General features: G+C 64.8%; 104 protein-coding genes, 1 tRNA gene and 2 pseudogenes (2 of these 107 only partly in view). 56 read left to right on the forward strand and 51 right to left on the reverse strand.

Annotated features, from left to right (window positions below):
- Positions 1–107: the 3' portion of an SDR family oxidoreductase gene (locus ABIA40_RS34860; protein ID WP_404545765.1), read on the forward strand. Its footprint begins 808 nt before the window's first position; the window shows 107 of its 915 coding nt (coding positions 809–915); its start codon lies beyond the left edge, outside the window; its stop codon occupies positions 105–107.
- A 14-nt stretch (positions 108–121) separates the two neighbouring features.
- The gene (locus ABIA40_RS34865) at positions 122–781 is read left to right on the forward strand and encodes an SRPBCC family protein (protein WP_404545767.1); all 660 of its coding nucleotides are present in this window, start codon (positions 122–124) and stop codon (positions 779–781) included.
- A 254-nt stretch (positions 782–1,035) separates the two neighbouring features.
- Here ABIA40_RS34865 and ABIA40_RS34870 read toward each other — a convergent pair whose 3' ends face one another.
- Positions 1,036–1,983, reverse strand: coding sequence for a LysR family transcriptional regulator (locus tag ABIA40_RS34870; protein ID WP_404545769.1), 948 nt, complete (start codon positions 1,981–1,983; stop codon positions 1,036–1,038).
- A 202-nt stretch (positions 1,984–2,185) separates the two neighbouring features.
- On the opposite strand from ABIA40_RS34870, the gene ABIA40_RS34875 reads away from it, so the two are divergent.
- The 10 genes from ABIA40_RS34875 (at position 2,186) to ABIA40_RS34920 (ending at position 12,614) form a co-directional block, all read left to right on the forward strand.
- A complete protein-coding gene (locus ABIA40_RS34875) occupies positions 2,186–3,133 on the forward strand; it encodes an MBL fold metallo-hydrolase (RefSeq protein WP_275498098.1) in 948 nt (315 codons plus the stop codon).
- A 310-nt stretch (positions 3,134–3,443) separates the two neighbouring features.
- Positions 3,444–3,866 (forward strand): hypothetical protein, encoded by a 423-nt coding sequence (locus tag ABIA40_RS34880; RefSeq protein WP_404545770.1) that lies wholly within the window; start codon positions 3,444–3,446, stop codon positions 3,864–3,866.
- Positions 3,867–3,974: 108 nt separating this feature from the next.
- Entirely contained in the window at positions 3,975–5,849 is a 1,875-nt protein-coding gene (htpG, locus tag ABIA40_RS34885; protein WP_404545772.1) for a molecular chaperone HtpG, read from the forward strand.
- A 176-nt stretch (positions 5,850–6,025) separates the two neighbouring features.
- On the forward strand, positions 6,026–6,301 hold the full coding sequence (locus tag ABIA40_RS34890) for a DUF3551 domain-containing protein (protein WP_271545764.1): 276 nt from the start codon (positions 6,026–6,028) through the stop codon (positions 6,299–6,301).
- Positions 6,302–6,511: 210 nt separating this feature from the next.
- Positions 6,512–8,317 (forward strand): long-chain-acyl-CoA synthetase, encoded by a 1,806-nt coding sequence (locus ABIA40_RS34895; protein WP_404545773.1) that lies wholly within the window; start codon positions 6,512–6,514, stop codon positions 8,315–8,317.
- Positions 8,318–8,460: 143 nt separating this feature from the next.
- Entirely contained in the window at positions 8,461–8,706 is a 246-nt protein-coding gene (locus tag ABIA40_RS34900) for an acyl carrier protein (protein WP_015688794.1), read from the forward strand.
- Positions 8,693–10,075, forward strand: a complete 1,383-nt coding sequence (locus ABIA40_RS34905; RefSeq protein ID WP_404545776.1) for a class I adenylate-forming enzyme family protein — start codon at positions 8,693–8,695, stop codon at positions 10,073–10,075. The genes ABIA40_RS34900 and ABIA40_RS34905 overlap by 14 nt, the downstream gene beginning before the upstream one ends.
- Positions 10,068–10,790 carry an SDR family NAD(P)-dependent oxidoreductase gene (locus ABIA40_RS34910; protein WP_157282950.1) on the forward strand — a complete coding sequence of 241 codons (723 nt, stop codon included), beginning with the start codon at positions 10,068–10,070 and terminating at the stop codon, positions 10,788–10,790. The genes ABIA40_RS34905 and ABIA40_RS34910 overlap by 8 nt, the downstream gene beginning before the upstream one ends.
- 126 nt (positions 10,791–10,916) lie before the next feature.
- A complete protein-coding gene (locus tag ABIA40_RS34915) occupies positions 10,917–11,120 on the forward strand; it encodes a hypothetical protein (RefSeq protein ID WP_404545778.1) in 204 nt (67 codons plus the stop codon).
- Positions 11,121–11,462: 342 nt separating this feature from the next.
- The gene (locus ABIA40_RS34920) at positions 11,463–12,614 is read left to right on the forward strand and encodes a DUF3095 domain-containing protein (protein WP_404545780.1); all 1,152 of its coding nucleotides are present in this window, start codon (positions 11,463–11,465) and stop codon (positions 12,612–12,614) included.
- On the opposite strand, the gene ABIA40_RS34925 is transcribed toward ABIA40_RS34920, so the two are convergent.
- The 3 genes from ABIA40_RS34925 to ABIA40_RS34935 all read right to left on the reverse strand — a co-directional run bounded on the left by ABIA40_RS34925 (position 12,611) and on the right by ABIA40_RS34935 (position 15,150).
- Positions 12,611–13,045 (reverse strand): DUF2147 domain-containing protein, encoded by a 435-nt coding sequence (locus ABIA40_RS34925; protein WP_404545782.1) that lies wholly within the window; start codon positions 13,043–13,045, stop codon positions 12,611–12,613. The genes ABIA40_RS34920 and ABIA40_RS34925 overlap by 4 nt on opposite strands.
- Before the next feature lie 109 nt (positions 13,046–13,154).
- A complete protein-coding gene (locus ABIA40_RS34930; protein WP_271545754.1) occupies positions 13,155–14,540 on the reverse strand; it encodes an MATE family efflux transporter in 1,386 nt (461 codons plus the stop codon).
- Between the two features lie 82 nt (positions 14,541–14,622).
- The gene (locus ABIA40_RS34935; protein WP_404545784.1) at positions 14,623–15,150 is read right to left on the reverse strand and encodes a GNAT family N-acetyltransferase; all 528 of its coding nucleotides are present in this window, start codon (positions 15,148–15,150) and stop codon (positions 14,623–14,625) included.
- A 245-nt stretch (positions 15,151–15,395) separates the two neighbouring features.
- On the opposite strand from ABIA40_RS34935, the gene ABIA40_RS34940 reads away from it, so the two are divergent.
- The 11 genes and pseudogenes from ABIA40_RS34940 to ABIA40_RS34990 all read left to right on the forward strand — a co-directional run bounded on the left by ABIA40_RS34940 (position 15,396) and on the right by ABIA40_RS34990 (position 23,441).
- A complete protein-coding gene (locus tag ABIA40_RS34940) occupies positions 15,396–15,992 on the forward strand; it encodes a superoxide dismutase (protein ID WP_027573470.1) in 597 nt (198 codons plus the stop codon).
- 236 nt (positions 15,993–16,228) lie between these two features.
- Positions 16,229–16,840: a permease gene (locus ABIA40_RS34945; protein WP_271545750.1), complete on the forward strand. Its 612-nt coding sequence runs from the start codon at positions 16,229–16,231 to the stop codon at positions 16,838–16,840.
- Positions 16,837–17,337 carry a hypothetical protein gene (locus ABIA40_RS34950; RefSeq protein ID WP_404545787.1) on the forward strand — a complete coding sequence of 167 codons (501 nt, stop codon included), beginning with the start codon at positions 16,837–16,839 and terminating at the stop codon, positions 17,335–17,337. The genes ABIA40_RS34945 and ABIA40_RS34950 overlap by 4 nt, the downstream gene beginning before the upstream one ends.
- Positions 17,338–17,392: 55 nt before the next feature.
- Positions 17,393–17,635 (forward strand): hypothetical protein, encoded by a 243-nt coding sequence (locus ABIA40_RS34955; protein WP_157282926.1) that lies wholly within the window; start codon positions 17,393–17,395, stop codon positions 17,633–17,635.
- Between the two features lie 2 nt (positions 17,636–17,637).
- Entirely contained in the window at positions 17,638–18,393 is a 756-nt protein-coding gene (locus ABIA40_RS34960) for a metal ABC transporter ATP-binding protein (RefSeq protein WP_275510683.1), read from the forward strand.
- A 6-nt stretch (positions 18,394–18,399) separates the two neighbouring features.
- Complete coding sequence (locus ABIA40_RS34965) at positions 18,400–19,269, forward strand: metal ABC transporter permease (protein ID WP_404545789.1); 870 nt, start codon at positions 18,400–18,402, stop codon at positions 19,267–19,269.
- A 2-nt stretch (positions 19,270–19,271) separates the two neighbouring features.
- On the forward strand, positions 19,272–20,135 hold the full coding sequence (locus ABIA40_RS34970; RefSeq protein ID WP_404546430.1) for a metal ABC transporter solute-binding protein, Zn/Mn family: 864 nt from the start codon (positions 19,272–19,274) through the stop codon (positions 20,133–20,135).
- 55 nt (positions 20,136–20,190) lie between these two features.
- Complete coding sequence (locus tag ABIA40_RS34975; RefSeq protein WP_036036600.1) at positions 20,191–21,240, forward strand: GTP-binding protein; 1,050 nt, start codon at positions 20,191–20,193, stop codon at positions 21,238–21,240.
- Positions 21,240–22,259, forward strand: coding sequence for a WD40 repeat domain-containing protein (locus ABIA40_RS34980; RefSeq protein WP_271546503.1), 1,020 nt, complete (start codon positions 21,240–21,242; stop codon positions 22,257–22,259). The genes ABIA40_RS34975 and ABIA40_RS34980 overlap by 1 nt, the downstream gene beginning before the upstream one ends.
- A 31-nt stretch (positions 22,260–22,290) precedes the next feature.
- A pseudogene (locus ABIA40_RS34985) lies at positions 22,291–23,008 on the forward strand (MgtC/SapB family protein).
- Positions 23,009–23,108: 100 nt separating this feature from the next.
- Positions 23,109–23,441, forward strand: a complete 333-nt coding sequence (locus ABIA40_RS34990; RefSeq protein WP_198399690.1) for a hypothetical protein — start codon at positions 23,109–23,111, stop codon at positions 23,439–23,441.
- 132 nt (positions 23,442–23,573) lie between these two features.
- On the opposite strand, the gene ABIA40_RS34995 is transcribed toward ABIA40_RS34990, so the two are convergent.
- The 5 genes from ABIA40_RS34995 to ABIA40_RS35015 all read right to left on the reverse strand — a co-directional run bounded on the left by ABIA40_RS34995 (position 23,574) and on the right by ABIA40_RS35015 (position 28,404).
- Positions 23,574–25,016: a homospermidine synthase gene (locus ABIA40_RS34995; protein ID WP_271545741.1), complete on the reverse strand. Its 1,443-nt coding sequence runs from the start codon at positions 25,014–25,016 to the stop codon at positions 23,574–23,576.
- Between the two features lie 58 nt (positions 25,017–25,074).
- Positions 25,075–25,464: a RidA family protein gene (locus ABIA40_RS35000; protein WP_271546501.1), complete on the reverse strand. Its 390-nt coding sequence runs from the start codon at positions 25,462–25,464 to the stop codon at positions 25,075–25,077.
- Between the two features lie 147 nt (positions 25,465–25,611).
- Positions 25,612–26,199 (reverse strand): GNAT family N-acetyltransferase, encoded by a 588-nt coding sequence (locus ABIA40_RS35005; protein WP_271545740.1) that lies wholly within the window; start codon positions 26,197–26,199, stop codon positions 25,612–25,614.
- 134 nt (positions 26,200–26,333) lie between these two features.
- A complete protein-coding gene (locus tag ABIA40_RS35010; RefSeq protein ID WP_157282899.1) occupies positions 26,334–27,476 on the reverse strand; it encodes a type III PLP-dependent enzyme in 1,143 nt (380 codons plus the stop codon).
- 673 nt (positions 27,477–28,149) lie between these two features.
- The gene (locus tag ABIA40_RS35015) at positions 28,150–28,404 is read right to left on the reverse strand and encodes a hypothetical protein (RefSeq protein WP_035997726.1); all 255 of its coding nucleotides are present in this window, start codon (positions 28,402–28,404) and stop codon (positions 28,150–28,152) included.
- A 136-nt stretch (positions 28,405–28,540) separates the two neighbouring features.
- On the opposite strand from ABIA40_RS35015, the gene ABIA40_RS35020 reads away from it, so the two are divergent.
- The 4 genes from ABIA40_RS35020 (at position 28,541) to ABIA40_RS35035 (ending at position 32,989) form a co-directional block, all read left to right on the forward strand.
- Positions 28,541–30,622, forward strand: a complete 2,082-nt coding sequence (locus ABIA40_RS35020) for a M3 family metallopeptidase (protein ID WP_404545793.1) — start codon at positions 28,541–28,543, stop codon at positions 30,620–30,622.
- Positions 30,622–31,260 carry a DUF1007 family protein gene (locus tag ABIA40_RS35025; protein WP_157282893.1) on the forward strand — a complete coding sequence of 213 codons (639 nt, stop codon included), beginning with the start codon at positions 30,622–30,624 and terminating at the stop codon, positions 31,258–31,260. The genes ABIA40_RS35020 and ABIA40_RS35025 overlap by 1 nt, the downstream gene beginning before the upstream one ends.
- On the forward strand, positions 31,257–32,381 hold the full coding sequence (locus ABIA40_RS35030; RefSeq protein ID WP_198399689.1) for a nickel/cobalt transporter: 1,125 nt from the start codon (positions 31,257–31,259) through the stop codon (positions 32,379–32,381). Before ABIA40_RS35025 ends, ABIA40_RS35030 begins: the two co-directional genes overlap by 4 nt.
- Positions 32,382–32,551: 170 nt before the next feature.
- Positions 32,552–32,989: an acyl-CoA thioesterase gene (locus ABIA40_RS35035; protein WP_404545795.1), complete on the forward strand. Its 438-nt coding sequence runs from the start codon at positions 32,552–32,554 to the stop codon at positions 32,987–32,989.
- 7 nt (positions 32,990–32,996) lie between these two features.
- Here ABIA40_RS35035 and ABIA40_RS35040 read toward each other — a convergent pair whose 3' ends face one another.
- Positions 32,997–33,395, reverse strand: a complete 399-nt coding sequence (locus ABIA40_RS35040; RefSeq protein ID WP_275510673.1) for an MAPEG family protein — start codon at positions 33,393–33,395, stop codon at positions 32,997–32,999.
- A gap of 83 nt (positions 33,396–33,478) precedes the next feature.
- On the opposite strand from ABIA40_RS35040, the gene hemH reads away from it, so the two are divergent.
- From hemH to ABIA40_RS35060, 4 genes are all read left to right on the forward strand, one after another.
- Positions 33,479–34,516 carry a ferrochelatase gene (gene hemH / locus ABIA40_RS35045; protein WP_404545797.1) on the forward strand — a complete coding sequence of 346 codons (1,038 nt, stop codon included), beginning with the start codon at positions 33,479–33,481 and terminating at the stop codon, positions 34,514–34,516.
- A gap of 10 nt (positions 34,517–34,526) precedes the next feature.
- Positions 34,527–35,504: an ABC transporter substrate-binding protein gene (locus ABIA40_RS35050; RefSeq protein WP_404545799.1), complete on the forward strand. Its 978-nt coding sequence runs from the start codon at positions 34,527–34,529 to the stop codon at positions 35,502–35,504.
- Between the two features lie 342 nt (positions 35,505–35,846).
- The gene (locus ABIA40_RS35055; RefSeq protein ID WP_157282875.1) at positions 35,847–36,836 is read left to right on the forward strand and encodes an SPFH domain-containing protein; all 990 of its coding nucleotides are present in this window, start codon (positions 35,847–35,849) and stop codon (positions 36,834–36,836) included.
- A 25-nt stretch (positions 36,837–36,861) separates the two neighbouring features.
- Positions 36,862–37,305, forward strand: a complete 444-nt coding sequence (locus tag ABIA40_RS35060) for an NfeD family protein (RefSeq protein WP_157282872.1) — start codon at positions 36,862–36,864, stop codon at positions 37,303–37,305.
- Between the two features lie 158 nt (positions 37,306–37,463).
- Here ABIA40_RS35060 and ABIA40_RS35065 read toward each other — a convergent pair whose 3' ends face one another.
- Entirely contained in the window at positions 37,464–37,790 is a 327-nt protein-coding gene (locus ABIA40_RS35065) for a winged helix-turn-helix transcriptional regulator (protein ID WP_404545802.1), read from the reverse strand.
- 71 nt (positions 37,791–37,861) lie between these two features.
- Here ABIA40_RS35065 and ABIA40_RS35070 point away from each other — a divergent pair, with 71 nt between their 5' ends.
- Positions 37,862–38,413: a carboxymuconolactone decarboxylase family protein gene (locus ABIA40_RS35070; protein ID WP_404545804.1), complete on the forward strand. Its 552-nt coding sequence runs from the start codon at positions 37,862–37,864 to the stop codon at positions 38,411–38,413.
- Between the two features lie 159 nt (positions 38,414–38,572).
- On the opposite strand, the gene ABIA40_RS35075 is transcribed toward ABIA40_RS35070, so the two are convergent.
- Positions 38,573–39,580, reverse strand: coding sequence for an SIS domain-containing protein (locus ABIA40_RS35075; protein WP_404546432.1), 1,008 nt, complete (start codon positions 39,578–39,580; stop codon positions 38,573–38,575).
- A 191-nt stretch (positions 39,581–39,771) separates the two neighbouring features.
- Here ABIA40_RS35075 and ABIA40_RS35080 point away from each other — a divergent pair, with 191 nt between their 5' ends.
- Together ABIA40_RS35080 and ABIA40_RS35085 are read left to right on the forward strand one after the other, a co-directional pair.
- Entirely contained in the window at positions 39,772–41,511 is a 1,740-nt protein-coding gene (locus ABIA40_RS35080; protein ID WP_404545806.1) for an outer membrane beta-barrel protein, read from the forward strand.
- 12 nt (positions 41,512–41,523) lie between these two features.
- Entirely contained in the window at positions 41,524–41,790 is a 267-nt protein-coding gene (locus ABIA40_RS35085) for a hypothetical protein (protein WP_271545717.1), read from the forward strand.
- Positions 41,791–41,953: 163 nt separating this feature from the next.
- On the opposite strand, the gene ABIA40_RS35090 is transcribed toward ABIA40_RS35085, so the two are convergent.
- Both ABIA40_RS35090 and gltB read right to left on the reverse strand, forming a co-directional pair.
- Positions 41,954–43,405, reverse strand: a complete 1,452-nt coding sequence (locus ABIA40_RS35090; protein ID WP_404545808.1) for a glutamate synthase subunit beta — start codon at positions 43,403–43,405, stop codon at positions 41,954–41,956.
- Between the two features lie 145 nt (positions 43,406–43,550).
- The gene (gltB, locus tag ABIA40_RS35095; protein WP_404545810.1) at positions 43,551–48,296 is read right to left on the reverse strand and encodes a glutamate synthase large subunit; all 4,746 of its coding nucleotides are present in this window, start codon (positions 48,294–48,296) and stop codon (positions 43,551–43,553) included.
- 491 nt (positions 48,297–48,787) lie between these two features.
- Between gltB and ABIA40_RS35100 the strand changes: the two genes are divergently transcribed.
- The gene (locus tag ABIA40_RS35100) at positions 48,788–49,552 is read left to right on the forward strand and encodes a hypothetical protein (RefSeq protein ID WP_404545812.1); all 765 of its coding nucleotides are present in this window, start codon (positions 48,788–48,790) and stop codon (positions 49,550–49,552) included.
- A 259-nt stretch (positions 49,553–49,811) separates the two neighbouring features.
- Here the strand turns inward: ABIA40_RS35100 and ABIA40_RS35105 are convergent, their stop codons facing one another.
- Together ABIA40_RS35105 and ABIA40_RS35110 are read right to left on the reverse strand one after the other, a co-directional pair.
- Positions 49,812–50,582 carry an alpha/beta fold hydrolase gene (locus ABIA40_RS35105; RefSeq protein ID WP_404545814.1) on the reverse strand — a complete coding sequence of 257 codons (771 nt, stop codon included), beginning with the start codon at positions 50,580–50,582 and terminating at the stop codon, positions 49,812–49,814.
- 156 nt (positions 50,583–50,738) lie between these two features.
- Positions 50,739–51,203 carry an Hsp20 family protein gene (locus ABIA40_RS35110; RefSeq protein ID WP_035997846.1) on the reverse strand — a complete coding sequence of 155 codons (465 nt, stop codon included), beginning with the start codon at positions 51,201–51,203 and terminating at the stop codon, positions 50,739–50,741.
- A 216-nt stretch (positions 51,204–51,419) separates the two neighbouring features.
- On the opposite strand from ABIA40_RS35110, the gene ABIA40_RS35115 reads away from it, so the two are divergent.
- Positions 51,420–52,367 carry an alpha/beta fold hydrolase gene (locus ABIA40_RS35115; RefSeq protein ID WP_275497831.1) on the forward strand — a complete coding sequence of 316 codons (948 nt, stop codon included), beginning with the start codon at positions 51,420–51,422 and terminating at the stop codon, positions 52,365–52,367.
- Positions 52,368–52,500: 133 nt separating this feature from the next.
- Here the strand turns inward: ABIA40_RS35115 and ABIA40_RS35120 are convergent, their stop codons facing one another.
- Positions 52,501–55,266 carry a di-heme-cytochrome C peroxidase gene (locus ABIA40_RS35120; RefSeq protein ID WP_404545817.1) on the reverse strand — a complete coding sequence of 922 codons (2,766 nt, stop codon included), beginning with the start codon at positions 55,264–55,266 and terminating at the stop codon, positions 52,501–52,503.
- A gap of 182 nt (positions 55,267–55,448) precedes the next feature.
- Positions 55,449–57,245: an adenylate/guanylate cyclase domain-containing protein gene (locus ABIA40_RS35125; protein ID WP_404545819.1), complete on the reverse strand. Its 1,797-nt coding sequence runs from the start codon at positions 57,243–57,245 to the stop codon at positions 55,449–55,451.
- Positions 57,246–57,466: 221 nt separating this feature from the next.
- Here ABIA40_RS35125 and ABIA40_RS35130 point away from each other — a divergent pair, with 221 nt between their 5' ends.
- The gene (locus ABIA40_RS35130) at positions 57,467–58,099 is read left to right on the forward strand and encodes a LysE family translocator (RefSeq protein WP_271545699.1); all 633 of its coding nucleotides are present in this window, start codon (positions 57,467–57,469) and stop codon (positions 58,097–58,099) included.
- A 5-nt stretch (positions 58,100–58,104) separates the two neighbouring features.
- On the opposite strand, the gene ABIA40_RS35135 is transcribed toward ABIA40_RS35130, so the two are convergent.
- Positions 58,105–58,857 carry a sulfite exporter TauE/SafE family protein gene (locus ABIA40_RS35135; protein WP_271545697.1) on the reverse strand — a complete coding sequence of 251 codons (753 nt, stop codon included), beginning with the start codon at positions 58,855–58,857 and terminating at the stop codon, positions 58,105–58,107.
- Between the two features lie 99 nt (positions 58,858–58,956).
- Between ABIA40_RS35135 and ABIA40_RS35140 the strand changes: the two genes are divergently transcribed.
- A complete protein-coding gene (locus tag ABIA40_RS35140; protein ID WP_271545694.1) occupies positions 58,957–59,847 on the forward strand; it encodes a LysR substrate-binding domain-containing protein in 891 nt (296 codons plus the stop codon).
- A 55-nt stretch (positions 59,848–59,902) separates the two neighbouring features.
- Here the strand turns inward: ABIA40_RS35140 and hisN are convergent, their stop codons facing one another.
- The gene (hisN, locus tag ABIA40_RS35145; RefSeq protein WP_271545692.1) at positions 59,903–60,685 is read right to left on the reverse strand and encodes a histidinol-phosphatase; all 783 of its coding nucleotides are present in this window, start codon (positions 60,683–60,685) and stop codon (positions 59,903–59,905) included.
- Positions 60,686–61,225: 540 nt separating this feature from the next.
- Positions 61,226–62,116, reverse strand: a complete 891-nt coding sequence (locus ABIA40_RS35150) for an N-formylglutamate amidohydrolase (RefSeq protein WP_036021434.1) — start codon at positions 62,114–62,116, stop codon at positions 61,226–61,228.
- A gap of 333 nt (positions 62,117–62,449) precedes the next feature.
- Here ABIA40_RS35150 and cpdR point away from each other — a divergent pair, with 333 nt between their 5' ends.
- The 3 genes and pseudogenes from cpdR to ABIA40_RS35165 all read left to right on the forward strand — a co-directional run.
- The gene (gene cpdR / locus ABIA40_RS35155; RefSeq protein WP_007597092.1) at positions 62,450–62,809 is read left to right on the forward strand and encodes a cell cycle two-component system response regulator CpdR; all 360 of its coding nucleotides are present in this window, start codon (positions 62,450–62,452) and stop codon (positions 62,807–62,809) included.
- Between the two features lie 72 nt (positions 62,810–62,881).
- Positions 62,882–62,956, forward strand: a tRNA-Val gene (locus ABIA40_RS35160).
- A 58-nt stretch (positions 62,957–63,014) separates the two neighbouring features.
- A pseudogene (locus ABIA40_RS35165) lies at positions 63,015–63,230 on the forward strand (L-2-amino-thiazoline-4-carboxylic acid hydrolase); the annotation flags it as partial.
- Positions 63,231–63,402: 172 nt separating this feature from the next.
- On the opposite strand, the gene ABIA40_RS35170 reads toward ABIA40_RS35165, so the two are convergent.
- Both ABIA40_RS35170 and ABIA40_RS35175 read right to left on the reverse strand, forming a co-directional pair.
- Complete coding sequence (locus ABIA40_RS35170; protein ID WP_404545822.1) at positions 63,403–63,876, reverse strand: NUDIX hydrolase; 474 nt, start codon at positions 63,874–63,876, stop codon at positions 63,403–63,405.
- An 80-nt stretch (positions 63,877–63,956) separates the two neighbouring features.
- Positions 63,957–65,048, reverse strand: coding sequence for an enolase C-terminal domain-like protein (locus ABIA40_RS35175; protein ID WP_404545824.1), 1,092 nt, complete (start codon positions 65,046–65,048; stop codon positions 63,957–63,959).
- Positions 65,049–65,240: 192 nt separating this feature from the next.
- Between ABIA40_RS35175 and ABIA40_RS35180 the strand changes: the two genes are divergently transcribed.
- Entirely contained in the window at positions 65,241–66,803 is a 1,563-nt protein-coding gene (locus ABIA40_RS35180; RefSeq protein ID WP_404545826.1) for an adenylate/guanylate cyclase domain-containing protein, read from the forward strand.
- A gap of 195 nt (positions 66,804–66,998) precedes the next feature.
- Here the strand turns inward: ABIA40_RS35180 and ABIA40_RS35185 are convergent, their stop codons facing one another.
- From ABIA40_RS35185 to ABIA40_RS35195, 3 genes are all read right to left on the reverse strand, one after another.
- The gene (locus tag ABIA40_RS35185) at positions 66,999–68,225 is read right to left on the reverse strand and encodes an ABC transporter substrate-binding protein (protein ID WP_271543080.1); all 1,227 of its coding nucleotides are present in this window, start codon (positions 68,223–68,225) and stop codon (positions 66,999–67,001) included.
- Between the two features lie 485 nt (positions 68,226–68,710).
- Positions 68,711–69,637 carry an alpha/beta hydrolase gene (locus tag ABIA40_RS35190; protein WP_404545828.1) on the reverse strand — a complete coding sequence of 309 codons (927 nt, stop codon included), beginning with the start codon at positions 69,635–69,637 and terminating at the stop codon, positions 68,711–68,713.
- Between the two features lie 228 nt (positions 69,638–69,865).
- The gene (locus tag ABIA40_RS35195; RefSeq protein WP_157282815.1) at positions 69,866–70,435 is read right to left on the reverse strand and encodes an alpha-ketoglutarate-dependent dioxygenase AlkB; all 570 of its coding nucleotides are present in this window, start codon (positions 70,433–70,435) and stop codon (positions 69,866–69,868) included.
- A 79-nt stretch (positions 70,436–70,514) separates the two neighbouring features.
- Here ABIA40_RS35195 and ABIA40_RS35200 point away from each other — a divergent pair, with 79 nt between their 5' ends.
- Positions 70,515–70,655 (forward strand): hypothetical protein, encoded by a 141-nt coding sequence (locus ABIA40_RS35200; RefSeq protein WP_167361649.1) that lies wholly within the window; start codon positions 70,515–70,517, stop codon positions 70,653–70,655.
- Here ABIA40_RS35200 and ABIA40_RS35205 read toward each other — a convergent pair.
- From ABIA40_RS35205 to ABIA40_RS35215, 3 genes are read right to left on the reverse strand one after another with little or no spacing between them, the layout of a single operon-like run.
- Positions 70,652–72,238 carry an ATP-binding protein gene (locus tag ABIA40_RS35205; protein WP_404545830.1) on the reverse strand — a complete coding sequence of 529 codons (1,587 nt, stop codon included), beginning with the start codon at positions 72,236–72,238 and terminating at the stop codon, positions 70,652–70,654. The genes ABIA40_RS35200 and ABIA40_RS35205 overlap by 4 nt on opposite strands.
- On the reverse strand, positions 72,235–72,939 hold the full coding sequence (locus ABIA40_RS35210; protein ID WP_109142397.1) for a response regulator transcription factor: 705 nt from the start codon (positions 72,937–72,939) through the stop codon (positions 72,235–72,237). Before ABIA40_RS35210 ends, ABIA40_RS35205 begins: the two co-directional genes overlap by 4 nt.
- A 19-nt stretch (positions 72,940–72,958) precedes the next feature.
- Entirely contained in the window at positions 72,959–74,461 is a 1,503-nt protein-coding gene (locus ABIA40_RS35215) for a DUF4153 domain-containing protein (RefSeq protein WP_404545832.1), read from the reverse strand.
- Positions 74,462–74,652: 191 nt separating this feature from the next.
- Between ABIA40_RS35215 and ABIA40_RS35220 the strand changes: the two genes are divergently transcribed.
- A complete protein-coding gene (locus ABIA40_RS35220) occupies positions 74,653–75,996 on the forward strand; it encodes a glycoside hydrolase family 3 N-terminal domain-containing protein (RefSeq protein ID WP_404546434.1) in 1,344 nt (447 codons plus the stop codon).
- Here ABIA40_RS35220 and ABIA40_RS35225 read toward each other — a convergent pair.
- From ABIA40_RS35225 to ABIA40_RS35240, 4 genes are all read right to left on the reverse strand, one after another.
- A complete protein-coding gene (locus tag ABIA40_RS35225) occupies positions 75,993–77,615 on the reverse strand; it encodes an ABC transporter substrate-binding protein (RefSeq protein WP_404545834.1) in 1,623 nt (540 codons plus the stop codon). The two genes, ABIA40_RS35220 and ABIA40_RS35225, sit on opposite strands and share 4 nt — an antisense overlap.
- A 125-nt stretch (positions 77,616–77,740) precedes the next feature.
- Positions 77,741–79,012: a DUF892 family protein gene (locus tag ABIA40_RS35230; protein WP_157282801.1), complete on the reverse strand. Its 1,272-nt coding sequence runs from the start codon at positions 79,010–79,012 to the stop codon at positions 77,741–77,743.
- A 118-nt stretch (positions 79,013–79,130) separates the two neighbouring features.
- Complete coding sequence (gene hydA / locus ABIA40_RS35235; RefSeq protein WP_404545836.1) at positions 79,131–80,585, reverse strand: dihydropyrimidinase; 1,455 nt, start codon at positions 80,583–80,585, stop codon at positions 79,131–79,133.
- A 69-nt stretch (positions 80,586–80,654) separates the two neighbouring features.
- Complete coding sequence (locus ABIA40_RS35240) at positions 80,655–81,284, reverse strand: TetR/AcrR family transcriptional regulator (protein ID WP_271542805.1); 630 nt, start codon at positions 81,282–81,284, stop codon at positions 80,655–80,657.
- Positions 81,285–81,387: 103 nt separating this feature from the next.
- Here ABIA40_RS35240 and ABIA40_RS35245 point away from each other — a divergent pair, with 103 nt between their 5' ends.
- The 3 genes from ABIA40_RS35245 to ABIA40_RS35255 all read left to right on the forward strand — a co-directional run bounded on the left by ABIA40_RS35245 (position 81,388) and on the right by ABIA40_RS35255 (position 82,737).
- Positions 81,388–82,083: a PspA/IM30 family protein gene (locus tag ABIA40_RS35245; RefSeq protein WP_404545837.1), complete on the forward strand. Its 696-nt coding sequence runs from the start codon at positions 81,388–81,390 to the stop codon at positions 82,081–82,083.
- Between the two features lie 52 nt (positions 82,084–82,135).
- Positions 82,136–82,411: a YiaA/YiaB family inner membrane protein gene (locus ABIA40_RS35250; RefSeq protein ID WP_035997898.1), complete on the forward strand. Its 276-nt coding sequence runs from the start codon at positions 82,136–82,138 to the stop codon at positions 82,409–82,411.
- A gap of 119 nt (positions 82,412–82,530) precedes the next feature.
- The gene (locus ABIA40_RS35255) at positions 82,531–82,737 is read left to right on the forward strand and encodes a hypothetical protein (protein WP_025033895.1); all 207 of its coding nucleotides are present in this window, start codon (positions 82,531–82,533) and stop codon (positions 82,735–82,737) included.
- 83 nt (positions 82,738–82,820) lie between these two features.
- Here ABIA40_RS35255 and ABIA40_RS35260 read toward each other — a convergent pair whose 3' ends face one another.
- The 4 genes from ABIA40_RS35260 to ABIA40_RS35275 form a co-directional block, all read right to left on the reverse strand.
- Positions 82,821–83,282, reverse strand: a complete 462-nt coding sequence (locus ABIA40_RS35260) for a DUF3237 domain-containing protein (RefSeq protein WP_275497871.1) — start codon at positions 83,280–83,282, stop codon at positions 82,821–82,823.
- Between the two features lie 204 nt (positions 83,283–83,486).
- The gene (locus ABIA40_RS35265) at positions 83,487–84,806 is read right to left on the reverse strand and encodes a TRAP transporter large permease (RefSeq protein ID WP_404545840.1); all 1,320 of its coding nucleotides are present in this window, start codon (positions 84,804–84,806) and stop codon (positions 83,487–83,489) included.
- A 2-nt stretch (positions 84,807–84,808) separates the two neighbouring features.
- Complete coding sequence (locus ABIA40_RS35270; RefSeq protein ID WP_035997911.1) at positions 84,809–85,318, reverse strand: TRAP transporter small permease; 510 nt, start codon at positions 85,316–85,318, stop codon at positions 84,809–84,811.
- Positions 85,319–85,528: 210 nt separating this feature from the next.
- Positions 85,529–86,545: a TRAP transporter substrate-binding protein gene (locus tag ABIA40_RS35275; protein ID WP_157283823.1), complete on the reverse strand. Its 1,017-nt coding sequence runs from the start codon at positions 86,543–86,545 to the stop codon at positions 85,529–85,531.
- Between the two features lie 414 nt (positions 86,546–86,959).
- On the opposite strand from ABIA40_RS35275, the gene ABIA40_RS35280 reads away from it, so the two are divergent.
- Complete coding sequence (locus ABIA40_RS35280) at positions 86,960–87,379, forward strand: PaaI family thioesterase (RefSeq protein WP_035997915.1); 420 nt, start codon at positions 86,960–86,962, stop codon at positions 87,377–87,379.
- 114 nt (positions 87,380–87,493) lie between these two features.
- Here ABIA40_RS35280 and ABIA40_RS35285 read toward each other — a convergent pair whose 3' ends face one another.
- Complete coding sequence (locus tag ABIA40_RS35285; RefSeq protein WP_404546436.1) at positions 87,494–88,378, reverse strand: LysR family transcriptional regulator; 885 nt, start codon at positions 88,376–88,378, stop codon at positions 87,494–87,496.
- 121 nt (positions 88,379–88,499) lie between these two features.
- On the opposite strand from ABIA40_RS35285, the gene ABIA40_RS35290 reads away from it, so the two are divergent.
- Complete coding sequence (locus ABIA40_RS35290; protein ID WP_271542809.1) at positions 88,500–89,132, forward strand: pyridoxamine 5'-phosphate oxidase family protein; 633 nt, start codon at positions 88,500–88,502, stop codon at positions 89,130–89,132.
- 181 nt (positions 89,133–89,313) lie between these two features.
- Here ABIA40_RS35290 and ABIA40_RS35295 read toward each other — a convergent pair whose 3' ends face one another.
- From ABIA40_RS35295 to ABIA40_RS35305, 3 genes are read right to left on the reverse strand one after another with little or no spacing between them, the layout of a single operon-like run.
- On the reverse strand, positions 89,314–90,045 hold the full coding sequence (locus ABIA40_RS35295; protein ID WP_225111652.1) for an ABC transporter ATP-binding protein: 732 nt from the start codon (positions 90,043–90,045) through the stop codon (positions 89,314–89,316).
- A complete protein-coding gene (locus ABIA40_RS35300) occupies positions 90,042–91,811 on the reverse strand; it encodes an ATP-binding cassette domain-containing protein (RefSeq protein WP_404545843.1) in 1,770 nt (589 codons plus the stop codon). The genes ABIA40_RS35295 and ABIA40_RS35300 overlap by 4 nt, the downstream gene beginning before the upstream one ends.
- A gap of 5 nt (positions 91,812–91,816) precedes the next feature.
- The gene (locus ABIA40_RS35305; protein ID WP_271542811.1) at positions 91,817–92,857 is read right to left on the reverse strand and encodes a branched-chain amino acid ABC transporter permease; all 1,041 of its coding nucleotides are present in this window, start codon (positions 92,855–92,857) and stop codon (positions 91,817–91,819) included.
- 173 nt (positions 92,858–93,030) lie between these two features.
- Here ABIA40_RS35305 and ABIA40_RS35310 point away from each other — a divergent pair, with 173 nt between their 5' ends.
- Entirely contained in the window at positions 93,031–93,552 is a 522-nt protein-coding gene (locus ABIA40_RS35310; RefSeq protein WP_157283677.1) for a MarR family winged helix-turn-helix transcriptional regulator, read from the forward strand.
- A gap of 31 nt (positions 93,553–93,583) precedes the next feature.
- Here ABIA40_RS35310 and ABIA40_RS35315 read toward each other — a convergent pair whose 3' ends face one another.
- From ABIA40_RS35315 to ABIA40_RS35360, 10 genes are all read right to left on the reverse strand, one after another.
- A complete protein-coding gene (locus ABIA40_RS35315) occupies positions 93,584–94,867 on the reverse strand; it encodes a glycerate kinase (protein WP_404545845.1) in 1,284 nt (427 codons plus the stop codon).
- Between the two features lie 190 nt (positions 94,868–95,057).
- Positions 95,058–96,287 carry an ABC transporter substrate-binding protein gene (locus tag ABIA40_RS35320; protein ID WP_035997932.1) on the reverse strand — a complete coding sequence of 410 codons (1,230 nt, stop codon included), beginning with the start codon at positions 96,285–96,287 and terminating at the stop codon, positions 95,058–95,060.
- Positions 96,288–96,465: 178 nt separating this feature from the next.
- A complete protein-coding gene (locus ABIA40_RS35325; protein ID WP_035997935.1) occupies positions 96,466–97,695 on the reverse strand; it encodes an ABC transporter substrate-binding protein in 1,230 nt (409 codons plus the stop codon).
- 248 nt (positions 97,696–97,943) lie between these two features.
- Positions 97,944–99,170 (reverse strand): ABC transporter substrate-binding protein, encoded by a 1,227-nt coding sequence (locus ABIA40_RS35330; protein WP_404545848.1) that lies wholly within the window; start codon positions 99,168–99,170, stop codon positions 97,944–97,946.
- A 116-nt stretch (positions 99,171–99,286) separates the two neighbouring features.
- On the reverse strand, positions 99,287–100,522 hold the full coding sequence (locus ABIA40_RS35335) for an ABC transporter substrate-binding protein (RefSeq protein WP_404545850.1): 1,236 nt from the start codon (positions 100,520–100,522) through the stop codon (positions 99,287–99,289).
- 30 nt (positions 100,523–100,552) lie between these two features.
- Entirely contained in the window at positions 100,553–101,572 is a 1,020-nt protein-coding gene (locus ABIA40_RS35340; RefSeq protein ID WP_036021517.1) for a branched-chain amino acid ABC transporter permease, read from the reverse strand.
- A 2-nt stretch (positions 101,573–101,574) separates the two neighbouring features.
- Complete coding sequence (locus ABIA40_RS35345; RefSeq protein ID WP_035997949.1) at positions 101,575–102,453, reverse strand: branched-chain amino acid ABC transporter permease; 879 nt, start codon at positions 102,451–102,453, stop codon at positions 101,575–101,577.
- Between the two features lie 13 nt (positions 102,454–102,466).
- On the reverse strand, positions 102,467–103,180 hold the full coding sequence (locus tag ABIA40_RS35350) for an ABC transporter ATP-binding protein (RefSeq protein WP_035997952.1): 714 nt from the start codon (positions 103,178–103,180) through the stop codon (positions 102,467–102,469).
- Entirely contained in the window at positions 103,177–103,974 is a 798-nt protein-coding gene (locus ABIA40_RS35355) for an ABC transporter ATP-binding protein (protein ID WP_157283681.1), read from the reverse strand. The genes ABIA40_RS35350 and ABIA40_RS35355 overlap by 4 nt, the downstream gene beginning before the upstream one ends.
- A gap of 66 nt (positions 103,975–104,040) precedes the next feature.
- On the reverse strand, positions 104,041–104,907 hold the full coding sequence (locus tag ABIA40_RS35360; RefSeq protein WP_404546439.1) for an IclR family transcriptional regulator: 867 nt from the start codon (positions 104,905–104,907) through the stop codon (positions 104,041–104,043).
- A gap of 131 nt (positions 104,908–105,038) precedes the next feature.
- Between ABIA40_RS35360 and ABIA40_RS35365 the strand changes: the two genes are divergently transcribed.
- The 6 genes from ABIA40_RS35365 to glpK form a co-directional block, all read left to right on the forward strand.
- Complete coding sequence (locus tag ABIA40_RS35365) at positions 105,039–107,135, forward strand: 3-hydroxyacyl-CoA dehydrogenase NAD-binding domain-containing protein (protein ID WP_271542813.1); 2,097 nt, start codon at positions 105,039–105,041, stop codon at positions 107,133–107,135.
- Positions 107,136–107,281: 146 nt separating this feature from the next.
- Positions 107,282–108,970 carry a dicarboxylate--CoA ligase PimA gene (gene pimA, locus ABIA40_RS35370; protein WP_404545854.1) on the forward strand — a complete coding sequence of 563 codons (1,689 nt, stop codon included), beginning with the start codon at positions 107,282–107,284 and terminating at the stop codon, positions 108,968–108,970.
- Positions 108,971–108,994: 24 nt separating this feature from the next.
- Positions 108,995–110,185, forward strand: coding sequence for a pimeloyl-CoA dehydrogenase large subunit (gene pimC, locus ABIA40_RS35375; protein WP_172784944.1), 1,191 nt, complete (start codon positions 108,995–108,997; stop codon positions 110,183–110,185).
- Between the two features lie 134 nt (positions 110,186–110,319).
- Complete coding sequence (gene pimD / locus ABIA40_RS35380; RefSeq protein ID WP_404545856.1) at positions 110,320–111,462, forward strand: pimeloyl-CoA dehydrogenase small subunit; 1,143 nt, start codon at positions 110,320–110,322, stop codon at positions 111,460–111,462.
- 148 nt (positions 111,463–111,610) lie between these two features.
- The gene (locus tag ABIA40_RS35385; RefSeq protein WP_404545858.1) at positions 111,611–112,384 is read left to right on the forward strand and encodes an SDR family NAD(P)-dependent oxidoreductase; all 774 of its coding nucleotides are present in this window, start codon (positions 111,611–111,613) and stop codon (positions 112,382–112,384) included.
- Between the two features lie 249 nt (positions 112,385–112,633).
- Positions 112,634–112,821: the beginning of a glycerol kinase GlpK gene (gene glpK / locus ABIA40_RS35390; protein WP_404545860.1), read on the forward strand. It continues 1,318 nt past the right edge of the window; 188 of the gene's 1,506 nt are visible here — the first part of the coding sequence; it begins with the start codon at positions 112,634–112,636; its stop codon lies off the right edge, out of view.

Raw genomic sequence — 112,821 nt, forward strand, 5'->3', positions numbered from 1 at the left:
GCGGCGTGCCGGCAGCCGCACGAGTGCCTCGGCAAGCCAAAGACGCGGCCGCGTCCGCGCGGCTCTGGGAGGTTTCCGAAAAGCTCACAGGCGTTCGATTTTCATGAGCTGTTCGGCTATCATGATCAGACGAAACGCTGCCTCGATTTGCGCCATCGTCTCATTGGCTCTGGGCGGGTGCGGCGCGTCCTTGGTCGGCGCCGATCCGGTGCCGTCTGCAGCGAGGCTCGACCAAGCACATGATGTCGCTCGGCCGGAATTGGAGCGCAGCGCGGACTTCGAGAAGGTCAGCGTCGAAACCGAGATCCAGGCACCCTTGACGTCCGTAACGGCCTGGTTCGCTGACCGTGGCGCCGCCGCATTCGGCTCGTTTCTTACCGGGACTGACAATGTGCCCGGCGTAGTGAGCACCGAGTCGTTGAGCGGTGGCTGGAGCAAGCCAGGCGACCGCCGCCGAATCGTATTCTCGGACAATAACAGTGCGCTGGAAGAGATTACGGACCGCAAGCCGCAGCTTCTGCAATATCAGATATGGAATCTTACCAACCGTACCGGGCGCTACATCAGGTATGCGGTGAGCGAGCTGGAGTTCGTCGGTAACGGCCAGGCCACCCGCGTGCGCTGGACCTATTCGTTCCGGCCCAAGATCTGGCCGGACGGCTATCTCATCCGCCCTTACGTCCAGAACGACTTTCGCAGGTTCATGGAGGTCGGCTTGCAAGCAATGCGAGACAAGGCAGTGACGGACCTCGCTCAAAAGCGAAGCGCGCGGTCGTCCTGAGCGCTCTTTTGAGTCTGACCGAGCGACCAACGAGCAATCTTCCGTTCGTCATTTGATTGAGCGCAGTAGCTTTGGAGGCCCCTGATGCAATGGATCGCCGCCTTCGACTTCGGCATTCGTCTGACCCTCGTGGCCTCTTTGCTCGCGGTCGGCGCGGTCTTCGTTTACTGAACGGCCGATCATTGGATCAGGAAGGATGCACCTGCCGATGAACAGGCATCCCGACAGCGCCGCAGGCATCCGTTTTCCAATGATCAAGACAAAGGCGTGTTTGACCGGACGGCCTTCAAGACGAGTCGACGGAGCCAGGCGTGGCCCGGCTCCGAATGCGTTCGCTCGTGCCATACCATCCGATAATCGAAATTGGGAAGCTCCAAGGGAGGTTCGATCAGGCGAAGGCGCGGGTCACCTGAGAAATTTTGCGCGGCACGGCGTGGGATCGTCAAAATGAGATCGGAGGTTGACGCCACAAGAGCTGCCGTGGCGAAATAGGGTAACCGCACCGCGATGTGCCTGATATGGCCAAGCGTTGCGAGCGCGGTATCGACCGGACCAGCTCTGCCCCCAACCACGGTCACGAGGATGTGGGAGAATGCGACGTAGTCGTCCAGACGCATCCGCCCTGCTTTGGACCGCCTGACGGCGGGATGGCCGGCGCGTACCAGGCATGCGAAGCGCTCCCGGAAAAGGTCTCGGGTACGAAGACTGGTTGGGAGCGGGTTATCGCTATAGAGCGCAAGGTCGATGTTCACCTCTCCAAGGCTTCTGAAAGTCTGCGCATCGACGGGCGTGATTTCAAGACTTGTCCTCGGCGCTTCGGAAGTCATGAGATGTGCAAGTCGCGGAAGGATGACCGTCGCTCCGTAATCCGTCGTGGCAATACGAAAGACGCGCTCACTCGAGGTCGGGTCGAACTCGGACCGGTTGGCGAGCACGTCGCTGACGCCCGCCAGAGCCTTCTGTATCGGTTCGAGAAGTTCGCCGCCGCGGACTGTGGGCCGCATTGTCGTTCCAGCTTTCACGAGCAGCGCATCGTCAAAGACCTTGCGCAGCTTCGCCAATGCTCTGCTGACGGCGGGCTGACTCATTTGGCTTCGTTCTGCAGTCTTGGTGACGCTGCGCGTTTCGAGCAGCGTCTTCAAGATCACCAACAGGTTGAGATCGACGCGATAGAGGATGTCATCGGTTGACGGACGATCCACGGGCTCCTCATCGAAGGGTCACTTCTGATGCACGTTTTCCAGTTAGTGAATAACGTTTATCGCGGTGGGCCACTTTCTGCAATTCGTCGCATCCCCTAGGTTCGTGGCGTCTCAGCCGCCCGGTAGCGTCTCCGGCGCTCGGCAATTCGAATGACAGAAGGAGTTTGTCTTGAGCGCCTACTCGATCAACCGCCGCAAGATCATGCTGACCGCTGCTGCGGCGCTCCCCGTGCTGGCAACCGGCGGTGGCGCCAAGGCGGCAGCACCGGGCAGTGCGGCGAACAATGCCGGATATTATCGATTTCGCGTCGGGGACATCCAGGCGACCGTGCTCAGCGACGGGCTCCTTTCTGGCCCGCCCAGGATCTACGCCAACGATGCGCCGGAAATGGAGCTTCAGGAGGCACTGATCCGCGCATTCCTCCCTACGGACGTGATGACGCTCAATCTCAACACGCTTCTGATCGAGACGGGCGGCCGTCGCGTTCTCATCGAGGCTGGCGCAGCGCAGACGATGGGACCGAACGGTGGGCGAGTGTTTGGCAACCTCGCGGCTGTTGGCTTGAAGCCGGAGGATATCGACGTCGTCGTCGTCTCGCACACGCATCCGGACCATGTCGGTAATCTACGAAACGCCAACGGCGGCAAATCATTCCCGCGTGCAACGGTGTATCTGCCCGAAGCCGATTGGAATTTCTTCGTCCGCGGCGAGCCCGACCTTTCATACATGCCTGTAAATGCGGAATTCCGCCGACGATTCGGTGAGGCCATCAAGCGCAGCGTAGAACCGATTGCGACCGACGCCGTGTTGTATCAGGCCGGAACGGAGATCGTGCCTGGGTTGACCACGCTGGCAGCGCAGGGGCATACGCCCGGGATGGCGACGTTCCTCGTTCATTCAGGGTCAAGCCAGCTCTTGCTGACCGCCGATCTCGCATATCATCCGGTCGTCAATGTTGATCGAAATTGGCGACCAGGCCCCGATCGTGACAAGGATGCCGCATTGCAGTCGCGCCGCCGTATTTTCGACCGCGCGGCAGCGGACAAGCTTCTCGTCCTGGGATTCCATTACCCCTTCCCCGGTCTCGGCCGAATACTGAGAACCGACGGCGGCTACGCTTGGGTTCCTGCGAATTGGCAGTTCGACTGAATTTCGAAGGAGGGGCGAAACCGCTGCTCCCGGCGGGGGCGGTGACACATGGGACGGATGTCCTGCAGAAAAAAGTAAGGCGCGACTGGCATCACCACAGTCGCGCCCTACGTCGCCGGCTTATGGGGCAGGGGGGAATAGCCGGCTGCTGAGATGACTCCTGCGCGCGAAAGTCGTTCCAGGGCTCGCGAATTATTTTGCCGGTCTGCGGCATTTTCCGCACACGGTTAAGTGATCGTTGCTGTTGAGAACCCCCGATCCTGCGGCGGCGTTGTTCCCGTGCCCGCCATGGGGCGAGGGATCGGCAGCCATGTCACAGATTCAAAAGGTTTTTTTGAGCGCAATTGCGGTCGTTGCCACCCTCGGTGCCGTGCAGCTGGCCTCCGGGCACGATCTCGCAGACCGCTGGCAGGCGGTCGCCGACCTCCCCAGCCACAGTTCCAGCGTCGCTGTGGGCCACGACGTCAACCGCACCGCCAAGGCAGACCGGCTCGCCGAGATCAAGCCGGCAGCTGTTCCCACCCGCACGGTCTCGATGCGGCTGAATGACCTCGCGGATACGTCGGTTCTGCTGCGGGTTCCCGCGGTCATCGAGACCGGCAATGCCAAGACGCCGGTGCTGCTCCAGAACCAGAAGAAGCCTCGCAACAAGCCGACGATCGCCTGTGAGCCGATGGTCAGCTCGCTGACCGAGGTCGCAAGGCTCCTCCAGCCCGGCCGCTGCGTGACCTGACCCACCCCGCCAGGGGTGGCTGGCAGACCCAGGCTTCACATCCTCTTGATCCGCCATTGCCTCGCGCTATATCCGGGTTCCCTCCCTTTTGTTTGACCGGGTAAGCGCATGACGACGTCAGATACGGCTGTGCATACGCAGCCTTTCCAGGCCGAAGTTTCCGAACTGCTGCACCTGATGGTGCACTCCGTCTATTCGGAAACCGACATCTTCCTCCGCGAGCTCATTTCCAACGCCTCCGATGCCTGCGACAAGCTGCGCTACGAGGCCATCGCCAGTCCCGCCCTGCTAGGCGAAGGCGGCGCACTCAAGATCCGCATCACCCCGAACAAGACGGCCAAGACGCTCACGATCGCCGACAACGGCATCGGCATGGAGCGGCAGGAGCTGATCGACCATCTCGGCACCATCGCCCGCTCCGGCACCAAGGCGTTCGTGTCCAAGCTGAAAGAGGCCAAGGACGGGCTCGGCCTGATCGGCCAGTTCGGTGTCGGTTTCTATTCCGCCTTCATGGTCGCCGAGAAGATCGTCGTGATCAGCCGCCGCGCCGGCGAGAGCGATGTCTGGACCTGGACGTCCTCCGGCGGCTCCGGCTTCGAGATCGCCCGTGCCAGCGACGAGGAAGCGGCGCGCCTGACGCGCGGCACCGAGATCGTCCTGCACCTGAAGGACGATTCCAAGAAATATCTCGAGACCTACGAGATCGAGCGTATCGTCACCGCCTATTCCGACAACATCCTGTTTCCGATCGAGCTGGTGCCTGAAGAAGGCGAGCCGCGCCAGATTAACTCGGCGAGCGCGTTGTGGCAGCGCTCCAAGTCGGAGCTGACGGCTGACGATTACAAGAAGGCCTATCAGCAGATCGCCTCTGCCTTCGACGATCCCGCGATGACGCTGCACTACCGCGCGGAAGGACGTTACTCCTACGCGGTGCTGCTGTTCGCGCCCTCGACCAAGCCGTTCGACCTGTTCGAGCCGAACCGCAAGGGCCGCGTGAAGCTCTACGTGCGGCGCGTCTTCATCACCGACGATGCCGACCTCTTGCCGGGGTACCTGCGCTTCGTCCGCGGCGTGGTCGACAGCGAGGATCTTCCACTCAACATCTCGCGCGAGATGCTCCAGAACAATCCGCAGCTGGCGCAGATCCGCAAGGCGGTGGCGACGCGGGTGGTGTCCGAGCTCGAAAGCCTCGCCGACAAGGACCCGGAGAATTTTGCCAAGATCTGGGACGCCTTCGGCGCGGTACTGAAGGAAGGCATCTACGAGGATTTCGAGCGTCGCGAAAAGCTGCTGTCGCTGTCGCGCTTCACCACCACGTCGGGCGAGAAGCGGTCGCTGAAGCAGGTCATCGCCGATTTCAAGCCGAACCAGACCGAGATCTATTATCTCGTCGGCGACAGCATCGAGCGGCTGAAGTCCAATCCGCGGCTGGAAGCTGCGACCGCGCGCGGCATCGAGGTGCTGCTGCTGTCGGATCCCGTCGACGCGTTCTGGACCTCGATGCCCTCGGATTTCGAAGGCAAGCCGCTGAAGTCGCTGAGCCAGGGCGATCTCAATCTCGATTTGATTCCGCGTATCGACGATAAGGACGAGGCGAAGAAGGACGAGCCGGCTGCGGACGAAGCAGCCACCATCGCGGTGATCAAGGCCGCGCTGGGCGAGCGCGTCAGCGACGTCAAGGTCTCGACGCGCCTGACCAGCTCGGCCTCCTGCCTCGTCGCCGACAGCCAGGGCCCGAGCCGCGAGCTCGAGCGCATCTTGTCGCAGCAGAACCGCGGCATGAAGACCAAGCCGATCCTCGAGATCAATTTGCGCCATCCGCTGGTCACCGCGGTCACCAAGGCGCAGGCTTCGACAGTCGTCGACGATATCAGCCTGCTCCTGCTCGAGCAGGCGCAGATCCTGGACGGCGAATTGCCGGAAGACCCGGCAGCGTTCGCGGCGCGGCTGAACCGGCTGGTGTTGCAGGGGCTCGGCGGCTAACGCTGCCTCGCAGCATCATTCGACCGCGCTTGACCTAGGTCGTCAGGTCGCTCGGCGCGCATCGCTTCCGGCGCTGCGCGTCCCGCTCACCTTGACGTCATCAGGTCTTAGGAACAGTCGCGGACGGCGAGATGTTGTGTCATATGATGCGACGTCACCAATTCGAGGATTTCCCCATGCGCTTGTCATTCCTCACTCTTACCGCGATCTCCACGCTGCTGGGCGCGGCGGATGCCAGCGCGCAGCGATACGATCCGGCCTATCCCGTCTGCATGCACCGCTACGTCGGTGGCCCTGGTGGCGGAGGAAGTGACTATTACGACTGCTCGTTTACCTCGCTGGAGCAGTGCCGCGCCACGGCCTCGGGCCTTGCCGCGACCTGCGACCTCAATCCCTATTACGCCTTCAACGAATCGCCGCCGCCCCGCCGACGTCCCAAGAAGGTGCACTGAGCCGAGCGGGACCAAAGCCGCGACGTCTGCATTCATCACTCTTTCGACCTGATCACACCCGCCAGTACGCTGCCGGCGGGTGCGATCTTGGTTGCGGGCTGTTGACAGTTAACCGCGCCCTAACCGAGTTTACCTTGTCTCTTAACGCCTGGGTCAGGGCGCGCGGGCTAAGCTGTCGAACACCGCAGACCGCCCGAAAGAGTAAGCAATATGACCACCGGCGTCATCGAGCAGCCGAAAGCCGCGCGCGCACCGTCGGCTTCCAAGATCTGGTTGAGGGCGATCGAGCTCACCGCGCGGATCGAAACGCTGCCGGGCCGTCTGTTCGCCGACGTCGTCGACGATTGGGCGCAACGCCAGCCGAACCGCGTCGCTCTGGTGGCGGACGAGGCAAGCCTCGATTACGCAGGCCTCTCGAAGAGAATCAATCGCTACGCCCGCTGGGCGCGCTCGGTCGGCCTGTCCAAGGGCGATACCGTTGCGCTGATCATGCCGAACGGCATCGACTATGTCGCGGCCTGGCTCGGCATCAGTCGCGTCGGCGGTGTGGTCGCACTGATCAACACCAAGCTCGTCGGGCAATCGCTCGCGCACTGCCTTGATGTCGCGAAGCCGATGCATGTCATCGTTGCGCATGTGCTGACGGGAATGCTGGACAGCGCGGCTCCGCATCTGAAGACGGGGGCAAAAGTCTGGACGCATGGCGATAGCCGCAGCGAACGTGCGATCGACGTCGCGCTTGCCGTTCTCGACGACGGCCCGCTATCGCCGGAGGAGCATGGCCAGGTCACCATCGACGACCGTGCGCTGCTGATCTACACCTCCGGCACCACCGGCCTGCCGAAAGCGGCCAGCATCAGCCACCGCCGCATCCTCAATTGGGGGTTTTGGTTCGCCGGCCTCACCGGCGCGACGCCGCAGGATCGACTCTACGATTGTCTGCCGCTGTTCCATTCGGTCGGCGGCATCGTCGCGCCGTGCAGCATGCTGGCCGCCGGCGGCTCGGTGGTGATCGCCGAGAAATTCTCGGCCTCGCATTTCTGGTCCGACATCGTCCGGCACGACTGCACGCTGTTTCAATATATCGGCGAGCTCTGCCGCTATCTGCTCAAGGCCGCGCCCTCGGAATACGAGAACCGGCACCGCCTGCGGCTCGCTTGCGGCAACGGTCTGCGCGGCGATATCTGGGAGGATTTCCAGGCGCGTTTCGCCATTCCACGCATCCTCGAATTCTACGCTGCGACCGAAGGCAATTTCTCGCTGTTCAACGTCGAGGGCCAGCCGGGTGCGATCGGCCGCGTCCCGGCGCTGCTCGCGCACCGCTTTCCTGCAAGTCTCGTCAAGCTTGACCCCGATAGCGGCGCGCCGCTGCGCAATGAAGAGGGCTTCTGCATCGCCTGCAGCCGCGGCGAGGCCGGCGAAGCCATCGGCCGCATCGGCACCGCGGACGAGGGCGGTGGGCGCTTCGAGGGCTACACCGATGCCGGTGAGACCGAGAAAAAAGTCTTGCGTGATGTCTTCGTCAAGGGCGATGCCTGGTTCCGCACCGGCGATCTGATGCGGATGGACGACAAGGGATTCTTCCATTTCGTCGACCGTATCGGCGACACGTTCCGCTGGAAGGGCGAGAATGTCGCGACCTCGGAGGTGAACGATGCCGTGCGCGATTTCACCGGCGTCGTCGATGCCACCACCTATGGCGTCAGCATTCCCGGCGCCGACGGCCGGGCCGGCATGAGCGCGATCGTCGTGAACGAGGGCTTTGACATCGCCGCGCTGCCCGCCCATCTCGCGCAGCGCCTGCCGGTCTACGCCCGCCCGCTCTTCATCCGCATCTCGCGCGAGCTCGACGCCACCGAGACCTTCAAGCAGAAGAAGGGCGAGCTCGCCCGCGAAGGGTTTGATCCGGCTGCGGTCTCCGATCCGCTGTTCATGCTCGACCCGACATCGGGCGCGTACGTTGCGCTGGACGCGGAGACGTATGCGGCCATCTCGGGCGGTACGATCAGGCTGTAGGGCAACCAAAATCGAGAGTTAGGTCCAATTTTATCTGAATTGTCCAAGAAGCCATTTACTTCTGTCGGGTAAACAGACCGCGATGGGGAGGCGGTCAGCAAGAGCCGCCGCAACAACGAGATCGATAACAAAGCGAGCCAACCATGTCGGTAAGGTCAAAGGTCATTGAAGCGATCCAGCAGATCGCCAAGGAGCAGCACGTCACGCTTCCCGCCCTCTCGGACGATCTGTCCCTGCATGAGACGGGCTTTGACTCGCTCGCCTTCGCCATCCTCGTCGCCCGCCTCGAGGACGAGACCGGCGTCGATCCCTTCACCATTTCCGAGGACGCAGCGTTCCCCGCCACGGTGGGCGATTTCGTGCGGGCCTACGAAAATGTCCCCGCGTGAGATCTTTGCACTTCGCGACCATCTTGGCGCGGAGCTGAAAGGCCGCGCGATCTCCGATGCACATGATGTCGTGTCGCTGACCGACATCCTGTCGCAGACGGTCTTGGGCGGCCGGCTGCACGACCTGTCCGGCCGCGCCGTGCTGCTCAAGCTGTCGGACCAGCTCCGATCCGGCCTAGCCATGATCGAGCTCGACGGCATCGCCCGCCGCATGCTGTTGTGTCCGCCCGACCTCAATCCGGCGCATCTCGACGCCTTGATCGCGGATGCGGGGATCGATGCCGTCGTCACCGACGAGCCCGATTGCTGGGCGGCGTCCGGCGTGCCGCTGGTCGTCACCGCGCACTTGCCGCCGCAAGCCGCGGCGCCTGCCAAGACCGAGCGGGGCACCGAATGGCTGATGTTGACTTCGGGCACCTCGGGCGTGCCAAAGATCGCCGGCCATACGCTGGAAGCCTTGACCGGTGCGATCGTCGCCGAAGGCCCGTCGCGCGGACCTGCACCGGTCTGGGCAACGTTCTACGACATCCGCCGCTATGGCGGCCTGCAAATCTTTCTCCGTGCCATCCTCTCCGGCGGCTCGTTGGTGCTGTCCGATCCCCATGAGGCGCTCGCCGATCACGTCGCGCGGCTGAAGGCGCGCGGTGTCTCGCATATCTCCGGCACGCCCTCGCACTGGCGCAAGCTCCTGATGAGCGGCTCGGCCGCGCAATTCGCCCCGGCTTACGTCCGCCTCTCCGGCGAGATCGCCGACCAGGCCGTGCTCGACGGCCTGAAGGCGGCATTCCCCCACGCGTCCGTCGGCCATGCCTATGCCTCGACCGAGGCCGGCGTCGGTTTCGCCGTCAATGACGGGCTGGAAGGCTTTCCGGCCGACTATCTCGGCAACCGCGACGGCGTCGAGATGAAGGTAGTCGACGGCTCGCTGCGCATCCGCTCAACGCGCACGGCCCATGCCTATATCGGCCGCAATGCGGCGTCGCTCACCGACGACGACGGCTTTGTCGATAGCGGCGACATCGTCGAGCTGCGCGGCGATCGCTATTATTTCGTCGGTCGTCGTGGCGGCATCATCAACATCGGCGGACTGAAGGTCCACCCCGAGGAGATCGAGGCCGTGATCAACCGCCATCCCGACGTGCGGATGTCGCGCGCGAAGTCGCGCAAGAGCCCGATCACCGGCGGCATCGTCGTCGCGGACGTGATCCTCGCTGAGGGCACCGATCCGGCGCGCGCAAAAGATATCCGCGACCAGATCCTGGATCTGTGCCGTGCCCAGCTCGCATCCCACAAGGTGCCGGCGGTGCTCCGCTTCGTCGAGGCGCTCGACGTTACCCCGGCCGGAAAACTGGCGCGCACCGATGCATAACGTTCTCGTCACCGGCGGCAGCCGCGGCATCGGGCTTGCGATCGGCAAGCGCCTTGTCGCGGCCGGCTTCAACGTGATCGCGGCGGCGCGGCGCGAAAGCGACGAGCTCAAGGCGGCCATCGCCGCGGCCGACGGGCGCCTGCATTTCCGCGCCTGCGATCTTGCCGTGATCGATGCAATCCCGGCCTTCGCAAAGCTCGTGCGCGACGAATTCGGTCCGATCTACGGCCTCGTCAACAATGCCGGTCTCGGCACCGAAGGCCTGCTGGCCACCATGCACAATTCCGAGATCGAGGCGCTGGTGCAGCTCAACGTGCTGTCGCCGATCATCCTCACCAAATATGTGGCCCGGCAAATGATGGCCGACGGCGCGGGGCGCATCATCAACATCTCCTCGATCATCGCGACGACAGGCTATAACGGCCTGTCCGTCTACGGCGCGACCAAGGCCGCCGCGACCGGCTTCACCCGCTCGCTGGCCCGTGAGGTCGGCAAGCTCGGCATCACCGTGAACGCGATCGCGCCAGGCTTCATCGACACCGAGCTCACCCACAATCTCTCCGAGGAAGGCCGCAAGCGCATCGCCGGCCGCAGCGCGCTGCGCCGGCTGCCGGAGACGGACGACGTCGCGCGCATGGTGGAATACCTCTTGGGCGAAGGCGGCCGCAACGTCACCGGCACCGTGTTCACCATCGACGCGGGCAATACCGCCTAAGCGGAACCCGACTGCCACAATTGCGTTGATCACGCGCAATGACAGCCAGCCGGATTTGGTCGTAAGATGCCCCGCAATCGATTGGTTTACGTCAATCGGTCTGCCCTAAACGAAGGGGAGCAGTCGATGACCACTTCAAACATGAGCGCTTCAAGTCGGGTCCTGAAAGAGCCGGTGCGTGTGAATGAGGTCCGCTGCCCGCCGATGTCGCATCAGAATTCCGGCGATCACGGCCACGAGGCGTATCCGCAGCAATTCGTGCGCCTGATCGGCTGCCACGACGTCCCTGCATCCCAGCTGCGCAAGCGTCAGGACGAGAAGCTGCACTAGCCGCTCACGGCCGCTGCTTCGGCAGGTCAATCCGCTCGTGTGAAGATTCCGGCGGTCCTTCGGTGAGGCGGCGGATGCGGCGCTCGCGCATGGCAGAGTCCTTGCTGTTGAAGTCGGACACCTCGATTTTTCCATGCAACCCCTTGGGGCCGCCCGACGATAGCCGCTCTCCCCCGGTGGTCGTTTGACGCCGATCAATGATCCCGCCGCGGCGTTGAAAGCCGGCCGCATCTTGTTGTCCGGGCCACTTTCGGCCAATGATCGAAAGGGGGCGCGAGCCAGCGAACCCGGATCGATCCTGCCACGTATCTTGCTTCGCATTCCAACAGTCCGGCAATCCCGATGAGCTCAGGCGAGTCCTTCTATGGCGGCATTCCCGTCTTCCGAGGCTTCACCAGCCTGATGGATCCTGCGCTTTATGCTCCGCTGCCGGACGACTGGAGCATCGGTGTTGCCGATATCGTCGATTCGACCAAGGCGATCGCGGCGCAGCGCTACAAGGCCGTGAACATGGCGGGTGCCGCCGTGATCGCGGCGGTGACCAATGCGCTGGAGGGGCGGGAATTCCCCTTCGTGTTCGGCGGCGACGGAGCCAGCTTCGCGGTGGCGCCTGACGATGTCGAGCTTGCCCGCCAGGCGCTGGCTGCGACCGCGACCTGGGTGCGCGAAGACCTCGATCTGACCCTGCGCGTCGCCTTGGTGCCGGTCAGCGTCATTCGCACACACGGCCTCGATGTGCGCGTCGCCCGGTTCGGGCCGTCGGCCAACCTGTCCTATGCGATGTTTTCGGGCGGCGGGCTCGCCTGGGCCGACGCCGCGATGAAGCGCGGCGAGTTTGCCGTCGAGGAGGCGCCTGCCGGCACGCAGCCGGACCTTTCGGGCCTGTCGTGTCGTTTCGAGGTGATGCCGGCGGCGCGCGGCCTGATCCTGTCGGTGCTGGTGATGCCGGCGCGTGGCGTCGATCCGCAGGCCTTCCGCAAGGTGATCGAGGACATCATTCATCTCGTCGAGCGAAGCCCGGAGGGCGGCCGGCCGGTGCCGCCGCAGGGGCCCCCGCTGAAATGGCCGCCTCAGGGCGTGGAATTCGAGGCCCGCACCAGGCGCGGCGGTCCGCTGCTCGCGCGCAGAGCCAGCGTGCTGGCCTATACGCTGTTCGCTTATTTCATCATGCGCTTCGATATCAAGATCGGCGGTTTCGTGCCCAGCCTCTACAAGCGCCAAGTGGTCGAGAACTCGGACTTCCGTAAATACGACGACGGCCTGCGCATGATCCTGGACTGCACGCCGCAGCTCGAGCGCGCCTTGAACGATCGTCTCAAAGCCGCCGCGCGCGAGGGCATCGTGCGCTACGGCCTCTACCAGCAGGACGCTGCGATGATGACCTGCTTCGCGCCGTCGGCGCTGCGCAGCGATCACGTCCATTTCATCGACGGCGCGCGCGGCGGCTATGCCTCGGCGGCGACGGCGTTGAAGGCGATGATGGCAGCGGGTTAGCGCCCCGCGCGCGTCCAGGTCTCACCGCCGCAGAGCGCGCCGACGCAGCCTTCGACCCGTAGCGCGTCCGCGCCGGTCAGGCTGACGTTGCTCGCATAGGTGCTGCCGTCGTCGGTATTGTAGATCTGGCCCGACCATTTGTTCGGTCCTGCCGGCTCCATGCCGCTGAACAATGGCAGGCCGATCATCGGACGCCTGGCCAGCGCGGGATTGGGATTCTTGCTGTCTGTGGCGGGCTGGCCGGTCGCGCTGTCCATGGGTTCGCGCAGCCAGACGATGTGGCCGCAGATGCCGCCGCCGCATTTGCTGATCTTGACGCGCGCATCGCCCGCCTGGGTGAGCCAGGTCCCTTCGGCGCTCTGCGCATAGGCGGAAGGCGCACCGATCAGCGCAGCCAGAATGACGGTGAGAGCGGCGAATCTGAATGTCATGGAGAGGAGCCCTGGAATGGAGGCGCCTCCATAGCAGCAAATCGAGCGCGCGCAACGTCCGAGGGAATCACATTTCTGAGCTTATCTGCCTGCGCCTATTTACCTGCGATCATTTGCCCCAGCGCGCGAAAGCGACCGAGGCGGCGGTCGAGAGCCCGAACACGACCATGGCGCCGCCGACCAGCGCGAACAGGGTCCAGGCCGGAGCCTGCGCGGTCATCAGTCCGATACCGCCGATCGCGACGATCAGAAGCCGTGCCGTGGAGGCGAGCACGGGACCGCCGACGCGTGCGGCGCCTTGCGAGGAGAAGTAAAGCGACACGCCCATGCCGAAGAATACGAAGGCCGGACCTGCCCAGTGGAAATAGCTGTGCGCGGCGGCGGTGACGCCGGGATCGCGGGTGAAGAGCCCGACCCACAGCGACGGAGCGAGCGCAACGACGAGCCCGATCAGGCCCACCGTGAGTCCTGAGGCCGCAGCCGCGGTCCAGGCGACACGCCGCGCGCGCTTCACATGTCCGGCGCCGATCGCCATGCCGACCATCGGCACCGAGGCGATGCCGAAGGCGAAGGTGATTGGGATCAGCAGAAATTCCAGCCGCGAGCCGATGCCGTAGCCGGCCAGCATCTCGGTGCCGAAGGTCGCGAGGATCTTCGTGAAGATCAGAATGGTGAGCACGGTCTGGAGCGGCGACAGGCAGGCCACCGCGCCCACTTTGAGAATGTCCAGGAACATCGCGCGCTCGAAATGGAAGGCGCGGAGATTGAGCGGCAGCCGGCTGCGGCCTGACATCAGATACCAGAGGAAGAACAGTGCCGCGCAGCTGAACGCGATCAGCTGGCCGCTCGCCACGCCCGGCATGCCGAATTGCGGCACGCCGAACAGGCCGAGCCCCAGCGTGCCGCCGAGCACGATCTGCAGCACGCTCGCCCCGATCAGAATCATCGAAGGCAGGCGCATGTCGCCGGTACCGCGGATCACCGAGGCCAGCGTGTTGACGAGCCAGATCGCGACCGCGCCGGAGAACAGCACCTGCGAATAGCCGCTGGCCTCTTCGAGCACGCGCTCGCGTCCGCCGAGCAGCGAGAAGAAGGAGCGGCCGAAGGCGAGCATCATCACCGTGAAGAACAGCCCGCCGCAAAGGCCGATGATGGCGGCATGCAGCGCCAGCGTCGCGGCGCGGTCGCGATCCCCTGCGCCGAGCGCGCGGCTGATCGCAGAGGAGACGCCGCCGCCCATCGCGCCGGCGCTCATCATCTGCGTCAGCATCGCGAACGGAAACACCAGCGCGATCGCAGCGAGGGGGATGGTGCCGAGCCGGCCGATATAGGAGGTCTCGGCTACCGCAACCAGCGTGCTCCCAACCATCGCGATCATGTTGGGGATCGCGAGCCGCAGCAGCGTCGGCAGGATCGGCGCGGTCAGGAGGCTGGCGATGGGGGAGGCGACCGGCGCAACCGGCGGGACGGCATCTGCTGGGGCGTCGATCGTCATGTCCACCGTGCGGAAAATTAAATGATGACCGACATATTATAAGAGAATGAGCCGGCCGGCCCAGCCCTGGCTCACGCAGGGCTCACCATGGCAGGCCGCATAGGTCGATGGTGCCCAGCGTCGGCGCGCGCACGATGTGGAAGACATAGGGCGCTATGTAGGTGAACCGGATCCGCCCTTCCGGCTGTTCGCAATAGACCTCGCCTTTGAACGGCAGCCAGCTCCGGGCCTCGTAGAACGCGAAATTGTGCGGCTCGCAGAACAGTAGGGCGAACCGAACCGCCTCGTTGGCGCGCATGGTATGCACCGCCGCGTCGATCGCCATGGTCGCATAGCCACGGCCGCGCTGGTCCTCGCGCGTGGAGACGCCGCCGATGCCGCCGATATGAACCTTTTGTCCATTCCAGGTGATGGTGCGGAAGTAGATGCCGACATGGCACACGAGACCATCCTCGGGCGTCTCGACCAGCACGCGGAGATCGGCATTGGCCCATTTGACTTGAGCCCAGGGCTTGCCTGCGACGAATTGCGGTGCCCAGACCGCCTGAAGTAGCGGCTCGGCGATCGGCCACGAGGCGTCGCCGTTCAATATGTCGATCTCGATGCTCATGGCCTCGTCCTCCACAGCTCCGCTTCGTGGCGCGTTTGTTCTGTCTTAAGCGCCTCAAAGGCAATGATATTTTACAGCGAACCGCAGGTCTGATCGACGGCGGCCGGTTGCGACGAATTTGTGCATTCAAGCAGGACGCGCCAAGTCACGCCTTTTCGCAAATTCTGAGGTATTTAATGGTGGCGGAACCTTCTATAAGGGGTGACCGTTAGAACTCGTTCCCCACCAGTTGCGGACAAGAAGCCATGACCTTTACGCTGCCCCCACTCCCTTACGCCTATGACGCCCTCGGCCAGTACATGTCGAAGGAGACGCTGGAATATCACCACGACAAGCATCATCAGGCCTACGTCACCAACGGCAACAACGCGCTCAAGGGGACCGAATGGGAAGGCAAGTCCCTTGAGGAGATCGTCAAGGGCTCGTTCGGCAAGAATCCCGCGGTGTTCAACAATGCCGGCCAGCACTACAACCACATCCACTTCTGGAGCTGGATGAAGCCCAATGGCGGCGGCACCAAGCTGCCGGGCAAGCTCGAGAAGAAGATCAACGAGGACCTCGGCGGCTTCGAGAAGTTCAAGACGGACTTCCAGGCAGCCGGCGTCGGCCAGTTCGGCTCCGGCTGGTGCTGGCTCCAGGTCAAGAATGGCAAGCTCGAGATCTCCAAGACCCCGAACGGCGAGAATCCGCTGGTGCACGGCGCCACCCCGATCCTCGGCTGCGACGTCTGGGAGCACTCCTACTACATCGACTATCGCAACCGCCGTCCCGATTATCTCAAGGCGTTCGTCGAGAACCTCGTGAACTGGGAATACGTGGAGTCCCTATTCGAGAAGGCGTGAGCCCTGCTCCGTCATCCCGGGGCGATGCGTAGCATCGAACCCGGGATCTCGAGATTCCGGGTTCGGCTTCGCCGCCCCGGAATGACAGAAACAAAGGCGGTCGCAGGCGCGACCGCCTTTTTGCTGTGCGGAATTGCCCTGCGCGGCGCGCGCATGGGTCTGTCGTCACACCGTTTGCATCCCACCGGCGGCGCCCTTAATCAGGACGGGCATCACCTTCGAGCGACTCTAGCCCGTTGTCAGAACCTTCCCCGAACAATCCGGCGCCTGGCGGCGACGCGGAATCCGAGCCGCGGCCGGGCCGGGTCCGCAAGCCGATCGGCTGGTCGACCATCATCATCGCAGCTCTGGTGGCGGTGAGTGCAGCACTGGTCTGGCGGCGGGACGGCACTGACGGCGTTCTGGACATCCTCACCCACGATCTCTCGTTGTTCTCCGGCATCCTGCCGCGCGTGCTCGCCGGCTGCCTGTTAGGGGCCTTCATCTCGGAAATCCTGCCGCACGAGAAGGTCTCGCGCTCGCTCGGGCCGAAATCCGGCCTGATGGGCCTGCTGATCGGCACCGCCTTCGGCGCAATTCTGCCCGGCGGTCCCTTCACGGCCTACCCGGTGGCTAGTGCGCTGCTCGCGGTCGGCGCCGATTTCGGCGCCACCATCGCCATGGTCGTGAGCTGGACGCTGATCGGCTATGGCCGGGCGGTCGCCTGGGAAATCCCGATCATGGGCACCGATTTCACGCTGTGGCGGATCGTGATCTCGCTGCCGCTGCCAGTGCTCGCCGGCGCCCTCGGCCGCTTCGTCTATGTCAGGCTCTATCCGAAGCCGCTCGCGAAGGACGACGAGAGTTGAGCGCAGCGCTTCTGATCGACGTCCTGCTGTGGGGTTCGGTGCTCGGCGTCGGACTGATCGCCTTTCGTCGTGGGCGCCCGGTGTTCGTGGCCTCCTTGCGCGAAGGTACGATGGATTTCGTCAACATCGTGCCGCGGATCGCGCTTGGCGTGATCGGCTCCGGCTACATCGCCGCCATCATCCCGCAGGAGGTGATCACCAGCTGGCTCGGCCCGGATAGCGGCTGGCTCGGGGTTGCCACCGCTGTGGTCGCCGGCGCCGCCACGCCCGGCGGCCCCGTGGTCGGCTTTTCCATCGGCGCGGTGGCGCTGAAGTCGGGCGGCGGCGTGCCGCAGGTGGTCGCCTACGTCGTCGCCTGGGCGCTGTTCGCCTTCCAGCGGGTGATCCTGTGGGAGATCCCGTTCATGCCGGCCCGTTTCGTCTGGTTCCGCTGCGCCGTGTCGGTGCCGTTCCCGTTCGTGGCGGCCGCTATCGCCATGGTGATCAGCAAGCCGTGAAGCGGAATGGCAGCCCGCCGTGGACAGTCGTAATGTTATAATATAACGTCCGCAAATGGCTCCCGCCGCGTCTCACGCCCACCAGCACGACCATGCTCATGGTCATTCCCATGGTCACGGCCATGGACATTCGCACGGGCACGATCACGCCCACGCCCATGTCCACGATGCGGCCTCGCCGCATCCGGCCCAGGCCGCGCCCTGGTCGATCCTGCGCATGACCATGGCGGGCCGCCTCGCGGCCGCGCTCGCCGTCTGTGCCGTGCTGTGGGGCATCGTCTTGCTGGCGATGAGGTGACGATGGCCGCGTTGCACTTTCACAACGTCACGCTCGGCTATGACCGGCACCCCGCCGTGCATCATCTCAGCGGCGAGGTCGCGCCGGGCGCGCTGGTCGCGGTGATCGGCCCGAACGGGGCCGGCAAGTCGACGCTGCTGCGCGGCATCGTCGGCATCCTGAGGCCGCTCGACGGGACGATCCATCTCGGCGGGCTCGATGCCCGCGACATCGCCTATCTGCCGCAGAGCGCGGAGATCGATCGCAGCTTCCCGATCTCGGTGTTCGATTTCGTCGGCACCGGGCTGTGGCGCGGCACAGGCTTGTTCGGCGGCATCGGCAAGGCCGCGCGCGACAAGATTCTCCGGGCAATCGGAGCCGTTGGCCTCAGCGGTTTCGAGAACCGCCCGATCGGCACGCTCTCCGGCGGTCAGATGCAGCGCGTGCTGTTCGCCCGTGTGCTGCTCCAGGATGCCAGCCTGATCGTACTCGACGAGCCCTTCAACGCCATCGACAGCAAGACCACCGCCGATCTGCTCGCGCTGGTGAGGCGCTGGCATGGCGAGGGTCGCACCGTGCTCGCCGCACTGCACGACATGGAGATGGTGCGCAATCATTTCACCGAAACGCTGGTGCTGGCGCGCGGCCCGGTCGCGTGGGGACCCACGGCGGAGGTGCTGACGCCGGAAAACCTGCTGGTCGCGATGCGGATGTGCGAGGCCTTCGACGACAGCGCCGCGGCCTGCGCGGCCGATGATATCAGCTCGCGGGCGGCCTGATATCCGATGCTCTATGACGCGCTGATCGGTCCGTTCACCGAATTCGAGTTCATGCGGCGCGCGCTCGCCGCGGTGATCGCGTTGGCGCTGGCGGGGGCGCCGATCGGCGTGTTCCTGATGCTGCGCCGGATGAGCCTTGTCGGCGACGCCATGGCGCATGCGATCCTGCCCGGCGCCGCAATCGGTTTCCTGCTCTCCGGCCTCAATCTGTTCGCGATGACCGCTGGCGGCCTGATTGCCGGCTTTGCCGTCGCGATCCTCGCTGGCGTCGTCGCACGCTCGACCGGGCTGAAGGAGGACGCCTCGCTCGCCACCTTCTATCTCGCTTCGCTTGCGCTCGGCGTCACCATCGTCTCGATCAAGGGCACCAACATCGATCTCCTGCACGTGCTGTTCGGCAACATCCTCGCAATGGACGATCAGACGCTGTTAGTGGTGGCTTTCAACGCCACGATCACGCTCCTGGTGCTCGCGGTGATCTACCGCCCGCTCGTGATCGAGAGCGTCGATCCGCTGTTCCTGCGCACGGTGAGCCGGGCCGGCGGCCCGGCCCATCTCGCCTTCCTGGCGCTGGTCGTCATCAACCTCGTCAACGGCTTCCAGGCGCTGGGCACGCTGCTGGCGGTGGGTCTGATGATCCTGCCTGCGGGCATCGCAAGGTTCTGGTCGCGCGATCTCACCGCGATGATCTGCATCGCCGTCATTGCTGCTGCGGTGTCCGGCTATGCCGGCCTTGTGCTCTCGTTCCAGACCCGCGTGCCTTCGGGCCCCGCGATCATCCTCGTGGCGACGGTGCTCTACATCGTCTCCGTCCTGTTCGGCCGCGTCGGCGGCATCGTCCGGCAGCTGTTTCCCGGCCGGCATCTGGAAGCATGACGATGCGTTTCATCCTGGTTTGTGCGCTGTTGCTGATCGCCTCGCCGCTTGAGGCCGCGGAGCGGCTCAACGTCGTCGCGAGCTTCTCGATCCTCGGCGATTTCGTCCGCAATGTCGGTGGTGACCGCATCAACCTGACGACGCTGGTCGGGCCCGACGGCGATGTCCACGTCTATGCGCCGACCCCTAGCGATGCCAAGCGGGTCGCGGCGGCGAAGCTCGTCATTGTCAACGGGCTCGGGCTGGAGGGCTGGCTGCCGCGCCTCGTGCAATCCTCCGGCAGCAAGGCGAAGGTCGTGACTGCAAGCGCCGGCATCACGCCGCTGAAAATGGGTGCGGCCGCTGATCCCCACGCCTGGCAGTCCATCCCGAACGCCAGGATCTACGTCACCGACATTGCAAGCGCGCTCGCCGCGGCCGCTCCTGACGACGCGGAGTTCTTCCGCGGCCAGGTCAAGGCCTATCTGGAAAAGCTCGAAACACTGGACCGCGAGGTCCGCGACGCCGTCGCAAAAATCCCGCCGGAGCGGCGCAAGGTCATCTCCACCCACGATGCCTTCGGCTATTTTTCCGCCGAGTACGGTATCCGGTTCATCGCCCCCCGGGGCGTCTCCACGGAGACCGAGCCGGGCGCGCGAGATATCGCCGCCATCATCGGCCAGATCAAGGCCCAGAAAATCCCCGCCGTGTTCCTTGAAAATATCAGCGACGATCGCCTGATCCGGCGGATCGCCGCCGAGACCGGCGCCAAGGTCGGCGGCACCCTGATTTCGGACGGTTTGACCGGCGAAAAGGGCCCTGCACCCACTTACATTGACATGGTCAGGCACAATATAAAGGCCCTGACCAGCGCGCTTGACCACTAGGGCAGGGGCCACCCGCCTCGCGTCGCGCGAAAAAGCCTTGAAGTCCGGAGTTGTTATGTCTGACGCGACCTCCCAGAAGATTCCCGTGACCGTGCTGACCGGCTATCTCGGCGCCGGCAAGACCACGCTGCTCAACCGTATCCTGTCGGAGAACCACGGCAAGAAATACGCCGTCATCGTCAACGAATTCGGCGAGATCGGCATCGACAACGACCTCATCATCGGCGCCGATGAGGAAGTATTCGAGATGAACAACGGCTGCATCTGCTGCACCGTGCGCGGCGACCTCGTCCGCATCATGGACGGCCTGATGAAGCGCAAGGGCAAGTTCGACGCCATCATCGTCGAGACCACCGGCCTTGCCGATCCGGCGCCCGTCGCGCAGACCTTCTTCGTCGACGAGGACGTGCAGAAGAACGCCCGGCTCGATGCGGTCGTGACGGTCGCCGACGCCAAATGGCTGTCCGACCGGTTGAAGGATGCACCCGAGGCCAAGAACCAGATCGCCTTTGCCGACGTCATCGTTCTGAACAAGACCGACCTCGTCAACAAGGGCGAGCTCGCCGAGGTCGAGGCCCGTATCCGCGGCATCAATCCGTATGCGAAGCTGCATCGCACCGAGCGCTGCGCGGTGGCGCTGGCCGACGTGCTCGACCGCGGCGCGTTCGATCTCGACCGCATCCTCGACATCGAGCCTGATTTCCTGGAGGCCGACGATCATGACCACGATCATGATCATCACCATCATCACGGCCACGATCACCATCACCATGATCACGGTCACGGCCTGAAGCACTATCACGACGAGGAGATGCAGTCGCTCTCGCTCAAGACCGACAAGCCGCTCGATCCCAACGTGTTCATGCCCTGGCTGCAGAACCTGGTGCAGGTCGAGGGCGGCAAGATCCTGCGCTCCAAGGGCATCCTCGCCTTCCACGACGACGACGACCGCTACGTCTTCCAGGGCGTCCATATGATGCTGGAGGGCAACCACCAGCGGAAGTGGAAGGAGGGCGAGCCGCGCGAGAGCCGCCTCGTCTTCATCGGCCGCGAATTGCCCGAAGAGGCGATCCGCAAGGGTTTCGAGAGCTGCATCGTCTCGTGATGAAAGAGTTTACGCCCGCGCCCGAGTCCGCTTCGATCGTTTCCGTCACCGACCGCGTCAAGCCGATTGCGCTCGGCATGGCAGTGACCTCGGTGCATTTCCTGAAGGATCGCGCCGCCTTCGTCGGCGGCGAGGAGAACGTCGCATTCGTCGATGCCAATTGCGAGATCACCACGGTTGCCGTGCATAGCGGCGGCATTCTCTCGACCGCCTCCGACGGCAAGCGCCTCGTCATGGGCGGCGACGACGGCAAGGTCGTCTCGCTCGATGCCAAGGGCGAGGTGACGCTGCTCGCCACCGATCCCAAGCGGCGCTGGATCGACGCGGTGGCGCTGCACGCCGACGGCGCCTTCGCCTGGTCGGCCGGCAAGACCGCGACCGTCAAGAGCGGCAAGGCCGAGGAGAAGTCGATCGACGTGCCCTCGACCGTCGGCGGCCTTGCCTTCGCGCCGAAGGGCCTGCGGCTCGCTATCGCGCATTACAACGGCGTGACGCTGTGGTTTCCGAACATGGCGGGATCGGCCGAATTCCTGCCCTGGGCCGGCTCGCATCACGCGGTCACCTTCAGCCCCGACAACAAATTCCTGGTCACCGCGATGCACGAGCCGGCGCTGCACGGCTGGCGGCTCGCCGACAACAGACACATGCGCATGACCGGCTATCCGGGCCGCGTCCGCTCGATGTCGTGGAGCGCCGGCGGCAAGGGGCTGGCGACCTCGGGCGCCGACACGGTGATCATCTGGCCGTTCGGCAGCAAGGACGGTCCGATGGGCAAGGAGCCCGCGATGCTCGCGCCGCTGCAGGCGCGCGTCTCCGCGGTCGCCTGTCATCCCAAGAACGACATTCTCGCCGCCGGTTACAGCGATGGTACGGTGCTGATGGTCCGGCTGGAGGATGGCGCGGAGATCCTGGTCCGCCGCAACGGCACGCCGCCCGTGGCCGCGATCGGCTGGAATGCGAAGGGCACGCTGCTGGCTTTTGCCGACGAAAATGGGGACGGCGGTCTGCTCGAGCTTTAATCTGTCATGGTTCCCCGCCGTATAGGGAACCATGCGATTTCTGACGACCTTCCAGCTTGCCGACTTTGGCGACACCCTGGTCAGCCTGATCACGGCTTTCGTGCTGGGCACGCTCATCGGCGCCGAACGGCAATACCGCCAGCGCACCGCCGGCCTGCGCACCAACGTGCTGGTCGCGGTGGGCGCTGCTGCCTTCGTCGATCTCGCCATGCAGCTGGACGGCGCCGACGGCGCGGTCCGGGTGATCGCCTATGTCGTCTCCGGCATCGGCTTCCTGGGGGCCGGCGTCATCATGAAGCAGGACATGGACGTGCGCGGGCTCAACACCGCGGCGACCCTGTGGGCCTCGGCCGCGGTCGGCTCCTGTGCCGGCGCCGACATGATCGCACAGGCGGCCGCACTGACCGTGTTCGTCATCGCCGGCAACACCATGCTGCGCCCGCTGGTCAACGCCATCAACCGCATCCCGCTGAACGAGAAGGCGCTGGAGGCGACCTACTATTTCAAGCTCGCGGTTGCGGCCGACGCCTTGCCCGACATGCGCGACCGCCTCGTCGACAAGCTCGAAGCGGCGAAATATGCCGTGGCCGATATCGAAGTCGCCGAGATCAGCGAGGATATTCTCGAGATCGCCGCCAAGCTGGTTGCGACCGCGGTCGACCCGAACGAGCTGAACGCCGTCGTGACCGATCTGCAGCATCTGCCGGGGCGTGCGGCATGCAACCTGGGAAGTCAGCACGACCGAGTAGCGCGGCGTTTTGGCGCGTGCCGGTGGGTTCCGCGCGTTTTCGGTTCCGGAACCGGCGCGCCCCAGTTTCGTTGATCCCGCGAACAAAGGCGGTGATCGACATGCCCGGCCGAGATGACAAGCGCACACTGAAGCTCAACCTGGCAATCGCTGGTGCACTGTTCGCAGCAGGCGTTGCGGTGTCGGTGATGTCCCTGGCGCAAATCCGCGCCGAAAGCCGCATGCAGCTGGCGCAGGCGACGCCCCCGCTCCAGGGCACCCCGTCCGACGAACAGAGCAAGGTGCCCGCGGAGGCGAAGCCCGGCGGTGATCGCCCGACGACGCCGGCCCCCGAGCCGGCACGGCCGGATCCGCAGACTCAGGGCGCGGCGACCAGGCCAGCGCTGCCGCCAGCGCCGGCCGAGAAGATCGCGCCGCCCATGGAGAAGAAGTAGTTTTTTTCCGGTCATTCCGGGGCGCGCGAAGCGCGAACCCGGAATCCATTTACCCGCAGAGTCTGCCGCCCGATGGATTCCGGGCTCGACGCCACGCGTCGCCCCGGAATGACGGGCGGAGAGAGCCCCGCCTCACCGCACCAGTATATTCCGGAACTGCCAGGGATCGCTGCTGTCGATATCCTCCGGGAACAGTCCCGGACGATCCGTCAGCGGCGTCCACTCAGTATAAAAGCCCTTCACCGGACCGAGATAGGGCAGCTGAATTTCGAGCAGGCGCTCGAAATCCATTTCGTCGGCCTCGACGATGCCTTCGTTCGGGTTCTCCAGCGCCCAGACCATGCCGCCGAGCACGGCGGAGGTCACCTGCAGGCCGGTGGCGTTCTGGTAGGGCGCGAGCTCGCGGGTCTCTTCGATCGACAGCTGCGAGCCGAACCAATAGGCGTTCTTGTCATGGCCGAACAGCAGCACGCCGAGCTCGTCGATGCCGTCGACGATCTCGTTCTCGTCGAGGATGTGGTGCTTCTCCTGCATCTTCCCGGCGCGGCCGAACATTTCATGCAGCGACAGCACGGCATCGTCGGCCGGATGGTAGGCATAGTGGCAGGTCGGCCGGTAGATCGCCTTGCCCGACGCATCGCGCACGGTGAAGTAATCGGCGATCGAGATCGACTCGTTATGGGTGACCAGGAAGCCGTACTGGGCTCCGCGGGTCGGGCACCAGGTGCGCACGCGCGTGTTGGCGCCGGGCTGCATCAGGTAGATGGCGGCGCCGCAGCCGGCTTCATGGGTGTGCGCATTCTCGGGCATCCATTTCTCGTGGGTGCCCCAGCCGAGCTCGGATGGTTGCATGCCTTCGGACAGGAAGCCTTCCACCGACCAGGTGTTGACGAAGACGTCAGGCTCCTTCGGCTTCTTCGAGCGCTGGGTGTCGCGCTCGGCGATGTGGATGCCCTTGATGCCGGCCTGCCGCATCAAATCCGCCCATTCGCCCTTGGTCTTCGGCCGGGGTGCATTGAGCTTCAGATCGGCGGCGACATTGAGCAGCGCCTGCTTGACGAAGAAGGAGACCATGCCGGGATTGGCGCCGCAGCAGGACACGGCCGTGGTCGAGCCGGCGGGACGGGCCTTTTTGGCGGCCAGCGTCGTTTCGCGCAACGCATAGTTTGAGCGCGCTTCCGGACCCTTCGAGGAATCGAAATAAAAACCGAGCCAGGGCTCGTTGACGGTGTCGATGTAGAGCGCGCCGAGCTCGTTGCAGAGCTCCATGATGTCGGTCGAGCCGGTATCGACTGACAGATTGACGCAAAAGCCCTGGCCGCCGCCCTCGGTGAGCAGCGGGGTCAGCACCTCGCGGTAATTGTCCTTGGTCAGGCCCTTCTGGATGAAGCGGACATTGTGCTTCTCACAAAGCGCCTTGCGGCCCTCGTCCTTGGGATCGAGCACGGTGATGCGCGACTTGTCGTAGTCGAGATGCCGCTCGATCAGGGGCAGCGTGCCTTTGCCGATGGAGCCGAAGCCGACCATGACGATGGGTCCGGTGATCTTCGCGTAGATCTGCGAGGGAGGGCTCATGGGATGGATTCTCCGGAACGTGCTGGCAGTGAGGATGGATCAGGCGCTGCGGCGCTTGTCAGATGCTGCGGCGCTTGGCGGTGACTTCGATCTCGACCTTCATCTCGGGCCTGGCGAGGGCAGAGACGACCAGCAACGTCGCCGCCGGCCTGATGTCGCCGAGGACCTCGCCGCAGACGGCGAAGTGGGCATCGATATAGCTGGCGTCGGTCACGTAATAGGTCGCACGGACGATATCGGCCATCTCGAATCCGCCCTCCTGCAGGGCGGCTGCGATGGTCTTGAAGCAGTTGCGTGACTGGCTCGTGACATCTGATGGCATCGTCATCGTGGTGTAGTCATAGCCGGTGGTTCCCGCGACGAAGGCGAACTCGCCGTCGATCACGGCACGGCTGTAGCCGACAGTCTTCTCGAGCGGGGAGCCGGTGGAGATCAGGCGACGGGACATGGTCATGGGCCTCGACTGAAGGGGTGTTTCGCGGGGTTAAAGGGCGTTTCCGGCGCCTGCGCAACCCCAAAGGAACGGGCCTCGCGCAGGCGCGGCAGGGCGTTGCTGGCTCGATGCGGCTGCGGTTGTACCTACCCCAGCGATCCCTCAGGCCGCGTGCGCCTCAGGCGCGCGAACCGACCTCCGTTTGGGCAGGGCCGCGCCGGTCGGGACAATCATCCCGGCGGCGCCATCGAGCGCGCCATCAGTGAACTCGATCGCCAGCAGGCGGTTGCGCTCGAACGGGCCGGGCAGCGACAGCCCGGCGGTCTTCTCGGCTGTGAAGCCGAAGCGGGCGTAATAGGGGGCATCGCCGAGCAGGATCACGGCGTGATGCCCGCGCGCCCGGGCGGCAGCCAGCGCTTGATGCATCAGCGCGGCGCCGATCCCGAGCTCGCGGCAGGCAGGGTCGACCGCCAGCGGTCCGAGGACCAGAGCGGGCCTGCCTCCGGCGCTGACATGCCACAGCCGCACGGTTCCCACGAGCTTGCCCTCGCGCATCGCCGACAGGGCAAGGCCTGCGGCGGGCGCGCGTCCGTCGCGCAGGCGCTGGCAGGTGCGGCCATGGCGGTTCTCGCCAAAGCAGGCATCGAGCAGCGCCTCACGCGTCGCGACGTCTCCAGCACGTTCCGCACGGATCACGAACGGAGCGGCTTTCGAGGTGAGGGCAATTTGCGGCTTCCGATGAGCAGTCATGGCACGTCAGTCCCCGCTTGAAGCGGCGTGCGCACAGCACGCCTGTCCAAGACGTCGTCAGAAATCGAGATGTTGGATGAGGAGCCGGCGGACCGGCTCCCGGGTTCGTCAGGCCTCTGGAAAACAGAGGCGGATCAGATGTGGTACGTCCGCAGCGGCGGAATGCCGTTGAACGCCACCGACGAGTAGGTCGACGTATAAGCCCCGGTGCCTTCGATCAGCACCTTGTCGCCGATCTCGAGCGTCACCGGAAGCGGATACGGGGTCTTCTCGTACAGCACATCGGCGCTGTCGCAGGTCGGACCTGCGAGCACGCACGGGGTCATGTCCGCGCCGTCGTGACGGGTGCGGATGGCGTAGCGGATCGACTCGTCCATGGTCTCGGCGAGACCGCCGAACTTGCCGATGTCCAGGTACACCCAGCGCACCTCGTCCTCATCGCTCTTCTTCGAGATGAGCACGACCTCGGATTCGATGATGCCGGCGTTGCCCACCATGCCGCGGCCCGGCTCGATGATGGTCTCCGGGATCTGGTTGCCGAAGTGCTTGCGCAGCGCGCGGAAGATCGAGCGGCCGTAGGTCACCACCGGCGGCACGTCCTTCAGGTACTTGGTCGGGAAGCCGCCGCCCATGTTGACCATGGACAAGTTGATGCCGCGCTCGGCGCAGTCGCGGAACACCTGCGAGGCCATCGCCAGCGCACGGTCCCACGCCTTCACCTTGCGCTGCTGCGAGCCGACATGGAAGGAGATGCCGCACGGCTCCAGGCCCAGGCGCTTGGCGGCGTCGAGCACCTCGACCGCCATCTCCGGGTCGCAGCCGAACTTGCGCGACAGCGGCCACTCGGCGCCGGCGCAGTCATAGAGGATGCGGCAGAACACCTTCGCGCCGGGGGCGGCACGAGCGACCTTCTCGACCTCGGCGGCGCAATCGACCGCGAACAGGCGAATGCCGAGCGCGAAGGCGCGCGCGATGTCGCGCTCCTTCTTGATCGTGTTGCCGAAGGAGATGCGGTCGGGCGTCGCACCCGCAGCCAGCGCCATCTCGATCTCAGCGACCGTGGCGGTGTCGAAGCAGGAGCCCATGGACGCCAGCAGGGCCAGCACTTCCGGCGCCGGGTTCGCCTTGACGGCATAGAACACGCGGCTGTCGGGCAGCGCCTTGGCGAAGCTCTGGTAATTGTCGCGCACGACCTCGAGGTCGACGACGAGGCACGGCTCGGTGTCGAGGCCTTCGTTGCGGCGGTTGCGCAGGAATTCCTGGATACGTTCGGTCATGGCACTCTCCAACGGTCCCAGCGACGGGAGCCGTATCAACGTGACGTCTGATGAGAGTGCTTCGGCCGCATCGCGCGATGGAGGCGCGCCGAGGCCAAAAAACTCAAACCAGACTGTGCTGCCGTGGATTGGTTGGGAGAGTTTCCCGCCCGCTCACCTGGCAATGAAGGACAAGCCTTTTCAGTAGCCCGCGCCGGCGTTGGACTGCCGGTAGAGACCAAAAAAGCCCGATCCGTCGTTGCTTTAAGTCGCGTCCCCCGTTGAGAGCGGGGTGCGCCGGTTCGCCTCCGGCTGCCAGTCACGGTTGCAAAGAGTGAAGTCACCTTCGACATGGCATCTCTTTGAGAGAGATGCTGGGCGCTCCGGGTTTGCTTCGGTCGCTCGACGTTTCAGTCTCGACTTCCGCACTTCCGAAGAGCCCCTCGGCTTCTTCACCCCTTGGCGGCTGTCCGGCCTCTTGTCCGGATACCTACCGACTGACACACGACCACAGGCACGTGCGAAATTGGGCAAGTCCGCACATAAGCGTTTTGACTCTGGTTCGCAAGAATTTTTTTAGGCTGCGGACAGGATTGCCTAACATCTGCTTGCGCGCTGTTGCGCGAGCGCCGCGGAAGATGAACGCGCGTTAAGTTTTCGCCGCGCTGCGCGTGCTGCCCGTGCGCGAGACGCGTCAGCCGCGCTTGGTGAAGGGCTCGATGCGCTGAGCGCCGCGGATGAAGGCGGTCATCACGAGCACGCCGAGTGCGAACAGCACGGCCTGCAGGATATGGGCGCCCTGGTCGCCGAGCCCGAACAGGATCGCGAGCGCCCAGCCGCCGGCAAACGCCGCGCCGAACACCTCCGCGCCGATCAAGATGGCGGCGCTGATGACGGTGATGACGCTGGACCAGACAATCTGGCGGGACGATGAAGAAGGCGCGTTCATGGCTTCAGAGGGTCCTGGCTTCGAGGGCCGCAATCTCCCCGAAAAGGAGGCTGGGGGCAAGGGCAAACGGCCCAAAAAAGCCCCACGCGTGCTATAGCTGGCCGCAACAATCGAGCCACGAAATCCGGGACTTGTGATGTCAGAACCCCGCCAAACTACGGACGCCGAGACCAATCCGCTGCTGAAGGCCTGGGTGACGCCGTTCGCGACCCCGCCTTTCGACGAGATCAAGCCGGAGCATTTCCTGCCGGCCTTCGAGCAGGCCTTCGCCGACCACGCCGCCGAGATCGCGGCGATCACCAACGATCCCGCGGCACCAGATTTCGCCAACACCATTACGGCGCTGGAGCGCTCAGGCAAGCTCCTGAGCAAGGTCGCGGCGGTCTTCTACGACCTCGTCTCGGCGCATTCCAACCCGGCCATCCTCGAGATCGACAAGGAGGTTTCCTTGCGGATGGCGCGGCACTGGAATCCGATCATGATGAACGCCGTGCTGTTCGGCCGCATCGCCCATCTGCACGAGAACCGCGCGGGTCTCGGTCTCACGCCCGAGCAGCTCCGCCTCTTGGAACGTACTTACACCCGCTTCCACCGCGCCGGCGCCGGCCTCTCCGAGGAGGCCAAGACCCGGATGGCCGAGATCAACGAGCGGCTGGCCCAGCTCGGCACCGGCTTCAGCCACCATCTGCTCGGCGACGAGCAGGACTGGTTCCTGGAGCTTGGGGAGGTCGATCGCCAGGGCCTGCCGGAGAGCTTCGTCGCCAGCGCCAAGGCTGCGGCGGAAGAGCGCGGCATGGCAGGCAAGGCCATCGTCACGCTGTCGCGCTCCTCGGTCGAAACGTTTCTGAAGAGCTCCGCCCGGCGTGACCTCCGCGAGAAGGTCTACAAGGCCTTCATCGCGCGCGGCGACAACGGCAACGCCAATGACAACAATGCGACCATTGTCGAGATCCTGAAGCTGCGCGAGGAGAGCGCCGGGCTGCTGGGCTATCCGACCTACGCCGCCTACCGGCTCGAGGATTCCATGGCCAAGACGCCGGGTGCGGTGCGCAGCCTTTTGGAGCGAGTCTGGAAGCCCGCGAGGGCGCGGGCGCTCGCCGACCGCGACGAGATGCAGGCGCTGATCGCGGAGGAGGGCGGCAATTTCAAGCTCGCCCCCTGGGACTGGCGCTTCTACGCCGAGAAGCTGCGTCTGCAGCGCGCTAATTTCGACGATTCCGCGATCAAGCCGTATCTCGGTCTCGACAACATGATCGCCGCCGCCTTCGACTGCGCCACGCGCCTGTTCGGCGTCACCTTCGAGGAGCGCAGGGACGTTCCGGTCTGGCACCCCGACGTCCGGGTCTGGGAGATGAAGGGGCCGGATGGGAAGCACAAGGCGCTGTTCTATGGCGACTACTTCGCCCGACCGTCCAAGCGCTCCGGCGCGTGGATGACCTCGCTGCGCGACCAGCAGAAGCTCGACGGCGACGTCGCGCCGCTGGTTCTCAACATCTGCAATTTCGCCAAGGGCGCCGGCGGCGAGCCGTCGCTGCTGTCGCCCGACGATGCCCGCACCCTGTTCCACGAGTTCGGCCACGGCCTGCACGGCATGCTCTCCAACGTGACCTATCCCTCGCTGTCGGGCACCTCCGTGTTCACCGACTTCGTCGAGCTGCCGTCGCAGCTCTACGAGCACTGGCAGGAGCGGCCCGAGGTGCTGCAGAAGTTCGCCCGCCACTACCAGACCGGCGAGCCGCTGCCGGACGACCTGCTGCAACGCTTCCTCGCCGCGCGAAAATTCAACCAGGGCTTTGCCACGGTCGAGTTCGTCTCCTCGGCGCTGGTTGATCTGGAATTCCACACCCAGCCGGCTGCCGCCGCGCAGGATGTCCGCGCCTTCGAGCGGCGCGAGCTGGAGAAGATCGGCATGCCCGAGGAGATCGCGCTGCGTCACCGGCCCACGCAATTCGGCCACATCTTCACCGGCGACCACTACGCCGCCGGCTATTACAGCTACATGTGGTCGGAGGTGATGGACGCCGACGCCTTCGGCGCCTTCGAGGAGGCCGGTGACATCTTCGATCCCGCCGTGGCCAAGCGCCTGCACGACGACATCTATTCGTCGGGCGGATCGGTCGATCCGGAAGCCGCCTACGAGGCCTTCCGCGGCCGTCCGCCGGAGCCGGATGCGCTGCTCCGCCGCCGCGGCCTGCTCGAAGACGCCAGGGCAGCCTGATGAGCATGCGCGCCCTGTTCGGATGCCTGCTCGCCGCCGCGATGACGCTCGCCGCGGGCGCGGCGAGCGCTCATCCGCATGTCTGGATCACCGCGACCAGCGAATTGCTGTATGCCGCCGATGGCAGCATCACCGGCGTGCGCCATGCCTGGACCTTCGACGACATGTTCTCGGCCTATGCGGTGCAGGGGCTCGAGAGCAAGACCAAGGGCACCTACACGAGTGAGGAGCTCAAGCCCCTGGCGCAGACCAATGTCGAGTCGCTGAAGGAATACGCCTACTTCACCTTCGCAAAAGCCGACGGCAAGAAGGAGCGGTTCCAGGAGCCGGTCGACTATTTCCTCGACTACAAGGACACGGTGCTGACCCTGCACTTCACCTTGCCGCTGAAGAACCCGGTCAAGCCCAGGCAGCTGGTGCTCGAAGTGTTCGACCGCTCCTTCTTCATCGACTTCCAGATGGCCAAGGACAGTCCGGTCAAGCTGGTCGGTGCGCCTGCGGGCTGCCAGATGAAGCTGGAACGGCCGAACGACGGCACCGCGAGCGCGCAGAAGCTGAACGAACAGACCTTCCTGAACGGTGAGAACTCGAATTTCGGCATGATGTTCGCCAACAAGATCACGGTGGATTGCCCTTGAAGCCGCAACTCTCTCCGCTCGCACGCGGGCTGCTCACCTCTGCCGCTGTGCTGCTGGTCGTGGCTGTGACTGATGCAGCGCTTCACGATCTTCTCGCGCAAAACCCTTTCGGCGCACCGCGACCGGCGCAGGCGGCCGAGCCTGAAGCGAGCGGCCTCATCGGCTGGCTCCTGGCCAAGCAGTCGGAATTCTATCGGCAGATGTCGGCAACCATCCGCGCCGCGAAGTCCGATGGGTCGGCGGTGTGGACGCTGCTCTTCATCTCGTTCGCCTATGGTATCTTCCACGCCGCCGGTCCCGGCCACGGCAAGGCCGTGATCGCGTCCTATCTGGTCGCCAACCGCGAGACGGCGCGGCGCGGCATCGCGCTGTCCTTTGCCTCGGCCCTGATGCAGTCGCTGGTCGCGATCCTCATCGTCGGCATCTCGGCCTGGGTGCTGAATGCGACGGCCAAGACGATGTGCAAGGCGGAAGGCGTGATCGAGATTGCGAGCTACGCCCTGATCGCGCTGTTCGGCCTGCGCCTGGTCTGGGTCAAAGGCCGCACCTTCATCGGCGCGTTTCAGGCCGCCCAGCCGGTGCCGGCGATCGCAGGCGTGCCGCACGACCATGATCACGATCATCACCATCATCGTGATAGGCATGATCATCATCACCACGATCACGGCCATGATCACCACCATGGCCACGGCCACGCTCACCATCACCATGGGCACGACCACGTTCATGACGAGCATTGCGGCCATTCCCACGGACCGACGCCAAGCGAACTCGCCGGCCCCGGCGGCTGGCGGCGCGGCTTCGCTGCGATCCTGACCGTCGGCATCCGCCCCTGCTCGGGCGCGATCCTGGTCCTGGTGTTCGCGCTGGCGCAGGGCCTGTTCTGGGCAGGGATCGCTGCGACCTTCCTGATGGGATTGGGCACCGCGATCACGGTGGCGGCCATTGCTGTCGTCGCCGTCTCCGCCAAGGACATCGCCGCGCGCCTCAGCGCCGGCCGCGACGGCGGTGGCGCGCTGTTCATGCGCGGCATCGAGTTCGGCGCCGCGGGTCTGGTCCTGCTGTTCGGCGTCGGCCTCCTGTTCGGCTACATCGCCGCCGAACGGACCACGTGTTTCTAGGGGCATCTGCACTTCGCGGCGCTAATTGAGAATGACGGTTTGCGCGCCTTGCTCCGTCATTGCGAGCGCAGCGAAGCAATCCAGAAAGCTCTCCGCAGCGGCAGTCTGGATTGCTTCGTCGCAAGGGCTCCTCGCAATGACGGGCATATATCTCGGTCGGGGGAGTTAAGATGTCGCGCGAAAATTTCTGGTTCTTCCATCCGTTCCGGGTGCGCTATTCCGAGATCGACGGCCAGGGCGTCGTCTTCAACGCGCATTATTTGACTTATTTCGACACCACCATCACCGAATATTTCCGCGCGCTGGGCTTCGACCAATATGCGGATGCAAAGGCGAGCGGCATCGATTTCCACGTCGTCAAATCGCTGATCGAGTACAAGGCGCCTGTTAGGTTCGACTGGGAGCTCGACGTCGGCGCGCGCGTGGCGCGGATCGGCAATTCGAGCCTCCTGTTCGAGCTCGCCATCTTCCGGAAGGGCGGCACTGAGGCGCTGGTAACCGGCGAGATCGTCTGGGTCTACACCGACCAGAAGACCCATCGTCCGGTCACGATCCCGGCATCGATGCGGGCGCTGATTGGAACGCGCGAGCGGCATCTGTCGGCGTGAGGCCGTTTCACACCGGCAGAAACCGTTTCAACGCCGGCATGAAGAAGATGCCGAGATTGATCGCAAAGCCGATGCTCCAGAGGATCGAACGCAGCGTCGGCCGGTTGCCAAGATAGGTCAGCACATAGGCAATCCGAACGATCAGGAACAGCGCCGCGAGCTCGTCGATCAGACGCTGCGGCGCTTCCCTGTATTCGGCGAGCAGCACCGCGAACGCAAAGAACGGAAACGTCTCGATGCCGTTCTGGTGCGCGCCGAGCGCGCGTTGCGACAGGGCGTCCTCATAGAAGGCGGGGTCGCGCGGCCGGGAATTGTCGAAGTGGCGAAACCTGATCCATTTGACCGAGACGATCGTTGACAGATAGAGCAGCAGCGCTCCGAAGACGCACCATTCCGCGAGTGTCATCCTGCCTCCCCCCGCTTGGGTGCGACCCTAGCGAACCCCGGCTCATCTTGACAAGTTCGGACCAACGCGCGACCCAACCGGTCATGAACAGCGTCCTCCCCCTCGAGACCGCGAAACCGGCCACCCGATCCGCCCTGCCGCGCGTCGGCGTGCTCCTGATCAATCTCGGAACGCCTGATACGGCCGATGCTCCCGGCGTGCGGGTCTACCTCAAGGAGTTCCTCAGCGACGCCCGCGTCATCGAGGACCAGGGCCTGATCTGGAAGCTGGTGCTGAACGGGATCATCCTGCGCAGCCGTCCGCGCACCAAGGCGCTCGACTACCAGAAGATCTGGAACAATGAGCGGAACGAGTCGCCGCTGAAAACCATCACCCGCTCGCAAAGCGACAAGCTCGCGGCCGCCTTGTCGGACCGCGACAACGTCGTCGTCGATTGGGCGATGCGCTACGGCAATCCGTCGATCAAGTCGGGCATCGCCGCGCTGATCGCGAAGGGCTGCGAGCGTATCCTGGCCGTGCCGCTCTATCCGCAATATTCGGCCTCGACCTCGGCGACCGTCTGCGACGAAGTCTTCCGCGTGCTCGCGCAGCTGCGGAACCAGCCGACTCTGCGGGTGACGCCGCCCTACTATGACGACGAAGCCTATATCGAGGCGCTCGCCGCCTCGATCGAGGGCCATCTGGCGACGCTGTCCTTCAAGCCGGAGCTGATCGTGTCATCCTTCCACGGCATGCCGAAAGCCTATGTCGACAAGGGCGATCCCTATCAGCAGCACTGCATCGCGACGACCGAGGCGCTGCGCCGCCGGCTCGGCATGGACGAGACCAAGCTGCTGCTGACCTTCCAGTCGCGCTTCGGCAACGACGAGTGGCTGCAGCCCTATACCGACAAGACCATGGAGCGGCTTGCCAAAGAGGGCGTGCGCCGCATCGCGGTGGTGACGCCGGGCTTTTCCGCCGACTGCCTGGAGACGCTGGAGGAGATCGCGCAGGAGAACGCGGAGATCTTCAAGCACAATGGCGGCGAGCAGTTCTCCGCGATCCCCTGCCTCAACGACAGCGGACCGGGCATGGACGTGATCCGCACCCTGGTGCTGCGCGAGCTCCAGGGCTGGATCTGATGGGCGTCCCATGAACCGCCGCCGGTGCCTGGCGCTTCTTGGGATGCTCGCGGCGCTGCCGGCCCCGGCCCTGGCGCAGCAGCCGAACGCGACACGGCGGCTCGGCGTGCTCTCGGTCACGGCTGCCGACGATGCGATCGGCCAGACGCGCAGCATGGCCCTGATCGAAGCGCTCGCCGGCCAAGGCTGGAAGGAGCGCGACAATCTCAAGGTCGATTGGCGCAGCGGCGGCGGCGACCGCGCCCGCATCGCGCAGTTCGCCGACGAGCTGATCGCGCTCAAGCCCGACATCCTGCTTGCGGTCGGCACACCCTCGGTCGAAGAGCTGCGCCGGCGCACCACGACGATCCCGATCGTGTTCGCCGTCGTCACCGATCCCGTCGGCCAGGGCATTGTCGAAAACCTCGCGCATCCCGGCGGCAACCTCACAGGCTTTACCGATTACGATGGTCCGCTGGCCGGCAAATGGCTGGAGATGCTGACACAGGTCACGCCGAAGGTGTCCCGCGTTGCGGTCGTCTTCAATCCCGCCACCGCGCCATTCGCGCCCCTGATGCTGCGCACCATCGAGGATGCCGGCCGCGCGCTCCATATGACGGTCGAGCCCGCGCCGGTGCATGACGCGGCCTCGATCGCGGCGCTGGCCTCGCGCAAGTCCGATGGGCTGCTGGTCCTGCCGGACTTCTTCACCATGGCCAACCGCGCGCAACTGCTCTCGGCGATCGCACAGGCGGGCGTGCCCGCGGTGTTCTGGAGCCGCACCTTCGTCGACGAGGGTGGGCTGATGTCCTACAGCACCGACAGCGTCGAGCAGCTTCGCCGCGCCGCGGACTATATCGACCGGATCCTGAAGGGCGCACGGCCGGCCGACCTGCCGGTGCAGAATCCCACCAAGTTTGAGCTCGCGCTCAACCTGAAGGCGGCGAGAGCGCTCGGCGTCACGCTTTCCCCGGGCCTGCTTGCAATTGCGAATGACGTGATCGAATGAACCCGTCCATGACGGACGCCTCGCCCGAATTCGTTAATTTCCGCTGCTAGAGCATGAACCGGAAAAGTGTGAAGCGGTTTTCCGAAAAGATCATGCTCAAACAATAACCTAAAGCGCGATGACGATTCATCCTGATCGTATCGCGCTTTAGGCCTGCGCCCGCGCGCTTTCAAGAGCCTGTCGCAAATACATATCGCGACCGTTCTCTGCTGTGCGTCTTGTGTGGAATTGCTCCGATACCGACGTGAATTGCGACCGCTGAACCGGTAGGATCGTGATCCCGACCAATGACAGCGCCGGAAAGGGCTTTTTCCTGACTTCCTGTCCCGGCTTGGAGGAGATATGAGCGGCTTCGACATTTTCGCGATTGTTCTGGTGTTGCTCGTCATCGTCACGCTGGTCGCCGGCGTGAAGACGGTGCCGCAGGGCTATGACTGGACCATCGAGCGGTTCGGCAAATACACCCAGACGCTGAGCCCCGGGCTCAATTTGATCGTGCCCTATTTCGATCGCGTCGGGCGCAAGATCAACATGATGGAGCAGGTGATCGACATTCCCGAGCAGGAGGTGATCACCAAGGACAATGCCACCGTGACGGTGGACGGCGTCGCCTTCTATCAGGTGTTCGATGCCGCCAAGGCGAGCTACGAGGTCGCCAACCTGAACCAGGGGATTACGGTGCTCACCATGACCAACATCCGCTCGGTGATGGGCTCGATGGACCTCGACCAGGTGCTGTCGCACCGCGACGAAATCAACGAGCGCCTGCTCCGTGTGGTCGACGCCGCGGTCTCGCCCTGGGGCGTCAAGGTCAACCGCATCGAGATCAAGGACATCGTGCCGCCCGCCGACCTGGTCGAAGCCATGGGGCGGCAAATGAAGGCCGAGCGGGTCAAGCGCGCCGACATTCTCGCGGCCGAAGGCCAACGCCAGTCCGAGATCCTGCGCGCCGAGGGCGCCAAGCAGGGCCAGATCCTCCAGGCGGAAGGCCGCCGCGAGGCCGCCTTCCGCGATGCCGAGGCGCGCGAGCGGTCGGCGGAAGCCGAGGCCAAGGCCACGCAAATGGTCAGCGAGGCCATCGCCAAGGGCGATGTCGCTGCGCTAAACTATTTTATCGCCGACAAGTATATCAAGGCATTCGGGCAACTGGCCGACTCGCCGAACCAGAAGGTCATCATGCTTCCGGTCGAAGCGATGAGCATGCTGGGCTCGCTCGCCGGCATCGGCGAAATTGCGAAGGCCACGTTCGGGGAGAGCGCGGCGACCGCCGCCCGCCGCGGGGGATCGGTACCGTCGTCGGGCCCGACACCGCCGTTCGTGCCGCAGCAGTAACGGGACTATTCACAGAGGTCGTGTCATGACCGACATGTTCGTATCGCTCGGCAACTGGAACTGGCTGATCCTCGGCTTCATCCTGATGGCGCTGGAGGTGCTGGCGCCCGGCATCTTCCTGTTCTGGCTCGGGCTCGCTGCGCTGCTGGTCGGCCTGATCTCGTTCGCGGCTGCGATCTCCTGGCAGATCCAGCTCGTGATGTTCGCGATCTTCGCCGCCGCCGCCGTGCCGATCTGGCGCCGTCTCGCCAAGCCGAAGCCGGAGGCTAGTGCCAGCCCGTTCCTCAACAAGCGCAGTGAAGCCTTGCTCGGCCGTGAGTTCACGCTGGAGAAGCCGATCATCGACGGCACCGGCACCGTGCGCATCGGCGACACGGTATGGCGCGTGGCTGGGCCCGATACGCCGGCGGGCACGCGGGTGAAGGTGGTACAGGTCGACGGCGCCAACCTGACGGTCGCCGCGGCGTAGCCCCTTCTTCACCTCTCCCCGCTTGCGGGGAGAGGTCGGATTGCATCGCAGATGCAGTCCGCGTCAGGGGGTACAGGTCCCTCGAGAATCTCAAGCGTGGAGAGAGGCCCTCACCCCGACCCTCTCCCCGCAAGAACGGGGAGAGGGAGAGCGCCGTCTCACCTCCTCCATCGCTCCGCAAACCTGTGCAGCGGCATGAAGGTCTCGCACAATTCCCGGCCCAGCGGTGTCAGTCCGTAACCTCCGCCGTCGCCCAGCTCCACGAAGCCCGCCTCGCGCAGCTCGGTCAGCCGGGCCTGCAGCACCGTGGGCGAGGCCTCGTCGCAGGCGCTGCGCAGGACGCGCGAGGTGAGGGGCTCTCCGCGCAACTCCCACAGGATCCGCAAGGCCCAGCGCCGGCCGAGCAGGTCGAGCAAAGCCATGATCGGCCGCCCGGTACGCGAACCGCGGACGCTGCGTTCTGCTGTTGTCGCCCGTTTCGCCATGGTCACCTCTTGCGTCCTGCTACGGATAATGTAGCGTAATGCTACGGTAAATGTAGCAACGGAAACCGCTCATGTCCCAGCCCTCACCGCGCATCGCGCCGCTCTCGCCGCCTTATCCCCCGGACATCCAGGCGCAGTTCGACCGCATCATGCGCGGTACGCCGCCGCTGGTGCTGTTCCGGGTGATGGCGGGCCATGGCCGGGCCTGGGACAAGTTTCGCGCCGGCGGGCTGCTTGATCCGGGGCCGCTCTCGCTGCGCCAGCGTGAGATCGTCATCGACCGCACCTGTGCGCTGAACGGATGCGAATACGAATGGGGCGTGCATGTCGCAATCTTTGCCGGGCTGGCAAAGCTCACCGCGGACGAGGTGCGCGCCACGGTGCTGGGTGATACGAATTCGGCCCTTTGGTCGCCGGCCGAGCAGGCGCTGATCGCAGCCGTCGACGCGCTGCATCATCGCCCGACACTCGCGGACGAGGAGTTCGCCGCGCTGTCGACGCATTACGATGAAGCGCAGATCCTGGAAATCATGTTGCTATGCGGCTTCTATCGCACGGTGTCGTACTTGGCGAACGGGCTGCGCTTGCCGCTGGAGCAGAACGCGGCGCGGTTTCCGGCGTAGGTCTCGCAATGACGAGGGAGGCAGGTACGTGCCGCACTCTCAGTGTCATTCCGGGGCGCGCCACTTGGCGCGAGCCCGGAATCCATAGCGAGACAAACTCTGCGGCACGATGGATCCCGGGCTCATCGCTGCGCGATGCCCCGGGATGACGCGCAAACCCTACGCCACCCCCGCGCGCAGCAGATCGTGCAGATGCACGATTCCCACCACCTTGTTCGCTTCCGTCACCAGCAGCGTGGTGATCTTGCGGGTGTTCAACACCTCGATCATCTCGGTCGCGAGCATCGAGGGCGGCACGGTCTTGGGCTGCTTCGTCATGATCTCGTCGACGGTCACCGTCAGCAGGTCGGGCCGCATGTGGCGGCGCAGATCGCCGTCGGTGATGATGCCGACGGCCTCGCCCGCATCGTTGACGATGCAGACGCAGCCGAGCCCCTTCGCCGACATCTCGACCACGGCCTCCGACATCTCGGTGCCGAGTGGCTTGAGCGGAATCTCAGCGCCCGTGCGCATGTAGTCGCGGACGAATTTCAGCATCGCACCCAGCTTGCCGCCGGGGTGGAAATGCGCGAACTCCAGCGCGGTGAAGCCGCGTCCCTCCAGCAGCGCGATCGCGAGCGCATCGCCGATCGCGGCCTGCATCAGCGTCGAGGTGGTCGGCGCCAGATTGTGCGGGCAGGCCTCGCGTGCCTTCGGCAGCTCAATCACGAGATCGGCGGCCTGGCCGAGCGAGGACGAAGCGTTCGAGGTCACCGCGATCATGGGGATCGCAAAGCGCGCCGAATAGTTCACGAGGTTCTTCATCTCCGGCTGCTCGCCTGACCAGGACAGCGCCAGGATGACGTCGTCGGGCGTGATCATGCCGAGGTCGCCATGACCGGCTTCTGCGGCGTGCACGAAGAAGGAGGGCGTGCCGGTCGAGGCCAGCGTCGCGGCGATCTTGCGGCCCATATGGCCTGACTTGCCGAGCCCGGTGACGATGACGCGGCCCTTGGCATTGCGGATCAGCTCGACCGCCTTCGCGAACGGCTCGCCCAGCGGGCCGCGCAGCGCGCTAGCGAGCGCGTTGATGCCGCCGCTCTCCGTCTCCAGGGTGCGGAGCGCGGATTCGACGCTGTCAGGAATGGAGCCGGATGATTGGGTCATCAGCGGTTTCGAGCTCGGCATGGTCTGGTCCAGGGAGGAGGGGCGTTCGCCCATTGGCGCCTGCTTAGCACGCCCCGATCAGCGAGGCGACGCGCGCCCCGACGCCCTCAACCGGTCATTAACCATAATTGTTTTAACTCCATTAACGATGGTTCTCGCCAGTCGGCGGGGATGATCGAGAAAGTGTTTGATTTCGTTGGGGTAATTCCATCGTGGGGTCGTCTCCAGGCAGGGGCCGGAGCAAGGTCGCGCATTTCCTGCGCGCCGCTTTGCCGTGCCTCGCGCTGACCGCCCTCGCAAGCGGCCCGGCGGGGGCCCAGGGCCTGACGCCCGACCTGTTCAATCCCAACCGCGGCGCCTTTGCCTCGCCTGACACGCTGCCGACCCGCCGTACCGCTGGCGTGCCGCAGGCGCCCTCCGACGCCTTGCCGAGACTGCCTGATCCCAACGCCGACCCGCGCCAGCGCCAGCAGACGCCGGCGAGCTCGCGTGTCGGTCAGGTCCCGACCTACGGCCTGCCGGCCGCCACCGGCGCGAGCGGATCCGGCTATGACTCGCTCAACCGCAAGCGGCAGCAGCCCAAGCTCTATCCGGGCCAGCCGAAGCCGAAGCGCGTCGGTCCCGGCTCGCCGCCGCCACCCGCAACGCCGGCCACGACGCTCGGCCCACCGCGCATTGCGCCGCCGCCGTCCGAGACCGCGCACAAGGTGCCGGTGCCGGCGGCAATGGCGGGCAATGTGCCCGGCCAGCCGCTGCGCCGTCGTCTCAAGGCCGATGACGATCCGTTCGGCGCGGTCGGCGATTACGCCGGCAGCTTCCTGATCAAGGGCGGGCTCGAGCTCTCCGCCGGCTACGACAGCAATCCGACGCGCCTCAACAGACCGGTCGGGTCGCCGGCCTATGTCATCGCGCCCGATCTGCTCGTGGTGTCGGATTGGGAGCGCCACGCACTGGTCGCCGATCTGCGCGGCTCGTTCTCGGGCTACACCAACGACATGCCGGCGACGATCAACGGCCTCGCCTCGCCATCGCCGGTCGAGGCCAATCGGCCCGATTTCAACGGCCATGTCGACGGCCGGCTCGACGTCACCCGCGACTTCAAGCTTCTCTCGCAGCTGCGTTTGCGGCTCGCCACCGACAATCCCGGCAGCCCCAACGTGCAGGCCGGCCTGCAGCGATACCCGGTCTACGCCGCCTACGGCACGACGCTCGGCTTCGACCAGACCTTCAACCGCTTCCAGGTTGCGGCCGGCGCCACCATCGATCGCACCGCCTACACCGATTCGAAGCTCACCGACGGCTCGACCTTCAGCAACGACGACCGCAACTTCAACCAGTACGGCGGCGTCGGCCGCTTTTCCTACGACCTCAAGCCCGGCCTGAAGCCCTTCGTCGAGGTCCAGGGCGACAGGCGCGTCCACGACCAGGCGGCCGACCGCAACGGCTATTTCCGCGATTCGAACGGAGGCTATGCCAAGGTCGGCTCGTCCTTCGAGTTCTCGCGCATCCTCACCGGCGAGATCTCGGTCGGCTATTCCGCGCGCAGCTACACCGACCCGCGCCTCAGCCAGCTCGCAGGGCTTCTGACCACGGGCTCGCTGATCTGGAGCGCCAGCGGCCTCACCACGGTGAAGTTCTTCACCGACACGCAGATCTCGGAGACCACGGTCCCCGGCTCATCCGGAGTTTTGGTGCGCACCTACTCGGCCGAAGTCGACCACGACTTCCGCCGCTGGCTCACCGCGGTCGGCAAGTTCACCTATGGCACGCTCGACTACCAGGGCCAGAACCGCAACGACAAGACCTACTCGTTCGAAAGCAATTTGATTTACAAGCTCAACCGCAACATCTGGGTCAAGGGCACGCTGCGCCACGACATCCTGAATTCGAGCCAGCCGGGATCGAGCTCGCAGGGCACGGTGGTGCTGCTGGGGGTGAGGCTGCAGAATTAGAGGAAAGCCGCCATGGCCGCTCGAATTACCTTGGACATCAATTCGGCTGGCGAATTCGAGCTATGGCTTAACCCGGAAGGCCGAGACCTTCTTGTGAAGCAGCTACTGGCTCTGAGCGAAACTAACGAGCACTTTCACTTGATGCCAAGTGAAGTCCCATCGGACATTGAAGTTTCGACGCGCCCCTATCGACCGGACGATAAGATTCTCGAATACGGCAAGGTGCTGTTCCGACTTGACGAGTGGGACGCGGAGCACTTTCCGCACGTCTTGGGTTGAGGCCTGCCCTCTAACTATTCACTTCGCTGTCATGCCCCGGCTTGACCGGGGCATCCAGTACGCCGCGGCCTGTCCGCATCAAACCGGCGTCTCTGGAATACTGGATCGCCCGGTCAAAGCCGGGCGATGACACTGTTTGCTGATCTGGCGGCAGAGCAAAAACTCACCGCGGCAAATCCGTCTTCCCCATCAAAAACGTGTCGATCGACCTCGCGCACAGCCGGCCCTCGCGGATCGCCCACACCACCAGCGATTGCCCACGCCGCATGTCGCCGGCGGTGAACACGTTCGGGCGCGAGGTCTGGTAGTCCAGCGTGTTGGCCTTGACGTTGCCGCGCGGGTCGAGGTCGACCGCGAGCAGCTTCAACAGGCCCTCGTGCACGGGGTGGACGAAGCCCATCGCGAGCAGGACGAGCTCGGCATCGAGCTCGAACTCGGTGCCGGGAAGCGGCTTGAACTTGTCGTCGACGCGGACGCAGTGCAGCTTCTTGACCTGGCCGTTCTCGCCAGAGAACTTCTGGGTCAGCACGGCGTATTCGCGCACCGCGCCTTCGGCCTGGCTCGACGAAGTTCGCATCTTCAGCGGCCAGTTCGGCCAGGTCAGGGCCTTGTTCTCGCGCTCGGGGGGAGCGGGCATGATCTCGAGCTGGGTCACCGAGAGCGCGCCCTGGCGCAGCGAGGTGCCGATGCAGTCGCTGCCGGTGTCACCGCCGCCGATGACGACGACATGCTTGCCGCCGGCCAGGATCTCCTGGACGCCGCCAAGCGGCTCCTCGGAGACGCGGCGGTTCTGCTGCGGCAGGAAGTCCATGGCGTAGTGGATGCCGGCGAGCTCGCGGCCGGGGATCGGCAGGTCGCGCGGAGCTTCCGCGCCGCCGGTCAGCGCCACCGCATCGTACTCGTTGAGCATCTCGCGCGGATCGACATTGCCGTCAGCGCCGACATGGCTGTTGTAGTGGAAGGTGACGCCTTCGGCCTCCATCTGCGCCACGCGGCGGTCGATGACGCCCTTCTCCATCTTGAAGTCGGGGATGCCGTAACGCAGCAGGCCGCCGGCCTTGGCGTACTTCTCGTAGAGGTGGACGTCATGGCCGGCGCGCGCCAGCTGCTGCGCGCAGGCCATGCCGGCCGGACCCGAGCCGATGACCGCGACTTTCTTGCCGGTCTTGACGGTGGCGACTTCCGGCTTGAGCCAGCCATTGTCCCAGGCGCGGTCGACGATCGCGCATTCGATGGTCTTGATGGTGACGGGGTTGTCGTCGATGTTGAGCGTGCAGGACGCCTCGCACGGCGCCGGACAGATGCGGCCTGTGAACTCCGGGAAGTTATTGGTCGAGTGCAGGTTGCGCGAGGCCTCTTCCCAATTGCCCTGGTAGACGAGGTCGTTCCAGTCGGGGATCTGGTTGTTGACCGGGCAGCCCGGCGTGCCCGGCGCGACCGAGCCGGTGCCGTGGCAATAGGGAATGCCGCAATTCATGCAGCGCGCGGCCTGGTCGCGCACCTCCTTCTCGGAGAGCGGAACGACGAATTCCTTGTAATGCTTCACGCGCTCGGCGACCGGGGTGTACTTGCGGTCGTGCCGTTCGATTTCCAGAAAACCCGTGATCTTGCCCATTAAACCCGAAGTCCCTGCCGCTTAAATTCGTCTTGTTGTTTCCTCACCGTCATTGCGAGGAGCGAAGCGACGAAGCAATCCAGTCTGTTTCCGCGGAGAGTTTCTGGATTGCTTCGCTTCGCTCGCAATGACGAGGTGTAATGCCTTACGCCCCGATCGCGATTTTCGGCTCGGCGTCCGCGTTGGCGGCCATCTCGCGCAGTGCGCGCCGGTACTCGACCGGCATCACCTTGCGGAATTTGGGCAGCCAGTCCTTCCAATTGACAAGGATCTCGGCGGCGCGCTTGGAGCCGGTTGCCTTGGCGTGGCGCGAGATCAGGACGTGCAGCCGCTCGACGTCGGAGGCGAGCAGGTTCCTGAACACGTCGACCCGGCCATGCGCCTCGAGGTCGCCGGCATGGTGATAGGTGCCGGCGTTGATCAACTCCTCCGACAGCACCGGCTCGAGCTCGACCATGCTGAGGTTGCACAGCTTGTCGAAGTCGCCGGCCTCGTCCAGCACGTAGGCGATGCCGCCGGACATGCCGGCCGCGAAGTTGCGCCCGGTCTTGCCGAGCACGACCACGATGCCGCCGGTCATGTATTCGCAGCAATGATCGCCCGCGCCCTCGACCACGGCGACCGCGCCCGAGTTACGCACGGCGAAGCGTTCGCCGGCGATGCCGCGGAAGTAGCACTCGCCCTCAATCGCGCCGTACATCACGGTGTTGCCGACGATGATGCTTTCTTCCGGCACGATGGCCGAGTTCCTCGGCGGCTTGACGATGATCTTGCCGCCCGAGAGGCCCTTGCCGACATAGTCGTTGCCTTCACCTTCGAGCTCGAAGGTGACGCCGTGGGCGAGCCAGGCGCCGAAGGCCTGACCTGCGGTGCCCGTGAGGCTGACATGGATCGTGTCGTGCGGCAGGCCGGCATGGCCGTAGATCTTGGCGACCGCGCCGGACAGCATCGCGCCTGCGGAGCGGTTGGTGCTGTTGATGGCGGCCTCGATCTTCACCGGCGCGCCGCGATCGAGCGCTGCCTGCGCCTTCTCGATCAGCGTGCGGTCGAGCACCGCCTCCAGATGATGGTTCTGGCGCTCGGAGTGATAGATCTTCTGACCCTTCTCTTCCTTCTGCTTGACGAAGAGCTTGGAGAAGTCGAGCCCCTTGGCCTTCCAGTGCGCGACCAGCTTGGTCTGGTCGAGCAGCTGCACCTGGCCGACCATCTCGTTGAAGGTGCGGAAGCCGAGCGAAGCCATGATCTCGCGGACTTCCTCCGCGACGAAGAAGAAGTAGTTGATCACGTGCTCGGGCTGGCCGGTGAAGCGCTTGCGCAGGACAGGGTCCTGGGTCGCGACGCCGACCGGGCAGGTGTTGAGATGACACTTGCGCATCATGATACAGCCGGCCGCAATCAACGGCGCGGTAGCGAAGCCGAACTCGTCGGCGCCCAGCAACGCGCCGATCACGACGTCACGGCCGGTGCGGAAGCCGCCGTCGACCTGGACCACGATGCGGCTGCGCAGCCGCTCGCGCACCAGGGTCTGGTGGGTTTCGGCGAGGCCGATTTCCCACGGCGACCCCGCATGCTTGATCGAGGTCAGCGGCGAAGCACCCGTGCCGCCCTCGAAGCCCGCGATGGTGACATGGTCGGCGCGCGCCTTGGCAACGCCCGCGGCCACAGTGCCGACGCCGATCTCCGAGACGAGCTTGACCGAGACGTCGCCCGTCGGGTTGACGTTCTTGAGGTCGTAGATGAGCTGCGCCAGGTCCTCGATCGAGTAAATGTCGTGGTGCGGCGGCGGTGAGATCAGGCCGACGCCCGGCGTCGAGTGCCGGACTCTTGCGATGGTCGCGTCGACCTTGTGGCCGGGCAGCTGGCCGCCTTCGCCGGGCTTGGCACCCTGCGCCATCTTGATCTGCATCATGTCGGAGTTGACGAGATACTCCGTGGTGACGCCAAAGCGGCCCGAGGCGACCTGCTTGATCGCCGAACGCATGGAATCGCCGTTCGGCATCGGCTTGAAGCGGTCGGCTTCCTCGCCGCCTTCGCCGGTGTTCGACTTGCCGCCGATCCGGTTCATGGCGATCGCGAGCGTGGTGTGCGCCTCGCGCGAGATCGAGCCGAAGCTCATCGCACCCGTGGCGAAACGCTTGACGATCTCCTTGGCCGGCTCGACCTGGTCGAGCGGGATCGGCTTGCGCTTCTCTTCCTCCGCGTTCTTGATCCGGAACAGGCCGCGCAGCGTCAAAAGGCGCTCCGACTGTTCGTTCAGGATCTTGGCGAAGGCGCGGTAGCGCTCCTGCGAATTGCCGCGCGCGGCGTGCTGCAGCAGCGACACCGACTCCGCGGTCCAGGCATGGTCCTCGCCGCGGCTGCGATAGGCATATTCGCCGCCGACATCGAGCGCGGTCTTGTAGACCTGCGCCTCGCCGAACGCGTCGGCATGACGGCGCACTGCTTCTTCCGCGATCTCCCCAAGGCCGACGCCCTCGACGCGGGTATGCGTGCCGGCGAAGAACTTGGCGACGAAGTCGGCCTTGAGGCCGACCGCGTCGAAGATCTGCGCGCCGCAATAGGACTGATAGGTCGAGATGCCCATCTTGGACATCACCTTGAGCAGGCCCTTGCCGATCGACTTGATGTAGCGCTTGACGATCTCATAGTCGTCGAGCGAGCCGGGCAGGCGGTCCTTCATCGCGGTGATGGTTTCGAACGCGAGGTAGGGATTGATCGCTTCGGCGCCGTAGCCGGCAAGGCAGGCGAAGTGATGCACTTCGCGCGGCTCGCCGGATTCGACGACGAGGCCGACCGAGGTGCGCAGGCCGGTGCGGATCAGGTGATGATGCACGGCGGCGCAGGCCAGCAGCGAGGGGATCGGCACGCGGTCGGTGCCGACCATGCGGTCGGACAGGATGATGATGTTGACGCCCTCGCGCACTGCGCTTTCGGCGCGCGCGCAGAGCTCGTCCAGCACCTGGTCCATGCCCGCCGCGCCGAGGCCGGCGTGGAAGGTGGTGTCCAGCGTGCGCGACTTGAAGTGCGACTCCGCCACCTCCGAGATCGAGCGGATCTTTTCCAGGTCCGCGTCGGTCAGGATCGGCTGGCGCACTTCGAGGCGCTTGGTCGTGGCCATGCCCTGCAGGTCGAACAGGTTCGGCCGCGGCCCGATGATCGAGACGAGGCTCATCACCAGCTCTTCGCGGATCGGGTCGATCGGCGGGTTGGTGACCTGTGCGAAGTTCTGCTTGAAGTAGGTGAACAGCGGCTTGGCCTTGTCCGACAGCGCCGAGATCGGCGTGTCGTTGCCCATCGAGCCTGCGGCTTCTTCGCCCGTGGCCGCCATCGGCGTCATCAGGATGGTGATGTCTTCCTGGCTGTAGCCGAACGCCTGCTGGCGGTCGAGCAGCGACAGGTTGGAGCGCACGCCCGTGGTCGGCACCTTCGGCAGGTCTTCGAGCACGATCTGGGTCCGCTCCAGCCACTCCTTGTAGGGATGGCTGGCGGCGAGCGAAGCCTTGATCTCGTCGTCCGGGATCAGGCGGCCTTGCTCGAGGTCGACCAGCAGCATCTTGCCCGGCTGCAGCCGCCACTTGGTGATGATCTGGTCCTCAGGGATCGTCAGCACGCCCATCTCGGACGCCATGACGATGCGATCGTCCTTGGTGACGAGATAGCGCGCGGGCCTCAGGCCGTTGCGGTCGAGCGTGGCGCCGATCTGGCGGCCGTCGGTGAAGGCGATCGCGGCAGGGCCGTCCCACGGCTCCATCAGCGCGGCATGATATTCGTAGAAGGCGCGGCGCTTCTCATCCATCAAGGGATTGCCGGCCCACGCCTCCGGAATCATCATCATGACGGCGTGCGGCAGCGAGTAGCCGCCCTGCACCAGGAATTCGAGCGCGTTGTCGAAGCAGGCGGTGTCCGACTGTCCTTCATAGGAGATCGGCCAGAGCCGGTTGATGTCCTTGCCGTAGAGCTCGGAGCTGACCGAGGCCTGGCGCGCCGCCATCCAGTTGACGTTGCCGCGCAGCGTGTTGATCTCGCCGTTGTGCGCGATCATGCGGTAGGGATGCGCCAGCGACCAGGCCGGGAAGGTGTTGGTCGAAAAGCGCTGGTGCACGAGCGCGAGCGCGCTCTCGAAGTCAGCCTCGTGCAGATCGGGATAGTACTTGCCGAGCTGGTCGGCGAGGAACATGCCCTTGTAGATCACGGTGCGGCAGGACATCGAGCACGGGTAATAGCCGGCGAGGCCGCGGTCGCGGCGCTGGTAGATCGCCTGCGAGATCGACTTGCGCAGAATGTAGAGCCGGCGCTCGAACTCGTCCTCGGTCTTGGCGGTGCCGTTGCGGCCGATGAACACCTGCATGCAGGCGGGCTCGGTCGGCTTCACGGTGACGCCGAGCGAGGAATTGTCGGTCGGCACGTCGCGCCAGCCCAGCAGGGTCAGACCCTCTTCCTTGATCTGGTCGGCGACGATGCTCTTGATCACGTTGCGCCAGGCGGTGTCGCGCGGCATGAACAACGCGCCGATGGCGTACTCGCCGGGCGCCGGCAGCTTGAAGCCGAGCTCTGAGGCCTTGCGGCTGAAGAAGGCGTGCGGGATCTGCACCAGAATGCCGGCGCCGTCGCCAGCGCGCGGGTCGGCGCCGACGGCGCCGCGATGCTCGAGGTTGCAGAGGATGCTCAGCGCGTCCGAGACGATCTCGTGCGACTTCTTGCCTTTGATGTTGGCGATGAAGCCGACGCCGCAAGAATCCTTCTCCAGGCTCGGATCGTACAGGCCTTCGGCCTTGGGGCGCGAATTGTGCTCTTGAATCGGTGAGGTGATCGGATCGGTCGTTTTCGAGGCGACCGTCGCCGACAGCTCTTCTGCCACGATGTTTGCGCGCTCGAATTGCGACCCGTTCATTGTTCCTATCCTCTCCATGCGGCAAGCTGCCTCACCGCCATCTTCGGCGCACCTTGGGCGTTCCGCGGCACCCGCTCCTGGGCCACCGCTCGTCCGTTGCGAGCCGCATTTTCTTAAATTCAGGCCTCGGCGTTCTTCGTCCCCGAGAACGGCTTGGCCTGTTGCCTTCTTGGTGCTCGAGAGCACCAACTTTCGTTGCAATCCCTATGCCGGAACCGCAAGCAAAATTGAGACAGTCTTCCTGTCCTAACCATCACCTTGCCAAATTTTTGTCTAGCACACAAGCGCGCGGAAGTCCCGATTCCGCAGAAGTCAATCGATCGCTTTCCAAAAGTTGCGCAGCCCCGGTTTTGAGGCAAACACGCCCTTATCCGGCCCCGCGGGCGCCGAAATCCCCAACGAAGCTTCGGATCAACCCTTCGGAAGGCGCGCCACGCCGCGAGAAGCGAAACAGGGCGGCCACCGGAGGGCCTGACAGGAGCGTCTGGATCATGAAGTTTTTCACAGGATGTGTGGCGGCCGCCGCGTTGGTGCTGGCTGCCAGTGCGGTCCATGCCCAGGTTCCCGCGGGCGGTATCGCTCGAGGGGCCGTCATCGCGGTCTCGGATTTCGACGGGCCTTACGCGCCGCCGGAGGCCGCCCCGCCGCCGCGTTATGGCTATGGCTATGGCTACGGCTACGAAGAACGCGGCCCGGCACAGGCCTTGCTGCCGTCGACGGAGGTCTACGCGGTGCTGCGCGAAAACGGCTTCTTGCCGCTCGGTATCCCGCGCCTGCGCGGCAGCGTCTACACCATTGCGGTGATCGACCGCCGTGGCGACGATGGCCGGCTGGTGATCGACGCCCGCGACGGGCGGATCATCCGCTTCATGCCCGCCACTGATGCCTATGGCATGGCGCCTTCCTATGACGAACGCGCGGCTTATGGGCCGCAAACCGCACTGCCGCCGCCGACCGTGATCCGCAGCGGCCCGCCGCGCCCGCCGGCGTCGATACCGCATGTGGCAAGCCGCGCCGTGCCGCTGCCGAAGGCTGCCCCGCGGCGTGCCGAGACGCCGGTCGCCGCGAAGCCGGCCGAGCCTACCGCGCAGCAGGCTCAGGCAGTGCAGGCCCAGCCGGCGCAGCAGGCCGCCGTGGTGCAAGCCAAGCCGGCCGAAGCCGCTCCGCAAGCAATCGCACCAACCGTCGGTCAGGCCAGGCCGGCTCCGACGATCCTGCCGACACAGGACATGCCGGCCGCGCAGGGGCTGGATTAGGGCGACCGGAGTTTGGCGCGACACCGCTCATCACACCGTCGCTGTCGTCCCCGCGAAGGCGGGGACCCATACCGCGTGATCTATCGGTGGGGATGAGGTGCGAGTACCGGACTCCGAGTCTTCGCCAAACCGCTCCCTGGGGTTATGGGTCCCGCCCCCGTGCGCAATTGCGCACTAGGCGGGGACGACATCTGGGAGAGAGTTGGCCAAGACAAAGGCGCCTGAGCATTCAGGCGCCTTTTCCATTTCGACGATCGCTTCAGCTCCGCGGATATCCCGCCGCATCCAGGATCAGATTCGCCACCTCCTTCGGATGCGACACCAGCGAGAGGTGGCCGGCATCGAGCTCGATCGTGGTCGCGTTCATGCGCTTGGCGAGGAAGCGCTCGAAATCGGGGTTGATGGTGTAGTCGTTCTTCGACACCGCGTACCAGCTCGGCTTGGAGCGCCACGCCGCCTCCGTGGTGCGGCCGGCGAAGATCGAGGCCGCCGTCGGCCATTGCACGGCGTAGAGCTCCTTGGCCTGCTCCGGCTTCACGCCGTTGGCGAAGTACTTCAGGAAGGCGTCTTCCGAGAGCTTGGTGTAGCCGTCGCGCTCGACGATGCCGGCGCGCGCCGGGCCGGCCGGAAACTGCTTCGACAGCGCCACGAAATCCTCGTTGGCATCGGGCGCGCGTGCGGCGACGTAGACGAGGCCGGTGACCTTCGGGTCGGTGCCGACCTGGCTGATCACGGTGCCGCCCCAGGAATGCGCGACCAGCACCGTCGGCCCGTCCTGCTCGGCCAGCGCCCGCTTGGTCGCCTCGACGGAGTCGCTGAGCGAGGACAGCGGATTTTGCACGGCCGTCACATGCAGGCCTGCAGCCTGTAGGATCGGGATCACCTCCGACCAGCTCGAGCCGTCGGCCCAGGCGCCGTGCACCAGCACGACGTTCTTCGCCTTGACCGTCTGCGGTGTCTGGGCATGAGCAAAGTTGAGGGGAGCCGCCAACAGGCTCGCGGCGACGAAAAGGCTGCGCCAGAGTGACATGATCTTCTCCGTGTTTTTGGTTCGATGCCCAAAGGACGGAGAGCGAGGCGACGGTGTTACGCCTTCACCGTTCTGTGATGCATTGCAACGAAAAAAACGCCCCGGGGCACCGGGGCGTTTTCGCAACCTGAAAGTCGCTGGGTTTGGTCGCCTGGCTCAGGCGGCCTGCGCGGCGGAGTTCTCGATCACCTGCGCCTTGGCGCCGGCGTTGATCGCGATCTGGCGCGGCTTCTTGGCCTCGGGAATCTCGCGGACGAGGTCGACGTGAAGCAGCCCGTTCTCGAGCGAGGCGTCCTTCACCTGCACGAAGTCGGCAAGCTGGAAGGCGCGCTCGAAGGCACGCGCGGCGATGCCGCGGTAGAGCACTTCGGATTTCGAGTTCTCGTTCGCGACCTTCTCGCCCTTGATCGTCAGCGTGTTTTCCTTGGCGACGATGGAGAGCTCATCCTTGGCAAAGCCCGAAACCGCAACGGTGATGCGGTAGGCATTCTCGCCGGTGCGCTCGATGTTGTAGGGGGGATAACCGGGGCTGCCGTCGGAGCTGGCCTGGTCGAGCAGGTTGAAGAGACGGTCGAAGCCGACAGTGGAACGATAGAACGGAGTGAGGTCGTAGCTACGCATGGTCAAGTCCTCCATTGAGCGACTGTTGGTAACCCGCCCGCCAATCGGGCCGGGCTTTAGTCTGTGTGCAGCCTGATGTTCCGGTTCCGAAACACTGGTAGCGGCCTGCACGAAGGTGATATGGGTGGAACGAGACGGCGTTCAAGAGGGCGGGACAGGCGCCTTTTCGGCGCTTTGGCCCCTTGATTTGCAGCACTTCCCGCCCAAGCACGCCCAATGACGCTGGTCTCGATTCCCGCCAATCCGGTCCCCGAAAACGTCGTCAGCGGCACCATCAAGACCCCTGATGGCGTCGAGCTGCGCTTTGCGCGCTGGGCGCCGCCCGCGAACCGCAAGGGCACGGTCTGCGTCTTCACCGGGCGCAGCGAGCAGATCGAGAAGTATTTCGAGACCGTGCGCGATCTGCGCGACCGCGGCTTTGCGGTGGCGATGATCGATTGGCGCGGGCAGGGCCATTCGTCGCGCCGCCTGCGCGATCCGCGCAAAGGCTATGTGCGTGACTTCGCCGATTTCGAGATCGACGTCGAGACCTTCGTGCAGCAGGTGGTGCTGCCGGATTGCCCGCCGCCCTTCTTCGCGCTGGCCCATTCCATGGGCGGCACGGTGCTGCTGCGCGTGGCGCATGCCGGCAAGCGCTGGTTCGACCGCATGGTGCTGTCTGCGCCGATGATCGACCTGCCCGGGCGCACCACCTCGTTGCCGGTGCGTGCGCTGCTCAAGACGATGCGCCTCTTCGGACAGGGCGGCCGCTACGTTCCCGGCGGCAGCGACCGCCTCACCGGGCTCGAACCCTTCATCAACAATCCCCTGACCAGCGATCCGGTCCGCTATGCGCGCAACGCCGCGATCCTGGAGGAAGACCCGACGCTTGGCCTAGCCTCGCCGACGGTCGCCTGGGCCGATACCGCCTTCCGCGCGATGCACACCTTCAAGCGCGTGAACTACCCCTCACAGATCCGCCAACCGATCCTGATGCTGGCGGCCTCCAACGATACCGTGGTCTCGACCGCGGCGATCGAGGAATTCGCCTATCATTTGCGCGCCGGCTCCCATCTCGTGATCGCCGGTGCCAAGCACGAGATCCTCCAGGAGCAGGACCGCTACCGCGCGCAGTTCTGGGCCGCCTTCGACGCCTTCGTGCCGGGCACGCCACTGTTCAAGTGAGGGCGGCGACGAGGGGGAGAGTCCTCGTTCTCCAGTCATTGCGAGGAGCTCTTGCGACGAAGCAATCCAGGCTGTTTCCGCGGAGACAGTCTGGATTGCTTCGCTTCGCTCGCAATGACGAGGTACGGGTGCGTTACAGCGTCTTCAGATACTCGATCAGGTCGTAGCGTTCGGCGTCGTCCTTGAACATGCGGCCGATGACGCCGGGGCGCTTCGGCTCGCCGTCCTTGCGCTCGAAGGAATGGCCGAGCACGCTGTTGCCCTGGATCGGCTTGCCGTCGGAGCCGGTCGCGGAGAACTCCGTTTCACCGGTCTTGCAGCGCTCGTTGGCGGCGACTGCGAAACCGACGGTGTCGGGGTCGTAGTCGCGGCGGCCCATGCAGAATTTTTGCGGGCGCTCGTTCTGCGGCTTCAGCAGCCAGTACAGCGAAGGCACCGAGCCGTTGTGCAGGTAAGGCGCGGTGGCCCAGATGCCGTTCAAGGGCCTCGCGCGATAGCGCGGATCGGGCGCCGGATTGAGACAGTTCTTGCGCGCGAGATTCCACATCTGCGCCCGTTCGGCCTCCGGGATCTTCTCGTCGTCCATCCATTTGCGGGCGACGAGATCGACCACCGTCATGAGGCCCAGCGCATAGACCATCTCGTTGGGCGAAGCGCTCGCCGTCGGGATCTCGCATTGCCACCATTTTTGCAGGTCGGCCGTGTCGACCTTCAGAAAGCCGGGCACGTCGACGGTCCGCTTGCTGAGAACCAGGGACTGCTCGGGATCGGTCTTGATCTCGTCGAGCGGGATCGTGACCGCATTCAGCACCTTGCTGTCGCCGCTCGGCTCCCAGCGCTTCGACGACCAGAAGGCCGGGGTGTTGATGTCAGGCAGATGGCATCCGGAGCACATCTCCGCGTAGATGGCACGGCCGCGCTCGACGCGGTCGGGCTTCAGCTTCCAGGCATCGCCGAGGATGTGCGAGGGCCATTTCGGTGCGAGCAGGCCGCCGAACTTCGGACCATCAGCCGCCTTGAATGGATCGGGGCCTCTCAGCATGTCCTCGATCCAGCCGAGCGTCCTGATGTTCACCGAGGAGCGCCACAGCCTGTCCTGCGGATAGGCATCGGACAAATTGAGCAGCGCCGTCACGCCGAGGGCTTCGCCGGCGTTGCGGATCAGCGGCTGCTCGATCGAGGCGTCGTACTGGGCGAACTTGAACCAGGGCACCGTCCAGATCGCGGGATAGCTGACCGGCGCGTCCTGAGCGTGCAGGTTCTTCTCGAATCCCTTGACCCCGCTCATTGCGAGGTCCTGCGAAAACACCTGGTTGCCGATGCGGTTGAGGGCATCGAGCCGGCCGAACCCTTCCTCGGTGTCCTGCTGCTGCTTGCCGTCCCAGGTCGTCTTGCCTTCGATCGTCTTCTCGTAGGTCTTGGCCCAGTCGATCAGGAAGCTGCCGATCGTGCTCAGCTTCTGCTTGAGCGCCGCGCGGTCCGCCGTGCTGGCGTCGGGGCCGAGCACGCGATCGGCGAAACGCTGGAAGCGGAACGGGACGTATAGCGTATAGGCGATCGACAGGCCGGTCGCGAGCTCGAGCTTCTTCAGGTCGGTCATCGCCGGGCCGCCGTCGAAGCGGACGTCGATGCCCTGGTAATGGATCTGGCCGGTATGACAGGCGGCGCAGGTCAGTCCGATCATGTCGTCCTCGCGGCGGCTCGTCGCGGGATCGACCACGCCGGTCATGCGCGCGAAGCCGACCGGCAGGCCGTCGACGTTCTCCGCCGGCGTCCAGCGCGTCGACCAGTCCGACGCTTGCGTGGTCTCGTAGACATTGGCGTAGCCGAAGCGGCGCAGCGTCGCCGTGTCGGTCTGGATCGTCTGCGGGCTGGGGATGAAGCCGAAGCGTTCGAGATAGGCGCTGTCCTTGATCAGACCCGGCTTGGAGAACAGGTGAAGCCGCGGCTGCTCCAGCGCCACGAACCAGTCATAGGGCACCGGGAACGTCGCGGTGCCCTGGCTGGCGTGGTGGAACCAGTGTCGGTCCTTGAGCGACCAGTTTTGCTCGAGCCAATAGGCAGCCTTGGTTTCGGGCATCGCCGGCAGGGGCGGCGGCAGGAGATTCACCAGCACGCCCTTCTGCGGCAGCATGGCGCGAATCTGGTTGGGGAATTCGGCGACCGCGACCAGGCCGGCGAGGCCAAGGCCGATGACGAGCGCCGTGAGCGCGACCGCCCAGCGAAAGCGGAGCTGGCAGGACGACAGCAGCGGCTGCGATACGATGCGCTGGTTGATGCGGTCGGGGAATTGGCGCTGTTCGAACAGCGTGCGCACGTCGGCCACGCTGAGATAGCGCTCTTCGCCCTGCTTGCCCTTGCCGATGATCTTCAAAAGTATGGGCCATTCGAACTTCATCAGCAGCGGGTAGTACCAGCGAGCGGCGCTGCCGGCGCGCTCGAGGTTGTCGCGCATGAAGGTCTTGATTTCCGCGGCGTTGAGGCCGGGCTCGCTGCTGCCGGTGTTCGGGTCGGTGTAGCTCCGGCCGAAGCTCGCGAGCCGCGCGATCTCGCCCTCGTCGACCTTGCCGTCGACGCCGAGGATGCGCGAGCCGGCGCCGCGCTTGTCCAGCGGGCCGCCGCGCAGCGCGTCGAGCTGCGCGCCCGAAAAGATGCTCTTCAGAATGTGCTTGACGCCGTTGGCGATCATCGCGACGCCGCGGACCTGGATGCGGGCCGAGACCTTCTTCAGCCCCGTCTCACCGGTCGCATTGGCGATGGTCTGCGACAGCGTGTTGAGCGGAACGGTGCCTCCCTCGACGAAGCCCTCGCCGACGAGGCCGCGCAGGAACGGGCAGGGATTGTTCGGCGAGACTGGAATCGAGGGATCGAGGGGCGGCTTCGAAGCGGGGTGATGCATGGCCCAAATCCTGAAAGCAGCGAATCTTGAAAAGCAGGCGCGCTGTTAGAGCGCGGAAAGTCCTAACAAACCGACAGCACGATATACTACTTCAGCGTGTGACGAGTGTGGCCCATTTCACTGTCGTGTCAACACGAGCAGGCGGTCGCACCGGAACCACGTCGGGCCTGCGGCCCTTTCGCTCAGGATTCGGCGGCCCGTCTCACGTCGCTCTGCACCAGCGTCAGCTTGCCGAGCGGTACGCCGGCCTTCAGCAGCCCCTCGCGATAATGGGCGATATCCTCGGGCCGCTTCCAGTGGAAGTTGCGCAAGTGCCTGTCGACGTTCAGCGTTGGATAATTTGCCATCAGCACGCTCACGGCTTCGCTGGCCTCGTCGCTTCGCCCGAGCTGCGCCAGCGTCGCGGCGCGGATCGCCAGCGCCTGCATGTGATTCGGGTTGATGTAGAGCTGCTCGCGCGCCCACGACAGGGTCGCGTCATATTGGCGCAACAAATAATGGCTGAACGCGTTCAGCGCCGCCCATTGGTAGCGCGGGTCGCTGTTGTCGCGCTGCGACGCCATCGAGAACAGCTCGATCGCCTCGCGATGCTCGCCGATCATGAAATGGCAGATGCCAAGCACGCCGCGCGCGCCATTGTCGTAAGGATTGAGCGCGACCGCGCGCTTGGCGGCGTCCATTGCCGCCTCGTGATGCCCCTCCAGCGAATGGGCCCAGGACAGGATCGAGAACGCGAAGGAGGAGCGCGGGTCGAGCCGCACGCTGGTCTCGGCGAGGTTCATCGCCTCGGCCCACATCTCGCGCGTGCCCTTGACCCAGCCGAACTGGATGCTCTGGATCTGGATCGTGGCGAGATAGGCATGCGCGATCGACAGCTTGGGATCGAGCCCGATGGCCTCGCGGAATAGGTCGACCGCGGCGGCCAGATCTTCCTTGGTTTGCCGATAGTAATGCGACAGCCCCTTGAGGAAGCGGTCCCAGGCGCTCACGTCGGTCGAGAGCCGCGCCGGCGCGGAGGCTTCGGCACGGACGATCTCGGTAGCGATGGCGGCGGACAAATTGGTGGTGATCTCGTCCTGCATCGCGAACAAATCGCCGATGTCGCGGTCGTAGCGGCCGGTCCAGAGCTGCTCGCCGGTCTCTGGCGCGATCAGCTCGGCGGTGACGCGGATCTTGGCGCCGGCGCGCCGCACCGAGCCCTGGATCAGATAGGTGGCGTCGATCTCGCGCGCGATCAGCCGGGTGCCCACATTCTTGCCCTTAAAGGCGAAGGTCGAGTTGCGGCTCAGCACCCGATAGAAGGATTGCAGCGATAGCGCGTGGATCAGGTCCTCGGTGAGGCCATCGGAGAAATATTCGTCCTGGGCGTCGCTGAGATTGGCAAAGGGCAGCACGCCGACGATCGCGGTGCGGTACTGCTGCGACAGCGCCGAGGCCTCACGAAGCTCGGGGGCAAGCGCCGGCGCGCCCTCCGGCGTCCAGGTAAAGACCCCGATCGCATCCTTGATGTTCTTGAAGCGATGGTTGCCGGCATCGGTCAGCGGCACGGTGAGATGCTTGCTCGCCTCCCGGTAGGCCTTGGCCGAGATCGCGAAGCCGCCGGGGCTCGCCACCGATTCCAGGCGGACGGCGATGTTGACGTCGTCGCCGAAGACCTCGTCCTCGTCGGCGATGACGTCGCCCATGTGGATGCCGAGCCGGAACTGCATGGCGCGGTCGGCCGGCAGATGGCGGTTGCGTTCGGCCATCAGCGTCTGCATCGCGATCGCCGCCTCGGTGGCGCCGACGATGGAGGCGAATTCCAGCAGGAAGCCGTCGCCGGTGTTCTTCACGACGCGGCCGCCGTGATTGAGGATGATCGGATGGATGGCGGCGCGATGGGCCTTGAAGGCGGCATGGGTGCCGGCCTCGTCGCTGCCCATCATGCGCGAATAGCCGGCGACATCGGCGCAGACGATGGCGGCCAGACGTCTTTCCATATCCTCAAAGCTCCAAGGGATCAGGTGACCGGCCACAGCGTGGCGGTTGCCGCGAATCCTGCATTTCAAGAACCCCGCCTTTATAGAGCAGATGCGCCGCAGCGGAAGCATGATCCGCATTGCAAATTCGAGGTAAATCCTGCGCAATCCCGGCAGTGGACGGGAACGGGCGAACCGACTAAGCGGAACCAGGACCGCCAGGACGGCAGCGGAGGACCTTCATGCTGGGCATTCACGAGATCGGGCTTTTCATCCTCTCGGGCGTGCTGCTCAACATCACGCCAGGGCCGGATTCGGTTTACGTGATCGGCCGCAGCATGCAGATGGGCTGGCGGGGCGGCGCCGCTGCCGCCTTGGGCATCAGTTGCGGCTGCTTCGTCCATGTCGCGGGCGCGGCGATCGGGCTTTCGGCTCTGCTGATGGCCTCGTCCACGGCCTTCTCGATCCTGAAGCTGGTCGGCGCGGCCTATCTCGTCGTGACCGGTCTCCAGATGCTGTGGTCGCGCCCGGCGCTGGCTGCAAGCATCGACGAGCCGGCGCGGAGCTCATTGCAGCGGGTCTTCCTCCAGGGCGTCTTCACCAACGCGCTCAATCCGAAGGTCGCGCTGTTCTTCCTGGCCTTTCTGCCGCAATTCGTCGCAGCCGATGCCCCGCACAAGCCGCTCGCCTTCCTGACGCTCGGCCTGATCTTCATCTTCACGGGGACACTGTGGTGCCTGGTGCTGGCGGCGTTCGCCGCCAGAGCCGCCTACCGGCTGCGGCAGTCCGAGGGCGCGATCGCCTGGGTCAACCGCGCTCTCGGCGGCCTCTTCGTCTATCTCGGCATCCGCGTCGCCATGCTGGAGACACGGTAGCTCGTTCAAGCGAATTCCGTCGCCAGCGCGCTGCCGGCCAGATACAGGCCGAGCAGGATCATCGCGATCAGGAACCAGCGGCGAAACGCCTCCGCCGGCATTCGCGCCCGCACCGATTGGCCGACGAACATGCCGGCGAAGGCCATGGCGAGGCCCACGGCGCCCGGCACGACATTGGCGGGCGTGAGCAGTCCGACCGCGGTCAGGTTGAAGGCGAGCGCCAGCGTCGCGGTGGTGAAAAACACCCCGAGCGCCTGCACCAGCTCGTCCTTTTCCATGCCGATCGCCTGCATGAACGGCATCGACGGAATCACCTGCACGCCTGTGGAGGCCGAGATCACGCCGGTGATGATGCCGACCACGCCGCCGACCCATTTCTCGTTCTCGGGCGCGACGCGGAACTGGAACTTGTTCAGGCCGATCACGGCGTAGACGACGAGCAGGGCGCCGAGCACGATCGTGCCGTAGCGCGCATGCGGCCCGGTCAGCGCGCCGGCGTTGAGCCAGCAGCCGACCACGGTGCCGATCATCAGCGGCCACAGCCGCCGCAGGATATCGCGCAGATAAGGACCAACGAAGGTCTGCCAGATGTTGGTGACGATGGCGGGAACGATGACGATGGCGATGGCGCGGCTCGGCGCCATGCTCACGGCGAGCAGGCCCATCGACACCGTCGGCAGGCCGAGCCCGACCACGCCCTTGACGAATCCGGCGAGCAGGAACACGGCGGCGATGAGGATGAGCAGCGGGTCGATCATGCCAGCACATTGACCGAAGCCGCGCGGGGGCACAATCTGGAGGTTACGGAGAGAGCCTTCGGCCTCAACGAAGGCTCAGGGAGCTCAGGGAGACATCGCATGCGCTTCGACCTGGTCGATCTCCAGCTCTTCATCGCGGTCGCCGACCAGCGAAGCATCACCCGCGGCGCGGAGCGATCACATCTCGCCCTGGCCTCGGCCAGCGCGCGTATCAAGGGGCTCGAGGATGCGCTCGGCGTCGCGCTGCTCAAGCGCGGGCGTCGCGGCGTCGAGTTGACCGCGGCCGGCGAGAGCCTGCTCGATCATGCCAGGCTCGTGATCCATCAGATCGACGCCATGCGCGGCGATCTCGCCGGCTTTGCCAGTGGCGTGCGCGCCAGCGTGCATTTCCTCGCCAACACGTCGGGCCTGTCGGAGCATCTGCCGAGGGCACTGGCCGGCTTCCTGCGCGAACATCGCGACGTCGCCATCGACATCGAGGAGCGCGAGAGCACCGACATCGCGGCGGCGATCACCGCCGGCGCTGCCGATCTCGGCTTCGCCGCCGAGCACGCCCTGCCTGAGCATATCGAGCGTTTCCGCTTCAGCGAGGACCGCCTGACGCTGGTGACGTCGAAACGCGGGCCGTTCGCCGGCCGCCGCCAGATCGACTTTCAGGAGGCAGGGACTTGCGACTTCGTCGGCCTGACCAGCGCCACCGCGCTCCAGATGCACATCTCGAAGCACGCCGCGCGGCTCGGCATGCGGCCGCATTTCCGCGCGCGCCTGCGCGACTTCGACGCGATCTGCCAGATGGTCGCGGCCGATGTCGGCGTGGCGCTGGTGCCCGAAGCCGCGGCCCGCCGCTGCGCCAGGACCATGCCGCTCGCCATGGTCCGCCTGCGCGATGCCTTCGCCAACCGCCGCCTCGTGATCTGCGCGCGCAGCTTCAAGGCGCTGCCAAGGCCGGCCAAGCTGCTGGTGGAGCATCTCAGGGCCGAGGCGGTGTGAGCTGGTTGTACGCTGGCGCGCGCGCTTGATCGGCTTCGTCGAGGCGTGAGAGTCGTTATTGGTTCAAAAGCTTCAACGCTGCCTCGTGCACCCGCGCGTCGCCGGCCGCGACGATGCGGCCGCCGCCCTGGGCCGGCTTGCCTTCCCAGGTGGTGACGACGCCGCCGGCGCCGGTCACGATCGGGATCAGCGCCGCGATGTCGTAGGGCTTCAGCTCGGTCTCGACCACGAGGTCGACGTGGCCCGCGGCAAGCATGCAATAGGAGTAGCAGTCGCCGCCATAGCGCGACAGCCGCGCGCTCTTCTCGATGCGGCCGAAGATGGCGCGGTCGCTCTCGTTCATCAGCAGGGGGCTGGTGGTGTAAGTCGTGGCCTCCGACAGCGAAGCGCAGCGGCGGACCTGGAGCCGGCGCTCGCCCGACGGCCCTTTATAATTGGCCGAACCGTTGTCGCCGGAAAAGCGCTCGCCGATGAAGGGCTGGTGCATCATGCCGAACACCGGCGTGCCCTTGTGCAACAGCGCGATCAGCGTGCCCCAGATTGGAAAGCCGCCGATGAAGGATTTGGTGCCATCGATGGGGTCGAGCACCCAGACGTAGTCGGCGTCCTCGCGCTCGTTGCCGAATTCCTCGCCGACGATGCCGTGCTGGGGGAAGTTGGCCTTGATCAGCCGCCGCATCACCGCCTCCGCGGCGCGGTCGGCCTCCGTCACGGGGTCGAAATCCTTGGTCTTGCTCTTGTCGTCGATCGACAGCGAGGTGCGGAAGAACGGCAGGATGGTTTCGCCGGAGGCGGTGGCGAGCCGACCGATGAAGGCGGAGAAGTCGATCACCGTCACAGGCGAAATCCTCGAAGCGAAGTTGGAGAGCTTGCCTCCTGCCTAGCTCAATTCGCCTGCCGCGTGCAGCGCTGTCTTGGCGTTGCGCCCTGGTATTTTGGATGCCGCGGCGGGCTGCCCCATTCCAGTCATCTGCTGGCCAAATATCGATCATGGAGTTGAAATCTTAGTTCCGACCTTGCCTTGTTCGTATGCAAATGACTATCAACCCATTGAATTTCCTTATCAAAGAAACTGAATCTGGGTTTCCATAGAAGCAACTGAGCCATGTGCGATTTGCATGGGAAACCGCGCAAAAGCCCTTGCACTTTGTGCGGCGCGGTCGCATATTGTTGCGGTGCGGTAGCGCCTCGCGTTACCGCTGCCCTCCTTGGGCGTTTCCTCCCTAGACTTGGGCCGCTTGCGTCATTCGCGAGCGGCCCTTTTTTCTGAGCCCCGCCGTTTTCATTTCGCGCGCGCAAGCTTGCGAAGCGAAAACGCAGTCGCGCGCAAAGCTTCTTCGTCTCAGAAGGCCTCGTCGTTTCGGAGAGAAGCTGCGTCCTATTCCGCCGCGGCCTGGAATGGGCCGAGATCGGCGAACGGAATCGTGGTCGCCAGCACGTCGGCGAGAACGCCGAAGTCGGAGGCCACTTGCGCAAAGCGAGCGCTGCGCTCGCGCCGCCGCTCGTCCATGTAGATCGCGCGGTTGAGCTCGAGCTGCACGGCGTGCAGGCCGCTCGCGGGATTGCCGTAATGCTCGGTGATGAAGCCGCCGGCATAGGGCTTGTTGCGGCCGATCGAATAGCCGAGCCCGCTCATGGTCTCCTCGACGCGATCGGGCAAGAGCGGCGTGCAGCTGGTGCCGTAGCGATCGCCGATCACGACGTCGGGCCGGCGCGGCTCGTCCCTGCTGACGCCGACCGACGGCATCGAGTGGCAGTCGACCAGCACCACCGTGCCGAACATCTGGTGCACCTTGTTGATCAGCCGGCGTAGCGCGCGATGGTAGGGCTTGTACAGCGTCTCGATCCGCCCCAGCGCATCGTCGACCAGGAGGCGGTCGCGGTAGATCTCCTGGCCGTCGCCGACCACGCGGGGAATGGTGCCGAGGCCGCCCGCGACGCGCATCGAGCGGGTGTTGGCGAAGCTCGGAAGCCGGCCGGTGAACATGCGCGGGTCGAGCTCATAGGGCTCGCGGTTGACGTCGACATAGGAGCGGGGAAAGTTGACACGCACCGTCGGAAAGCCGCGCGCGCTCAGATGGCCGATCAGCTCGTCCATGAACGAATCTTCCGACCGCCGCAGCGTGGGCAGGTCGATCCGCGACGCCGCCAGGAATTCCTCAGGATAGGTCGAGCCGGAATGTGGCGAGTTGAAGATGACGGGCGCGCGCCATTCGGCAGGCTCGAAGATCTCGAAGGCTGGCGACATGTCGCCGTCAAAGCGGGTCATCTTCTCAGGCTTCGTCCCTTCGTGCCGTCCGATCCGGACAAGCTCCGGGTCCAATGATTCGGCCGATCTCGCGGCTCTTATGTGTCGTCATTGTCCGGAATCGCAACCATTCTGCCAAGCGAAAAGATGTGATGGCCTCTTGGAACAGATCTTAACCGTGCGGCCAGCGGGAAGGGGACGCGCCGGTCCGGCTCGATTGATTCAGACCTCGTTCCGGTCCACAAAGAGCCGGCGGCGGGGCCGGCGCAGGGTTAAGATTTTCACCCCAAATTTACCCTCTGTCGGGCTTAGTGACCTCTGCTGATATCCTCTGGGGATTCGACGTTTCCTGCCATGCCAAAGATCCTGCTCGCCGAAGACGACAACGACATGCGCCGTTTCCTGGTCAAGGCGCTGGAAAACGCCGGTTTTCAGGTCTCGTCCCACGACAACGGCATGGCCGCCTATCAGCGGCTGCGGGAAGAGCCGTTCGAGATGCTGCTGACCGACATCGTCATGCCCGAAATGGACGGCATCGAACTCGCCCGCCGGGCCTCGGAACTCGACCCCGACATCAAGATCATGTTCATCACCGGCTTTGCTGCGGTTGCCCTGAACTCGGATTCGGACGCCCCCAAGAACGCCAAGGTGCTGTCCAAGCCCGTTCACTTGCGCGAATTGGTCAGCGAAGTGAACAAGATGCTGGCGGCCTAAATCGGCCCCGTTCCGTCCTTGCGCAGGGTCCCGTGAGCCGTTATAGGGACCCCACCGATGAAATGACCTCTAGGGCACGTAGCTCAGCGGGAGAGCACTACCTTGACATGGTAGGGGTCACAGGTTCGATCCCTGTCGTGCCCACCATCCTTCGCTCGCGATAGCAGAGTGAAGGATGCCGCGCCGAAGCGCAACGGGCGCGGCGGACGCGTTCGCCTTCGACGTGACGCGCTGCGCCTATGCCGAATTCTACAAGGCCCTCGGCGAGCCCGAACTCGGCTTCCTGCTGATCTGCACCGCGGACTTTGCCACCGCGGAAGGTTTTGGTCCCGACATCAGGCTCACGCGCACGCAGACTATCATGCAAGGCGCCTCCCATTGCGATTTCCGCTACAAGCGCGATGGAGGCGGATCACAGTGACGGCAACGATGCAGGCATGCTGTCGCCCCACATTCCGTCATTGCGAGCGCAGCGAAGCAATCCAGAGTCTTTCGGCGACGGGATTCTGGACTGCTTCGCGGAGCCTGTGATCGGCCGTGCGTTTCGCGCGGACCCGGTGGCTCGCAATCACGACATGGAGGCAGTGCGCGCCTCAGGATGACGGAACGTCGAGTTTGCTCCCGAGCAGCAAGTCCTTCAGCCCCGTCGGATAGAGCCTCGGCCCGCCCTCCAGGTCGAGATCGGCAAGGTCGAACCAGCGCGCGACGATTTGCTCTCCATTGTCCTCGCGGAAGTCGACGCGCTCCTGGCCGGCGAATGCGCCATCCAGAAACGCGATCTCCGCGATGAACATCACCTCGTGCCCGGTCGATGCCTCGTGCACAAAAATGTTCTCAATCACCAGCGGCTCGCCCACGATGCTGACGTCGATGCCGAGCTCTTCGTTGAATTCCCGCACCAAGGCCGCGCGCCAGCTCTCGCCGAACTCGATCTCGCCGCCGAGCGGGCGCACGCCCTTGATCCGCCCCGCATCGTCGCGCACCTCGGCCGCCAGCAGCCGCCCGCCGCGCCAGTGCAGGCCGATCGCGACGACGCGGATATGGGGATGGGGGCGCCATGTGGTCATGGCGGATCGTTAATCCGTGTCGCATGCTTTCGCAACGAGGGAGGAGATGGTGTGCTTGCAATGGCGAGATGAGAGACCCGTCACTCCACCAGATACTTCCTCACCGCCGCCTCGTCCCACGCGATCCCGTTGCCCGGCTCCTCGCTCGGCAGCGCAAAGCCGTCCTTGATCTGCAGCCGCGTTGCCAGCACCGCATCGGCCCAGTCGACATATTCGAGCCAATGCGCGGTCGGCGTCACGCAGAGCAGATGCGCGCTGACTTCCGAGAACAGGTGCGACGACATCTCGATGCCGGCAGCATGGGCGAGCGACGCGGCGCGGAGCCAGCCGGTGACGCCGCCGATGCGCTGGACATCAGGCATCACGTAGTCGCAGGCCTCCGCCGAGAGCGCGGCTTGCATGGAAAACGCGCTGTCGAAGTTCTCGCCGATCTGGACCGGCGTCTGCAGCGCGTCGGCAACGCGGGCGCAGCCGGCATGATCGTCGTGGCGGATCGGCTCTTCAATCCAGCTGAGGCCCTCGTCGTCGAGCATCTCACCGCGGCGGATCGCTTCGGTGACCGTCAGCGCCTGATTGTAGTCGCACATCAGCGTGACCTCGTCGCCGACGGCCTTGCGCACCGCGCGCACGACGGCGAGATCCTCCCGCGCATCGCTTCGGCCGACGCGGATCTTCGCGGCGTGAAACCCCTCGGCCAGCAGCTTGTGGGCTTCCTCCACCGCGGCGCCCGCCGGCATGATGCCGAGCCCTTTCGAATTGTAGGCGCGCACCGGCTTCGGCGCGCCGCCGAGCAGGCGGGCCAGCGGCAGGCCGCGCGTGCGCGCCAGCGCGTCCCATGCCGCCATGTCGATGCCGGATTGCGCCAGCCGCTGCAGGCCGGCGAGGCCCAGCAGCGTGAAACGCTGGCTCAGCTTGCGTTCGATCTCGAACGGCAGCAGCTCGTCGCCGGTGACGAGGTCCGACATTTCCGTGACCATCGCCGCCAGCGGCTTCAAGGCCGAGGGCGTGAGCGAGAACAGATAGGAATGGCCCACCGCGCCCTGATCGGTCTCGCAGTCGATCAGCACCAGCGGCGCCTTGGCGACCGCCCCGGTCGCGGTCTGGAGCGGCAGGTTCATCGGCACGATCACGGGGCGTGCGACAAAGCGCTTGATGCGGACGGTCTCGGTCATGGCTCTCTCCCGGCGGCGCGGATGCGGGTCGGCGCCGATCTTAAGCATCCGTGATCAAACGAAAAGCCGCTTGCTGCGACCACCATAAAATGGGGTTGCGCCGGCCGGCAATTCTTGGCTCTGTGCCGCCGCATGCTTTGTCTCGGATTCCGGAAGGATTTGCGACAAAATCGCACACAACGGAGCCACGACGTGAAACAAGCGATCTCCGAAGAACAGCGCAAGAGCGGCGTCCTCACGGGTGCTGCGATCGTCTTCCTCCTGCTCGCCCTGCCGGTCGCGGTGTGGCTGGACCTGACCGAGCTCAGCAAGACGGCGCTGCGGCGCCAGGCGATCGATCTCAATTCGGTGATCACGAGCGTGCGCAGCTATTACGCCTCCAACGTGGTCGGGCGCGTGCTCGCCAACCCCAATGGCAGCACCAAGGTCGTGCACAACTACGAATCCGTGCCTGGCGCGATCCCGATCCCCGCGACGCTGTCGCTGGAGCTCGGCCGGGTGATCGGCGCGCAGCAGGAGAACATCACCTACCGCTTCGTCTCGGACTTCCCGTTCCAGAACCGCGCCCCGCACCAGCTCGACAAGTTCGAGAAGGATGCGCTGGAGGCGCTGCGCAAGGATCCCGAGCAGAAGATCGTGGAGACCGAGACCTCGTTGTTCAACGACAAGGTTCGTCTCGTTGCCCCCGTAACGATGGGCCCGGCCTGCGTCAGCTGCCACAACAGCCATCCCGAGAGCCCGAAGAAGGACTGGAAGGTCGGCGACGTCAGGGGCATCCAGGAGGTCATTATCGCTCAGCCGATCGCCGCCAACATCTTCTCGTTCAAGTTCCTGCTGGCCTATTTCGTGATCGCCGCCGGGAGCGGGCTGGCGTTCCTGTCGTTGCAGCGCCGTCAGGCGCGCCGCATCAAGAACATGAACAAGGAGCTCGAATCCGCCAACGACTTCCTGGCCTCGCTGTCGATGAAGATCTCGCGCTACATCCCGCCGCAGGTCTACAAGAGCATCTTCTCGGGCCAGAAGGACGTCACCATCCACACCGAGCGCAAGAAGCTCACCATCTTCTTCTCCGACATTCAGAATTTCACGGCGACCGCGGAACGGCTCCAGCCAGAGCAGCTGACACAGTTGCTCAACAAATATTTCACCGAGATGTCGGCCATCGCCCACGAATATGGCGGCACCATCGACAAGTTCATCGGCGATGCCATGCTGATCTTCTTCGGCGACCCCGAGACCAAGGGCGACCGCGCCGATGCACAGGCCTGCCTGCAGATGGCCTGGCGCATGCAGCAGCGGCTTGCCGAGCTGAACGCGAAGTGGCGCGCCTCCGGCATCGAGCAGCCGTTCCGCTCGCGCATGGGCATCAACTCGGGCTATTGCAATGTCGGCAATTTCGGCAGCGCCGACCGGATGGACTACACCATCATCGGTGCGGAGGCGAACCTCGCCGCGCGCCTGCAATCGATCGCCGAGCCCGGCGGCATCGTGCTGAGCTACGAGACCTTCGCCCTCGTTAGCGACATCGTCCGCGCCCATGCGCTCCCGGCGATCACGATGAAGGGCATACGCCGCGAGGTGATCCCCTATTCGGTCGACGCGCTGAACGACAAAGCTGCGGAGAACAGCGGCATCATCACCGAGCGCGCGCCGGGGCTCGAGCTCTATCTCGACCCCGCCGTGGTGAAATCAGGCGACGCCGCGCGCGTCCGCTCGCTCCTGGAGAACGCGCTGGCCTCACTGAAGCCGGCGTGAGGCAGGCACAATAGGTCGTCATGCCCGGGCTTGTCCTGGGCGTCCACGTTCTTGGTGCCGCGAAGAAATACGTGGATGGCCGGGACTAGCCCGGCCATGACGCCCTGGAAGCTTCGGTGCACCAACGGTCACGTGCTTGCTTCTTCTGCGGGAAAGGCCGGGGACGGGTAGCCCTGCAAAGGCACAGGTGGAGGCTCACCTTGCCGCGCCTTCCGTGAACGCCGTCTCGATCACGTCCCCGAACGGCTGCCACGACCGCCCGTCGAATTGCACGAGCCGCATCTGCCGGATCGGCAGGTAGCGATTGGGCGAGGTGTTCATCCTGATGTTGGGCAATGCGACCGAAGGCTGATAGTCCCGGAGCGAAGCTGCCTGGCGCATGATGTTGTCGCGCGAAAAATCGTCGCCGCATTGCTTCAGCACCTGCGTCAGCGCCTCGGCCGCGGCGTAGCCATAGACGGCCGCACTGTTGTTGGTGCTTTCGACCCGATGGTATTTGTCCATGAAAGCGAACCAGTCCTTCATGCCGGGATCGTCCTTCCAGGCCGGATCGCTCGGATCCTTCAAAAAGGCCGCCGAAATCACGCCGGCAGAGTTTTCCAGCCCCGCGGGCGCCATCGCGTTGGCGATCGAGGCGGAGGCATCGTTGACGATGAAGACCGGACGCCAATTCAGGGACGCTGCCAGCTTGATCACCTTGGATGCGGTCGAGGGCACGCCGAGGAAGACGAAGATATCGGCGCCGGCGCGCTTGAGGATCGAGACATGCCCGTCGAGATGCTCGTCGGCCAGATCGAAGGCGATGTCGACGAGGACGTGACGGTTGAGATCGCCGAGGCCCTCCTGGATGCCCTTGTAGAGCATGCGCCCGAACTGGTCGTTCTGCCAGAGCACGACGATCTTCTTCCTGGGGTAAGAGGCCTGGATGTAGTTGGCGTAGATGCGCCCTTCCGACCGGAACGACGGCTGCCAGCCCATGGTCCAGGGAAACGCGCTCGGCTGGCTCAGCTCCTCGTCGCCGGAGGCGACGAACAGTTGCGGGATCTTCTTCTCGTTCAGGTACGAGCGCGTGACGAGATTACCGGGCGTGCCGAACGAGCCGAACATCAGGTGCACGCCGTCCTTCTCGACCAGCTTGCGCGTCAGCTCCAGCGCGGTTGCCGGATCGGAATTGTCGTCGCGGGTGATGAAGCGGATCTTGCGGCCGTTGATGCCGCCGCGCGCGTTGACCATGTCGAAATAGGCCGCTTCCGCCTGGCCGATCGCGCCGAACTCCGACAGCGGCCCCGAATACGGCATGACATTGCCGATGCGGATTTCCTCATGGCTTGCGGGTTGATCCGCGTGCTGCTGCAGCGACATCGCGCCCAGCGATGCGACGGCAATCACGGAAACGAACAGCATCCTGCCGATGAAGCGCATGTTCGACGCCTTGTGGTTGGCCCCCAACGAGGTCGGCTCAATCCCCACCAAGGCCGATTGATCTAGGTCAAGCGTTTGGCAATCGTGTGGCTGTCGCGCTTCGATGCGACGCATGGGCCGGAAGCGAAATGGCAGGCGTGTTGACGCGCTGCTTTGATTTCTGATCGAGAGTGTGTGTCGTGTGGCAACCTGCTCTTACCCTCCCCTGGAGGGGTCCGGGACGAGCGTAGCTCGCCCGTGGTCGATCGCGCGTAGCGCGAGCGGGGTGGGGTGATCTCTCGACCCGGGCAGTGTGCGACGCTGATAGACCGTCACCCCACCCCGTCTCACATTGCGCTTCGCTTCATGTGAGCCGACCCTCCCCCTCCAGGGGCCTGGAGGGGGAGGGTACCGACCGCCCACGACGCGAGAAGTGTGCTCCTGCGGCGGAGGGCGGGGGATTGGCCCAGCAAACGGTCAGAGTAGAAACCGCGCTACCGCAACCCCTACGGCAATCCCCGCGCCTCCAACTGCCGCACCAGCAGCAGCGTCGGCTCCGCGAGGCTGTCGCCGGAGCCGTCGAGGCCGAAGGCGTTCGCGATGCCGTCGCGGCTGCGCAGCAGCGTGCTGCGCGGGCAATGGCCGGCGCCGCACAGCGTCTTCTTCAGCGTCTCGCCCTGCGCCACGAGGCCGGCGGAATCGTCCGCGGCCCAGGCCAGCACGATCGGCACGTCGACATTGAGGATACCGGGGAATACCGAGCGCTTGTCGTACTGGGTGGCATCACCGCCGAGATAGGCCTTCTCGCTGTCGCTTGCGTCCTTGCCGACGCGGTAGATCCCGGACACCAGCACCACGCCCGCGACGTCGGCACCGGCGGTCTGCAGCTCGGGATGCGCCAGCATGGTCGCGACGTGGAAGGCGCCGGCGCCGTAGCCGACCGCGACGATCTCGCGGGCATCGCCGTTGAAGAGGTCGATATTGCCATGAACCCAGGACAGCGCCGCGGCCACATCGGCCGCGCCGGCCGGCCAGGTCGCCGCGGGCGCCAGGCGATAATTGACGCGGACCCCGATCATGCCATTGCGCGCAGCAAAGCACATCGCCTGGTCCTGGATCTGGCGCGACAGCTCCGGCGCTCCGCGGTCGCCGGTGAAGGTATCCCCCGTCACGAACAGCAGCACCGGCCGCGGCGTGTCGGCCTTGGTCGCGCTAGTCGCGACATCGAGCACATTGGCCTCGCTCTCGCCATAGCGCAGGCCGCGCGAGAAGGTGACCTGCTCGCACAGCCGCGCGGTGCCGCCGGCGGTGGTGTCGGAATCGGTGAGGCCTGCTCGCACGAGATCGGAGGGCGGCAGCCGGCCCGGCACGGGTCCGTGTGCGGAGGCCGCAGTCATGGTCAGAAACAGGAAAAATGTCAGACAATTCTTCATGGGCGTGGCGGCCTTGCGGGGCTCATCTTGGCTCGCTGATCTGGCCAGAATTCGCCTCATTAGTCAGCCGGTCTTGAGGCGAATTCGCGGCACCTTGGCGGGCAGGTCGCGCCGCCGCCGCTTTATCCCGATCCGTCATGCGGTTGTCCAGCCCAGCCGAGGCTCGCGCCGGCAACGGCTCGCTACTGTGCATGGGGTTGTTTTCGCGGTTTTGTTTTGGATGGTCCGTCAGGCCCGCTTCATCGTCCGGAAGGTGATGGAATAGCGCCGCGCCGCGACCGGGGGGATGCTGTGCTCCCACTGCGACCGCGCCTCGCCGTCCATCATGTAGAGCGAGCGCGGCAGGGCGGTGAGCGTATGGCGCTCCCACTTGGCGCCGTTGCGGCGGCGGAAGCGGAAGTTGCACGGCGAGCCCAGCGACAGGCCGAGAACCTTGTCGAAATGCGGCTTGTCGCGATGCCAGCCGATGCCGACGCCGACCTCGTATTCAGTGCACAGCACCTGCCGGACGCTGCCCTCCGGCAGCGCCGCCCAGGCCTCGGCCTGCCGCGCGACGGGCCGGACCCAGTCCGGGATCGGATCGGCCTCGGCCAGACGCTGCAGCGTGTAGTCGTAGCGATAGCCGAACGACGCCACCCGGCGGTTGCCCTCGAACGCGCCGAACTGAAAGCGCTGGAGCGGCAATGCTGCGATGCGGCCGATCAGATCCTGCTCGGCGGCGTGATCGATAAAGTCGTCCGTGGTGCGAAGGCCGGCCGGGCCTTCCTGCGGGTCGGCGAACAAACCTAGCTGCGTCATGCCTCGCATTTCCGTGATGGAACCTCTTTGCGGCTGATGCGACTTATCTATGACGCGGGAAGAAACGTGCGAGGCTGTCATGGCAGAGAAGCATACCGCCGATCCGGTTGAGATCATGCGGGCGACCGGTCATCCTGAGTTGGAATACGCCGCCGGTTGGACCATCGCCGGTCTCGCCACCATCGGCACCATCGTCGCCGTCTGGGTCTTTGCGATCTAGGCAACCGGAAACTGGAGCTCGAAGGCTGCGCCCTCGTCGGTCGGCTTAAGCCTGATCGAGCCGCCATGGCTCGCCATCACCGCGCGCGCGATCGCCAGCCCCATCCCGGTGCCGCCCTGGTCGCGGCGGGTGGTGAAGAACGCATCGAAGATCCTGTCGCGGTTCGGCGCCGAGATCGGCTCGCCGTCATTGCTGACCGTCACAAGCACGGTCGTCCGTGCGTCGACCGCCTCCAGCCTGATCGTCCCGGCCTTGTGCCGCACCGCATTGTCGGCGATGTGCGACAGCACGATCAGCGCCTTCTCCGAGGACATTCCGATCGCCCGGTCGAGGCTGCCGCTGGCCTCGATCGAGCTTGCCGGAAACCGCCTCCTGAGATCGGCGATCACGGGCGCCAGCTCGGTGCGCTCGTTCTGCGGCAGGCTCTCGGCGCGGGCGAGCTCCCGCAGCCGCTGCGCCATCGCCTCCAGCCGCTGGGTATCAGACAGGATGTTGGCGATGAAGGTATTCTGCTCGGCCGGCGTCAGGCCCTCGGCCTTGCCTTGCACCGAATCCTGCAACAGCTCGGCTGCGCCCTTGATCGAGGTCAGCGGCGATTTCAGCTCGTGGGTCAGATGGGCCGAGAAGGTTGCGATATAGTCGGAGCGCCGCGCCAGCTGCTCGGCCATGCCGAGAAAGCTGTGCGAGAGCTGGGCGAACTCGCGCGTGCCGTAATGCTTCAGCGGCTGGAACGCCTCCCGGTCGCCGCGGCCGATTCGGGCGGCGCGGTCGATCAGCTCGCGCATCGGCAGCGTGATGGTGCGCGAGAACACGAGGCCGATCGCGATGGTGCCGAGGATCACGGCGAGTCCCGCCAGCACGAACTTGGCGCGTTCCTGATAGAGATGGTCGAAAATGTTGCTCGGCGTCCGCGTCGTGTAGATCACCCCGGCGACGTGGTTGTTGACGATGACGGGCATCGCCGAGAACACGTGCACGCCGAGGCCGCGGCTGAAGGAATAGATCGGCGGCGGCGGCTTGTCCGGCACGCGGTTGCGTAAAGTCGCGCGGTATTGCCCTTGCAGAGCCTCCGCGACTTCCTCGATATGGGCGAGCGACTGCCCGACCTCCTGCCGCCCGGCAATCACCACGCCTTGCGGATCGAGGATGCGAAAGCCGGCCAATGTCACCTTCTGGGTCTCGCGGATGATCGGCGTCAGCCTGGCCCCGATCTCGACATAGGCTGCTTGCGCCTGCCTGGCCGCGGGCAATGCGTCGGGCCGCCGCCGCAACAGGTCGTTCGCGGTGAGGTCGAGCGCGGGGCGGATCGGTGTTACCTGGTCGCCGGGATCGGGCAGCACGCCCGGCGGCACCTCGGCGCCGAGCACGAGGCCGCTGTCGAGCCGGGCCGCGACCTCCTGCGCATAGATCGTCGCCAGCACGCGGCTCTGTGCGATCAGCTCGGCCTGGGTCTGGCGGATCAGCTGGTTGTCGTAGAGACGGAAGAAGAACAGGCCGACCAGCGGCAATATGCCGACCGTCGCCAGCACCGTGAAGATCACGAGGGTGAGCGACGGCCGCCATTTGTCGGGCGCAGCGCTCATGCCTCTTTCTCGCAGCGGCCGAGCTTGAAGCCGACGCCGTGGATGGTCTCGATCACGTTGTCGCAAGCAAGCGCCGCGAGCTTGGCGCGGATGTTGCGGATATGGCTGTCGATGGTGCGGTCGGAGACCTGGATGTTGAGCTGGTAGGCCGCGCGCATCAGCTGCTCGCGGTTGAACACCGATGTCGGCCGGGACAGGAACGCGCGCAGGATGCCGAACTCGATCGCGGTCAGCTTCAGCGGCGTGCCGGCAAAGGACGCGACATGCTGTTCGGGATCGATCAGCAGCCCGCCTTGCGTCAGCGCGGTGGGCCCGGCCTTGGCTTCTCCGTTGCGCGGGCTGAGGCGGCGCAGGATGACATTGACCCGCGCCACCAGCTCGCGCGGGCTGAACGGCTTCGTGACGTAGTCGTCGCCGCCGATCTCAAGGCCCAGGATACGGTCGATCTCCTCGTCGCGCGCCGACAGGAACAGGATCGGCACGTCGGAGCCTTTGCGAATCTCGCGGCAGACGTCGAGGCCGTCGAACTCGGGCATGCCGATGTCCAGCACGATGAGATCGGGCCTGTCGGCGGCAAAGCGGAGAAGCGCCTCCTTGCCGTCGCGGGCCTCGATCACGTCCATGCCGGCCTTCTTCAGGGCGACGCGGATGACCTCGCGGATGTGGCCTTCGTCGTCGACGATGAGAATGCGATGCGCCAAGAAACTCTCCGTGTCCTCGTCAGCTCGCCGGCTGGTTGCCGGCCTGAGCTCTTGCCTGGGCGCCCAGCCTGCGCTGGAGCCGCCAGTCGCGAAAGCTCCAGCTTCGCCAGGCCAGATCCTGACGCAGCTGTTCTACAAGGCGGTCGCGGCGGGGCACAAGGCAGCCCTCCCTGGCGGCGGGCCGCAGCGCGAACGCCTTGTCGATGGCGGGCACCGCCTGCGGTCCGAGCGTCATGAGATAATCGATGTCGATGTGCACGCCTTTTCCCGACACTTCCCGGCTATGGGTGACATTGTAGTCGGCGATGAAGGCGTCGAAGTTCACGAGGGAGCAGCCGTAGAGCACGATCGTCAACGCGGCGAGATTGGCGCCGATCAGCCATTGGTTGGACCTGTCGAGCACGATGCGCGCGACGATCAGGATCAGGCCGAGCGCCACCAGCCCCATCCAGATGAAGGCCGCGATGCGCCAATAGGTCAGCATGTAGATGTCGACATAGAGATCGAGCCGGCGGATGGACGAGCCGACCAGAAGCACGTTCTGTCCTACCCAGAGATAGACCAGCGGCCGGATCACTCTCGACTTTTCGGCTGGCCCGCCCCGGCGCATCGCCACCAGTACGAAAGCGGCCGCAAGCAGCGCGGTTGCGATCAGCGGATATGCGCCGCGATGGGCATAGGCCGCGTAGGTCAAACTGTCGGGCAGCGCCACGTGACCCCAGAGATAAATGCCGTCGAGAATCGATTGCGCCGCAAACAGCAGGTTGAACAGGATCAGCGAGCGCAGGACGATGGAGGGGCCGAGAAATTCCGCCGAGACCATAGGCGACAGCGGCAGTGGCACCGGGCCTTCGGCCACGGGGGCGATGTCTATCGTCTTGCGCCGCCAGCTCACATGGATGAACGGCCAGACCAGAGCCAGCATCAAGGTCCAGAACAGGACGCGCCACATGTTGGTATGGTCGAACATGACCTTGGGATTGAGCAGCGACACCCATTGCTCGATCACCGGATTGGCGGCGGCGAACAGGGCGATGAAGACGGTGCCGAGCGCCGCGGGCATCAGCCAGAGCGCGATGCCACGTGCGAAGGCCGACAGGTTGAACATCTGGGGCGCTTCGAGGAAGAACCTGAAGGGACCGAGCAGGAGGAAATTGCGCAGCGCGCGGGCGCGGTCGGTGAGCCCGGTCGTATCGGGATTGGTCGCAAGCAACAGCGCAATCGTCAGCGACGCGACGAGGATCAGGAAGGACAGCGTGTTGAGCTCTTCCATGGCCGGCACAAGGCCGAGCACAAGGATCGCGCCGCTGATCATCGCCCGCCGCCAGTCCAGGGTCGCGTGATTGAACAGCACCGACACGCAGGCGGTCGCGACCGCAAACAGCGTCAGCGACAGCCCGATCCGCTGACCGTAGAACAGCCAGTCGGCGAGCCCAGCCAGCAGCAGCGCCACTGCGAGCTTGGCCGACAGCGCAGAAGGCCTGATCGGTTGGATGTCCGTCGTCGAAGCCAGGCTCGTCATGTCCAGAGAGTCTCCGTGAATGGTGGTGGCATCACGAATTCTGAACGGCACTTGTGCAGACGGCGGGATCATCGTCTGCACGGCTTCAGGAGTTTTTTGCAGTTTTCGTGCAGGCGCGCTTTTGCCTCTCGCGCAGCGTGATTCGCTTTGCTAGGTGCGAAACATTCATCGCCCATCGCACCTGGTGCATCATGCAATTGCTCAACCGCATCGGTCTCGTCCTGCTCTGGCTCGCCGCGCCGCTCGCTGCATTTGTCGCCGCGAACAAGAACGATCCCTATCTGCTCGTGCTGCGTGGCGCCGGAAACATCTCCCTTGTCGTCGCAAGCATCGCAATCGTCGCTCTTTTGCTGTGGGGAGGTCGCTGGCGCACCATCGCCGGCAAGGCGCTCGTCGTGCTCTGGTGCCTGCCGCCGCTCTTGATGTCGGCTGCGCATCTGAAGTTCGAGCTGCGCAAGCACGACGTTCTCAACGCCAGCGCCGTCGAGGCGCGGCAGCTCGGGCCGCACTTCATGGTCGGCTATTCCTCCTTTCCCGAGGTTGCGCGTCTCGCCGAGCAGGGCCTGATCGGCGGCGTCTATGTTACCCGGCACAATATCCGCGGCCGCGCCATCGAGACGTTGCGGGCGGAGATCGCGGCGCTGCAGGATCTCAGGCGCGCAGCCGGCCTGCCGTCACTGATCGTCGCCGCCGATCAGGAAGGCGGCATCGTCGGGCATCTTGCGCCGCCGCTGACGAAGGTGCCGGCGCTGGCAACGCTGACGGGGCTGGCTTCCGATGAGCAGCAGGCCAAGGCCGAGGAGTTCGGCCGCATCCACGGCCGCGAGCTCGCCCACGTCGGCGTCAACCTCAATCTCGCCCCGGTGCTCGACCTCAAGCCGCCGGCGCGGCGCAACCGTCTCGATTTCCACACGCTGATCGGCAAGCGCGCGATAGCGAGCGATCCCGCCGTCGTCAGCACCATCGCGAGCGCGTATGTGCGCGGGCTGGAAGAGACGGGCGTCGGCGCCACGCTCAAGCATTTTCCCGGCATTGGCCGCGTGCGCGCCGACACGCATCATTTCAGCGCCAATCTCGACACGCCGGTGAAGGAGCTGGAGGCAACCGACTGGCTCCCGTTCCGCGAGGTGCTGTCGCGTTCGCGCAGCGCCCTCATGGTCGGCCACGTCACGCTCACAGCCGTCGATCCCGATCGCGCCGCCTCGCATTCGAAGCGCGTCGTCGAGGGGATCATTCGTGGGACGTGGGGTTACCAGGGCGTGGTGATGACCGACGACCTCATCATGGGCGCGATCTACCAGAACGACGTCTGCAAGGCCGCGGTCGAGGCGATCAATGCCGGCGTCGATCTGCTGCTGGTCGCCTATGACGGCGCGCAGTTCTACCGTGTCTTTGCCTGCGCCTTGGAAGGATCGCGACAGGGTAGGCTCGACGCGGCGATGCTGCATGCGAGCGCCGCGCGCCTGGAGCGCGGCTTTTCGACCATGCAGGCAGGAGCTGCCTCACGCGCCATCAGCGTCGCCCGGCAGAACTAGCCCTTCGCAAACTGGCGGTAGTCCGGTTCACGGTGAAACCAGAATTCGTAGCCGGAGACGCTCTTTTGCATGGCAACGTCGTGGATCGGCTGGTTGAGCGGAACCACGGGGACGTCGCGCATACAGAGCGCGATGAAATCCTTCACGGTCTTGTCGTACTCGGCGGCATCGGTGGTGAAGCGCGCTTTGTCGATCAGGGCGTCCATCTCCTTGTTCTTGTACGAGGAGATGTTGAAGATCGAGTTGTTGCCGTGGAAATTCCAGTAGAAGTAATATTCGGGATAATCAAGCCAGCCGCTGAAGCGGTTGAGCGCGAGCGGCAGCTCTTTCTTGTTCAGCGTCGTACGCCAGTTCGCGCCGGGAATCTTTTCGATTCCCGCCTTGATGCCGATCTTGGCGAGATTCTCCTGGATCAGGATCGCGGTCGGCTCGCCGACGGTGGCGGTACCGGTGTCGAGCGACAACGTCGTCTCCAGGCCGGATTCGAAGCCCGCTTCCTTCAGGAGCGCCTTGGCCTTGTCGAGATCGGTGACGTAAGGAAACGGCTGCGGCCACACCGGCTTTGAGACTTCGGCGGCGCCGCCATACATGGGAACGGCGCGGCCGAAGAAGGCGCTGGTCTGGATCTGCTCGTAGGGCATGGCCCACGCGATGGCCTGACGGAGCCTGACATTGTCGAATGGCGGCTTCGCGGTGTTCAGCGCGACGTACCACAGCGCGTTCGGGATCGGCACGCCCGAGACCTTGACCTTGCCCTCCCTGATGATCTGCTCGAAATCGCGTGGTGCAAAGCCGCTGGAGATATCCGCATCGCCCCGCTCCAGCATGGCACGGCGCGTGCCGGCGGAGGGAACGTCGCGGGCGATCACGCGCTTCACTTTCGGCAGCGGCCCGCTCTTCCAGTCGTCGAAGCGCGTCAGCACGGTCTCGCTGCCCGGCTTCCAGCTCTCGATCTTGTAGGCGCCGCCGCCGGCCTCGTTGTTCTTCAGCCAGGCCAGCGCCCACGGGTCTTCCGGCGTCGCGTTCTTCCTGGCGAGCTCGGAATTGATGATGAAGGGCACGACGACGGCGACGTTGAACAGCAGCATCTTGTCCTTGCGGACATAGTCGATACGGAAAGTGTGGTCGTCGACCACCACGAACTGCTCCGGCTTCTCCAGCGATCCCGCCGACATCTGGAAGGTCGGAAACCCGCCGACCTTCACGGCGCGGTCAAACGACCATTTGACGTCCTTGGCGGTCACAGGCGTGCCGTCGTGGAATTTGGCGTCCCTGCGAAGCTTGAAGGTGCAGGACATGCCGTCGGCGGCGACCTCCCAGCTCTCGGCGAGCTCGGGCGCGAGCTTCTCGCGGTCATACGACAACGTGCCGTCCGGCAGTGTCTTGGAGGCGTAGGTGAGCAGGCGGTCGTAACAGTTCCAGGACAGGCCATTCACGGTCTGGTTGGAGCCGACGCCCTGCATGTCCAGCGAGTTCGGCCCGAGCTCCTGCACCACCAGCAACGTCTCGCTGCGGCCCTGCGCCCGGGCGAGACGTGGAGCAAAGGCTGCCATACCGGCGACACCGAGGCCGCCGAGCACGACGCTGCGGCGGTTCAAATCGAGGGGTGAAATGCTCAAGGGTGCCTCCCGTTCCGGAATTGTCCGGCATCGAGAGGCAAGCTGTATGCCACAGCCAGGAAGCACCAAGCCGCCCCGCGAACGCGAGGCGGCGTGGGTTGATAGGTGTTGCGCGTCGGCGCGGACTACTCGGCCTGCTCCAGCGCGGCGGGCATCTTCGCCACCGACATCAGCGATCGCGCGACCTGGTTGAGCAGGAGGTCGGCATTCTCTTCCTCGGCGAGAGATTTGGAGAGCAGGGCGACGATCGCGCTGTGGCGCAGCTGCTGCGCGAGGTTGCGCGCGGTGGTGTAGCCGGCCATCTCGTAATGCTCGACACGTTGCGCCGCAGAGATCAGCGCGAGGTCGGCGGCTGCATCCTCCTTCTCTTGGCTTTCCTTCATGACCTCCTGGCCTTCCTCGATCAGGCCCATCATGCCCTTGCAAGGCTTGGCGCGCGCGTTCTCGCCGAGCAGCTCGAAGCACTCGTTGATGCGCTCGACCTGGTTTTCGGTCTCGGCCAGATGCTGCTCGAACAGTTCCCGCAACTGGTCGAAGCGGGCGGACTGCGCCATCTTCGGGAGCGCCTTCGTCAGCTGCTTCTCGGCATGGAGGATGTCACGCAGCTCATGGAGCAGCAGATCGGTCAGGCCGGCCTCGTCGACAGGCGGTGAGCTCTCCGCGACGATCGGGGTGGCCGCGCCGGGATCGGCGGATTGCAGCGCAGGCGATTCCGTGAACACCCAGTCCTCGCCCTCGTTCCAGGGGCCGCGGGTATCGATTTCGCCGTGGTCGCCGCTGCCGGTGGAATCGTTGAAGTACTGGTTCACGAGGCCGGGCGTCGGCGCGATCCGGCCGATGCTGAAGGCCGGCTTCGACAGGCTCTCGAGTGCGCGCGCGAACGCCTTCATATGCGTGATCTCGCGCGTCATCAGGAATTGCAGCGCGTCCTTGCTGCCGGCATCGTCGCAAAAATTGATCAGGCGCTCGTAGACGATCTTGGCACGCGCTTCGGCGGCGATGTTGCTGCGGAGATCGACGTCGAGCTCGCCCGTGATCTTGAGATAGTCCGCGGTCCAGGGATTGCCTTGCGAGTTGAACAGATTGACGCCGCCTCCGCCGGCAATCGCGATCAGAGGATCGGCCTCTGCCGCCTGGCGGTCGTTCCGCGAGGGCGCAAGATGCATCCGGGCGAGGCAACCGACGACCTCGAGATGGCTGAGCTCTTCGGTGCCGATATCCATCAAGAGGTCCTTGCGGTCGGGATCCTCGCAATTCAGTCCCTGAATCGAATATTGCATCGCAGCCGCAAGTTCGCCGTTGGCGCCGCCGAACTGCTCGAGGAGCATATTGCCGAAGCGCGGATCGGGCTCGTCGACGCGCACGGTGAACATCAGCTTCTTGACGTGGTGATACATGGGAGACTCGCGTGCTGGAGAGAAACTACGCGACAACGAGGCCTCCAGCCGTTCGTTCCTAAGTCTCTCCGAGATCGAGGCTGTCGTTGCCCGGATGTCTGCCAGGGAGCGCGATGGCTTACGGCGTCACCGCACCGCGTGCGACGGCGCGCGGAGCCGTCAGTTCCTTCCAGGCCGAGTTTGCCACATGCACCGGCGAGAATGCGGGACGTTCGACGTATCGCCCATCGCCGGCCTCGGCGCGCAGATCGCCATCCTTCCAGACGATACGGCCGCACGATAGCGTCGCGGCCGCACCGCCGGTGCAGGCAAAACCCTCGAACACGTTGTAATCGATCCGGCTCATCTGCCGCTTGGCACTGATGGTCTTGCTCGCCTTGGGATCCCACACCACGATATCGGCATCCGAACCCACGGCGATCGCGCCCTTGCGCGGATAGATGTTGAGGATGCGGGCGATGTTCGCCGAGGTCACCGCGACGAATTCCTCTTTGGTCAGCCGCCCCGTGGCGACGCCCGCGGTCCAGAGCAGCGCCAGGCGATCTTCGAGGCCGCCGGTGCCGTTCGGGATCTTCCTGAAATCGCCGCGCCCGAACCGCTTCTGCTCGGTGGTGAAGGCGCAATGATCGGTCGCAACCACCTGGAGCGAGCCGGCTTGCAGGCCGGCCCAGAGGCTGTCCTGATGCTGTTTGTCGCGGAACGGCGGCGACATCACGCGCTGTGCGGCATGATCCCAGTCCTTGTTCTGATATTCACGCTCGTCCAGCAGCAGATGCTGGATCAGGGGCTCGCCATAGACGCGCTTGCCGGCGGCGCGTGCCCGCGCGATGGCCTCATGCGCCTCGCGGCTGCTGGTATGCACGATATAGACCGGCGTGCCGGTCATGTCGGCGATCATGATGGCGCGGTTGGTGGCTTCGCCCTCGACCTCCGGCGGCCGCGAATAGGCGTGCCCTTCCGGCCCCGTGACGCCGCGCGCGATCAGGGCGTCCTGCATCAGGGCGACGACGTCGCCGTTCTCCGCATGGACAACCGGTATGGCGCCGAGATGGGCGCAACGCGCGAACGAGTTGTAGAGCTCGTCGTCGTTCACCATCAGCGCGCCCTTGTAGGCCATGAAATGCTTGAAGGTGTTGATGCCGTAGGTTTTGACCACAATCTCCATCTCGTCATGGATTTGCTTCGACCATGACGTCACCGCCATGTGGAAGCCGTAATCGCCGGCCGCTTTCTCGGATTTGTGCCGCCACTCCTGATACGCTGCCAGCATGGATTGGCCGGGATCGGGCAGGCAGAAATCCACCACCATGGTGGTGCCGCCGCTCAGCGCCGCCTTGGTTCCGGATTCGAAATCGTCGGCGGTGACGGTGCCCATGAACGGCATTTCGAGATGGGTGTGCGGATCGATCCCGCCCGGGATGACATAGGCGCCCCCTGCATCGATGACCTCGCTACCCGTCGGCGCATCGAGCGCTGCGCCGATCGCGACGATGGTCTCGCCGTCGATCAGCACGTCCGCGCGGCGCGAATGATCGTGATTGACGACGGTGCCGCCGCGGATGAGGAGGGGCATGAGGTGCTCCGAGAGGTGAGGGACGGCTCGAAGGCTAAGCGCGCGACTGGCGATGCGACAGGTGAAATTTTAGTCAGCCGCCGCCGCTCCTTTCACGTCGTGCGCGATCAGCCCGTCGATCATCGCACGCACGAGGCCCGTGATCTCCTTGCGCAGCGCCGGCAGCGGCACGGCCACCAGCTTCTGCTCCAGCCCGAGCGCCACCATGCCATGCACGGCCGAGAACAGGCTGCGTGCGGTGATGCCGAGTTCCTCCGGGCTGCGCCCAGGAAACAGCGCGGCCAGCGGCTGGTAGATATGACGGAACAGCTGCATCTGGTCGTGCACGGACCAGTCCGGCACCAGCTTGCCCGTCTCCATCCGGTGCTCGAACAGCGCGCGCCAGAGCTGGAGGTTTTCGGCGGCGAAATCGCAATAGGCGAGGGCGATGCGGACCAGGGATTCCCGTGGCGATGGCTCGCCGGCATTTGTTGCGAGAGTCAGCGCCTCGTCGAGCCGGAGCAGCGTGCGCGAGCCGACCCGCAGGATCAGTTCGTCGACATCAGCGACGAGATTATAGACCGCGCCATTGGCACAGCCGATCTCGCGGGCCAAATCGCGCGTCTTCAGACCTGCCAACCCCCGCTCGGCGATCATCTGTTCTGCCGCCTGGATCAGGGCGTCGCGCAATTTCTCTCGCCGTTCCAAGGCCTTAGTCATTCTTAATCAAGTTTGTGAGCGCCGCTCAAAATAATATTGAACGATGTTCACGTTTCCTGCTACAAAGCTTTTGTGAGCAACGCTCATAGACAGGGAGCAACCAATGTTCAAGACCGTCGTGACCCTCTTCCGCGGCAGCGTCGCCGCTGCGGGCGAGGAACTGGAAGACCGCACCGCCCTTCTGATCCTGGACCAGCAGATGCGCGATGCGGCCGCAGCCGTCGAGCGCAGCAAGCGCACGCTGGCGCTGGCGATCGCGCAGGACCAGCAGGAAGGCCGCAAGCTCGAGGCCACGAATGCGCGCATCGCCGATCTTGAAACCCGTGCCGTTGCGGCGCTGGATGGCGGCCGCGAGGACCTCGCCAAGGAGGCCGCCGAAGCCATTGCGGCGCTGGAGGCCGATCGCGATGCGGCCATGACGGCGCGCGCGCTGTTCGCGACCGAGATCGCGCGGCTGAAGCGCCACGTCGCCAACGCGCAGGCCCGCATCACCGAGCTCGATCGCGGCCGCCGCATCGCCCGCGCCTCGGAAGCGGTGCGCTCGCTTCGCCGCAGCGGCATCGAGGCCGCGCGCCCCTATGAATCGACATTGCCGGAGGCGGAGGGGACCTTGAAGCGTCTGCGCGAGCGGCAGATGGAGGCGCAAGCGGCCGACGATGCCCTGGTCGAGATCGACGCGGCCACCGGTCCGCTCGCCACCGCCGAACGACTCGCCGAGCAGGGCTTCGGCCCGCGGCTCAAGACGACCGCAGACGACGTGCTGGCGCGGTTGAAGTCCAGGCGCATGCCGGCGGCCTGATCTCAAGTTCGAACCCGAACACCATCATCATTCCAATCGACAGGAGACTATCATGAACCAGAACGGCCAGCCCCACAGCGGTGCCTGGGTGAGCTTCACCTACGCGTCCTTCGCAGCGTCCGCCTTCCTCGTTGCCATCGGCATCTTCTTCCTGCCGATCGACCTCTGGATGAAGGGTTATCTCACCATGGGGATCGTGATGATGATCCAGACCTGCGTCACCCTGACCAAGACCGTGCGCGACAATCATGAGAGCAGCCGCCTCGTGAACCGCATCGAGGATGCCAAGGCCGAGCGGCTGCTGATGGAGGTCTCCAAGGCGGCGTAAGGCGAACGGTCGCAGCGCGCCCTCTGGGGCGACAGGGGCGCGCGCGGCAGGCAGGGTGCATTGTGCTTCGCGTGCAGGTGCGATATGGCTCTCGCGCTTTCCAGAGGCGGAGACTAGCTTTGTCGAAACAATCCCTGCGCGAGGAGGCCGAGCGCCTGATCCGCGAATCGATGGAAAAGAAGACCATCGTGGTCAAGCAGGGCACGACCCGCATCGAGGCCGTCTGCGGCAAGTGCGGAGCGCCGAACCGGGTGCAGGCGGAGAAGGGCCAGACCCGCGTCAAGTTCGCCTGCAAGAACTGCGGGCATAAGCAAGAGACGTTGTAGGCGTCTTCACCTCATCCGGGTCGCCCCCGGCGATGCGCAGCATCGTCCGGCGCGATCCGGCTAGAGGCCCTACGGCCTCTCCCTCACATCACCTGATGCACGTCGATCACGACGCGATCCGCATGGCGCGCCGCAGACGCCACGAAGATGTGCTCCATCAGCCAGCGGTACTTTTCGTGCCCGGTCTCGAACCTCGGCACGGTGCGGAAATAGATCAGTTTCGGATCGACCGGCTCGCCGCGCTTGAGCTTTTGCAACAGCTCGACCGGGCCGAAGCGCATACCTCTGTTCTCGACGTAGACGGTCGCACCGTCCTCGGTCTCGAAGGCGTATTTCGCTTCGAGATCGATCAGCTCGTTGGGCCGGATGGTCTGGAAGTCGGCGCCGAAGGGGAGCACCTTTCCGCTGACCGCGCCCGTCACCTCGCCGCCGATGATCGGAATGATCCGGCGGACGCCGATTCCGGTCTCGCCCGCGGTCACGACGTCGCCGATCCGCGCGGTGATGGTGAAGACGTATTTGGTTTCGAGGGTCGGGGTGGTCATCGCTTCACCTCTTAATTGACCATGACGAACGATACCGCGTCTTACCCTCCCCTGGAGGGGGAGGGTCGGCGCGAAGCGCCGGGGTGGGGTGATCTCTCCGCTCGGGCAGTCTTCAATGTGGAGAGACCGTCACCCCACCGCGCTCGCGCTATGCGCGATCGACCCTCCCCCTCCAGGGGAGGGCAAGTAACGGTCTTCGCCAAGCTAATGCGCCATCATGCGCGTCGGCAGCCAGGTCGCCAGCAGCGGCAAGGCGATCAGGATCACGAGGCGCACGAGGTCCGTTGCCACGAACGGGCTTACGCCCCTGAAGATGGTGGAGAAGGAGACGTCCTTCACTACGCTTTTTATGACGAAGACGTTCATGCCCACCGGCGGAGTGATCAGGCCGAGCTCGACCGTCACGACGATGATGATGCCGAACCAGATCGGATCGAACCCCAGATGCATGATCACCGGGAAGATGATCGGCACGGTCAGGATGATCATCGCCATGGCATCCATCAGGCAGCCGAGCACGAGATACATCACCATGATCAGCGCCAGCACGCCGTAGGGGCCGAGGCCGAGCTCGGTGAGGAATTCCGTCACCTTCTGCGGCGTCTGCGTCACCGTCAGGAAATAGCCGAAGATCAGCGCGCCGATCAGCACGGTGAACACCGCAGCCGCGGTGCGCGTCGCCTGCAGCAGCGAGGCCAGCACCTTCTCGCGGTCGAGGCGGCCGGTCAGCACGCCGATGATGAAGGCCCCAGTCGCGCCGACGCCGCCGGCCTCGGTCGGCGTGAAGCGCGGCAGGAAGGGCAGTCCGTAGAGGCCGCCGATGACGAAGATGAACAGCAGCACCGGCGCCCAGATCTCTTTCAATCCGGCAAAGCGCTCGCGCCACGGCGTCACCTTGCCCTTGGGCAGGAAGTCGGGACGGAAATAGCCGATCAGGGAGATCGTGATCATGTACATGGTCATCGCGAGCAGGCCCGGGATGATGCCGGCGATGAACAGCTTGCCGATGTCCTGCTCGGTGATGATGCCGTAGACCGCAAGAACAGTGGATGGCGGTAGCATCGCGCCCAGCGTGCCGCCGGCCGCGATCACGCCGGTGGCGAAGGATTGCGGATAGCCGAAGCGCCGCATCTCGGGATAGGCGACGGCGGAGAAGGTCGCCGCGGTCGCGACCGAGGAGCCGCAGATTGCGGCAAAGCCGCCGCAGGCGCCGACGGTGGCAATGCCGAGTCCGCCGCGCAAATGTCCGACGAAGCCGTTGGCGGCGCGGAATAGCTCGCGGCTCATGCCGGAATTGCTGACGAAGGAGCCCATCAGCAGGAACATCGGGATGACGCCGAAGGTGTAGTCGGTCACGGTCCGCATGGTGACCTGACCGACCATCTTCAGGGCCGGTGTCGAGCCCACGAGATAGCTGAAGCCGCACACGCCGACGAGGCCCATGGCCATGCCGACCGGCACGCGCAGCAGCATCAGGGCGAACAGGGCGACGAAGCCGATGACGGCGACGGCGTCGGTACTCATGGTTACTCCGTCACCTTGATCTTGGGTTCATGCATGTCTTCGGGGTGGAAGATCAGCCGGTACGTGCGGATCGCGATCAGCAGCACGGCGCAGACGTCGCCGATCCACGCGACGAGGAAGAATGGCCATGTCGGCATGTGCAGGTCGAAGGTCTGGACGTTGTCGTTGTAGGTCAGCCGAACCTTGTCGAACAGCGTCCAGGTCTGCACGGTGACGACGAACAGCAGCACCAGGGTCGCGAACACGTCGATCCAGCGCTGATGGCGCGGCCCGACATTGCCCCAGACCAGGTCGACCGTGATGTGGGTGCCGCGATAGGAGGTCGCCGCGATGCCCCAGAAAATGAGGATGCCGAGCAGCATTCGGCCGATGTCGAAGCTGTCGGGGATCGAATAGTTCAGCGTGTTGCGCAACAGCACCGACAGGAAGATGTCGAGCGCGACGATGCCGACGAAGCCGGCCGCGATCCATTCGATCGAATCGATCACGCGATCCATCCAGGAGCGCTTCATGGGGGAAGATTCCTATCTAAATCCAGCGAAGCCGGGTTCAGTTTGTCCGCGAGGGAGGTGCGCTCCCTCCCCCGCTTGCGGGGGGAGGGTTGGGGAGAGGGTGCTTCCACAATCGAGAACCCCCAAGAGGAGAGAGCCCTCACCCGCGCCTTCGGCGCGACCTCTCCCGCAAGCGGGAGAGGTGCAGTGAGCGCGTGCCACTGCTGGGCGTCACTCCGCCAGCGCGTTGTACTTCTTCAGCGAGGCCTTGAGCTCCGCGAGCGCCGCATCCGGTTCGGCGCCGGCCTTCTTGGCGCCGTCGCCCCAGGTCTTGACCAGCGGCTCGGCGGCCTTCTTCCAGGCCGCGATCTGCTCGGGCGTCAGCTTGTAGACCTCATGGCTGGATTCCGCCTTCACCTTGGCGATGCCGGCGTCCTCGAACTTGCCCCAATGCTCGCCGACCGCGCCTGCCATCTCGACCGTGCAGTTCTTGTCGATCGCGGCCTTCTGCTTGTCGGACATCGCATTGTACTTGTCCTTGTTGATCACGAACACGAAGGTCGTGGTGTAGAGCGGCGCCTCCATGTCGTACTTGGTCACCTTGTCGATGCCGAACAGCACCAGTGAGCCCCAGGGGAAGGTGACGCCGTCGGCGACGCCGCGCTCGATGATGTCGCGCACTTCCGGCGCCGAGGATTGCACGTTGGTGCCGCCGAGCGAGGTGACGAAGTTCGCCATGGTGGCGTGGGCGGGGCGGATCTTCATGCCCTTCACGTCCTCGGGGTTGACGATCTTCTTGGTGCGGGAATGGAACGAGGAGGGCGAGTGGACGAAGGCGAGGCAGTATTTGACGTCCTTCATCTCCTTCTCGGCATATTTGCGATACCACGCGTCGAGGCCCATCGAGCCGCCCTTGGCATCCGAGATCAGGAACGGCAATTCCCCGGCGCCGATGATCGGGAAGCGGCCGGGCTGGTAGCCGGGATTGACATAGGTGACGTCGGCGATGCCGTCGCGCGCCATGTCGTAATGGTCGAACGCCTTGCCGAGCTGCTGGGCCGGAAACACCTTGCCGGTAATGGTGCCGCCGGAATCCTTGTTCACCGCAGCCACCCAGTCTTCCAGCGATTTCTGCAGCGGATGCGATGCCGGCACCCAGTGCGAGACCTTCAGCTCAAATGTCTTGTCCTGCGCGAGCGCAGGGCTCACGCTTGCTGCCAGCAGCAAGGCCAGACAGGCTTTCCTCATCACGCGTCTCTCCCTTTTGCGACGGCGGGCTTCGTTGGCCCGGTCTCGTTAATTAACATGTTATATAATTCGCTGACGCGTTCAAGCCGGAACTGAGGCGCGCCGTGTCGCGCCATCTACGTCAGCCATGTTGCATGGATTTGTCGCTGCTCGGGCGACCACCGCCCTCCCTTTGCGCAAACGTTATATGGTATAATTATCGCCTGCGAGCCTCTGCCACAAGCAGGCTGCGACCAAAGCCTAACAGGATCGGAAGCAGCATGTATGCGGACAAAGGTCGCAATCGTCGGGCCGTTGCGGCGATGGCGGGGCTCGTTTCAAACATCTGCACAAATTCCGTTTAAAGCTTTGTAGGTGATGCATTCCTCGCGTCATTCGCTTCCAATGCAGCCAAGGCAATGAAGCGAGACCGCCATGACCCGCACCGACATCCCCGCCGGCTACGAGCCGCATTTCCGCAAAGCCCCGCTGACCGATCCCTGGGAGCCGCTCTATTCGAAGAAGACCGACAAGGGCGTCACCGTCGGACTGCGCCTGGCGACGCCACACACCAACGCCCGCGGACTGATCCATGGCGGGCTGATCGCGGCGCTCGCTGACGCCGCCATGGGCTACAGCTGCGCCCAGGCGACTGGCTGGACCACGTCGTTCGTCACCATCTCGCTGTCGGTCGATTATGTCGGCGCTGCCGAGATCGGCCAATGGCTCGCGGTCGAAGGCGAGGCGATCAAGACCGGGAACACGATCTGCTTCGCGCAGTGCCTGGTGAAGGCGGACGACGCCGTGATCGCGCGGGCCAGCGGCACGTTCCGGGTGGTGCCGAAGAAGGGGTGAGGCCCAACTCTCTCTGTTGTCATGCCCGGGCTTGACCCGGGCATCCACGTGTTTGGCACCGCATGCGTGGTGGCGCGTGGATGGCCGGGACAAGCCCGGCCATGACGGAAAAGATCACCCAAACCTCCACTCCGCCGTCTCCACCACGAGATCGACGAACGCGCGCACCTTGGCCGAGAGCAGGCGCGAGGTCGGGTAGACGATGTGGATCGGCAGCGCCGGCTGCTCGTATTGCGCCAGCACGATCTTCAGGCGTCCGCCCTTCAGGCCCTCGGCGGCCTGATAGGCCAGCACCCGCGTCACGCCGCCGCCGGCCTCGGCATATTGCAGGGCGGCGTCGGCGCTGTTGCTGATGAAGCGAGGCGACAGCGGCAGCCCGATATCGCGGCCGTCGCGCAGGAAACGCCATTCGGACCAGGGGCCGAACTGGATGGTCTGGTGCGTGGCGAGCGCTTCCGGCGTCTTCGGCTCGCCGTTGCGCTTGAGATAACCGGGCGCGGCCACCACGATCCGTCGCATCTCGCCGACCTGGCGTGCGACAAGCGAGGAATCGGCGAGATGGCCGATCCGCACCGCGGCATCGACGGCGTCCTCGACGAGGTTGACGAGATGGTCGGACAGCCTGAGCTCGGCCGTGACCTCGGGATAGCGCTTGAGATAGGCGGTCATGACCGGCCCGACATGCAGGCGGCCGAAGCCGACCGGCGCGGACACGACGAGGCGCCCGCTCGGCCGATGGCGTTCCTCCCGCGCCGAGCCGTCAGCCTCCTCGACGTCGGCGAGGATGCGCCGCGCGCGCTCCAGATAGCGCGTGCCGACGTCAGTCAGCGCCACCTGCCGCGTGGTCCGCTGCAGCAGCCGCGCGCCGAGATGCTCCTCCAGCGCCGCGATCATCCGCGTCACCGCCGACGGCGACAGCCGCAGTTTGCGTGCGGCCGGCGCAAAGCCGCGCAGGTCGGCGACCGTGACGAAGACTTGCATGGCTTCCAGGCGGTCCATGGGCATTATTGCATATATCGCAATGATGAAGTGTCAAGCTGCTCAATTGTTTTAGACGCCGAAGGGCCCAGATTAGGCGCGGAAGACGCAGCAATGCGCCGGAATTTCAGGAGACGTTCCGATGACGGCAATTGATACTTATGCCAGCGACGTGGCCTTTTCGCCGGCGGTGAAGACGATCCAGGCGCGCAAGGGCTCGCGCGAGGCCTATGCGCGCAGCGAGCAGCGCGGCTGGCGCACCGAGGTCGACGACAATCTCGCCGCGTTCCTGGCCGACGCCAACAGCTTCTATTTCGCCACGGCCTCAGCCGACGGCCAGCCTTATATCCAGCACCGCGGCGGCCCGAAGGGCTTTCTCAAGGTGCTGGACAAGCAGACGCTCGCCTTCGCCGACTATGCCGGCAACCAGCAGTTCATCACGCAAGGAAATCTCTCGGAGAATTCCAAGGCCTACATCTTCGTGATGGACTACGCCCACCGCCGCCGTGTGAAGATCTGGGGCGAGGCGCGCGTGGTCGAGGACGACGAAGCGCTGACCACGTCACTGATGCCGAAAGGCTACCGCGCCCGGCCCGAGCAGGTGATCCTGTTCAAGATCGCAGCCTGGGACACCAACTGCCCGCAGCACATCCCGCAGAAGTTTGATGCAGCCGATGTCGCGGCCGCGCTGGCGGCGAGGGATGCGAGGATCGCAGAGCTGGAAGCGGAGGTTGCGGCGCTGAAGGGGGAGAAGACAGCGGGTGTAGCTCCGTAACCACTTCTTCTTTTACCCTCCCCTGGAGGGGGAGGGTCGATCGCGCGAAGCGCGAGCGGGGTGGGGTGATCTCTCAACACGGGCAGTCTACGACGCGGAGAGACCGTCACCCCACCCCGCTTCGCATTCCGCTCCGCTACATGCGAAGCGACCCTCCCCCTCCAGGGGAGGGTAGGCGACACTAAATCGCACTTTCGCCTTCGTGCTGGAAGCCGAGATAGCTTGCCGCGACCCGTTCGTTGGCGGCGATGTCGCTGGCCTTGCCGCTGAGCACGAACTCGCCGAGCTCCATGACGTAGGCGTGGTCCGCGATCTTCAGCGCGGCCTGTGCGTTCTGCTCGACCAGCAGCACGGAGACGCCGGCGGCGCGGAGCTCGGTGACGATACGGAAGATGTCGGCGACGATGATCGGGGCAAGGCCCAGGCTCGGCTCGTCCAGCATCAAGAGCTTCGGCTCGCCCATCAGCGCGCGGCCCATCGCGAGCATCTGCTGCTCGCCGCCGGAGAGCGTACCGGCGAGCTGCTTGCGCCGCTCCTTCAGCCGCGGAAACAGCGCATAGACCCGCTCCATCGAGGCTTTGGCCTTGCTGCGCTCGATCCGGAACGCGCCCAGCTCGAGATTGTCCTCGACATTCATGGTCACGAACAATTCGCGATGCTCGGGAACGAGACCGAGGCCCATCGCGACACGGTCCTCGATGTCGAGGCGGGCGAGATCCTGCCCGGCAAAGGCGACGCGGCCCTTCAGCGGCAGGATGCCCATGATGGCCGAGAGAAGCGTGGTCTTGCCGGCGCCGTTGGCGCCGACGATGGTGACGATCTCGTTGGCGCCCACTTCGAGCGAGACCGAACGCACCGCCTCGACCTTGCCATAGGCGACATGCGCGTCGGTGACGGACAACAGCGTGCTCATGCCGCCACTCCGAGATAGGCCTTGATCACTTCGGGATTGGTCTTGATCGTCGCCGGCGTGCCCTCCGCGATCTTGGTGCCGAAATCGAGCACCACGATGCGGTCGGCAAGGTTCATCACGAAGCCCATGTCGTGCTCGACCAAAAGGACGGACATGCCGCCGTCGCGCAGCTCGCGGAGCAGTGCGGCCAGCCGTTGCTTTTCCATGTGGCGCAGTCCGGCTGCCGGCTCGTCGAGCAGCAGCAGCATCGGATCGACGCAGAGCGCGCGGGCGATCTCGACGATGCGCTGCTGGCCGAGCGAGAGCGAGCCTGCCAGCTGGTGCATCTGCTCGGCGAGGCCGACGCGCTCGATCTGGCGGGCGGCCTCGGCGAGAAGCTTGGCCTCGTCAGCGCGGTCGAGCCGCAGCATCGAGGAGATCGGGCCGGAATGGCCGCGCAAATGTGCGCCGATCGCGACGTTCTCCAGCACGGTCATGTCGGGGACGAGCTTGACGTGCTGGAAGGTCCTGCTGATACCGAGCTTGACGATCTCCTGCGGCGGCGCGTTGTCGACCTTCCTGCCGAGCACCGAGATCGAGCCCGAGGTTGCCGACAGCACGCCGGTAATCAGGTTGAAGGTCGTGCTCTTGCCGGCGCCGTTCGGGCCGATCAGCGCGACGATCTCGCGGGCCTGCACGTCGAAGGACACGTTGTTCACCGCGACCACGCCGCCAAACTGCTTTCGCGCCTTCTCGACCTGAAGCAGGACGCCGGTCTCGGCGGGCGCGCGGGTGCGATGCTCCAGCTTCAGCGAGGTGTCCGGCTTCTTGCCGTCGGTGCGCTCGGGGAAGAACGACATCAGCCAGGGCCAGAGGCCGCCGGGCGCAAGCTGCAGCAGCGCCACCAGCATGATGCCGAACACGATGGTCTCGACCTGGCCGGAGCCGGGCAGGATCAACGGCAGATAGCTCTGCAGCACCTCTTTCAGGATCACGACGATCGCGGCGCCCAGCACGCCGCCCCAGACATAGCCGGCGCCGCCGACCACCGCGATGAAGAGATATTCGATGCCCATATGCGCGCCGAACGGCGTCGGGTTCACCGCGCGCTGGAGATGGGCGTAGAGCCACCCGGACAGGCCCGCGAGCACCGCGGCATGGATGAACACCAGCAGCTTTGCCCGCGGCGTGTGGACGCCGAACGCTTCGGCGGCGACATGGCCGCGGCGCAGCGCGCGGATGGCGCGGCCGGTGCGGGAGTCCAAAAGGTTCATCGTCAGCAGGGCCGAGAGGATCACGGCGACCCAGATCGCGTAATAGATCGAGCCGGGCGAGAGCATCTTGAAGGCACCGATCGACAGCGGCGGGATCGCCGAGATGCCGTCGTTGCGTCCCAGAAACTCCAGCTTGCTGAACAGGTAGAACAGCCCAAGCCCCCAGGCGAGCGTGCCGAGCGGCAGGTAATGCCCCGAGAGGCGCACGGTGATCAGCCCGAGCAGCACCGCGAGCGAGCCGCTGACCACGAGCGACAGCGGCAGCGTCAGCCAGGGCGACAGGCCATAGGCCGTCGTCAGCACGGCGGTGGTGTAGGCACCGAAACCGACGAACGCGGCCTGGCCGAACGAGGTGAGGCCGCCGACGCCGGTCAGCAGCACGAGGCCCATCGCGACCAGCGCGGCAAGGCCGATATTGTCGAGCAGCACGATCCAGAACGGGGGCACGCCCGGGATGAGCGGGATCGCCGCCATGAGAATCGCAAAGACGAGGATGGGAAACCGGCTCTGCATCGGGCTCAGTCCTTCTCTTCCTCGACCGCGGGCGCGGCGAGCGAGCGCAGCAGCAGCACGGGGATCAGCAGCATGAAGACGATCACCTCCTTGTAGTTGGAGGCATAGAAGGACGAGAACGCCTCGACGATGCCGACCACCAGCGCCGCGACGGCGGTGAGGGGATAGCTGACGAGGCCGCCGATGATCGCGGCAACGAAGCCCTTCAGCCCGATCAGGAAGCCGGAGTCGTAATACAGTGTCGTGATCGGCACGATCAGGATGCCCGAGAGTGCGCCGATCACGGAGGCCAGCAGGAAGGCGATCTGGCCCGACAGCGTCGTGCGGATGCCGGCAAGCCGCGCCCCGAGCCGGTTGACCGCAGTCGCGCGCAGCGCCTTGCCGTAGAGCGTCAGGCCGAAGAACAGCCAGAGCGCGACGATGAAGGCGATGGTGATGGCATAGACGGTGATGCTCTGGCCGGTGAAGCGCAATGCGCCGGCGGTGAAGGCGCCGGACAGCACGGCAGGCCCGCGCTGGCCTTCGGCTCCGAAGAACAACAGGCCGAGGCCCTGCAGCGCGAGATGGACGCCGACGGAGGCGATCAGCAGCACCAGCACCGAGGTGTGCGCCAGCGGCTGGAAGGCGATGCGGTAGAGATAGAGGCCGATCATCGCCACGATCACCAGCGACAGCGCGATGCAGACCGCGACCGGCGGTTTCTGCGCCGCGAGCGACAGGGTCAGCGCCAGCACGATCGCCGGCAGCACGACGTTGGCGATGAAGCTGCGAACGACCAGCCGCCCGTGCAGCGCCTTGCGCGCCACGAACAGGTCGAAGCCGAACGCGCCGATGCCGAGCGCCAGCGCCAGCTTTGCCGTGCCCGGCATCTGGCCGGCGGCCAGCGAGGCATAGGTCAGCGCGCCATAGGTGACGAATTCGCCCTGGGGAATGAGGATGACCCGGGTGACGGCGAACACCAGCACCAGCGCCAGGCCGAGCAGCGCATAGATCGCGCCATTGGTGATGCCGTCCTGCACCAGGAACAGCATGATGGTGGTATTCAAGACCGGACGCTCCCCCTAATCCGGACCGGTCCCCTCGATTGCGGTGGACGGTCCGTTCACAGCCATTGAAAAACGCAGGCGATATTTGGTATGGTCCATAACAATTATCAAATATAACTTCAAGGGTGGGAACGACCCGCCCCGGAATTTAGCGGGATTACGAGCACGAGGCGATGACCGTTTCCAAAACCGCTGAAAAGTCCTCCGACAAGCCGGCCGACCCGGCCAAGGGCCGCAAGGACGCAGGCGAGCCGCAGGCGGAGGCCCTCCAACTCGGCGAGCTTTCCGAGCAGCTGGGCTATGTCCTGAAACGTGCACAGCTCAAGGTGTTCGAGAATTTCCTGCGCTGCATGGCCTCGCTCCAGCTGACGCCGGCGCAGTTCTCGGTGCTGCTGCTGGTCGAGAAAAACCCCGGCCGTAACCAGACCGAGATCGCCTCCACGCTCGGCATCCTCAGGCCGAACTTCGTGGCCATGCTCGACAATCTGGAGAGCCGCGACCTCTGCGCGCGGATCCGCTCCACCAACGACCGGCGCTCGCACATCCTGGTCTTGACCGACAAGGGCAAGGCCGTGCTGGCGCGCGCCAAGAAGCTCGTCGCCACCAAGCACGAGGCCCGGCTGAACGACTTGCTCGGCCAGGCCAACCGCGAAGCCCTGATCGGGATGCTCGCGAAGATCGCCAACGAGTTTTGACTCTTACCCTCCAGGGGAGGGTAAGCGAACGTCAATCCACCAAAATCACCCTGATGTCGTTCACGTTGGTCAGCGTCGGTCCAGGCCGCAGCAGGTCGCCGGTCGCCTCGAAGAACGTGGTGGCGTCGTTGTTGTCGAGATAGGCCTGCGGCTCGAGCCCCAGCGCCTTCATCTTCGCGAACGTCGCCGCATCGATCAGCGCGCCGGCGGGGTCGGTCGGGTGGCCCGCGCCGCCATCGGCGCCGTCGGTGTCGCCGGCCAGCGCGGCGATGCCGGAAGTGTCCTTCAAGAGCGAGGCCAGCGCCAGCGCGTATTCCTGGTTCGGCCCGCCGCGCCCGTTGCCGCGCACGGTGACCGTGAGCTCGCCGCCGGAGAGAATCGCGACGCGCTTGCCCTGGCTGCGTGCCTGAAGCGCCAGCCTGGCGTGATCGGCGGCGACCTCGCGCGCCTCGCCTTCGAGATCGGCGCCGAGATCGATGGTCCCGTAGCCGGCCTCGCGCGCGAGCTTGACCGCAGCGTCCAGCGACTGCTTGGGCCGCGCGATCAGCTCGAACGAGGCGCGCGCAAAGGCGGCGTCGCCCGGCTTGCAGCTCTCGTTGTTGGGATCGTTGAGCGCGCGGCGTACCGCATCGTCGATGTCGAGCCTGTATTTCGCCACGATCGCGCGCGCATCCGCCAGCGTGGTCGGATCGGGCACGGTGGGGCCGGAGGCGATCGCGGACGGATCGTCATGCGGCACGTCAGAGATCGCGAGCGTCACGATCTCCGCGGCGTTGCTGCCGGCGCGGGCGAGACGGCCGCCCTTGATCCGCGACAGGTGCTTGCGCACGACGTTCATCTCGCCGATCGGCGCGCCCGAGCGCAGCAGCGCCTTGTTGACCGCCTGCTTCTGCGCGAAGCTGATGCCGTCCACCGGCGCGATCCAGTTGGCCGAGCCGCCGCCGGTGAGCAGCACCAGCAGCAGGTCGTCCGGCCCGGCCTCGCCCGCGAGCGCGAGCGTGTCGGCCGCGCCCTTCAGGCCCGCTTCGTCAGGCACGGGATGACCGGCCTCGACCAAGCGAATGCTGCGCGTCGGCACGCCGTAGCCGTGGCGCGTGGTGGCGATGCCGACGAGGCGCTCCGGCGCCAATCCCAGCGCATCGAGATAATGCCGCTCCGCGGCCGCAGCCATCGCGCCGGCGCCCTTGCCGGCCGCAAGGCAGATCACGCGCCCCCTGGGCGCAGGCCGCAGGTGAGGGGCCAGCACCACGCCCGGATGGGCGGCAGCAACGGCAGTGTCGTAGAGCGCGCGGAGCAGGGGACGTCGGTCGGTCATGGACAATGGCCTTGCGCAAACTGGACTGGCGGCGACGAGGTCGCCGCCATCTGCCTACCGCATCGTGTGCCGAAGCGTAAGCGCCTTCGCCGTCATTCGATTGTGCAATCGCGTGATCATAATTGCCACCCAAAGGAGAAGCCCCCTGCGCGATCAGCGCAGGGGGCTCGTCCTCCGCGCGTTGCAGTTTCTAGCCGCCGGCGTCGGCGCTGATCACCTCGCCGAACAGATCCCACTTGTCGCCCTTGAACTTCATCAGCTGCAGCGAGCTGATCGGCGCGAAGTCGTTCGGCCCGGTACTGATCTTGATGCCGGGCAGCAGCACTTCGGTGCGGAAGTCCTTCAGGCTCGCCGCCTGCTTCATGACGTTCTCGCGCGTGAGATTGTCACCGCACTTCTTCAGCACCTCGACCAGCGTCTGTGCGACGCCGTAGCCGACGATGGTGCCGCCGTCGAGCTTGTCGCCCTCGGGGAAGTACTTCGTCATGAATTCCAGGAACGCCTTCATGCCGGCGTCGTCCTTCCACTGCGGATCGGAGACGTCCTTCAGATAGGCGGCCGAGATGATGTCCTGCGAATTCTCGAAGCCGGCGGGCTTGATCACGCTGCCGACCGAGGCCGAGACGTTGTTGAGGAAGTGGGTCGGCTTCCAGCCGATCTCGGAAATCTTCTTGATCGCCTGCGCCGCGAACTTCGGCGTGGTGATGTTGATGAAGACGTCGGCGCCGGTGGCTTTCAGCTTGACGATGTGGTTGTCGATGGTCGGCTCCGACGTCTCGTAGCTTTCCTCCAGCACGATCATGCTCGCGGCCTTGGCCCCCAAGCCGTCCTTCAGGCCCTTCAGGTAATCCTTGCCGTAGTCGTCGTTCTGGTAGAGCACGCCGATCTTGGCGTTCGGCATAGCCTTGAGGATGTATTTCGCGTAGATCTGCGTCTCGCTCTGGTAGTTGGGTTGCCAGCCCATGGTCCACGGGAAGTTCTGCGGATCGTTCCACTTGGTGGCGCCGGTGGCGACGAACAGCTGCGGCACCTTCTTCGAGTTCATGTATTTCTGGATCGCGGAGTTCGGCGGCGTGCCGAGCGAGTTGAAGACGAGCAGCACCTCGTCGCTCTCGACCAGCTTGCGCGCCTGCTCCACCGTCTTCGGCGGCGAGTAGGCGTCGTCGTAGGAGACGAAATTGATCTTGCGGCCGTTGATGCCGCCCTCTTCGTTGATCTTCTTGAAATAGGCGGCTTCGGTGCGACCGATGATGCCGTAGGCGGAGGCCGGTCCGCTGTAGGGCATGATGTTGCCGATCTTGATCTCGGTGTCGGTCGCACCGGTATCGTATTTCTTCTGGGCCGTTGCGGTTGAGGCCGAGGCCGCGATGAGCGCGAGCGCCAATGATGCGGCCGCAAGCTTGCCGGTGACAGCAGGCATTCCAATCTCCCTGTTTTTTCTTTGTGTGTGCGTCCCTTTTCTTGTCTCGTTTTTCTTCGCGACGCGAGCGCAATTCAATACGATTTGCCCGAAAGCTTCAAGGAAAAGCCCCTGCGGCATGGCCGCAGGGGCTGCGTCTTTCGTCGGTTTGGCTACATCTTGAGCAACTGGTTGATGGTCAGCCGCCGACGTCGCCGCTCAGCACCTCGCCAAATGGCACCCAATGCTCGCCCTTAAACCGGATCAGCTGCAGTTGCGAGAGCGGCGCGAAATCGGTCGCCGAGGTGTTGACCTTGATGCCCGGCAACAGGCCCGCCGGCTCGAAGTCCTTGATGTTGGCGGCCTGCTTCATGATGTTCTCGCGGGTGAGATTGTCACCGCATGCCTTGAGCACGTGAACGAGGCCTTGGGCGACGATATAGCCGTACATCACCGAGGCGTCGGCGCGGTTGGCTTCCGGATAATACTTATCCAGAAATTCGTTCCAGGCGATCATCGCCTTGTCGTTTTTCCACTGCGCGTCGGTGGGATCCTTGAAATATTGCGACGAGATGATGTCCTGCGCGTTCTCGAAGCCGGCCGGCTTGATCACGCTGCCGATCGAGGCCGAGACGTTGTTGAGGAAGTGCAGCGGCTTCCAGCCGATCTCGGCGTTCTTCTTGATCGCCTGTGCGGCGAATTTCGGCGTCGTGATGTTGAAGAACACGTCGGCGTTGGTCGACTTCATCTTGACGATGTGGGAGTCTATGGTCGGCTCGGAGACTTCGTAGCTGTCCTCGATGACGATCATCGAGGCGGCCTTAGCGCCGAGCCCGTCCTTGAACCCCTTCAGATAGTCCTTGCCGTAATCGTCGTTCTGGTAGAGCACGGCGATCTTGGCGTTCGGATGGTTCTTCAGGATATACTTGGCGTAGATGATCGACTCGATCTGGTAGTTGGGTTGCCAGCCCATCGTCCACGGGAAGGTCTGCGGGTCGTTCCACTTCGTGGCGCCGGTGGCGACGAACAGCTGCGGAACCTTCTTCTGGTTCATGTACTTCTGGATCGCCGAGTTCGGCGGGGTGCCGAGCGAGTTGAAGATCAGCAGCACCTCGTCGCTCTCGACCAGCTTGCGCGCCTGCTCCACGGTCTTCGGCGGGGAATAGGCGTCGTCATAGGTGATGAAGTTGATCTTGCGGCCGTTAATGCCGCCTTCTGCGTTGATCTTGCGGAAATAGGCCTCTTCGGTCTTGCCGATCACGCCGTAGGCGGACGCGGGACCGCTATAGGGCATGATGTTGCCGATCTTGATCTCCGTGTCGGATGCGCCGGTGTCGTATTTCTTCTGCGCGAGCGCTGTCGTGGACAGCGTGGCGGCCAGCACGAGGGCAGCCGAGAAGGCCCCCAATCGCACATGCATTGCAGGCATTTTGATCTCCCTGGACAGGATTGAATGTGTCGTTTGTTCTTATTGGGAGCGATCGTTGCGCGTCGCTCCGTCACGCATTCAATACCTATCCACGGCCGTCAGCAAGAAGAACGCCTGCACGGGCCTCGCGCGGGCGGCGATCTCGTCGAAGGCGGTGCTGAATATTCCGGCGCGTGAGATTCTTTTTGCGAGGCAAACTCGCCGCTTGAGTTGCTTTACGGGAAGGCGGCTATTTTGAATTGCGTCGTTCAGTGGCTCATCTCGCTCGAGATGATGTCACCGAACAGCTCCCATTTCCTGCCCTTGAAGCGCATCATCTGCAGCTGCTCGATCGGGGCGAAATCGTCGGGCGCGGTGTTGATCTTGATGCCTGGCAGCAGCGTGTCGGGTGCGAAGTCCTTCAGGCTGGCGGCCTGCTTCATGACGTTCTCGCGGGTGAGATCGTCGCCGCACATCTGCAGCACCTTCACGATGGTCTGTGCGGCGGCATAGCCGTACACGACGCCGGCATCGAGCTTGTTGGCCTTGGGCTCGTATTGGGCGACGAAACTGTAGAACTTCTTCATGCCGTCGTCGGCATTCCACTGCGGGTCGGAGCCGTCCTTGGTGTAGGTCGCCGACAGGATGCCTTGCGAGACTTCAATGCCCGCTGACTCCAATACGCCGCTGACCGAAGCCGAGACGTTGGAGATGATGTGCATCGGATGCCAGTTGATCTCCGCGGCTTTCTTGATTCCCTGCGCGGCGAATTTCTGGTTTGTGAGGCTGATGAAGATATCGGCGCCGGCCGCCTTCAGCTTCACGACTCGCTCGTCGATTGCGGGCTCGGAAGTGTCGTAGGCTTCCTCCCGCACGATCATCGAAGCCTTGGCGCCGAGGCCCTCCTTCAACCCGTTTAGATAGTCCTTGCCGAAATCGTCGTTCTGGTAGAGCACGCCGATCTTTCCGTTTGGCTTCTCCTTCATGATGTATTTGGCATAGATCCGGGCCTCGCTGACGTAGCTCGGCTGCCAGCCCATGGTCCAGGGATATTGCTTGGGGTCGTTCCATTTCGAGGCGCCGCTCGCCACGAACAATTGCGGCACCTTCTTCTCGTTCATGTACTTGCGGATGGCGCTGTTGGTGGAAGTGCCGAGCGAGCCGAAGATCAGCAGCACGTTGTCGCTCTCGACCAGTTTTCGCGCCTGTTCCACCGTCTTTGGCGGCGAATAGCCGTCGTCATAGGAGATGAATCTGATCTTGCGGCCATTGATGCCGCCCTCGGCATTGATCTTGTTGAAGTAGGCTTCCTCGGTCCTGCCGATCGCGGCATAGCCGGAGGCCGGACCGCTGTAGGGCATGATGTTACCGATTTTGATCTCGGTATCGGACGCGCCGCTGTCGTATTTCTTCTGCGCCAGCGCCTCGCCGCTCATTGCAGTGCACAAGGCAAGCGCGGCCCAGAGCGGCGCAACCTGGGAACGAACGGCGGCCATTGTTCTCCTACCCCGGGATGGATCGATCGCATTGAACAAGATTGGCGCCTGTCGTCAACAAAAAGCCCCCGCGACTGTCCGCGGGGGCTCATCGTCCTCAATCATCGCGTCACGCGTCACTCGGAGGCGACGTCACCGCTGATGATCTCGCCGAACAGTTCCCACTTCTCGCCCTTGAAGCGCATCATCTGCAGCTGCGCGATCGGAGCGAAGTCGGTGGCGCTGGTGTTGATCTTGACGCCGGGCAGCAGCGTATCCGGAGCAAAGTCCTTCAACGAGGCGGCCTGCTTCATGATGTTGGCGCGGGTGAGATCGTCACCGCACATCTCCAGCACCTTGGCCAGCGTCGAGGCGGCGCCATAGCCGTAGACCATGCTGGTGTCCGACTTGTCGGCACCCGGCATGTACTTGTCGACGAACTCGTTCCACTTCTTCATGCCGGGGTCGTTGGTCCATTGCGGATCCGTGGAGTCCTTGGCGTAGGCGGCCGACAGCACGCCCTGCGCGTTCTCGAAGCCGGCCGGCTTCATCACGCTGCCGACCGAGATCGACACGTTGGTGAGGATCTGGAGCGGCTTCCAGCTGAGCTCGGCGGTCTTCTTGATGGTCTGGGCCGCGAACTTCGGCGTGGTGTAGATCAGCAGCACGTCGGGATTGGCGGCCTTGATCTTGACGATATGGCCGTCGATCGACGGCTCGGAGACCTCGTAGCTCTCCTCCATGACGATCATGGACGAGGCCTTGGCGCCGAGGCCGTCCTTGGTGCCCTTGAGGTAGTCTTTGCCGAAATCGTCGTTCTGGTAGAGGATCGCGATCTTGGCGTCCGGCTTCTCCTTCATCAGCCACTTCGCGTAGATCTGCGCTTCGCTCTGGTAGGAGGGCTGCCAGCCCATGGTCCAGGGGAAGTTCTTCGGGTCGTTCCACTTGGTGGCGCCGGTCGCGACGAAGAGCTGCGGGATCTTCTTGGAGTTGAGGTACTTCTGGATCGCACTGTTCGAGGGCGTGCCGAGCGGGTTGAAAACGACCAGCACCTCGTCGCTCTCGACCAGCTTGCGAACCTGCTCGACGGCCTTTGGCGGCGAATAGCCGTCGTCATAGGTGACGAAGTTGATCTTGCGGCCGTTGATGCCGCCCTTGTCGTTGATCATCTTGAAATAGGCTTCTTCGGTCTTGCCGATGATGCCATAGGCCGACGCCGGACCGCTGTACGGCATGATGTTGCCGATCTTGATCTCGGTATCGGACGCGCCGGTGTCGTATTTCTTTTGGGCGAGTGCAGCGCCGGAGGTGAGAGTGATGGCCGCCGTTGCCGTGACCAGCGCGGTGGCTCGCAGTGTTCTTCCAAAATACAATTCGGTCTCCTTGGTTAATTCAACGGGGCTTCAGTTCTTCCTGAGCTTGCCGACGAGTTGCTGGCCCAGGATCGCGACCTGCCTTGCGCCATGCGGCACGAGGTAGATGACGAGGAATAGCAGCACGCCGAACACCGCGCCGGAGAGGCCCTTGGAGATGCTCTCCGCCATGTTCGGCACGAAGATGATGAAGGCCGCGCCGACGAACGAGCCGGGCAGCCAGCCGACGCCGCCGACCACCATGCCGAGGAACAGCGAGATCGCGAGCGTGATGGTGTAGCTGTCGGGCGCCACGAACTGCACCGCAATGGCGCCGAGCGAGCCGGCAACGCCGGTGATGCCGGCGGACACGCCGAAGGCCAGCGTCTTGTACAGCGCGACGTTGACGCCCATGGAGGAGGCCGCGATCTCGTTGTCGCGGATCGCCATGAAGGCGCGGCCCGAGCGGGAGCGCAACAGGTTCACCGAGAAGATGTAGATCGCGACCGTCACGGCGAGCGTGAAGTAGTACAGCCACATGTCCTGCGACATCGGCAAGCCGAACGGTGCGTCCGGCTTGGTGACGACGAGGCCCTGCACGCCGCCGGTCCAGTGCTCCAGGAAGTTCAGCTTGAGCAACTGCGGCATCGCGGTCGCGAGCGCAAAGGTCGCGAGCGCGAGATAGATGCCCGACAGCCGCAGCGCCGGCTTGCCGAACAGGTAACCGAATCCGAAGCAAATCACGGCGGAGATCGGAATGGTCAGCGCGTAGTTGACGTTGGCATGCTCCATCAGCACCGCAGACACATAGGCGCCGACGGCGTAGAACGCGCTCTGGCCGAGCGAGAACTGGCCGCTTCCGCCGGTCAGGATGTTCAGCGCCAGCACCGCGAGCCCGTAGATCAGGAGCATCGTCATCTGGAAGATGATGAAGTTCTTGACGAACATCGGCACGATCAACAGCGCCGCCAGCACCACCAGCGAGGTGCCGGTGCCCAGCGTCATGGCCCGCTTCGGAACCGCCTCGACCGCCTCGTGGCCCTCGGCGACGACTTCTTCTGCTGCGCTCATGATCAAACTCGCTTGACGATATGCCGGCCGAATAGACCAGCGGGTTTGACGACCAGGACGGAGATGATCAGCGCGAGCGCGATCGGGAGTTTCAGCTCATTGCCGACGCCGGGGATGTAGGTACCGGCGAGATTCTCGAACACGCCGACCAGGAAGCCGCCGACCACGGCGCCGAACGGGCTCGACAGCCCGCCGAGCACCGCCGCGGCGAAGCCGTAGATCAGTACGCCGCCCATCATGTTCGGCTCGAGGAATACGACGGGCGCGATCAGCATGCCGGCGATCGAGCCGATCGCGGTCGCCATGCCCCAGCCGAGCGCGATCATCCAGCTCGTGTTGATGCCGACGAGGCGGGCCGATTCCGGCACCGACGCTGCGGCTCGCATCGCAAGGCCGATGCGCGTGTACTGGAAGAAGAAATAGAGCGCGAGCAGCAGCGCCACGGTGACGCCGATCATGCCGGCCTGGTGCGTCGAGATCAGCTGGCTGCCGAGGAACGGTGCGGAGCCGAACGGGGTCGGATATTGCTTGATCGTGAAGTCCCAGATCAGGCCCGCCGAGGAGTTGATGATCGCAAACAGCGCGATGAAGCCGGCGACGTTGGTGAGCACCGGCGCCTTGACGAGCGGCTTGAACAGGATGCGCTCGATCGCGATGCCGGCAACGAAAGAAAATGCCAGCGTGATCAGGAAGGCAGCCCAATAAGACACGCCCCACTGCATCAGCTGCCATGAGATGAAGGTCGAGAACATTGCCATCTCGCCTTGCGCGAAGTTGAGATGGTCGATGGCCTGGTAGATCATGACCACGGCGAGCGCCATGCAGGCATAAATCGCCCCCGTGGCGATGCCGGCCAGGACCTGGTTGGTGAACAGCTCCATTGTGCCGGCTCCCTCAGTAACCCAGATAGGATTTGCGGATTTCTTCGTTGTTCGCGATGTCCTTGGCCTTGCCGGACATCACGATGCGCCCGGTCTCGATCACATAGGCCTGGTCGGCGAGCTCGAGCGCGAGCTGGGCGTTCTGCTCGACCACCAGGATCGAGACCTTGTCCTCGCGGTTGATCTTGCCGAGGATGCCGAACAGGTCGCGCACCACCAGCGGCGCGAGGCCGAAGGAGGGCTCGTCGAGCAGCATCAGCCGCGGCCGCAGCATCAGCGCGCGGGCGACCGCGAGCATCTGCTGCTCGCCGCCGGAGAGCGTGCCGGCCTGCTGGGTATGGCGCTGCTTCAATACCGGGAAATGCGCGTACATGCGCTCGATGTCGGAGACGATTCCGGCGCGGTCCTTGCGGGTGATGGCCCCGAGCTGGAGGTTCTCCTCCACCGTCATGTTGGTGAAAGTGCCGCGGCCTTGCGGCACGTGGGCGATGCCGAACCGCACGATGCTCTCGGTCGAACGGTTGTTCAGCGGCTTGCCTTCGAACTCGACGCCGCCGGTGGAGCGCACCATGTTGCAGATCGCGCGCAGTGTGGTGGTCTTGCCGGCGCCGTTGGCACCCAGCAGCGTCACGAGCGAGCCCTCGTTGAGCGAGAAGGACAGGCCATGGAGCGCCTGGACCTGGCCGTAATAAGCGCGCAGGTCCTTGACGTTGAGCAGTGGCGTCATTGATCCTTGCTCCCGAGATAGGCCTTGATGACGTCCGGGTCCGCCTGCACCTGGGCGGGCGTGCCTTCCGCGAGCTTCTTGCCGAAATTCAGCGCGACGACATGGTCGGCGATCGACATCACGAGGCCCATGTGATGCTCGACCAGGAGCACGGTCATATGGCGCTCGTCGCGGATTTTGCGGATGAGATCGCCGAGCACATGAACTTCCTCGTGGTTGAGGCCGCCGGCGGGTTCGTCGAGCAGCAGGATCTTCGGATCGGCCGCCAGCGCACGCGCCAGCTCGACCCGCTTCTGCGTACCGAACGGTAGGCCGGACACGACGGTATGGGCGACGTCCTCGAGGTCGAGGTAAGCAAGGATCTCGTGCACCTTCTTGTTGATGCTTGTCTCGCTGCGCCGGACCCAGGCAAGCTTCAGGGAGTCGCTGATAATGTCGCTCGAGGTCTTCGAATGGGCGCCGACGCGGACGTTGTCCATCACCGAAAGGTTGGGAAACAGCGCCACGTTCTGGAAGGTGCGGCCGATGCCGATCTCGGCGATCCGGTGCGGCGGCCGCGTCAGGATGCTCACGCCGTCCATCAAGATGTCGCCGGACGACGGCTGATAGAGGCGCGAGAGGCAATTGAAGAGCGTGGTCTTGCCGGCGCCGTTCGGGCCGATCAAGCCGAGGATCTGGCCCTTGTGCATGTCGAAGGACACGCCGTTGAGCGCGACGATGCCGCCGAACACGACGCTGACGTCGCGAACCGCGAGCAGGGGCGATGTACCCTGCGCGAGCTGTGCCTGCGTCATCTCGTCTCGCTCACGTCGTTCAGTGAGCGATGGGGCGATGCGAGCCGCTCCCGATGATGACAAAGGCTATCTGAATCCCTCGGCCACACGCGCAACTTTTCCTCCTGATTTCAGCTTTTTGCTGCTGTCTTTTTTTGAATGCGGCATCAGACCCCCGAGCGCCGCTTCGATGTTCCTTACCATCGCTAAGAGACGCGGTCCAATGTCGTTGATCAAACGCTCTTCCGTGAAACGGAATGCGGGCGCGCCGCAATTGAATGCGTAAGGTCCGGTTCCGTCGTTGAGCTTGAGCGCGACGCCGGCCGCGCCGATGTCGTCGTGCCAATCGCCGACCGAAATCGCAAAGCCGTATTTCGCGACCGTCTCGCCGGAACGTTCCAAGCCCTCGCGCATCTTCGGCCAACGGCTGCCGTAATGTTCGCGCAGGATGCGCGACACTTCGGCGCGACCTTCGTCATCGAGTGCCCAGAAATAGGCGCGGCCCATCGCGCTGGTTGCAATCGGCACGCGCGAGCCGACGTCAAGTTGAATGCCGACGGTCTCGCTGCCGCGGCTCTGCCCGAAATAGATCATGCTGTGGCGGTCACGGCCGCCGACGGCGACGGCGCCGCCGGTCGCGCGCATCACCTCTTCGCGGAACGGCTCGGACAAATGCCGAACGCCCAGATTGGCCAGCGCCGCGTAGCCGAGCGACATCGCTGCCGGGGCGAGCTGGTACTTCTCGAAGCGGGGAACCGGCGTGAGATAACCGAGCTTGGTCAGCGTGTAGGTCAGCCGCGACACGGTGGGCTTGGGCAGATTGGTACGGGACGCAATCTCCTGATTGCCGAGCAGGCCGTCATTGGGGTGGAACGCGCGCAATACTTCCAGTCCGCGGGAAAGCGCGACGACGAAATTCCGATCGGTCGCGGTCTTCTTTCCTGTACGCTTCATCCCTGATCTGCTTCTTGCGCGGAGTCGTTGACAACGTCCGTGCTTCAAAATAACCCTGCCGTCAAGATGCGGAATTAAATTCCGCAATGCGAAATCGAAACAAAAGTAAATCCCCATCAAGGAGGGACACCGTGAGCGAAGTGGTCAAGCTTGAGCGTCATGACGAAGTCGGGATCGTCACGGTCAACAGCCCGCCGGTCAATGCGCTGAGTGCCGCAGTCCGAGGTGGGATCCTCGAGTGCATCAAGGCCGCGATCGCCGATCCCGCCATCAAGGGCATCGTGCTGACCTGCGCCGGTCGCACCTTCATTGCCGGTGCCGACATCACCGAGTTCGGCAAGCCGCCGAAGCCGCCCGCGCTCAACGACGTGCTGTCCGAGATCGAAAACTCGCCCAAGCCGGTCGTTGCCGCGATCCACGGCACCGCGCTCGGCGGCGGCCTCGAGGTCGCGCTGGCCTGCCATTTCCGCGTCGCGGTGAAAGAGGCCAAGCTCGGCCTGCCCGAGGTGAAGCTCGGACTTCTGCCCGGTGCCGGCGGCACCCAGCGCCTGCCCCGTGCGGTGGGCCCGGAGCTCGCCGTCAAGATGATCGTCGGCGGCGACCCGATCGGGGCTGCGGAAGCGCTGAGGAACGGCCTGATCGAGGAGATCGTCGAGGGCCCGGCCTCCGGTGGCGAAGCCTTCGTGCGCAAGCTGCTCGCGGAGAAGCGCCCGCTGCGTCGCCTGCGCGACGACGATTCCAAGCTCGCCGCCGCCAAGGCCGACCGCTCCATCTTCACCAATGCGGTCGCGGCCATGACCAAGAAGTCGCGCGGCCTCGAGGCGCCCTTCGCCGCCGCCGATGCCGTCGGCTACGCCATCGACCTGCCGTTCGACGAAGGCCTGAAGAAGGAGCGCGAGGGCTTCCTCAAGCTCGTCGCCAGCGACCAGTCCAAGGCGCAGCGCTACGCCTTCTTCGCCGAGCGCGAGGCCAACAAGATCGCCGGCGTGCCTGAAGGCACCAAGCCGCGGCCCGTGAACCGCGTCGCCATTCTCGGCGCCGGCACCATGGGCGGCGGCATCGCCATGTCCTTTGCCAATGCCGGCATTCCCGTCACCCTGATCGAGACTGGCGATGAGCAGCTCAAGCGCGGCATGGGCGTGATGCAGAAGAACTGGGAGGCGACCGCCGCGCGCGGCGGCATCCCGGCCGATGCGCCCGCCAAGCGCATGGCGCTGATCGACGGCAAGGTCGGCATCGAGAATGTTGGCGATGCCGACCTCGTCATCGAGGCCGTGTTCGAGACCATGGCGGTCAAGAAGGAGGTGTTCGGCAAGCTCGACCAGTACGCCAAGCCGGGCGCCGTGCTCGCCTCCAACACCTCCTATCTCAACATCGACGAGATCGCGAAGTCGACCAAGCGTCCGCAGGACGTGCTCGGCATGCACTTCTTCTCGCCGGCCAACGTCATGAAGCTGTGCGAGATCGTGCGTGCCGACAAGACCGCGCCGGATGCGCTGGTGACTGCGGTGACCATCGCGCGAAAAATCGCGAAGGTGCCGGCCGTGGTCGGCGTCTGCGACGGCTTCGTCGGCAACCGCATGTTGGCCCAGCGCGGCAAGCAGTCCGAGAAGCTGCTGTTCGAGGGCGCGCTGCCGCAGCAGGTCGATGCCGTCGTCACCAAGTTCGGCATGCCGATGGGCCCGTTCGCGATGAGCGATCTCGCCGGCCTCGACATCGGCTGGCGCTCGCGGAAAGATCGCGGCATCAAGTCGGAGATCGCGGACGCGCTGTGTGAGGCCGGCCGCTTCGGCCAGAAGACCGGCAAGGGCTATTACAAGTACGAGCAGGGTTCTCGTGCGCCGCTGCCCGACCCCGACGTCGAGAAGCTGATCGACGAGACCTTGCTGCGTCTCGGCCGCAAGAAGCGCGTCGTCAGCGACGAGGAGATCCTCGAGCGCATGATGTATCCGATGATCAACGAGGGCGCGAAGATCCTGGAAGAGGGTATCGCCGCGCGTCCCAGCGACATCGACGTGGTCTGGCTCTACGGCTATGGCTGGCCGATCTACCGTGGCGGCCCGATGTTCTGGGCCGACAGCGTCGGCCTCAAGCACATCGCCGATCGCCTGGCCTTCTACGCCAAGGAGACCAATGACCCCAGCCTCGAGCCCGCCCCGCTGCTGAAGAAGCTCGCCGCGGAGGGCAAGACGTTTGCGTCGCTGGCTGCGGAGTCGAAAGCAGCGTGATGGGAGCTTGCACTCTCGGTGTCATTCCGGGATGGCCCGCAGGGCCAGGCCCGGAATCCATCTCGCCTCTGAGTGCGCTGCCCGATGGATTCCGGGTTCGCCCTTCGGGCGCCCCGGAATGACGGTTTGTGCGGTTTAAGGATTCCATGACCCATCCCGGCGAACAGTTTTACCCCGAGGGCGTGCGGTGGGACGACACCATCGTCCAGGGCACGCTGCCGGACCTCCTCTCTAAGGCTGCCGCCGATTTCGGCACGCGCATCGCGCTGGAATTCCGCGACCGACCGATCAGCTACACCGAGCTCGCAAGCTTGGCCGATCGCGCAGCGGCGGCGTTCCTGCGCGCTGGCTGCGGTAAGGGCGCCTCGGTCGCGCTGTTCCTCGGCAACACGCCCGATCACCCCGTCAATTTCTTCGGCGCGCTGAAGACCGGCAGCCGCGTCGCGCATCTGTCGCCGCTCGACGGCGAGATTGCGCTGACGCACAAGATCACCGATTCCGGCTCGCGCCTGCTCGTCACCTCCAACCTCCGGGCCCTGCTGCCGACCGCCCTGAAATTCCTGGAGAAGGGACTGATCGACAAGCTCGTCGTCTGCGAGGACGATCATTGGGGCAAGGTCGGCACGCCGCAGGCGGCGATCCCCGACGATCCCCGCATCGTCACCTTCAAGGCGTTCGTCGAGGGCGCCACAGCGCCCGCGCAATGGCCTGTCGTCGCGGCCGACGACGTCGCGCTGCTGCAATATACCGGCGGCACCACCGGCCTGCCCAAGGGCGCGATGCTCACCCACGGCAATCTCACCTCGGCGGTGTCGATCTACGACGTCTGGGGCAGGCCGGCCCGCGCCGCCCGCGGCGACGTGATCGAGCGCGTGATCTGCGTGCTGCCGCTGTTCCACATCTACGCGCTCACCGTGGTGCTGCTGTCCTCGCTCCGCCGCGGCAATCTGATCTCGCTGCATCAGCGCTTCGACGTCGAAGCCGTGATGCGCGACATCGAGGTCAAGCGTGCGACGTATTTCCCCGGCGTGCCGACGATGTGGATCGCGATCGCTGCGTTGCCCGATCTCGACAAGCGCGACTTCTCAGCGCTCGTCACCATCGGCTCCGGCGGCGCGCCGCTGCCGGTGGAGATCGCGAGCTTCTTCGAGCGCAAGGTCGGCAAGAAGCTGAAGAGCGGTTGGGGCATGACCGAGACCTGCTCGCCCGGCACCGGCCATCCGCCCACGGGCCCGGAGAAGCCCGGCTCGATCGGCCTGATGCTGCCCGGCATCGAGCTCGACGTCGTCGCGCTGGACGATCCCAGGCGCGTGCTGCCGCCGGGCGAAGTCGGCGAGATCCGCATCAAGGGCCCGAACGTCACCAAGGGCTACTGGAACAAGCCGCAAGGCTCCGCCGAGGCCTTCGTCGACGGCCGCTTTCTCACCGGCGACATCGGCTATGTCGATGCCGACGGCTATTTCTTCCTGGTCGACCGCAAGAAGGACATGATCATCTCCGGCGGCTTCAACGTCTATCCGCAGATGATCGAGCAGGCGATCTACACCATCCCCGGCGTGCACGAGGTGATCGTGCTCGGCATTCCCGATCCCTATCGCGGCGAGGCCGCCAAGGCATTCATCAAGCTGAGGACCGAGGCAAAGCCGTTCTCGCTCGAGGAGCTGCGCGCGCAGCTTGCCGGCAAGCTCGGCAAGCATGAGCTGCCGGCGGCTGTCGAGTTCGTCGATGACCTGCCGCGCACGCCGGTCGGGAAATTGTCGCGCCACGAACTGCGCCAGCAGCAGAAATCGTCTTCCGGGATTCGCGCTGCTGACGCCGCCGTAATGACGAAATGAAGTAACGTTTCACAGGAGGATCCAATGGATCTCGCATTCACGAAAGAAGAGCAGGCGTTTCGCGACGAAGTGCGGCAGTTCTTCCGCGACAACGTGCCGCCGGATACGCGGCGCAAGCTGGTCGAGGGCCGTCACCTCTCCAAGGACGAGATGGTGACGTGGTGGCGCATCCTCAACAAGAAGGGCTGGGGTGTCAGCCATTGGCCGAAGGAATATGGCGGCACCGGCTGGACCAGCGTGCAGCACTACATCTTCAACGAGGAGCTGCAGTCCTATCCGGCGCCGCAGCCGCTCGCCTTCGGCGTCAGCATGGTCGGTCCGGTCATCTACACCTTCGGCAACGAGGAGCAGAAGAAGAAGTACCTGCCGCGCATCGCCAATGTCGACGATTGGTGGTGCCAGGGCTTCTCCGAGCCCGGCTCCGGCTCCGACCTCGCCTCGCTCAAGACCAAGGCCGAGCGCCGTGGCGACAAATGGATCATCAACGGCCAGAAGACCTGGACCACGCTCGCCCAGCACGCCGACATGATCTTCTGCCTCTGCCGCACCGACAACAACGCCAAGAAGCAGATGGGCATCTCCTTCATCGTGTTCTCGATGAAGTCGAAGGGCGTCACCGTGCGCCCGATCCAGACCATCGACGGCGGCCGTGAGGTCAACGAGGTCTTCTTCGACGACGTCGAGGTTCCCTACGAGAACCTGATCGGCGAGGAGAACAAGGGTTGGGACTACGCAAAGTTCCTGCTCGGCAACGAGCGCACCGGCATCGCCCGCGTCGGCGTCTCCAAGGAGCGCATCCGCCGCATCAAGGATCTGGCGTCCAAGGTTGAATCCGCCGGCAAGCCGATCATCCAGGATCCCGCCTTCCGAGAGAAGCTGGCGGCCTGCGAGATCGAGCTGAAGGCGCTCGAGCTCACCCAGCTCCGCGTCGTCGCCGACGAAGGCAAGCACGGCAAGGGCAAGCCCAATCCGGCCTCGTCGGTGCTGAAGATCAAGGGCTCGGAAATCCAGCAAACCACCACCGAGCTCTTGATGGAAGTCATCGGCCCGTTCGCCGCGCCCTATGACGTGCACGGCGACGACGGCTCGAACGAAGCCATGGACTGGACCGCCCAGATCGCGCCCAGCTACTTCAATAACCGCAAGGTCTCGATCTACGGCGGCTCCAACGAGATCCAGCGCAACATCATCGCCAAGGCGGTGCTGGGGCTGTGACCATAGCCAGTCACCACACACTCGGCGTCATGGCCGGGCTTGACCCGGCCATCCACGCCTCGCGGCACGAAGAGCGTGGATGCCCGGCAAAAGGCCGGGTATGACGACATCAGATACCGGGAGAGTAGAGAAACATGGATTTTGATCTGAACGAGGAGCAGCGGCTTCTCAAGGAAAGCATCGACGGCCTCTTGACCGATTCCTACGATTTCGAGCAGCGCAAGAAGTACATGGCGGAGAAGGGCGGCTGGAGCAAAACGGTCTGGCTCAAGCTCGCCGAGCAGGGCCTGCTCGGTCTGCCCTTCAGCGAGGCCGATGGCGGCATCGGCGGCGGCGGCGTCGAGACCATGATCGTGATGGAGGCGCTCGGCAAGGCGCTGGTGCTGGAGCCGTATCTCGCCACCGTCGTGATCGGCGGCGGCTTCCTGCGTCATGCCGGCACCGATGCGCAGAAGGCCGCGCACGTGCCCGGCATCATCGACGGCAGCAAGACGCTGGCCTTCGCCCAGCTCGAGAAGAACTCGCGCTACGATCTGTTCGACGTCACCACGACCGCAAAGAAGAAGGGTGATTCTTACGTGATCGACGGCGAAAAATTCGTCGTGCTCAACGGCGAGAACGCCGACACCCTGATCGTCACCGCGCGCACCAAGGGCGACCGGCGCGACAAGTCAGGCATCGGTGTGTTTCTGGTCCCGGCCAATGCCAAGGGCGTCGCCAAGAAGTCCTATCCGACCCAGGACGGCCTGCACGCCGCCGACATCACCTTCACCGGTGTCGAGGTCGGTCCCGACGCCGTGCTCGGCAATCCCGATGATTCGCTCGCGCTGATCGAGCGCGTGGTGGACGAAGCCCGCGTCGCGCTCTGCGCCGAGGCGGTCGGCCTGATGGACGAATCGCTCAAGACCACGGTCGAGTACATCAAGACGCGCAAGCAGTTCGGCGTCGCGATCGGCTCGTTCCAGTCGCTGCAGCACCGCGCCTCCGACATGTTCGTCGCCACCGAGCAGGCGCGCTCGATGTCGATGTTCGCGACCATGGCGAACGACTTCGAGGACGCCAAGGAGCGCAGCAACGCGATCGCCGCGGCCAAGGTGCAGATCGGCAAGTCGCTGAAGTTCGTCGGCCAGCAGTCGATCCAGCTTCACGGCGGCATCGGCATGACCATGGAGGCCAAGATCGGCCACTACTTCAAGCGCCTCACCATGATCGAGAACACCTTTGGCGACACCGACTACCACCAGCGCCGCGTCGCCGACGCGGGCGGGTTGATCTGAGTTGACCTAGACCACACGAAGACTGTCATCCCGGGGCATCGCGCAGCGATGAACCCGGGATCCATCGGGCGGCATCACGCGCGGTGAAATGGATTCCGGGCTCGCGCCTAGTGGCGCGCCCCGGAATGACCAGATAGAGGGACAACAAATGCAAAACACCCCGTTCGATCTCACCGGCAGGGTCGCCGTGGTCACCGGCTCCAGCCGCGGCATCGGCCGCTCCTCCGCCGAGCTGCTCGCCAAGCTCGGCGCCAAGGTCGTGGTCTCCTCGCGCAAGGCGGAGGCCTGCAAGGAGGTCGCCGACGGCATCAATGCCGCTGGCGGCGATGCCACCGTCATCCCCTGCAACATCGCGCGCAAGAACGAGGTCGAGGCGCTGATCGCGGGCGCGACCAAGCATTACGGCAAGATCGACATCCTCGTCTGCAACGCCGCGGTGAACCCCTATTACGGCCCGCTGCTCGACATATCAGACGAAGCCTTCGACAAGATCATGGGCTCGAACGTCAAGAGCAACATCTGGCTCTCCGCGCTCGCGATCCCTGAGATGGCCGAGCGCGGCAAGGGCTCGGTGATCATCATCTCCTCGATCGGGGGCTTGCGCGGCTCCACCGTGATCGGCGCCTACGGCATCTCCAAGGCCGCCGACTTCGCGCTGTGCCGCTCGCTCGCCGGCGAATGGGGCCCGAAAGGCGTCCGCGTCAACTGCATCGCGCCCGGCCTCGTCAAGACCGACTTCGCCCGCGCCCTCTGGGAAGACGAAGCCAACCTCAAGCGCCGCACCGCCACCACGCCGCTCCGCCGCATCGGCGAACCCGACGAAATCGCCGGCGCCGTCGCCTACCTCGCCTCCGATGCCTCGAGCTTCATGACCGGCCAGACCATCGTCATCGACGGCGGCGTGACCACCGCGGCGGTGTAGCCGGTTGACTCCCTCGCCCCGCTCTTGCGGGGAGAGGGTTGGGGTGAGGGGCTTCTCTCCACGCGTGATATCGTCGAGGTACCTGTACCCCCTCACCCGGAAGCCGCGCTTTGCGCGAATTCCGACCTCTCCCCGCAAGCGGGGCGAGGTGAACAAGACGGCGCCGCTGGTATTGACCTTGCCGCCCTAATCCGCTCCCTTTGGCGCGACACAATGACCCGTCTCAGGGAAACGCCAAGGTAAGCCGCCATGTCTTTTGTCCTCGCCATCGACCAGGGCACCACCTCTTCGCGCGCGATCGTGTTTCGCGGCGATATTTCCATCGCGGCGAAGGCGCAGGCCGAGTTTCCGCAGCACTTTCCGGCCTCCGGCTGGGTCGAGCACGAGCCGGAGGACATCTGGACCTCGACCGTGATGGTCTGCCGCGAGGCGATCGA

The organism is Bradyrhizobium sp. USDA 223, assembly GCF_044909005.1.
Classification (GTDB): domain Bacteria; phylum Pseudomonadota; class Alphaproteobacteria; order Rhizobiales; family Xanthobacteraceae; genus Bradyrhizobium; species Bradyrhizobium yuanmingense.

Excerpts from the sequence above, each read along its gene's own strand:
- ABIA40_RS34865 (WP_404545767.1), top strand. The coding sequence starts at position 122 with ATGATCAGACGAAACGCTGCCTCGATTTGCGCCATCGTCTCATTGGCT.
- ABIA40_RS34875 (WP_275498098.1), top strand. The coding sequence starts at position 2,186 with ATGCTGACCGCTGCTGCGGCGCTCCCCGTGCTGGCAACCGGCGGTGGC.
- ABIA40_RS34880 (WP_404545770.1), top strand. The coding sequence starts at position 3,444 with ATGTCACAGATTCAAAAGGTTTTTTTGAGCGCAATTGCGGTCGTTGCC.
- htpG (WP_404545772.1), top strand. The coding sequence starts at position 3,975 with ATGACGACGTCAGATACGGCTGTGCATACGCAGCCTTTCCAGGCCGAA.
- ABIA40_RS34890 (WP_271545764.1), top strand. The coding sequence starts at position 6,026 with ATGCGCTTGTCATTCCTCACTCTTACCGCGATCTCCACGCTGCTGGGC.
- ABIA40_RS34895 (WP_404545773.1), top strand. The coding sequence starts at position 6,512 with ATGACCACCGGCGTCATCGAGCAGCCGAAAGCCGCGCGCGCACCGTCG.
- ABIA40_RS34900 (WP_015688794.1), top strand. The coding sequence starts at position 8,461 with ATGTCGGTAAGGTCAAAGGTCATTGAAGCGATCCAGCAGATCGCCAAG.
- ABIA40_RS34905 (WP_404545776.1), top strand. The coding sequence starts at position 8,693 with ATGTCCCCGCGTGAGATCTTTGCACTTCGCGACCATCTTGGCGCGGAG.
- ABIA40_RS34910 (WP_157282950.1), top strand. The coding sequence starts at position 10,068 with ATGCATAACGTTCTCGTCACCGGCGGCAGCCGCGGCATCGGGCTTGCG.
- ABIA40_RS34915 (WP_404545778.1), top strand. The coding sequence starts at position 10,917 with ATGACCACTTCAAACATGAGCGCTTCAAGTCGGGTCCTGAAAGAGCCG.
- ABIA40_RS34920 (WP_404545780.1), top strand. The coding sequence starts at position 11,463 with ATGAGCTCAGGCGAGTCCTTCTATGGCGGCATTCCCGTCTTCCGAGGC.
- ABIA40_RS34925 (WP_404545782.1), bottom strand. The coding sequence starts at position 13,045 with ATGACATTCAGATTCGCCGCTCTCACCGTCATTCTGGCTGCGCTGATC.
- ABIA40_RS34930 (WP_271545754.1), bottom strand. The coding sequence starts at position 14,540 with ATGACGATCGACGCCCCAGCAGATGCCGTCCCGCCGGTTGCGCCGGTC.
- ABIA40_RS34935 (WP_404545784.1), bottom strand. The coding sequence starts at position 15,150 with ATGAGCATCGAGATCGACATATTGAACGGCGACGCCTCGTGGCCGATC.
- ABIA40_RS34940 (WP_027573470.1), top strand. The coding sequence starts at position 15,396 with ATGACCTTTACGCTGCCCCCACTCCCTTACGCCTATGACGCCCTCGGC.
- ABIA40_RS34955 (WP_157282926.1), top strand. The coding sequence starts at position 17,393 with ATGGCTCCCGCCGCGTCTCACGCCCACCAGCACGACCATGCTCATGGT.
- ABIA40_RS34960 (WP_275510683.1), top strand. The coding sequence starts at position 17,638 with ATGGCCGCGTTGCACTTTCACAACGTCACGCTCGGCTATGACCGGCAC.
- ABIA40_RS34965 (WP_404545789.1), top strand. The coding sequence starts at position 18,400 with ATGCTCTATGACGCGCTGATCGGTCCGTTCACCGAATTCGAGTTCATG.
- ABIA40_RS34970 (WP_404546430.1), top strand. The coding sequence starts at position 19,272 with ATGCGTTTCATCCTGGTTTGTGCGCTGTTGCTGATCGCCTCGCCGCTT.
- ABIA40_RS34975 (WP_036036600.1), top strand. The coding sequence starts at position 20,191 with ATGTCTGACGCGACCTCCCAGAAGATTCCCGTGACCGTGCTGACCGGC.
- ABIA40_RS34980 (WP_271546503.1), top strand. The coding sequence starts at position 21,240 with ATGAAAGAGTTTACGCCCGCGCCCGAGTCCGCTTCGATCGTTTCCGTC.
- ABIA40_RS34990 (WP_198399690.1), top strand. The coding sequence starts at position 23,109 with ATGCCCGGCCGAGATGACAAGCGCACACTGAAGCTCAACCTGGCAATC.
- ABIA40_RS34995 (WP_271545741.1), bottom strand. The coding sequence starts at position 25,016 with ATGAGCCCTCCCTCGCAGATCTACGCGAAGATCACCGGACCCATCGTC.
- ABIA40_RS35000 (WP_271546501.1), bottom strand. The coding sequence starts at position 25,464 with ATGTCCCGTCGCCTGATCTCCACCGGCTCCCCGCTCGAGAAGACTGTC.
- ABIA40_RS35005 (WP_271545740.1), bottom strand. The coding sequence starts at position 26,199 with ATGACTGCTCATCGGAAGCCGCAAATTGCCCTCACCTCGAAAGCCGCT.
- ABIA40_RS35010 (WP_157282899.1), bottom strand. The coding sequence starts at position 27,476 with ATGACCGAACGTATCCAGGAATTCCTGCGCAACCGCCGCAACGAAGGC.
- ABIA40_RS35015 (WP_035997726.1), bottom strand. The coding sequence starts at position 28,404 with ATGAACGCGCCTTCTTCATCGTCCCGCCAGATTGTCTGGTCCAGCGTC.
- ABIA40_RS35020 (WP_404545793.1), top strand. The coding sequence starts at position 28,541 with ATGTCAGAACCCCGCCAAACTACGGACGCCGAGACCAATCCGCTGCTG.
- ABIA40_RS35025 (WP_157282893.1), top strand. The coding sequence starts at position 30,622 with ATGAGCATGCGCGCCCTGTTCGGATGCCTGCTCGCCGCCGCGATGACG.
- ABIA40_RS35035 (WP_404545795.1), top strand. The coding sequence starts at position 32,552 with ATGTCGCGCGAAAATTTCTGGTTCTTCCATCCGTTCCGGGTGCGCTAT.
- ABIA40_RS35040 (WP_275510673.1), bottom strand. The coding sequence starts at position 33,395 with ATGACACTCGCGGAATGGTGCGTCTTCGGAGCGCTGCTGCTCTATCTG.
- hemH (WP_404545797.1), top strand. The coding sequence starts at position 33,479 with ATGAACAGCGTCCTCCCCCTCGAGACCGCGAAACCGGCCACCCGATCC.
- ABIA40_RS35050 (WP_404545799.1), top strand. The coding sequence starts at position 34,527 with ATGAACCGCCGCCGGTGCCTGGCGCTTCTTGGGATGCTCGCGGCGCTG.
- ABIA40_RS35055 (WP_157282875.1), top strand. The coding sequence starts at position 35,847 with ATGAGCGGCTTCGACATTTTCGCGATTGTTCTGGTGTTGCTCGTCATC.
- ABIA40_RS35060 (WP_157282872.1), top strand. The coding sequence starts at position 36,862 with ATGACCGACATGTTCGTATCGCTCGGCAACTGGAACTGGCTGATCCTC.
- ABIA40_RS35065 (WP_404545802.1), bottom strand. The coding sequence starts at position 37,790 with ATGGCGAAACGGGCGACAACAGCAGAACGCAGCGTCCGCGGTTCGCGT.
- ABIA40_RS35070 (WP_404545804.1), top strand. The coding sequence starts at position 37,862 with ATGTCCCAGCCCTCACCGCGCATCGCGCCGCTCTCGCCGCCTTATCCC.
- ABIA40_RS35075 (WP_404546432.1), bottom strand. The coding sequence starts at position 39,580 with ATGCCGAGCTCGAAACCGCTGATGACCCAATCATCCGGCTCCATTCCT.
- ABIA40_RS35085 (WP_271545717.1), top strand. The coding sequence starts at position 41,524 with ATGGCCGCTCGAATTACCTTGGACATCAATTCGGCTGGCGAATTCGAG.
- ABIA40_RS35090 (WP_404545808.1), bottom strand. The coding sequence starts at position 43,405 with ATGGGCAAGATCACGGGTTTTCTGGAAATCGAACGGCACGACCGCAAG.
- gltB (WP_404545810.1), bottom strand. The coding sequence starts at position 48,296 with ATGAACGGGTCGCAATTCGAGCGCGCAAACATCGTGGCAGAAGAGCTG.
- ABIA40_RS35100 (WP_404545812.1), top strand. The coding sequence starts at position 48,788 with ATGAAGTTTTTCACAGGATGTGTGGCGGCCGCCGCGTTGGTGCTGGCT.
- ABIA40_RS35105 (WP_404545814.1), bottom strand. The coding sequence starts at position 50,582 with ATGTCACTCTGGCGCAGCCTTTTCGTCGCCGCGAGCCTGTTGGCGGCT.
- ABIA40_RS35110 (WP_035997846.1), bottom strand. The coding sequence starts at position 51,203 with ATGCGTAGCTACGACCTCACTCCGTTCTATCGTTCCACTGTCGGCTTC.
- ABIA40_RS35115 (WP_275497831.1), top strand. The coding sequence starts at position 51,420 with ATGACGCTGGTCTCGATTCCCGCCAATCCGGTCCCCGAAAACGTCGTC.
- ABIA40_RS35120 (WP_404545817.1), bottom strand. The coding sequence starts at position 55,266 with ATGCATCACCCCGCTTCGAAGCCGCCCCTCGATCCCTCGATTCCAGTC.
- ABIA40_RS35125 (WP_404545819.1), bottom strand. The coding sequence starts at position 57,245 with ATGGAAAGACGTCTGGCCGCCATCGTCTGCGCCGATGTCGCCGGCTAT.
- ABIA40_RS35130 (WP_271545699.1), top strand. The coding sequence starts at position 57,467 with ATGCTGGGCATTCACGAGATCGGGCTTTTCATCCTCTCGGGCGTGCTG.
- ABIA40_RS35135 (WP_271545697.1), bottom strand. The coding sequence starts at position 58,857 with ATGATCGACCCGCTGCTCATCCTCATCGCCGCCGTGTTCCTGCTCGCC.
- ABIA40_RS35140 (WP_271545694.1), top strand. The coding sequence starts at position 58,957 with ATGCGCTTCGACCTGGTCGATCTCCAGCTCTTCATCGCGGTCGCCGAC.
- ABIA40_RS35150 (WP_036021434.1), bottom strand. The coding sequence starts at position 62,116 with ATGACCCGCTTTGACGGCGACATGTCGCCAGCCTTCGAGATCTTCGAG.
- cpdR (WP_007597092.1), top strand. The coding sequence starts at position 62,450 with ATGCCAAAGATCCTGCTCGCCGAAGACGACAACGACATGCGCCGTTTC.
- ABIA40_RS35170 (WP_404545822.1), bottom strand. The coding sequence starts at position 63,876 with ATGACCACATGGCGCCCCCATCCCCATATCCGCGTCGTCGCGATCGGC.
- ABIA40_RS35175 (WP_404545824.1), bottom strand. The coding sequence starts at position 65,048 with ATGACCGAGACCGTCCGCATCAAGCGCTTTGTCGCACGCCCCGTGATC.
- ABIA40_RS35185 (WP_271543080.1), bottom strand. The coding sequence starts at position 68,225 with ATGCGCTTCATCGGCAGGATGCTGTTCGTTTCCGTGATTGCCGTCGCA.
- ABIA40_RS35190 (WP_404545828.1), bottom strand. The coding sequence starts at position 69,637 with ATGAAGAATTGTCTGACATTTTTCCTGTTTCTGACCATGACTGCGGCC.
- ABIA40_RS35195 (WP_157282815.1), bottom strand. The coding sequence starts at position 70,435 with ATGACGCAGCTAGGTTTGTTCGCCGACCCGCAGGAAGGCCCGGCCGGC.
- ABIA40_RS35200 (WP_167361649.1), top strand. The coding sequence starts at position 70,515 with ATGGCAGAGAAGCATACCGCCGATCCGGTTGAGATCATGCGGGCGACC.
- ABIA40_RS35205 (WP_404545830.1), bottom strand. The coding sequence starts at position 72,238 with ATGAGCGCTGCGCCCGACAAATGGCGGCCGTCGCTCACCCTCGTGATC.
- ABIA40_RS35215 (WP_404545832.1), bottom strand. The coding sequence starts at position 74,461 with ATGACGAGCCTGGCTTCGACGACGGACATCCAACCGATCAGGCCTTCT.
- ABIA40_RS35220 (WP_404546434.1), top strand. The coding sequence starts at position 74,653 with ATGCAATTGCTCAACCGCATCGGTCTCGTCCTGCTCTGGCTCGCCGCG.
- ABIA40_RS35230 (WP_157282801.1), bottom strand. The coding sequence starts at position 79,012 with ATGTATCACCACGTCAAGAAGCTGATGTTCACCGTGCGCGTCGACGAG.
- hydA (WP_404545836.1), bottom strand. The coding sequence starts at position 80,585 with ATGCCCCTCCTCATCCGCGGCGGCACCGTCGTCAATCACGATCATTCG.
- ABIA40_RS35240 (WP_271542805.1), bottom strand. The coding sequence starts at position 81,284 with ATGACTAAGGCCTTGGAACGGCGAGAGAAATTGCGCGACGCCCTGATC.
- ABIA40_RS35245 (WP_404545837.1), top strand. The coding sequence starts at position 81,388 with ATGTTCAAGACCGTCGTGACCCTCTTCCGCGGCAGCGTCGCCGCTGCG.
- ABIA40_RS35250 (WP_035997898.1), top strand. The coding sequence starts at position 82,136 with ATGAACCAGAACGGCCAGCCCCACAGCGGTGCCTGGGTGAGCTTCACC.
- ABIA40_RS35260 (WP_275497871.1), bottom strand. The coding sequence starts at position 83,282 with ATGACCACCCCGACCCTCGAAACCAAATACGTCTTCACCATCACCGCG.
- ABIA40_RS35265 (WP_404545840.1), bottom strand. The coding sequence starts at position 84,806 with ATGAGTACCGACGCCGTCGCCGTCATCGGCTTCGTCGCCCTGTTCGCC.
- ABIA40_RS35270 (WP_035997911.1), bottom strand. The coding sequence starts at position 85,318 with ATGAAGCGCTCCTGGATGGATCGCGTGATCGATTCGATCGAATGGATC.
- ABIA40_RS35275 (WP_157283823.1), bottom strand. The coding sequence starts at position 86,545 with ATGAGGAAAGCCTGTCTGGCCTTGCTGCTGGCAGCAAGCGTGAGCCCT.
- ABIA40_RS35280 (WP_035997915.1), top strand. The coding sequence starts at position 86,960 with ATGACCCGCACCGACATCCCCGCCGGCTACGAGCCGCATTTCCGCAAA.
- ABIA40_RS35285 (WP_404546436.1), bottom strand. The coding sequence starts at position 88,378 with ATGGACCGCCTGGAAGCCATGCAAGTCTTCGTCACGGTCGCCGACCTG.
- ABIA40_RS35290 (WP_271542809.1), top strand. The coding sequence starts at position 88,500 with ATGACGGCAATTGATACTTATGCCAGCGACGTGGCCTTTTCGCCGGCG.
- ABIA40_RS35295 (WP_225111652.1), bottom strand. The coding sequence starts at position 90,045 with ATGAGCACGCTGTTGTCCGTCACCGACGCGCATGTCGCCTATGGCAAG.
- ABIA40_RS35300 (WP_404545843.1), bottom strand. The coding sequence starts at position 91,811 with ATGCAGAGCCGGTTTCCCATCCTCGTCTTTGCGATTCTCATGGCGGCG.
- ABIA40_RS35310 (WP_157283677.1), top strand. The coding sequence starts at position 93,031 with ATGACCGTTTCCAAAACCGCTGAAAAGTCCTCCGACAAGCCGGCCGAC.
- ABIA40_RS35315 (WP_404545845.1), bottom strand. The coding sequence starts at position 94,867 with ATGACCGACCGACGTCCCCTGCTCCGCGCGCTCTACGACACTGCCGTT.
- ABIA40_RS35320 (WP_035997932.1), bottom strand. The coding sequence starts at position 96,287 with ATGCCTGCTGTCACCGGCAAGCTTGCGGCCGCATCATTGGCGCTCGCG.
- ABIA40_RS35325 (WP_035997935.1), bottom strand. The coding sequence starts at position 97,695 with ATGCCTGCAATGCATGTGCGATTGGGGGCCTTCTCGGCTGCCCTCGTG.
- ABIA40_RS35330 (WP_404545848.1), bottom strand. The coding sequence starts at position 99,170 with ATGGCCGCCGTTCGTTCCCAGGTTGCGCCGCTCTGGGCCGCGCTTGCC.
- ABIA40_RS35340 (WP_036021517.1), bottom strand. The coding sequence starts at position 101,572 with ATGAGCGCAGCAGAAGAAGTCGTCGCCGAGGGCCACGAGGCGGTCGAG.
- ABIA40_RS35345 (WP_035997949.1), bottom strand. The coding sequence starts at position 102,453 with ATGGAGCTGTTCACCAACCAGGTCCTGGCCGGCATCGCCACGGGGGCG.
- ABIA40_RS35350 (WP_035997952.1), bottom strand. The coding sequence starts at position 103,180 with ATGACGCCACTGCTCAACGTCAAGGACCTGCGCGCTTATTACGGCCAG.
- ABIA40_RS35355 (WP_157283681.1), bottom strand. The coding sequence starts at position 103,974 with ATGACGCAGGCACAGCTCGCGCAGGGTACATCGCCCCTGCTCGCGGTT.
- ABIA40_RS35360 (WP_404546439.1), bottom strand. The coding sequence starts at position 104,907 with ATGAAGCGTACAGGAAAGAAGACCGCGACCGATCGGAATTTCGTCGTC.
- pimA (WP_404545854.1), top strand. The coding sequence starts at position 107,282 with ATGACCCATCCCGGCGAACAGTTTTACCCCGAGGGCGTGCGGTGGGAC.
- pimC (WP_172784944.1), top strand. The coding sequence starts at position 108,995 with ATGGATCTCGCATTCACGAAAGAAGAGCAGGCGTTTCGCGACGAAGTG.
- pimD (WP_404545856.1), top strand. The coding sequence starts at position 110,320 with ATGGATTTTGATCTGAACGAGGAGCAGCGGCTTCTCAAGGAAAGCATC.
- ABIA40_RS35385 (WP_404545858.1), top strand. The coding sequence starts at position 111,611 with ATGCAAAACACCCCGTTCGATCTCACCGGCAGGGTCGCCGTGGTCACC.